This window comes from Pseudomonas sp. MM227 (assembly GCF_947090715.1).
GTDB lineage: Bacteria > Pseudomonadota > Gammaproteobacteria > Pseudomonadales > Pseudomonadaceae > Aquipseudomonas > Aquipseudomonas baltica.
The window spans coordinates 222,844-334,714 of the sequence record NZ_OX352319.1; the positions used below are offsets into that span (position 1 = coordinate 222,844).

The following is a 111,871-nucleotide window of genomic DNA, read 5'->3' on the forward strand; positions in this document are numbered from 1 at the left end:
CGATTTCCAGCTCAACAGCGTGAAGGATGCGCTGCGTAACGCACCGTCGGTGACCGTAGAACAATTCGAAACCGATCGCACCGCCTTCACTTCACGTGGTTTCAAGATCGAGAACTTCGAGTTCGACGGCATGAGCCTGCCGTTCTCCGGCGGCGTATTGGTCGGCGATCAGGACATGACCGAGTTCGAGCAGGTCGACGTGCTGCATGGCGCCAACGGCTTGATGAGCGGCACCGGCGATCCGTCTGCCACGGTCAACCTGGTGCGCAAACGCCCCACGGACACGTTCCAGGCGCGGGTCGACAGCAGCGTGGGCTCGTGGGACAACCGTCGCTTGAGCTTTGACGTGTCAGGCCCACTCAGCGAAAGCGGAAACGTTCGCGGACGCTTCATCACCTCCCATGACAAAGGCAACTCCTACCTCGACCAGTACGGCCATGAGGTCAACGTCGCGGCCGGCCTGCTGGCTTTCGACCTGTCCGATGCCGACACCCTCACCGTAGGCTTCACCCAGCAGAACAGCTACTCCAATGGCAGCACCTGGGGCGCCTTGCCCATCGCCGACTACCAGGGCAACCGCATTCACTACAGCAGCCGCAGCTCCAGTGTCGGCCAGCCCTGGACTTACTGGGACGTGCACACCCAGCGCGCCTTCGCCGAGCTGACCCACGCGTTCGACAATGGCTGGACCAGCACCCTGACCCTGGCCGGAATGAAGCAGGATTCCGACACCAAGATGTTCTACGCCATCCCCGCCACCGCGGACCAGGTGTACGGCTACATCAACCGTACCACCAGCAAGGAAGAGCAAGTCACCGCCGAAGCGAAACTGTCTGGCCCCTTCGCGCTGTTCGGCAGGGAACATGAACTGACCCTGGGCGCCAACTACGGCCGCACCCACCACGACGAGGTCGGCCATTACAGAGACTCAACCGGCAACCAAATGGTGAGCCTGGCCGACGCGCTGTCCGGCAATGTCGTGCAACCGCCGCTGAACTACACCGACGACCTCAATACCCAGCTGTTCACCGACCGACAAAAGAGCCTGTTCGCCGGCGCACGCTTCAGCGTCATCGACGACCTGCACTGGATTGCCGGCGCACGCATGCTCAGCGCCGACGGCGATGGCGCCGGCTACGGATCGCCCCACGACACACGGGTGCACGGCAAAGTGACCCCGTACACCGGCCTGGTCTACGACCTCACCCCACAGTGGAGCCTGTACACCAGCTGGACGAAAATCTTCAAACCGCAATACCTGCGCAGCACCAGCGGCGGCTTGATCCTTCCGCTCGAAGGCAAAAGCCTGGAAGTGGGTGTCAAAGGCCTCGTGCTCGATGAGCGACTCACCCTGACCGCTGCCGCGTTCAAAACCGATCAGCAAAACGTCGCCGAGCTCACCGGCGAAATCGTCGGTGGCCAGTACCTGTACCGCGGCACTAACGTCAAAAGCCACGGCTTCGAACTGGGCGCGTCGGGCGAAGCGCTACCCGGCCTGGACATAGCAGGCGGCTATACCTTCGTGCAGATCGAAGACGACAACGGCGACGACACCCGCAAGTACATCCCCACCCACACCCTGCGCGGCAGCCTGACCTATCGCCTGCCCGAAATGCCCAACGTCAAAGTGGGCACCCGTTTCCAATGGCAAAGTGCAACCGAGGTCGACACCAACAGCAACGTGCGCCAAGAGGCCTACGCGCTGGTGGACTTGATGGCCAGCTACGACATCGACGACAACTGGAGCACCTCGCTGAACCTCAACAACGTCACCGATCGCAAGTACTTGCTGTCGCTGTATCAGTCGTCCGGGTCGACCAACTATGGCGCGCCGCGCAATTTGACGGCTTCGGTGACGTGGAAGTATTGAGCGGGCTTGTTCCGGCCGGATGGGCACAGGTTAGCGTGAGCTGATAGTGAGTCGTCGATCATGAATGTTTGAAAAATATGCGGAGCTCAGTGCGGTTGGTCGAAAGTGCGGTAGCTTTCCTGAAGCACCCAACAAGATACTAGGGTGCGTCAGAAATTCTCGTCCACCGACCGAGTGAGCTTTCATGAATCGCCGCAATTTCATCCTGGGCGCCGGCTCTGCCATGCTGATGTTGAAACTGGCCGCCGCTCAGGCCAATGATCCACCGGCCAATAGCGAAACAGTCGAGCTGTGGAGCGGCGTACCGCCAGGCGGAGGCGGACCGTCGGGAGACAACACCCTCACATCCCATGGCTCTCTGAGCAACGTCACCCGCCCATACCTGCAGATCTTCAAACCCGCCACGCCCAGTGGAAAAGCCGTGATCGTCGCTGCTGGCGGGGGCTATAAACGAATCGAACTGGGCATCGAGGGATGGCCCTTGGCGCAGTGGCTGACCGAGCGCGGGTATACCGCCTATGTGCTGGCCTACCGCTTGCCGAGCGAAGGCTGGAACGCCGGCAACATCGTCGCGCTGCAAGATGCGCAACGCGCGCTGCGCATCGTTCGCAGCCGCGAAAAGCATGTGACCCTGCTGGGCTTCTCAGCGGGTGGGCATCTGATGGGCATGACCGCAACGCTGGGCGATTCTCAGACGTATGCCGCGCAGGACAGCATCGATTCGATACCCGCCGTCGCTGAGGGGGCGGCGTTGATCTATCCGCCCATTACGTTGGAGCGGCCTTATACATATACCTCGACCCACAAGGTATTGGTGGGGCCAGATGCATCGGCGCAAGAAGAGGCTGAGTGGTCTGTGCAGAACCGCGTGACTGGCAGCACACCCCCTGAGTTCTTGGTGCAGGCGGAGGATGACTCGGTGGTTGATCCGCACAATACGCTGATCATGGCTGCGGCCTGTGAGCAGCGCGGGGTGGCTGTGGAGATGCATCGGTATGCGACAGGTGGGCATGGGTTTGGGTTGGGGAGGAGAGGGACGGCGAGTGGGGAGTGGCCGGGGAGGTATGAGGCGTGGTTGGGGAGGTTGGGGGTGGGGTAAGGAAGGGTACTTGAAGTAAGCCTCGGGGGTGTCAGAAATTTTGTGTTCGGGCATAACATGAGTAAGAGGTGCATGTATGCCAATCAAAAAGAAACCCGAGTTACGGAAGCTACCGAAAATCCCAAAAGAACTGCTTGAGCAGTTCAGCGAAGGGATGATGACCGCGGAAGCCATCGAGGACGCCTCTGCGGCGTTCAAGAAGGCTTTGATCGAGCGAGCTCTGGGTGCCGAACTCGGCCATCACCTGGGCTATCCGCCGGGCGCGCAGCGCCCCGAGGATGAGACCAACCAGCGCAATGGCAAAAGTGGCAAGACGGTTCTGACCGGAGATGGCCCCATCCGACTGGATATTCCGCGCGACCGGGACGGCAGTTTCGCGCCCATCCTGATCCCCAAACACGAGCGCCGTTATACCGGTTTTGACGACAAGATCATCGCCATGTATGCCCGTAGAATGACGGTCAGAGAAATCCGTGCATTCCTCTCCGAGCAGTACGGTACGGACGTTTCGCCCGACTTCATTAGCTCGGTAACCGACGAGGTCATGGCCGAGATCGGCGCATGGCAGCAGCGGCCTCTAGAGCCGATGTATCCGGTGATTTTCTTCGATGCCCTGCGGGTCAAGATCCGTGAAGAAGGGCTAGTTCGCAACAAGGCGATCTACTTGGCCTTAGGCGTTTTGCCCGACGGAACGCGCGATATCCTCGGCATCTGGATAGAAAATACCGAAGGCGCGAAGTTCTGGATGAAGGTTTTTAACGACCTCAAGACACGCGGCGTCGAAGACGTACTAATTGCCGTCACCGATGGCCTCAAAGGCATGGCGGAAGCCCTTGGAGCCGTGTTCCCGAATACGACATTGCAGACCTGTATCGTTCATTTGATCCGCAACAGCCTTGATTACGCGGCTTGGGATAAACGTCGCGAACTGGCGAAAGCGCTCAAACCGATCTATCAGGCGGTCACCGCTGAAGCGGCTGAGCAAGCCCTCGATGCGTTTGAAAACGGGCCATGGGGCAAGCAGTATCCAACAGTAGTGGCGGCTTGGCGTCGGGCTTGGGATCGAGTGATTCCGTTCTTTGTTTTCCCGCCAGCGATCCGAAAAGTGATCTACACGACCAACGCCATCGAGAGCATCAACGCTCAGCTGCGCAAGATCATCAAGACCCGCGGCCACTTCCCGACCGATGATGCGGCGACGAAACTGATCTGGCTTGGGCTACGCAACATCACGGCAAACTGGGGCTCAGCGGCCCATGATTGGAAGAGTGCGATGAATCAATTCGCGATTCTGTACGGAGATCGATTTATCAGGCCGACCTGGTAAAAGCACGGCCTGCCTGGCGGCAGGCCGTTAACGCCCCGCACACAAAAAATCTGACAGTCCCCGGCCACTGGCCGCTCCTACAGGGGTTGTGCGCATGAGCGGACCGCCGACCAAAAACACAAACAAAAAAGGCCCACCTTGCGGTGAGCCTTTCTCGTCAAACTATGGTGCCGGCACCAGGAATCGAACCCGGGACCTACTGATTACAAGTCAGTTGCTCTACCATCTGAGCTATACCGGCAAGTGAGGGCGCTGATTATAGCCATTCGATCGGCCGAGTAAACCCCCCTGCGGCATAATTTCTTCGCCTTTAGCTCTTAACCCTCCAGTGCTTATGCACATTTGGCGTGCCAACCTCGGCAACCGCTCGGCGTTTGGGTCGGTTTGATGACATCGTTCGCAAGCTACTGTTTTCGCTGGCGAATCGGACATGAACGAAAAATGACTGATCATCAGTCTGGCGTTCAAACGTCGACCCGGGGCGCCGCGCGACATTTCTATCCACAGAGTTATCCACAGGTTGCGCACGCTTCAGAGGCGGTTGGCGATGATCATCAGATTGCGTGGGGTCAGGGTTTCCGGGCAGAAGGTGCCGACCTGTGCGGTGTACTGGCGCTCTTGCAGGTACAGGGCGCGGTCGAGCACCAGCCACAGTTCCAAGGGCTTGCGAAACAGGCCGCGTAGCAGTTCCAGGTTGCGGACTTGGGCAAGTCGTTGCCAGCCGCGTGCTTCAAGCTCGACGAAGTCCACGCCATGCCCGATAGGTACGTTCTGCAGAGCTGCAAGGTCGCGGCAGTAGTCGGCGAAGGGTTTGTCCAGCCAGGCGGCGGGCAGGGAGGGGCAGGGCAAGTAGTGGTCGATGCCGCGTTGTTCGCGCTGCAGCAGGTCGAAGGCCAGGCGGCGGGCCATGGAGTGGTCACGCTGTCGGCGCACGCGGGCGCCGGCGGTGACGGTAGCTTCCAGGGGCAGGCCGAGGTCTTCGAGGGTCAGGGAGAGGGCCGAGGGTTCGGCGCACAGTTGGCGATAGGCGCCGTGAGTGCGGTTGTAGCAACAGGGTGCGAAGGCCAGGTGTTGGCAGCCTGCCTGGGTGGCGCAGTGCATGAGCTGGACGTGCAGGTCGCCGCAGGCGTGCAGGGCGACGGGTGTGCTGGAGGCTGGCAGATGCAAGTCGTCGGCCATGACGTCTTGCAGTTGGTGCTGTGCGGGCAAGGCGTGATGGGTGCTGAGTTGGGCGCCGCTGGTCACCAGTGCCGGGTCGTGTTCCAGGCAGGTGAGTTGCTGGCCGTCGCGCAGCAGTCGTCGGCCGAGGTGGCCTTTGCCGGCGCACCAGTCCAGCCAGTGGCTGGCGGACGCTGCGAACGGCAGGGCGGCAGCGAAGGCTTCGATCTGTTGCCATTTGCGGCCGGGTACATCGACGTTCAGCCGATGGCGCGCAGTGGGCAAAAAACTGGTCGGCAGCGGACCTACCGCGGCCAGCGCATGCGCCTGCTGGGCTAAGGCAGGAAAGGGCGCCGGAGCGTCCAGGTCCAGCAGCGAGTTATGCACAGCTTCGGCTTCGGCCAGGGTGCGGGCGCGCAGCCAGGTGGCGAGCTCGGGAAGTTTCGCTTCCCAAGGTAAGGTCAATTGGGTGAAGGGCTTGGGCCGCCATAGGTCGACGTGGGCAGCCAGAAAGGCGTCCAGTGCGTGAAAGCGCTCACGCAGCTGGTCGCCTTGCAGGGTCAGCGGCCCTGGCACGCGTCCACGCGCAGCCAGCGCTCGAGCAGTTTGAAGCCCTGCACCAGCACGAACGACATGGCCAGGTAGAACATGCCAGCGGCGAAGAAGATTTCCACCGGCAGGTAGGTGCGGGCGATAATCGTGCGGGCCATGCCGGTGAGTTCCAGCAGGGTGACGGTGCTGGCCAGCGAGCTGGCCTTGAGCATCAAGATCACTTCGTTGCTATAGGCCGGCAGGCCGATGCGCGCGGCGCGTGGCAGCATGATGTGCAGCAGGGCTTTGCTGCGGGACATGCCGAGGGCGCGAGCGGCTTCGATCTCGCCCTTGGGTATGGCTTGCAGCGCCCCGCGCAGGATTTCTGCGATATAGGCGGCGGTGTGCAGGGTCATGGTCCCGGCGGCGCACCAGAACGGGCTGCGCAGGTACGGCCACAGGCTGCTCTCGCGCACCGCGTCGAACTGCGCCAGCCCGTAGTACACCAGAAACAGCTGCACCAGCAGCGGGGTGCCGCGAAAGAAGAAGATGTAGGCGTAGGGCAGGCCGCTGATGTACCACTTCTTCGAGGTGCGGGCGATGCCCAGCGGGATGGCCAGGATAAGCCCGGCGAGTACCGCGATGGCCACCAGCTCGAGGGTCAGGGTGGCGCCTTGCATCAGCCGCGGCAGCCACTTGATGATCACTTCCCAGTTCATTGCGAGGCCCTCGCGAAGCCGCGCGAGGCGCGTTTCTCCATGAAGTGCAGGGCAACCATGGCGACCACGGTGAGGCTCAGGTACATCAGGGCGGCAACCATATAGAAGGTGAACGGTTGTTTGCTGACGGTGACCGCGTTCTGCGCGTTGCGCATGATCTCTTCCAGGCTGATGACGGACACCAGGGCGGTGTCCTTCATCAGAATCAGAAACAGATTACCCAGCCCCGGCAGGGCGATGCGCCACATCTGCGGCAGCACCAGGCGAATGAAGATGCGCGACGTGCTCAGGCCCAGGGCCAGGCCGGCTTCGCGGTGGCCCTTGGGGATGGCCAGGATGGCGCCGCGGAACACTTCAGTGGCGTAGGCGCCGAAGCACAGACCCAAGGCGATGACGCCGGCGGCGAAGGGGCTGAGTTCCAGGCTGCCGACGCCCAGCGTCAGGCCGATGCTGCGCAGGCCGTTGACGGTGCCGAAGTAGATCAGCAACACCCACAGCAGTTCGGGAATGCCGCGCACCAGCGTCGAGTAGAAACCGCCGAGCCATTGCAGGGGGCGGTTGGCGGAGGTTTTCGCCAGGGCACCGGCGAGGCCCAGCAGCAGCCCCAGGCACAGGGCGCTGAGGGCCAATTTGACGGTCATCAGCGCGCCTGCGACAAGCGCAGGGCCGAAGCCATAGAGATCGATGTTCATGGGCAGGCTTGTTCAGGGGCGGGCATCGGCCATGTAGGCCAACGCCCGCCGGGCTGTCAGAGGATGCTGAAAGGGAAGTACTTGTCGTTGATCTTCTTGTAGGTACCGTCGGCAATGATTTCCTGCAGCGCGGCATTCAGCTTGTCGCGCAGGGCATCGCCCTTGCGCACGGCAATGCCGATCTTGTCGCTTTGCTCGACCGCGTCACCCTTGAATTCGAAATTCTTGCCGGCGTCGCTCTTGAGCCAATCGTAGCTGGCGTACTTGTCGGCCAGGATGGCGTCGAGGCGGCCGCTGCTCAGGTCGAGAAAGGCGTTTTCGGAGGTGTCGTACAGCTTGAGGTCGACATCCATGCCGTACTTGTCTTCCAGCCAGGTGCCGGACAGGGTCGCGCGCTGGGCGCCGATGACTTTGCCCTTGAGGCTGTCGCCGTCGGTCTTGAAGTCATCGCCCTTCTTGGCAATGAACTGCAGCTTGTTGCTGTAGTAGGGGTTGGTGAAGTCGACCACTTCCGAGCGCTCGGGGGTGATCGACATCGACGACACCAGGAAGTCGAACTTCTGCGACTGCAGTGCGGGAATGATGCCGTCCCAGTCGGAGGTGACGATTTCGCACTCCACTTCCATCTTGGCGCACAGGGCCTTGCCGATGTCGACGTCGAAGCCTACGACCTGGCCGCTGGTGTCCTTGTTGTTGAACGGTGGGTAGGCCGCTTCCACGCCCATTTTCAGTTTTTCGGCAGCCATGGCGGCGCCGTTGACCAGCAGTGTGGCGGCAACCGCCAGGAAGATTTTCTTCATGCTCATATTGTTATTGCTCCGTTAGCGGTTGCTGGACATGAACTGCCTGCAGCGCGCCGACAAGGGGTTGTCGAATACTTGCTCGGGCGTACCCTGCTCTTCCACCAGACCTTGATGCAGAAACACCACCTCGCTGGAGACCTGCCGGGCAAAGCCCATCTCGTGTGTTACCAGCAGCATGGTACGGCCTTCTTCGGCCAGGTTGCGAATAACCGCGAGTACCTCCTGGACCATTTCCGGATCCAGCGCCGAGGTCGGTTCGTCGAACAGAATAACCTTGGGCTGCATGGCCAGGGTGCGGGCAATCGCTGCACGTTGTTGCTGGCCGCCGGAAAGCTCGTTCGGATAGGCGTGGCGCTTGTCGGCGATACCCACCTTGGCCAGCAGCGCCTCGGCCACTTCGATCGCTTCGGCGCGGCTTTGCCCCAGCACGCGGCGCGGTGCCTCGATGATGTTGTCGAGCACGCTCATGTGCGGCCACAGGTTGAAGTTCTGGAAGACGAAACCGATCTGGCTGCGCAGCCGGTTGATCTGGCGGCTGTCGGCGGCGATCAGCTCGCCGTTGCGAGCGGCCTTGAGCTTGAGTGCTTCACCGGCCACCAGGATCTCGCCCTGATGGGGGTTTTCCAGCAGGTTGATGCAGCGCAGCAGGGTCGACTTGCCGGAGCCGGACGAACCGAGGATGGAAATCACCGCGCCGTCATTGGCGGCCAGCGATATGCCCTTGAGCACGTCCAGTGCACCGTAGCGCTTGTGCAGGTTACGGATTTCCAGAGCGGGCGTGGCCTGAGCCATGTGCGGTCCTCATATAGGCGGGTGCGGCCTGCCGTCACCAAAGTGAACAGCGAAGCGCAAAGCTAGCATAGCGCGGATGGCGAGGCTGGACTTGCAGCTTGTGTCCGATCTGCCTGGCGCGATGTGCGAAGGCACAGCAGCAGGAACGTCGAACGGGCAGGGCGCGATAAAAAAGGCGCGATGTTGCCAGTTTTGCCCAGTGGAGGAAAGCGCGAATGCGGCTTGAATGTGGCAACGCGATAAGAGGCAGGTCGCACGAAGTTGCACCTGAGCCACGCAGTGCCCATGCAAAAGTTGCGCCTTTAGGTTGCACTGTTTTTGTGCGAAGGTGTTACCGACGTCGTTTTTTGGTGCGGCATATCGCCCCACGCTGAGTAGTTCGGTAATGCGTCTCAGCTCGCAAAGCAAACCTCAACAGATTCAATCTGTTGGCACGAATAGCCGAGAGGTCCGTTTCAGGGCGGCAGGATATACCTTGGTACAATTTGGCGCAATTTTTGCGTAAAAGATAAGGAACGGGGTGTAGCGGACTTTGCACAAGGCTCGCGATCACCGCCGGACAGAACGCTATTCTTCGCAAAGGTAGTTTTATGAGTACGCAGAATTCCACAGGTCTCGCTCAGGGACTCAAGCCGCGTCATGTAACTATGTTGTCGATCGCCGGTGTCATTGGTGCCGGCCTGTTCGTAGGTTCCGGGCACGCCATCGCCGCTGCTGGCCCTGCTGTGCTACTGGCCTATGCTGCTGCCGGCAGCCTGGTGGTGCTGGTCATGCGCATGCTCGGTGAAATGGCCGTTGCCTCGCCGGACACTGGGTCGTTTTCCACCTACGCCGACCGTGCCATCGGTCACTGGGCCGGTTTTTCCATCGGCTGGTTGTACTGGTGGTTCTGGGTGCTGGTGATTCCGCTGGAAGCCAACGCCGCCGCCTCGATCCTGCATGCCTGGATTCCTGGCGTGTCGCATTGGGTGTTCGCATTGTTGATCACCCTGGTGCTGACGGTGACCAACCTGTTCAGCGTGAAGAACTACGGTGAATTCGAATTCTGGTTCGCGCTGATCAAGGTGCTGGCAATCATTGCCTTCATCGTCGTTGGCCTGGGCGCCGTGTTCGGCTTCATGCCCAACAGCCAGGTCAGTGGTGTCAGCCACCTCACCGACACCATGGGCTTCATGCCCAACGGGCTGGGTGCCGTCGTCGCCGCCATGCTGACTACCATGTTCTCGTTCATGGGCACTGAGATCGTCACCATCGCCGCCGCCGAATCGAAGAACCCAGGTCAGCAGATCTCCAAGGCCACCAACTCGGTGATCTGGCGGATATTCCTGTTCTACCTGGTTTCGATTTTCCTGGTAGTGGCTCTAGTGCCGTGGAACGACCCGCGTCTGGCGGAGCTGGGCTCGTATCAGACCGTTCTCGAGCTGATCGGTATCCCCAACGCCAAGCTGATCGTTGACATCGTGGTATTGGTTGCCGTGACCAGCTGCCTGAACTCGGCGCTGTATACCGCGTCGCGCATGCTGTTCTCCCTCAGCAAGCGCGGCGACGCGCCTGCTGCCGCGCAGAAAACCTCGAAGTCCGGTACCCCGTCGGTGGCCGTGCTGATGTCCACCGCGGCCGCGTTCGTGGCCGTGATCGCCAACTACGTCGCCCCAGCGGCGGTGTTCGACTTCCTGCTGGCTACCTCTGGCGCCATCGCGCTGCTGGTGTACCTGGTGATCGCCGTGTCGCAACTGCGCATGCGCCGCAAGCGCGAGTTGGCCGGTGAGAAGATCGACTTCAAGATGTGGCTGTTCCCCGGCCTCACCTACCTGGTGATCCTGTTCATCGTCGCGGTGCTCACCACCATGGCCCTGCGCGAAGACCACCGCGTGGAAATTCTCGCCACCGGTGGCCTGGCCATCGCGGTGGTCGTCGCCGGGCTGATTGTCTCCAGCCGCCGCAAGGCGGGTAACTCACGCGTGGCGCTCGGTCGCTGATCGCTTCGACCGCTTGAACGCAAAGGCCGCTGTCGGTGACGACAGCGGCCTTTGTTGTTTCTGCGACTGCCGCGCCAGGAGCAACCCAGCCCGGTGCACTGCATCAGGAGGGTCGGTTGTCCGGCTGCTTCGCTTTGGCGGTCTGTATCTGGGCGGCTGCAACAGGTTTGAAAAAATCCTGCTTCCACTGAGGCCACTGCGCAACCGTCTGGCGGCACGCAGAGAGATGGTCGAGAAACGCCTGTTTTTTACTGGTCATGTCATTTGTTCTCCAAGTAGCTGGACAGCAGGCTCGCCGCGGTCGATTCCCGGTCTACATAAGACCAGGGGTGCATCTGGGTTCGCAGTTTCGCGTCGCCCTCTTTCCATTCCACGACTTCGCCATCTTCATTCTTGCGAGCGACAGGGTAGCCGCTACCGAGGTTGGTGGAAAACAAATTGAAGAAGCTGCGAGGACCAACCCCTATGAATGGTTCGAAAACGACATTGGTGTGGTTTTTCGTCAGTGAGATCGAATCCGAGTGGAATTCCAACGCCTTGCTTTTCGGATAGGGCTCTACATACACGACTCGTTTGATACCTGCCGCCACGATATGCTTGGCGCAGTTGTGGCAGGGGAACGTCGTACAGTAGAGATCGCTCCCCGCGCAGGAAGTGCCTGAACGGGCACTGGAAAGCAGTGCTTCCATCTCGGCATGCACCACGCGACCGTATTCAGTGATGTCCTTGATTCTGCTTTTCTTGATCAAGGGCGCCAGTTCCTCCTGGTACTGCGCAGGAATCACCGCAAGGATTTCGTCGACGATGAGCTTTTTGTGCGAGGCATTGGAGTCCAGACCGCGCATGTAGTCGCGTCCATCCGGCGTGTCGACGATGCCATGGCTTTCCGGGTCTTTTTCAGGCCAATAGAGCCCGCCGTGTGCCTTGGGCACGTCATTGGCGCCGGTGGCGACGATGCAGCGGTCTTTGGTCAGCACGGCGCCGACCTGGCGCGAGAGATCGGCCGAACGCAGCGATGCGGAAAATGCCATGAACATGGCGTACTCATCGAACGTGGGCGTGATGTAGGGACGCCCGAACAATAGATCGAGGATTCGCCAGGTCTGCTTCTTGAGCGCGTCCGAGTTGCCGTCGTAGTCGATGAAGAAGTCCGAAAGGTGATAGGTGTTGCGCGTGTGCTGCCCATGCTCGTCGCGTTCGTCCGCGTCGCGCTCGATCAGTCGGGAAGCCTGCTGTTCGGTCATCGAGCGATCTTTGACGAGGTACTCGTGACGCCGCGCCGAGTCCGCATGGACACCGACCAGGAAAAAACCATCGGAGTAGATTTTGCGCAGGCGTTCGACCTCGGCAGGACTTTTCAGCGAGTTGATGATGAACGCCCGGCGGCGCATGGGGGCGGACTCGCTGCGCAGCTTGTTGATCTGGGCCGCCGCGCCAAGGGCCAGGATGGCATTGTCCTGGCTGTCCTTGCGCAGCCGGTTGCCTTCTTCCATGTAGCTGCTGATGCGCTCATATTCACTGGTGGTCTGGGCCGGACAGCCAATGCTGGCGATGACATCCGTCGAGATTTTGATGCAGCTGGTTTCATAGCCGAAGATCTTGAGCCTGTCACCGATCAGCTTCGAGACCTCAGGCAGATCAGTGCCGATGGTGCCGACCAGGCCGATGATGAGTTCGGAGTCTGAATAGGTGTCGTCGATGAAGTAGGACGTATCTGATGGGGGAACCTCGGAGAGTTCCGCAACCATCTGCGCTGCACCCAGGGATGGGATGGATGAGCTGCCGTACTGGCTGTCGAGTAGAGGGCCGACCATTTCCTGCAGTTTTGCCGCTGCATGCGGCTTGCCCTGGAAGTGGAGGGTTCCGGTAGAGGGGTACCAATTGAGAATGCCCTTGCCCAGGGTCTTGAACTGACATTGATTGTCGTTGATCACCCGCCATTCGCCTGCAGGCAAAATGCTTTCGAGCTGTGATTTGAGCTCTTCGAATGTGCCATCGAAACGCATAGTGACTCCTTGTTCTCACTGCCGATCAATCCGTTGATCGAGGGGGCTCCCGGTGTCTTTCGAGAGGTAAGGCCATACGGGAATCAAGATAGCCCAGAGTCGAGGAAGGTACAGGCGTTACCCGCGTTGATAAGTAACAGCGTATGTAGGCGTAAGCCGCACCCAGACCGATCGAGTGTCTGCACCGCAGATTGATCTGCAAAAAGATGTGCGTGCCTCGCCCCCAAATCCCGCCCAATAAAAAACCCCTGAATCTTTCGATTCAGGGGTTTCTCGGTATTAGTGGTGCCCAGAGACGGAATCGAACCGCCGACACGGGGATTTTCAATCCCCTGCTCTACCGACTGAGCTATCTGGGCAACGGGGCGCATTAAACTGGTTTTTCGACGGGTCGTCAAGCGTGATGTCGAAAAAAATTTTAATCATTACCGTCGCTTACGATTTTGCTGGGTTATTCGGCGGGTGGTACGTAGCCGTCGGCCTTGGCGTATTCCTCGCCGGACAGGTACTTGTCCATTTCGCCCTGGAGGAATTTGCGGTCTTCGGCGTTCATCATGTTCAGGCGGCGCTCGTTGATCAGCAGCGTCTGGTGTTTCTGCCAGTCGCCCCAGGCTTGCTGGGAGACGTGGTTGTAGATGTCTTCGCCCTTGGCGCCGGGGTAGGGAGGGCGTTCCAGGCCAGGCAGTTCTTCTTTGTACTTGCGGCACAATACGGTGCGGGTCATTACAGATCTCCTGCGTTCAAGGCGTCGGCTGCGTGTTGCAGCAGCTTCTTCACCGGGGCTGCGAGGCCCAGGCGCGGCGGTGTGGCGAGGTTATACCAGAGCCAGTCGGCCTCGGCCACGTGGTGGGCGGTCTGTTCGACCTGCACCAGCCAGGGGTCGATGGCCAGCTGGAAATGGCTGAAGGTGTGGGTCAGGGCTGGCAATTGGCGGCGTGCGAGCATGTGCAGTGCGTGTTGGTCGGCAAGGTGATCGAGGTCGCTCAGGTCGTCGAGCTGCGGAAGGCTCCACAGGCCGCCCCACAGGCCTGTCGAGGGCCTGCGGTAGAGCAGGATGGCGCCGTCGCGGTTGGCGAGCAGGGGCATCAGTGTTGCGCGTTGCGGGACGGCCTTGCGCGGCTTGGGTATCGGGTAGCGGATTTCCAGGCCGAGCATGTGCGCTTCACAGCTCTTTTCCAGCGGGCACAGCAGGCAGCTGGGCTTGCTGCGGGTGCACAGCGTGGCGCCCAGGTCCATCATTGCCTGGGTGTAGTGGTTCACCCGGGTCTGCGGGGTCAGGCGCTCGGCGGTGGCCCACAGCGCCTTGGCCACCTTGGGCTCGCCTGGATAGCCTTCCTGCGCGGTATAGCGGGCGAGCACGCGCTTGACGTTGCCGTCGAGGATCGGCGCACGCAGGCCCATGCTGATGCTGGCAATCGCGCCGGCCGTGGACAGGCCGATGCCGGGCAGCTCGACCAGCTTCTCCACGTCGCGGGGAAACTCGCCGCCGTGCTCTGTCATCACGATTTTCGCGGTTTTCTGCAGGTTGCGCGCGCGGGTGTAATAGCCCAGCCCGGTCCACAGGTGCAGCACTTCGTCTTCCGGCGCCTCGGCCAGCGCCTGCACCGTGGGCAGCGCGGCCATGAAGCGGTCGAAGTAGTTCAGTACCGTGCTGACCTGGGTCTGCTGCAGCATGATTTCCGACACCCATACCCGGTACGGGTTGATGCCCTGCTGCCAGGGCAGATCATGCCGGCCATTGCGGTCGTACCATTCCAGCACGGCGCTGGAAAACTGCTCGGGGCTCATCGGTTGAACAGACCTCGCAATGCGTCTTTGAGTTTTGGATCGACCTTGTCGCCCAGTTTTTCTTCGAGCTTCTCGTCGATCTTATCGCGAATACGGTCGCCGGCCAGCTTGGCGGCGACCTGGCCCAAGCCGTCACGGTCGATGCGGCAGGCCTTGGCGCCCATCTCCAGCGGGCCGCGGCAGCGCAGCGGCAGCTCGACGCCGACGAAGCGCTCGCCCACCTGGCAGGCCGGGTCGGCGCTGGTGCCTTGTTCGCCGTCGACCACCACACCGATGCGGTAGTCCATGCCCAGCACGCGCAGATCGACGTCGCCGTTGCCTTTCACGGTCAGGCCGGGGATGCGCACGAGCAGGTCCTGGTTGCTGGCCACACCGTTACGGAACACCAGGCTGCCCTTGAGCTCCTTGAACGGCGTGTCCTTGCCGCGCGGTTCGCCGTTGAGCGTTTTGCGGTTGAGCACGGAGATGCCGCGGCAGATCTGCTGCTCGAGGTTGGCGTTGACCAGCACGCCGTCGTTGAGGACGAAGCTGGCGGTACCGTTGAGCGATTCGACGAGGGCCTTCTGGCTGTTGCCTGAACCGCTGAGGTTGCTGTTGAGGTTCAACAGGCCGCGCAGCGGTGGGTTGGCGTTCTGCGTCTTGATGAAGTTTTCCACCGGCACCTTGTCGATGCGTGTCTGCAACGCCAGCAGCGGCATGTCCGGGCGCACGTCGAGCGTGCCCTGGGTGTTGAAGCTGCCGTTGTAGAGGCCGCCGGCCAGGGTCTGCAGGGTCAGCATGCCGCCCTGGCCCTGTGCCTTGAGGGTGGCGTTGTGCACAGGCAGGCCCTTCAGGGTCAGTTGGCCAATGGTCAGGTCGGCCTGCACGTCCAGGGCGCGCAGACGTTCCACGGGCAGCAGGCGGTCATCGCTCCAGGCGCCGCGGGTCGGGGGCTCCGGCAGCGGTGATTCGCCCGAGGCGACTGCAGCCGCTTCGCTGTTCTGCACTTCGGCCTGGCGCGCCGCGCTGGCATTGGTGGCCTTTTCGGTCTTGGCCGGCAGGTAGCGATCGGCGTTGAAGGTGTCGCCCTTGAGCTGCAGGCGCAGGGCCTGGCGGGCAAAATCGTCCACGGCGATGCGGCCGGTGAAGGTGCTGTCGTCCAGTTTCAGCGTCAGGTCTTCCAGGCCAAGGCTGTCGCGGGTGCCCTGCAGGCGGCTGACCAGCTCGAACTTGCCGAGGCTGCCCGGTGCCATCGCCGGCAGCGGCTGGCCGATGCCGTCGAAGAAGGCGCGCAGGTCGAACTCGGCAATCGACAGGCCACCGGTGAGCTGAGGGTCGCTGTCCAGATTGCGCACGCGCAGTTCGCCCAGCGCGCGCAGCTGATTGGCGGCCAGCTTGAGGCCGGTCCATTCGGCGACGTTGGCGGACTGGTCGAGCAGCAACTGCCCCTGCGCGCTGAAGGTCACGGTCTTGCCCTGCAGCGGGTCGCCCGAGGCTTCACCGCTCAGGCGCATGTCTTCGAGCTGGTAGCGCTTGAGCACGCGGTCGAAGCGAAGCTCGCCGGCAAGCTCGGTGCGGGCCCGCACGACCGGCTGGTTGGTGCCCAGGAAAGCGGTGAGTTTCAGCGGAATGTCCGCGCCTTCATGGACGGCGCCGGTGCTCAACTGGATGCTTTCGGCGGTGTACATGCGGCCTGTGCGTACGTCGTTGTACTGCACGCGGGCGTTGTTCACGGTCAGGCTGTCGATGTCGAGCTTGACCGGGCGCGAGGGCGCCTGCGGTTTGCCCGGCTCGGTGACTGCCGGTGCATTCGGGTCGGTGGCGTCGGCCGTGGTGACGGGCAGCGGCTTGCCGATGTCTTCCCAGTTGCCGTGGCCGTTGGCATCACGTTCCAGGGACAGGTTCAGGCCTTCGACCCGTACGTCGCTCATCTGCACTTCCTTGCGCAGCAGCGGCAGCACGCGCACGGACAGCCCGAGCATCTGCAGGTCGGCGAAGGGTGCCTTGGGGTTGGCGAGGGTGGCCACGCTGGCGTCGTGCAGTTCCAGGCCCAGCCATGGGAACAGGCTCCAGCCGATGTCCCCGTTGAGGGTCAGCTCGACGTGAGCCTTGTCCCGTGCCAGTTGGCGAATCTCGTCCTTGTAGTCGTTGGGGTCGAACAGGTGGGTGAGGGCGAAGCCCAGGGCCACCAGAATCAACAACAGACCGAGAATGCACAGGCCGAGGATTTTGCCGAACGCTTTCATGGGCGAGTCCTTTAGTCCGAATTTTGGAAGTTAGCGGGAGAGTATAACGTTGTGCGACTGGCGATGTGGGCGGTCCGTCGGTGCCATTTCACTGGGCACCGACGGCCGCTTCGTGAAGGTCGCCCAAGCGCTTTGGGCCGTGGGTTTCACCGCTCCATCAGGCGACTGCCGAGCCATTCAGGGGGATTTTGCCAACCACCTGGCAGATCATCGCGATAAAGGGATAGCAGTTTGCTTCCATTGGTTACATCTAGTGGTAATCTCCGCCCCTTCAACTGTCCGCTGCGACTTTATGTCGCGATTTGCCAAGTGCTGCCGATAAAACAATCGATCGCCAACGCGCGTGAAGAATGTGGGCGCATTTGTGTGCAGACAGCTGAACTACAAAAATCAACGGGGGTTACAAAATGAGCAGTAGTCTTTCGGGCGGCGGCGTGGGTGCCCAGCCAGGATTCCTGTCCAAGGAGCGGATCATCGCCAAGCCTGGCTTCAACCGCTGGCTGGTTCCACCAGCAGCGTTGGCCATTCACTTGTGCATCGGCATGGCGTACGGTTTTTCGGTGTTCTGGCTGCCATTGTCCAAGGCGATCGGTATCACCGCGCCAGTGGCGTGCGCGCCCGACATGAGTTTCTTCAGCCAAGTGTTTTCATCGTCCTGTGATTGGTCGGTGTCGATGCTGAGCTGGATCTACACACTGTTCTTCATCTTCCTGGGCTGCTCGGCAGCCATCTGGGGTGGCTGGCTGGAACACGCCGGGCCGCGCAAGGCCGGTGTGGTTTCGGCACTGTGCTGGTGCGGTGGTCTGGTCATTTCCGCGTTGGGTATCTACACCCACCAGATCTGGCTGATGTGGCTGGGCTCGGGCGTGATCGGTGGTATCGGTCTGGGGCTGGGCTACATTTCCCCGGTATCGACCCTGATCAAATGGTTCCCGGACAAGCGCGGCATGGCTACCGGCATGGCGATCATGGGCTTCGGTGGCGGCGCCATGGTCGGCGCACCGCTGGCAGCGGTCCTGATGGGCCATTTCGCCTCGCCTACCAGCGTCGGCGTGTGGCAGAGCTTCCTGGTGATGGCGGCGATCTACTTCGTCTTCATGATCGGCGGCGCATTGTCCTACCGCGTGCCGCCTACCGGTTGGAAGCCTGAAGGCTACGTCGCTCCGGCGAAGAAGGCCAAGGGCATGATCACCAACCGCCACGTACACGTGAACGTGGCCTGGAAGACGCCTCAGTTCGCCCTGGTGTGGCTGGTACTGTGCCTCAACGTTTCCGCAGGTATCGGCATCCTCGGCATGGCTTCGCCGCTGCTGCAGGAAGTGTTCGGCGGCAAGCTGCTGGGCGTGGACCTGGCGTTCAACCAGCTGGACTCGGCGCAACTGGCGCAGATCGCTGCCATCGCGGCGGGCTTCACCGGCTTGCTCAGCCTGTTCAACATCGGTGGACGCTTCTTCTGGGCTTCGTTCTCCGACTATATCGGCCGCAAGGTGACCTACTTCGTGTTCTTCGCCCTGGGCGTGGCACTGTACGCCTCGGTACCGACCCTGGGTCATTCGGGCAGCATCGCGCTGTTCGTGGCAGCCTTCTGCATCGTGCTGTCGATGTACGGCGGCGGCTTCGCCACGGTTCCGGCCTACCTGGCCGACCTGTTCGGCACGCAGATGGTCGGCGCCATCCACGGTCGCCTGTTGACCGCCTGGGCCGTGGCCGGTGTGCTGGGTCCGGTGCTGGTGACCAACCTGCGTGACTACCAACTGGCGCAGGGCGTTCCGCGCGCGGCCGTGTACGACACCACGTTGTACATCCTCTCCGGTTTGCTGGTGCTGGGTTTCATCTGCAACGCGCTGGTGCGTCCGGTGGCCGACAAGTACTTCATGACCGATGCCGAGCTCAAGGCCGAGCAGGCGCTGGGCCATGACAAAGGTGCAGACGGCACGACCGTGCTGGAGTGGAAGGCCAATCCGGCTTCCAAGCCGCTGGCCATCGCTGCCTGGCTGGCCGTGGGCATTCCGTTGGCGTGGGGTGTGTGGGTGACCCTGCAGAAGACGGCGGTGCTGTTTCATTGATGTAGATGCTTGAATCGGCGGTGGCCCGTTCGCGGCCACTGACCGCTTCTACGACATCTCGTAGGAGCGGTCATCGGCCGCGAAAAGGCCACCGCAGATCATCCTTTCCCCCCTCTTCTGTTCCCGTTTCCCGCCTGCGTGCCTATAATGATCACCTTTTTCGCCCAACGATTTTGCGGAGCTGGTGATGGCCGAACGTATCGCGTTCGTCGAGCGCAACACTCTGGAAACCCAGATCAAAGCCTCGATCAACCTGGATGGCACCGGAAAGGCCCGATTCGATATCGGCGTTCCTTTTCTTGAGCACATGCTTGACCAGATCGCCCGGCACGGGCTGATCGACCTGGACATCGAGTGCAAGGGCGACCTGCACATCGACGACCACCACACCGTGGAGGACGTCGGCATCACCTTGGGCCAGGCATTCGCCAAGGCCATCGGCGACAAAAAGGGCATCTTTCGCTACGGCCACGCCTACGTCCCGCTGGACGAAGCGCTGTCGCGCGTGGTCATCGACTTCTCCGGCCGCCCCGGCCTGCAGATGCACGTGCCCTACACCCGCGCCACCGTCGGCGGCTTCGATGTGGATCTGTTCCAGGAGTTCTTCCAGGGCTTCGTCAACCACGCCAACGTCTCCCTGCACATCGACAACCTGCGTGGGCACAACACCCATCACCAGATCGAAACCGTGTTCAAGGCTTTCGGCCGCGCGCTGCGCATGGCCGTCGCGGTCGACGAACGCATGGCTGGGCAGATGCCGTCGACCAAGGGCGTGCTCTGATGCAGACCGTCGCGGTAATCGACTACGGCATGGGCAACCTGCACTCGGTGGCCAAGGCTCTGGAGCATGTCGGTGCCGGCAAGGTGCTGATCACCAGTGACGCCAATGTCATTCGTGAAGCCGACCGCGTGGTCTTTCCCGGTGTCGGTGCCATTCGCGACTGCATGGCTGAAATCCGCCGCCTGGGCTTCGATGCGCTGGTGCGCGAAGTCAGTCAGGACCGGCCCTTCCTGGGTATCTGCGTCGGCATGCAGGCGTTGATGGAGCACAGCGAAGAGAACGCCGGCGTCGACTGCATCGGCGTGTTTCCCGGCAAGGTGCGCTTTTTCGGCAAGGACCTGCACGAAGGTGGCGAGCACCTGAAAGTCCCGCACATGGGCTGGAACGAAGTGCAGCAGGCGGTGGATCACCCGCTGTGGCACGACATTCCCGACCTGGCGCGTTTCTACTTCGTGCACAGCTATTACATCGAGGCCGGCAAGCCGGGCCAGGTGGTGGGGCGCGGCCATTACGGTCGTGATTTCGCCGCGGCACTGGCCGAAGGTTCACGCTTCGCCGTGCAGTTCCACCCCGAGAAGAGCCATACCCATGGCCTGCAGCTGCTGCAGAATTTCGCAGCCTGGGATGGACGCTGGTAATGGGCAAGGCCAGCAAGCCGCCCATTCTTACCCTGACGCCGGAGCAGGAGAGCGAAGCGGCCGAGAAGATCAAGCGGTTCATGCGTGACCGCTTCGATCTCGACCTGGGTTCGTTCGAGGCCCTCGAGGTGCTCGAGCTGTTCACCCGCGAAATGGCTCCACACTATTACAACAGGGCGATTTTCGATGTGCAGGCGCACCTCAGCGAGAGGTTCGAAAGCATCGAGAGCGACCTGTGGGCGCTCGAGAAGAACTGACTTCCGAGCATCGCCGTTCACCGACTTCGAAGGTTTTTGCAGATGCTGATTATCCCCGCTATCGATCTTAAAGACGGTGCCTGCGTGCGCCTGCGCCAGGGCCGCATGGAAGATTCCACGGTGTTTTCGGACGATCCGGTGAGCATGGCCGCCAAGTGGGTCGAGGGCGGCTGCCGTCGCCTGCACCTGGTCGATCTCAACGGTGCTTTCGAAGGCCAGCCGGTGAACGGCGATGTGGTCACTGCCATTGCCAAGCGCTACCCGCACCTGCCGATCCAGATCGGCGGTGGCATCCGCTCGCTGGAAACCATCGAGCACTACGTCAAGGCCGGCGTGAGCTACGTGATCATCGGCACCAAGGCGGTCAAGCAGCCCGAGTTCGTCGCCGAGGCCTGCCGTGCATTCCCCGGCAAGGTCATCGTCGGCCTGGACGCCAAGGATGGCTTCGTCGCCACCGACGGCTGGGCGGAAGTGAGCACGGTGCAGGTCATCGACCTGGCCAAGCGGTTCGAGGCCGATGGCGTGTCGGCGATCGTCTACACCGACATCGCCAAGGACGGCATGATGCAGGGCTGCAACGTGCCCTTCACCGCTGCTCTGGCGGCCGCGACCAAGATCCCGGTGATCGCCTCCGGCGGTATCCACAACCTGGGCGACATCCGTGCCCTGCTGGATGCCAAGGCGCCGGGCATCATCGGCGCCATCACTGGCCGCGCCATCTACGAAGGCACCCTGGACGTCGCCGAGGCCCAGGCATTCTGCGATTCGTACAACGCGTAACGGCTGGACGCGGCCCCCTGTAGCAGCGGCGCAAGCCGCGTCCGCCAGTACCTTGGTCCAACTTTAGCGGAGAACCCCCATGGCCCTGGCCAAACGCATCATCCCCTGCCTGGACGTGGACAACGGCCGAGTGGTCAAGGGCGTCAAGTTCGAGAACATCCGCGACGCCGGCGACCCGGTCGAGATCGCCCGGCGCTACGACGAGCAGGGCGCCGACGAGATCACCTTCCTGGACATCACCGCCAGTGTCGATGGCCGTGACACCACCCTGCACACCGTCGAGCGCATGGCCAGCCAGGTGTTCATTCCCCTGACCGTGGGTGGCGGCGTGCGCACGGTGGCGGATATCCGCAACCTGCTCAATGCCGGTGCGGACAAGGTTTCGATCAATACGGCTGCGGTGTTCAACCCTGAGTTCGTCGGCGAGGCAGCTTCGCGCTTCGGCTCGCAGTGCATCGTGGTGGCCATTGATGCGAAGAAGGTCTCGGGGCCCGGCGAAGAGCCGCGCTGGGAGATCTTCACCCACGGTGGGCGCAAGCCTACCGGCCTGGATGCCGTGCAATGGGCGCAGAAGATGGAAGGCCTGGGCGCGGGTGAAATCCTGCTGACCAGCATGGACCAGGACGGCATGAAGAACGGCTTCGACCTGGGCGTGACCCGCGCCATCAGCGACGCACTGGGCATTCCGGTGATCGCCTCCGGCGGGGTGGGCAACCTGCAGCACTTGGCCGATGGCGTGATCCAGGGCGGCGCGAGCGCGGTGCTCGCCGCCAGTATCTTCCACTTCGGCGAGTACACCGTGCCTGAAGCCAAGGCGTTCATGGCCAAGCAAGGCATCGTGGTCCGCTGACCCTGTAGCAGCGGCGCAAGCCGCGTCAGGCGTCACCGCGTTGCGCCAGGTTCACCGCACGCACCGCCGACGCGGCTCGCGCCGCTGCTACAAGGAATCTGTCGTTGCGGTAACCGCGTCCGGCATCCCGGTAATGACGATCGCCGTTTCGGCAACCGCGTCCGGCGTCCGAGTAATGACGATCGCCGTTGCGGTAACCGCGTCCGGCGTCCGGGTAATGACGATCGCCTTCACGGCAACCGCGTCCGGCGTCCGGGTAATGATGGTCACCGTTTCGGCAACCGCGTCCGGCATCACCGCGACCCTGTAGCAGCGGCGCGAGCCGCATCGGCGGGCAGCGCGGTGGGACGGCTAATCGCGTCGGCGTTTGACGCGGCTTGCGCCGCTGCTACAGGGGTAAGGAGTTTGTATGTACCATGGCGAACGAATGAACGCCTGGACCCATTTGGCAGGGGCTGTGCTGGCGGCGGTCGGTGCTGTCTGGCTGCTGCTGGTGGCAGCGTTTCAAGGTGATCCCTGGAAGATCGTCAGCGTGTGCATCTATGGCAGCACGCTGATCCTGCTCTACAGCGTTTCCACGATCTACCACAGCGTGCGCGGGCGCGGCAAAGCGCTCATGCAGAAGCTCGATCACCTGTCGATCTACCTGCTGATCGCCGGCAGCTACACGCCGTTCTGCCTGGTGACCCTGCGCGGGCCTTGGGGCTGGAGCCTGTTCGGTGTGGTCTGGGGGCTGGCGGTGCTGGGCATGTTGCAGGAGATCAAGCCACGCTCCGAGGCCCGCGTACTGTCTATCGTGATCTACGCGGTAATGGGCTGGATCGTGCTGGTCGCGATCGGGCCGCTGCTGCGCCTGCTGGGCCCCGCCGGATTCGCCTGGCTGGCCGCGGGCGGCGCGCTGTACACCGTGGGCATCATCTTCTTTGCACTGGACAAGCGCCTGCGCCATGCCCACGGGATCTGGCACCTGTTCGTGATCGCGGGCAGCGTGCTGCACTTCATCGCGATCTTTTTCTACGTCATCTGAACCCTAGAAATCACCCCACAGCTGCTGCGCCACCGCCAGGGCGACCACCGGCGCGGTTTCGGTGCGCAATACGCGCGGGCCCAGGCGGGCTGCGTGAAAGCCGGCGGCCTTGGCCTGCTCCACTTCGGCATCGCTCAAACCGCCTTCAGGGCCGATCAGGAACGCCAGGCTGGCAGGTTTTGCATGGCTGAGCAGCGGCTCTGCAACGGGATGCAGCACCAACTTGAGTTCGGCGTGGCTGGCGGCGACCCAATCGGCCAGCGCCTGCGGCGCATGAATGACCGGCACGCTGGAACGGCCGCACTGCTCGCACGCGCTGACCGCGACCTGGCGCCAGTGGGCCATGCGCTTGTCGGCGCGCTCGTCCTTGAGGCGCACCTCGCAGCGTTCGCTCACCAGGGGAGTGATTTCACTCACGCCCAGTTCGGTAGCTTTCTGGATCGCCCAGTCCATCCGTTCGCCACGGGACAGGCCCTGACCCAGATGGATGGCCAGCGGCGAATCGGGCTGGCCGGCAAACTGTTCGTCGAGGGTGACGCTGACGCGTTTCTTGCCCACTTCCAGCAAGGTGCCGAGGTATTCCTGACCGCTGCCGTCGAACAGCTGCACCTTGTCGCCGGCGGCCATGCGCAGCACGCGGCCGATGTAGTGGGCCTGGGCTTCGGGGAGTTCGTGTTCGCCCAGGGCGAGCGGGGCGTCGATGAAAAAGCGGGACAGTCGCATGGGGGTGTCTCTGGTGATTTTGTGGTGTTTATTCGGGCCTTTTCGCGGCCACTGGCCGCTCCTACGGTTGCAGGGTGTGCCCCTGTAGGAGCGGCCAGTGGCCGCGAAAGCACTGGTACAGACGACGTCCTACTCAACCCGGATCGCGAAACCCGGGGTGGAAATCTTCGGCGACCTGCACGCTCACGCTGCTGCGCGTGGCGATATCGATCCCCTCGCTGGCCACCTCGGCCAGGAAGTCGATCTGCTCGGGCGTGATCACATAGGGCGGCAGGAAATACACCACACTGCCCAGCGGCCGCAGCAACGCGCCACGTTCGAGTGCGTGGTTGAATACTTTCAATCCGCGCCGTTCCTGCCAGGGGTAGGCGGTTTTGCTGGCCTTGTCCTGAACCATTTCGATGGCCAGGACCATGCCGGTCTGGCGCACTTCGGCCACATGGGCATGATCGACCAGGTGCGCCGTGGCGCTGGCCATGCGCTCGGCCAGGGCGCGGTTGTTCTCGATGACGTTGTCCTGCTCGAAGATGTCCAGCGTCGCCAGCGCCGTGGCACAGGCCAGCGGATTGCCGGTGTAGCTGTGCGAATGCAGGAAGGCGCGCAGGGTCGGGTAGTCGTCGTAGAAAGCGCTGTAGACGTCATCGGTGGTCACACAGGCGGCCAGCGGCAGGTAGCCCCCGGTCAGCGCCTTGGACAGGCACAGGAAATCCGGACGGATGCCGGCCTGTTCGCAGGCGAACATCGTTCCGGTACGGCCAAAGCCCACCGCGATTTCGTCGTGGATCAGGTGCACGCCGTAGCGGTCGCACGCCTCGCGCAACAGCTTGAGGTACACCGGGTGATACATGCGCATGCCGCCAGCGCCCTGGATCAACGGTTCGATGATCACCGCAGCAATACTTTCATGGTGCTCGGCCAGGGTGTGTTCCATGGCCTGGAACAGCGTGCGCGAATGCGCCTCCCAACTTACCCCTTCAGGCCGCAGGTAGCAGTCCGGGCTCGGCACTTTCAAGGTGTCGAGCAGCAGCGGCTTGTAGGTTTCGGTGAACAGCGGCACGTCACCGACCGACATCGCCGCAATGGTTTCGCCGTGATAGCTGTTGGTCAGCGTGACGAAGCGCTGCTTGTTCGGCTGGCCGCGGTTGACCCAGTAATGAAAGCTCATCTTCAGCGCGACTTCGATGCACGATGAGCCGTTGTCGGCGTAGAAGCAGCGGGTCAGCCCCTCGGGCGTCATCTTGACCAGCCGCTCGGACAGCTCGATCACCGGCTGATGGCTGAAGCCGGCCAGGATCACGTGTTCCAGCTGGTCGACCTGATCCTTGATGCGCTGATTGATGCGCGGGTTGGCGTGCCCGAACACATTGACCCACCAGGAGCTGACCGCGTCCAGGTAACGCTTGCCCTCGAAGTCTTCAAGCCATACGCCTTCACCGCGCTTGATCGGGATCAGCGGCAGCCGCTCGTGGTCTTTCATCTGGGTACAGGGATGCCACAAGACCTCGAGGTCGCGCTTCATCCACTGATCGTTGAGTCCCATCTTTTTCTCCCGCGGCAACACGCTTGGCAAACAGTCGCGCAAGCCTATGCAATGAGGCCTCGGCTCACAACCCAAACATGCTCGATGGCGGCGCTGGCGGGCAGTATGGCGCTGGCGTATGCTGCGCGGCACTTTGCCATTGCCGGGGCATGATCCGGCCATATCGCTTGCTCTGCCGGAGTTCTCTGCATGTCTGCTGGTTGGTTGCGCGCTTGGGCGCTGATAGTGGTGGGGCTGTTCAGCGCGCAGGCGTTGGGCAATGACAAGGCACAGACGGCGATCGTCGTCGGCGGCGGTCTGGCGGGGCTCACAGCCGCCTACGAGCTGCAGGCCAAGGGCTGGCAGGTGACCTTGCTCGAGGCGCGCCCCAGCCTTGGCGGCCGCTCGGGCCTGGCCACCAGCGAGTGGATCGGCGGCAGCAAGATCCAGCCGGTGCTCAACGGCTATGTGAACACCTTCAAGCTGGCCACCCAGCCGGCGCCGGAATTCGTCCGCAACCCCGGCTACCTGATCGACGGCGAATACTTCACCGCCGCCGACCTGGCCACCAAGCAGCCGGCCACTGCCGAGGCGCTCAAGCGCTACGAGAAAACCCTGGATGACCTGGCCCGCTCGGTCAAGGACCCGGAAAACCCCGGCGCGACCAGCACGTTGTTCGCTCTGGACCAGATCAACGTGTCCAACTGGCTGGACCGCCTGCAACTGCCCGCCACGGCACGGCAGCTTATCAATCAGAAAATTCGTACGCGCTATGACGAACCATCGCGTCTGTCGCTGCTGTATTTCGCCCAGCAAAGCCGCGTCTACCAGGACATCGACGATCGCGATCTGCGCGCTTCACGCTTGATTGGCGGCAGCCCCGTGCTCGCTCAGGCCTTCGTCAAACAGATCAAGACCATCAAGACCGATTCGCCGGTCTCGGCCATCAGTCAGGACAAGGACGGCGTGACCGTCAAGGTCGGCGCGGTGGGTTACCAGGCCAGTTACGTGGTGCTGGCCATCCCCTTGCGTGCGCTGGGCAAGATTGCCTTCACCCCGGCGCTGGACAATCGTCAATTGGCCGCGATCAAAGGCACCAACTACGGTTGGCGAGACCAGTTGCTGCTCAAGTTCAAGACGCCGGTGTGGGACAGCAAGGCGCGCATGTCCGGCGAGATCTACAGCAACACCGGTCTGGGCATGTTGTGGATCGAGCCAGCGTTGAAAGGCGGCGCCAACGTGGTGATCAACCTGTCCGGTGACAACGCTCGCCTGCTGCAGGCCTTCGGCGACAAGCAGATGGTCGACCAGGTGTTGATCCGCCTGCACGCGTTCTATCCTCAGGCACGCGGTGCCTTCACCGGCTATGAAATCCGTCGCTACAGTGTCGATCCTTCCTACGGTGGTGCTTACCTGGCCTACGGGCCGGGACAGATCAGCAAGTTCTGGAAGGTCTGGGAAAAGCCGCAGCAGCGCATCGCTTTCGCCGGTGAGCACACTGATTCGCTGTACCCAGGCACGCTGGAAGGTGCCCTGCGCAGTGGCCAGCACGCCGCTGGCCAGGTTGTGGACCTGGCAGCGGGTAAATCCTTCGAGCCGGTCAAAGTGGTTCCGCCAGTGGCCTTGCCGGCGAAGGCCGTGGACAGCAAGCCTGGGTTCTTCTCCAAATGGTTTGGCGGGGGCGAGACGCCGGTGGCCAAGCCGGTCGAGCCAGCACCTGCACCTGCGCCTGCACCAGTACCTGCGCCAGCACCAACGCCCGCCCCGGTGCCTGTGGTGGTACCCGCGCCCGCGCCGGTCAAGGCCGAGCCGGTGAAGAAGGCCGCACCGGTGAAAAAGGTCGACACCAAGAAACCGGAGACGAAGAAAGCCGAGGTGAAGAAGCCTGTGGCCAAGAAACCGGTCGAACCGAAAAACAAGACAGAAGCGAAAAAGCCTGCAGTACAGCCGTAGGTTTCACACCCTCGCTGTCGCCTTTCCCACAGGGCGGCGGCGAGCCTTCAACGTGCTATTGCTGCACCCTGGTCACCGACAGCACTGCGCTTAATACTGACTTAATCGACTTTATCGATATTTCAAAGCGAGATTTTCCGCTTTAATTCGATAGGTGAGTCAGTCATCTTGAGCGCAGTTCTTACAGGGTCCAGGCACATGCAGCTACGTAATTCCACTTCTCGCTATGGCTGGGTCAGCATCGTTCTGCACTGGGGCGTCGCGCTGACCGTGTTCGGGCTTTTCGCCCTGGGGCTGTGGATGGTTGGCCTGGGCTATTACGACCCATGGCGCAAGGCCGGCCCCGACCTGCACAAGAGCATCGGTCTGGTGCTGTTCTTCTTCATGTTGCTGCGCGTGGTCTGGCGCTTCATCAGCCCGCCGCCGCCCGCTACGCCCAATCAAGGCAAGCTCACCCGCACTGCGGCTCATCTGGGCCACCTGTTTCTCTATGTGGACCTGTTCCTGGTGATGAGCGCCGGTTACCTGATCTCGACGGCCGACGGCGTGGGGATTCCCGTGTTCGGACTGTTCGAGATTCCGGCATTGGTCAGTGGGTTGCCCGATCAGGCGGAAACCGCCGGTACCGTGCATTTCTACCTGGCCTGGGTATTGGTGATATTCGCCGTATTGCATGGCCTGGCCGCATTGAAACACCACTTCATCGATCGTGATGCAACCCTCATCCGTATGCTGGGTCGCAAAGCTTGACCGCCGTACCTATCAATTTTCCAGAGGAATGCTTTCTATGCTGAAAAAGACTCTTGCCGCACTCGCCATTGGCTCTGCCTTGTTCACCGCAGGCCAGGCCATGGCCGCCGACTACAAGATCGACAAGGAAGGCCAGCACGCTTTCGTCGACTTCAAGATCAGCCACCTGGGCTACAGCTTCATCACCGGTACCTTCAAGGACTTCGATGGCTCGTTCAGCTTCGATGCAGCCAAGCCTGAAGACTCGAAGATCGACGTGACCTTGAAGACCGCCAGCGTGTTCACCAACCACGCCGAACGCGACAAGCACATCAGCAGCAAGGACTTCCTGGACGTCGCCGCGTTTCCCGAGGCTACCTTCAAGTCCACCAGCGTCAAGCCGACCGGCAAAAGCGCCGATGGCAAGACCACTGCCGACGTGACTGGCGATCTGACCCTGCACGGCGTGACCAAGCCAGTCGTGATCAAGGCCACCTTCCTGGGTGAAGGCAAGGATCCATGGGGCGGCTACCGTGCCGGTTTCGAAGGCACCACGTCGATCAACCGCAAGGACTTCGCGCCCAAGTCGATGGACCTGGGTCCACAGTCGGACACCGTCGAGCTGTACTTCACGTTTGAAGGCGTGAAAGCGAAGTAAGTTATTCGCTGACACAAAAAAACGCCGCAGCCTGTGAGGGTTGCGGCGTTTTTTTGTGTCCGGCATGGGAGCCGTGCTGAAACCTTCGCTGGCAGAGCCCGCTCCCACAGGGCGGCGGGCCTGCCTACCTCATGCTCAGCCTTCGCGGTTACGCGTCAGCAGCGCAGGCTTTTCACCCCGTGGCCGGCTTGGCAATTGCTCCAGCTGCTCGGCAGTCGGGAAACGATCGATCTTCGATTCCTTGTGCACGATTACCGGTTGGCTCGGGTTGCGCGAGTCAGCTACCACCGGTTCCTGGCGTGGTTGCTCGTCACGCGCCGGGCGGCGGTTGCGCGGATTGCTTTCGCGACGGGGCTGGCCGTCACGCGCGCCACCCCCGTTGCTGCGCGGGCCACGCTTGGCACCAGCGTTGTCACCGGTGCCAGCCGGACGCGCGGCGCCACCGCTGCGCGGCGCACCACCGGCAGGACGACCCTGGCGCGGCGCGGCTGCAGGCGCGGCAGCACCGGCCGGGGCCGAAGCGCCCGGACGACGACCGCGGCCCTGGTTCTTGCCCTGATAGGGGCTGACGTAATCCGCACGGTTGCCGAAGTTGTCCACTTCGTCATCGAGGAATTCGTCCGGCGCACGGTTGGCGGAAACAGTCGATTCTACGGCCGGGCGCGCAGCTTGGGGCTGGCGTGGCTTCTGGTCACGGGGTTGGCGTTCAGAACGCGCCCCGGCGGGCTTTTCCTTGCCTTTGTCCTTCCCTTTGTCCTTGCGTCCACCACCGGCATTGCTGCTGCCGTCGCCGCGTGGCGCGCGAGCGCCGCGGGCATTGTTGGCCTGAGGGCGTTCACGCACCTCGGGTTTTTCCGCTTCCACGGTGCTGGCATCGAACCCCATCAGATCACCGTCCGGGATCTTCTGCTTGGTCATGCGCTCGATGCTCTTGAGCAGCTTCTCTTCGTCCGGCGCGACCAGCGAGATCGCTTCGCCACTGCGGCCGGCACGGCCAGTACGGCCAATGCGGTGCACGTAGTCTTCGTCGACGTTGGGCAGCTCGAAGTTGACCACGTGGGGCAACTGGTCGATGTCCAGGCCACGGGCAGCGATGTCGGTGGCAACCATGATGCGTACGGCGCCGGCCTTGAAGTCGGCCAGGGCCTTGGTGCGTGCGTTCTGGCTCTTGTTGCCGTGGATGGCCACGGCGCTCAGGCCATGCTTCTCCAGGTACTCGGCCAGGCGGTTGGCGCCGTGCTTGGTACGGGTGAACACCAGCACCTGCTCCCATGCGCCCTGAGTGATCAGGTGCGCCAGCAGCGAGCGCTTGTGGCTCGAGGCCAGGCGATAGACGCGCTGCTCGATGCGCTCGACCGTGGTATTGGGCGGCGTGACTTCGATGCGCTCGGGGTTGTGCAGCAGCTTGCCGGCGAGGTCGGTGATGTCCTTGGAGAACGTCGCCGAGAACAGCAGGTTCTGACGCTTGGACGGCAGGCGCGAGAGCACTTTCTTGACGTCGTGCACGAAGCCCATGTCGAGCATGCGGTCGGCTTCGTCGAGCACGAGGATTTCAACGTGGGACAGATCGACACTGCCCTGGCCACACAGGTCGAGCAGACGACCGGGGCAGGCCACCAGCACGTCGACACCGCGGGACATGGCCTGAACCTGCGGGTTCATGCCAACACCGCCGAAGATGCAGGCGCTGACGAATTTCAGGTCGCGAGCGTAGGTCTTGAAGCTGTCGTGAACCTGGGCGGCGAGCTCGCGCGTCGGGGTCAGGACCAGCACGCGCGGTTGGCGCGGGCCGTGACGTTGGGATTTGTCCGGGTGACCACCTGGGAACAGCCGTTCCAGAATCGGAAGGGCGAAACCGCCGGTCTTACCTGTACCTGTCTGAGCGGCAACCATCAGGTCGCGGCCTTGCAACACGGCGGGAATGGCCCGCTGTTGCACCGGTGTGGGCTGGGTGTAGCCCGCTGCCTCGATGGCGCGGACTAGAGCCTCGGAGAGACCGAGGGAAGCAAAGGACATGAGTAATCCTGTTCTAGTAGGGGCTTATGCCCGAGGGATAATCTTGCCTGGCGCGACGGGTGTGTGATGACACTGTCGCGTCCGGTCCTGCTGGGGTTGCAAAGGGGGCTTCACGAAGCGGTGCGCGGGCGCAAGCCCAGCTGGCAGGTGCTTCGAGAGGCCTTGGCAAGGCCGAGCGGCCGGACGTAAGCCTGGCACAAGGGCCGAGTATAACAGAGCAATCACATTGCGCTGCTTTCACGCTGCCCAGCGGTGCTCGCGGGCGGTTGCCGCAGTATCTGCGGCGCAGCGGAAGGTAGCGTTTTACCACTCATTGGCGCGTCGGCATAGCGTGCCAGCAACTGCGCGTAGGCCGGCTCCTGTTTGAATCGGCGCAGTTCCGCGGCGAAGCGCTGCACCAGCAGGTCCATCCCGGCGCCGCGGCGTACCGCCAGAAACTGCGGATTGCTGCCGATCTCCATGGGCAGCCGACTGACCCGCTGCTCCATGCCCAGACGCTTGACGGTGTATTCGCCCACCCGGCGGTCGGTGATCAGCAGGTCGATGCGTGCCTTAGCCAGCTTGCCGAAGTTGGCTTCCTGGCTGGGTCCGCTCTCGCGGATCACGCCAGGCGCCTGGGCGAACTCGTCACCGTAGTCGTACCCCGCCGTTATGCCCACGGTCAGCCCCTTGAGGTCGGCCATGCTCTGCACGGGGTGAGGGCGATCGTTGGCCTGGTAGAACACCCATTCCACCTCCGACAGCGGCTCCCTGGGATAGAACAGGCTGGCATCGCGTTCGTTGGTCTGGAAAATATCGAGGATGCCGTCGGCCTGGCCTTGATCGAGCATGGCCAGGCAGCGTTTCCACGGCAGGAATTGCCACTGCACTTGAATGCCCAGGCGCTCGAAGATCAGCGCCGTGATGTCGTAGTCGATTCCCTGCGCTTTACCGTTTTCCTCGAAGGCGTAGGGCGCCCATGAATCGGTGACGATGCGCAGCGTTTCGCCGTGGGCCTGCAGGCACCAGCAAAGGAGAAGCGCAGAGGGCAACGAGCGGAGGATGGCAACCATGGGCCGGAGATTACGACGGCTGGCTCCGCTTGAAAAGGTCTGCGCCGGGCTTTCAGGACTTTTGCCGGCTAGTCAGGTGCTGATAGATGGAGCTGCGGCGGCGGCCCAGCAGTAAACGAACGCCGGGATGCCCCAGCCACTGTTCCAGTTGCCGCGGCTGCAGCGGCGTGCGCATGCGCCGCTCGACGTTGTCCTGAGCCTTTTCCCACCAGACGGGCGCGCAGGCCTGATCGAACTCGTTGGCATGGGGATAGCAGCCATACAGCACTTCGCGCACGAACTGCCGCTGATGACCGGGCAGCAGCAGGGTCACTGCCTTGAACAGCAGGCGTTGCGCAGCGGGCGGACGCGGCAACTGGGCGGTGACCTGCCGGGTATCGTCCAGCGCAGCAGGATCGAGCGGCACGTTTTGGTGCTTGCGCAGCCACGCCATGACCTTGGCCCGGAACAGCTGCTTGCGGCTCCAGTAGTGGTGGATCAGGTCGGGGCATTCACGCAGGGCGTAGTGCCGGTAGGCGGCGATGCCCAGGCAGAACTCCTCCAGAATGTAGGCACCCTGGGCCCGCGGGTACAGGTCGTCCATCAGCTCGATCGAGCGCTCGAGCAGGCAGGCATCGTCGGCATGCAGGCCGATCACCCCGGAGTTGATCAGGGGCATCTGGTCATCGGCCAGGCCGCGCGCCTGCAGTTCTTCGCTCAATGCGCTGTACAGCACGCTTTCCCGGCAGTCGCCATAGCGGATACCGATCGCGTTGCATAGCAGGCTCCCCGGCGCGATGCGCTCGAACAGCGCCAGCGGCGATTGATGGAAGAAGGTATCGGTGTCGATCAGCAGAGCGACTTCGGATTCGCGCAGCACTTCGAGCAGCGCCATGTGCTTGATGCGGAAGTGGTAACCGTGCGGTTGCATCCACGCCTCACGGGTGGCCGCGTCGAAATTGCGCACGCGTACCGGCAGGTCGCCGTAGGGCGCGGGGTCGTCGGTGAACACCTGGATATCGATGCGGTGACCGGGCGTTTCACGTAGACGCGCCAGGGCGCTGCAGATGCTGAAGATGGCTTCCCGGTGATAGGTGTCGGCACCGAACACGAGGTAGACCAGTTGCGGGCGAGAAGAGCGGGTTTGAGTGACCATGGACCTGATTCTGATGCTGATGAACGACGAAAAAAGGCCCCGGCAATGTGCCGAGGCCCTGTGGCCGCCTGAGAAGACTCAGCTGCTGAGTTTCAGATTGTTCCATACGGCCAGGCTGGGTTCTGCCTGGTTAAGGGTATAGAAGTGCAGGCCTGGTGCGCCGCCCTGCAACAAACGCTCACACATCTGCGTGATCACTTGCTCGCCGAACGCCTGGATGCTTTTCACGTCATCGCCGTAGGCTTCCAGCTGCTTGCGCACCCAGCGCGGGATTTCGGCGCCGCAGGCGTCGGAGAAACGCGCCAGCTTGCTGTAGTTGGTGATCGGCATGATGCCGGGCACGATCGGAATGTTCACGCCCAGCTTCTGCACACGCTCGACGAAGTAGAAGTAGCTGTCGGCATTGAAGAAGTACTGAGTGATTGCGCTGCTGGCGCCGGCGTTGGCCTTGCGCGCGAAGTTGACCAGGTCATCTTCGAAATTGCGCGCCTGCGGATGCATCTCCGGGTAGGCCGCCACTTCGATGTGGAAGTGGTCGCCGGTTTCGGCGCGAATGAACTCGACCAGGTCGTTGGCATGGCGCAGCTCGCCGCTGGACATGCCCATGCCCGAAGGCAGGTCGCCGCGCAGGGCAACGATGCGCTTGATGCCGGCCGCTTTGTACTGGTCGAGCAGACCACGCAGGTCCTGCTTGCTGTCGCCCACGCACGACAGGTGCGGAGCGGCGGGAACATTGACTTCGTTTTCCAGCTGCAGAACGGTATTCAGCGTACGGTCGCGGGTCGAACCGCCGGCGCCGTAGGTGCAGGAAAAGAAATCGGGTTTATAGGCAGCCAACTGGCGGGCAACGCCCATCAGCTTTTCATGCCCGGCATCGGTCTTGGTCGGAAAGAACTCGAAGCTTAAGGGACGATCTTGAGACATGGCAGTTTCTCGGTAAACCCATCGAGCGGGCCAGGGTTGACTGGCCCGCCGTATCAACGGTGCAGAAGCTTAGTAGCGATAGGCTTCTGGCTTGAACGGACCTTCGACGGTGACGCCAATGTAGTCGGCCTGCTGCTGGGTCAGCTGGGTGACCACGCCGCCGAAGCCGCGGACCATTTCCAGGGCCACTTCCTCGTCGAGTTTCTTCGGCAGCACTTCGACGGTCAGGCGCGCAGCCTTGCCGTTGGCGTCCAGGTCGGCGTATTTCTGCTCGAACAGGAAGATCTGCGCCAGCACCTGGTTGGCGAACGAGCCGTCCATGATGCGGCTTGGGTGACCGGTGGCATTGCCCAGGTTAACCAGACGGCCTTCGGCCAGCAGGATCAGGTAGTCGTCGTTCTGCGCGTCGAAGCTGCCGGCACCGGTGCGGTGAATCTTGTGTACCTGCGGCTTCACCTCTTCCCATGCCCAGTTCTTGCGCATGAAAGCGGTGTCGATTTCGTTGTCGAAGTGGCCGATGTTGCAGACTACGGCACGCTTCTTCAGCGCCTTGAGCATGTTGGCATCGCAGACGTTGACGTTACCGGTGGTGGTGACGATCAGGTCGATCTTGCCCAGCAGGGCCTTGTCGATGCTTGCTTCGGTGCCGTCGTTGATGCCGTCGATGAATGGAGAAACCAGCTCGTAGCCATCCATGCAGGCCTGCATGGCGCAGATCGGGTCGACTTCGGAAACCTTGACGATCATGCCTTCCTGACGCAGCGACTGGGCCGAGCCCTTGCCCACGTCACCGTAGCCGATCACCAGCGCCTGCTTGCCCGACAACAGGTGGTCGGTGCCGCGCTTGATGGCGTCGTTGAGGCTGTGACGGCAGCCGTACTTGTTGTCGTTCTTGCTCTTGGTCACCGAGTCGTTGACGTTGATGGCCGGGATCTTCAGTTCGCCCTTGGCCAGCATGTCCAGCAGGCGGTGTACGCCGGTGGTGGTTTCTTCGGTCACGCCGTGGACCTTGTCCAGCATGGCCGGGTATTTCTTGTGCAGGATTTCGGTCAGGTCGCCGCCGTCGTCCAGGATCATGTTGGCATCCCATGGCTGGCCGTCCTTGAGGATGGTCTGCTCGATGCACCACTCGTATTCTTCCTCGGTTTCACCTTTCCAGGCGAACACCGGGATACCGGCGGCAGCGATGGCTGCAGCGGCCTGATCCTGGGTGGAGAAGATGTTGCACGAGGACCAGCGCACTTCGGCACCCAGGGCGACCAGGGTCTCGATCAGCACGGCGGTCTGGATGGTCATGTGGATGCAACCCAGGATCTTCGCGCCCTGGAGCGGCAGCTGGCCGGCATATTTGCGGCGCAGGCCCATCAGCGCGGGCATTTCCGACTCGGCAATGATGGTTTCGCGACGGCCCCAGGCAGCCAGGGAGATGTCGGCGACTTTGAAATCGGAAAAACCAGCAGGCGTAAGTACAGCGCTCATTAAGAGCCTCCATTCGTAAGGTTCGAATGGGCGCCGTTGTGTGCGTTTGGCGTCCCCAGGCAAGGCCTGAAGGGACAACGCCCCATCCGAGCCTGACAGGTCGAACCTGCTGCAGCGCCCCTCGGACGGGTGGCGGGAACGGCCGGGAGTGAAAAAGGCCGTTGGGTGAATCGGTGGCGATTATATAGCGATGTGCCCAGCTGCCAAAGTATTTCTGACGATCAGCGCCGGATCGATAATGGTATTCATAGGCAAAGCTCAATGGAGCCGGGCGCCGCGGTCTGCCATGATTCGAGCCACTTAGGTGAAGAACAGAGGAGCCAGCATGAATTTTCATACGCGCAAATGGGTAAAACCCGAAGACCTCAACCCCAACGGCACCTTGTTCGGTGGCAGCCTGCTGCGCTGGATCGACGAGGAAGCGGCCATCTACGCCATCGTCCAGTTGGGCAATCAGCGCGTGGTGACCAAGTACATCTCCGAGATCAACTTCGTCAGCGCTTCGCGCCAGGGCGACATCATCGAGCTGGGCATCACCGCCACCGAATTCGGGCGTACTTCCATCACCCTGACCTGCGAAGTGCGCAACAAGATCACCCGCAAGAGCATCCTCACCGTGGACAAGCTGGTATTCGTCAACCTCGGCGAAGATGGCCTGCCAGCGCCTCACGGACGCAGCGAAATCCGCTACATCAAGGATCAGTTCGACACCGTCGGCTGAGCCCTTGGGGGTTACCGAAGGTCGGGGCCCAGGCCGCGTATTGCCTGGCTTCTGGCCGACCGGTGGCGTTGCTGGCAGCCCGGTATTTCTGTACTGTACATAAAAACAGTATCGGGAAATTTCATGCAATTGATCGATAAGCTTAGCATCCTCGCCGACGCCGCCAAGTACGATGCCTCGTGCGCCAGCAGCGGTGCGCCCAAGCGCAGCTCGGAAGGCAAGGGCGGGCTGGGCTCGACCAATGGCATGGGCATCTGCCACAGCTACACGCCGGACGGCCGCTGTGTATCGCTGCTCAAGATCCTGTTGACCAACTTCTGCCTGTTCGATTGCCAGTATTGCGTCAACCGCCGCTCCAGTGACGTGCCGCGGGCGCGCTTCACGCCCGAAGAAGTGGTGCGCCTGACGGTGGATTTCTATCGCCGCAACTGCATCAGCGGACTGTTCCTGAGCTCCGGCATCATTCGCTCGGCCGACTACACCATGGAGCAGTTGATTCGCGTCGCACGCCTGCTGCGCGAGGAACATCAGTTTCGCGGTTACATCCACCTCAAGACCATTCCCGAAGCGGACTCGGCGCTGATCGCCGAAGCCGGTCGCTATGCCGATCGCTTGAGCGTCAACATCGAGCTGCCCACCGATGCCAGCCTGCAGACCCTGGCCCCGGAAAAAGACGTCGCTTCGATCAAGAAAGCCATGAGCACCATCTACACCGGTCAGCAGACCGTGCTCAACGAGCCGCGTGCGCCGCGTTTCACACCGGCCGGGCAGAGCACGCAGATGATCGTCGGTGCCGACCAGACCGATGACAGCACCATCCTGCACAGCGCCGAGTCGCTGTACGGCAACTTCGGCCTGAAGCGGGTCTACTATTCGGCGTTCAGCCCCATTCCCAACAGCCCCAAGAGCGTGCCGCTGGCAGCACCGCCGCTGATGCGCGAGCACCGCCTCTACCAGGCCGACTTCCTGCTGCGCAGCTATGGCTACAAGGCGGACGAATTGCTGTCCGGTCCGGGCGACCTGGCGCTGGACATCGACCCGAAACTGGCCTGGGCCCTGGAAAACCGAAGCGTTTTCCCGTTGGACCTGAACCGTGCCGAACCGGCGCTGATCGCGCGCATACCTGGTATTGGCCTGCGTACCACCAAGCGCCTGGTGGAGCTACGCCGGCAGCGACGGATCCGCTATGAAGACCTGACTCGCCTGCGCTGCGTGCTGGCCAAGGCCAAGCCGTTCTTCATCACCAGCGACTACCACCCACAGCAGGCCGAGATTTCCACCCTGTTGCTGCGCGACCAGCTGCGTGATCGCCCGCAACCTCAGCAGTTGGGGCTGTGGGGATGATATGCCTGGATTGCGACGACCTGTTCGCGACCTGGCGGCAACAGGCGCGCTGGCTGCTCAGCCATCAGATCGATCCGAGTCATGTGGGCTGGAACACCGTGGCGGACCTGTTCGCCACGGACGAGCACTACCCGGCAGAAGTCGGGCCATTCCAGGCGCGCATTCCCCTGGCCCTCATCGAGCTTCTGGAAAGCGCAGCGCAGTACCGCGGCGAGCAACGCTGGAGCCTGTTGTACGAGGTGCTCTGGCGCGTCAGTCACGGCGATCGCACGGCCATGCTGGCGGGTGATCGCCTGGGCAGTGAACTGCACCGGCGCATCAAGCAGGTGCGACGCGAAAGCCACCATCTGCATGCCTTCCTGCGTTTCGTCGAGCTGCCGGCGGCGGCCGAGGGGCCACCGGGCCCCGAGTACGTGGCCTGGCATGAACCGGCCCACGATATTTTGGCCATCGCCAGCGAGCATTTCATCGGCCGCATGGGGCGCAGTCGCTGGCTGATCGCAACGCCGCAGGACGGGGTCTATTACGACGGCGTGCAGTTGATCCACGAACGGCAGTGCCCGCTGGAATGGCAACAGCTGGCGCAGCAGGCGCACGACCCGCAAGGCGAGCTGTGGCTGACCTATTACAGCCACATCTTCAATCCTGCGCGCCTGAACCCCAAGGTCATGCAGGGCCACCTGCCCACCCGCTTCTGGAAGAACCTACCCGAAGGGGCGTTGATTCCTGGCCTGATCAGCGATGCGCGCACCGGCAAGCAGCGCGATGGCCAGGCCAGCGACATCGGCAAGCGCCAGGGCAAACGCATCGGCCGTTCGGTTTAGCGCACAACTGGCTAGACCGATTGCAGGTGCACTTCGCCCAGTGCGCTGCCCAGTGGGCCGAAGCTGCGCTCGATCATTTCCCGACGACCTGCGGCATCGACGATGACCACGGTGCTGGCCCGCGTCCCGTAGCTGGCTCCGGTAATGAATACGCTCGAGAGCAACCGCTCGGTGGCCAGGCCCACGCCGGTGTCGGGCAATGCATGCTCGGGCGCCTGGGCCGGGTCGGCCAGCATGTCCAGCAGCGCATGGGGCTGGCTGCCCAATGCTTCCAGCCCCTGACGGGCTTTCACCAGCTTGGGCCATGGCGTATCGAGCCCGGCATTGGACAATCCATAGGTGCCCGCCGACAGATACTGCGGGGTGCCCGCGGCCGAGTGCAGGTAGCACAGGCGCTGGCCATCGCCGAGCAGCAGATTGAATCCGGCATACTCGTCCAGGCGGTCCATGACACGCTGCAGGTAATCGTCGATCGACTCCGTGCCGGTGAGAAAGCCTGCGACCAGATCACCTCTGGAGCGCCGAGCGGGCGGCTGGCCAGGTCGGCGGATATTGGTCAGGGCGGCGATGCGTTGCTGCGGCCCGATGCCCAGCCAGGTACCGCCGGCTTCCAGATCCCGCCCGGCGTGAACGCTAGGGTGTTCCCGCCACGGGGACAGGGGCGCCGTGGGCCGTGCATGGAATTCGTCACGGTTGCCCGCCAGCACCAGCGGGTGGGCATCACCGGGCTGCCAGGTGAAAACGATCAGGCACATACGTGGAAATCCTTGTAGTTTGGCTTCACTCTACCGATCCCCGGCGCGCCTATCCATCGCTGCAAGGTGGAGCGTGGGGCACCGGTTCCGGTACCATGCCGAACTGTTTACGGGGGCAACCATGGAATTCGCGCTGTATCTACTGCTCGGTGCCTGCGCTGGCGTGCTGGCCGGCCTGTTCGGCGTGGGCGGCGGTATCATCATCGTGCCCGTGCTGGTGTTCAGCTTCACCTTGCAGGGCTTCGATGCCTCGGTACTGACGCACCTGGCGGTGGGCACCTCGCTGGCCACCATCGTGTTCACCTCGATCAATGCCATTCGTGCCCACCACCGGATGAAAGCGGTGCAGTGGCCAGTGGTCGGCTGGATGACCCTGGGTATCGTGGTAGGCGCAGGCATCGGCGCGTTCACCGCGTCGCTGATCCAGGGCCCGCACCTGCAGAAAATCATCGGCGTGTTCGCCGTGCTGGTGTCCGTGCAGATGGCGCTGGACTTCAAGCCCAAGGCCACCCGTCAGGTACCCGGCAAACTGGGGCTGGGCGTGGCCGGCACGGTGATCGGTTGGGCTTCGGCCATATTTGGTATCGGTGGCGGCTCGTTGACCGTGCCGTTCCTGACCTGGCGCAGCGTGTCCATGCAGCAGGCCGTCGCGACGTCCTCGGCGGTCGGCCTGCCGATCGCCCTGTTCAGCGCGACAAGTTTCATGGTGCTGGGCTGGCACGAGCCGGGGCTGCCAGCGCATAGTTTCGGATTCGTCTACCTGCCGGCCTTGGCGGGCATCGCCATCACCAGCATGTTTTTCGCCAAATACGGGGCACGCCTGGCGCACAAGTTATCGCCACGTGTGCTCAAACGCCTGTTCGCCGCGCTGCTGTTCAGCGTCGGCATGAGTTTTTTGCTTAGCTGAGGAATCGCAATGCTGCCTTACCCGCAGATCGACCCGGTGGCCCTGGCCATCGGACCGCTGAAAATCCACTGGTACGGCTTGATGTACCTGGTGGGCATTGGTGGCGCCTGGTTGCTGGCTTCGCGCCGGCTCAACGGTTTCGACCCGACCTGGACCAAGGAAAAGCTCTCGGACCTGGTGTTCTGGTGCGCAATGGGGGTGATCGTCGGCGGCCGCCTCGGCTACGTGCTGTTCTACGATCTGGAGCAATACATCGCCAATCCGACTTTGATATTCGAGGTGTGGAAGGGCGGCATGTCGTTCCATGGCGGGCTGCTGGGCGTGATGCTGGCGACCTGGTGGTTCGGCAGGAAGAACGACAAATCGTTCTTCCAACTGATGGACTTCATCGCGCCGCTGGTGCCGATCGGGCTGGGCGCCGGGCGTATCGGCAACTTCATCAACGCCGAGCTGTGGGGCAAGGCCACCGACGTACCATGGGCGATGATCTTTCCGCCTTTCAGCGATCCGGCGCAGTTGCCCCGTCACCCCTCGCAGCTCTACCAGTTTGCCCTGGAAGGCGTCGCGCTGTTCATCATTCTCTGGCTGTTCTCGCGCAAACCGCGGCCGACCATGGCGGTATCGGGCATGTTCGCGCTGTTCTACGGAATCTTCCGTTTCATCGTCGAATTCGTCCGGGTGCCCGATGCGCAGCTGGGCTACTTGGCGTGGGGCTGGCTGACCATGGGACAAGTGCTGTGTCTGCCGATGATCCTGGGCGGCCTGGGGTTGATCTGGTGGGCCTACCACCGCACGCCGGCGGCTTCACGTCCGGCCGTTTGATTCTTTTTGCCTGGGCGTGACTGCGGTTGCGCCCTGAACGATGCAGGTAAGTCATGAAGCAATATCTGGAACTGGTCGCCCACGTCATCAAGAACGGCACCTTGCAAAGCAACCGCACCGGCGTGCGCACCATCAGTTTCCCGGGTGCCATGCTGCGGTTCGATCTGCAGGAAGGCTTTCCGGCGATCACTACCCGGCGGCTGGCGTTCAAGTCGGCCATCGGCGAAATGGTCGGTTTTCTGCGCGGGGTCAACAATGCCGCCGAATTCCGCGCCCTTGGCTGCAAGGTCTGGGACCAGAACGCCAACGAGAACGCTCAATGGCTGGCCAACCCGTTCCGCCAGGGTGAAGACGACCTGGGCGAGATCTATGGCGTGCAGTGGCGCCAGTGGCCGGCCTACAAACGCATCGCCCTGAGCAACCCAGCGGCGATCGAACTGGCCACCAGCCAGGGATATCTGCAGATTGCCCAGGCCGAAGAAAACGGCGAAGGCTTTGTGGTGCTGTACAAGGCCATCGACCAGATTCGCCAATGCGTCGACACCATCATCAAGGACCCCGGCAGCCGGCGGATCCTGTTCCACGGCTGGAACTGCGCCCAGCTCGATGAAATGGCGCTGCCACCATGCCACTTGCTGTACCAGTTCCACCCCAACCCGGAAACCCGCGAGATCTCGCTGACGTTGTACATCCGCTCCAATGACCTGGGCCTGGGCACGCCGTTCAACCTCACCGAAGGCGCCGCGCTGCTGTCTCTGATTGGTCGCCTGACGGGCTACACGCCACGCTGGTTCACCTACTTCATCGGCGACGCCCATGTGTACGAGAACCACCTGGACATGCTCAACGAGCAGATGAAACGCGAGCCGCTGCCGGCGCCCAAGCTGGTGATCTCCGACCGCGTGCCCGAGTTTGCCAAGACCGGGGTGTACCAACCGGAGTGGCTGGAGCTGATCGAACCCAGCGACTTTACCTTGGAAGGGTACGAACACCACGCACCACTGACTGCACCGATGGCGGTGTGATCGGTCTCCACTGAAGGCGAGAACCCCCCTGGAATCGGTCTGGCGGCGGGCAAGACTTGGCTGCAGGAGGCGTGACGTACCGCAGCAATTTCGGCGTTCGCGACAAGTCAGGTCCCAACCCTACCAATCGGCCGAATAGGCCAGGCTCAGCGTTCGCCCTTGCGCATTTGCATAAGGCGCGGTGGCATTGGCTTGGGTAAGCAGCGTCTGGTATTTCGTGTTAGTCGCGTTGTAAACGCCTGCTTCCAGACGGCCGACCGGGAGTGCAACGCCGCCTATCAGATCCATCGTCAGATAGCCCTTGGTTCTGCGACCGTTGTGGTCTCGCGCAGCGGCGCCATAGCTGCTGAGTCGCATGGCTTGGGCGCGCAGGTCGTAGGTGCTTGATTGATAGCTGACATACGCGGTGGTTTTGGGCGGTGCAATCCGGGTAGCGGGAAGGTCCAGCCACTTACCTCGCTGGTATGTCTCGCCTTTTGTCCAGGCGTAGGTGCCGCCCGCTCTCCATTGTTCGTTGAGTGAGTGGTCAACACTCATTTCAAAGCCTCGCACACGTTCACGTTGGTTGATCAGCCGCAGTACGCGTGCTTGGGCATCGTAGAACTGCGTAACATCCGATGTGTTCTGATAAGCGCTTACGCGGCCTTGCCAGTTGCTCCAATCACCTCGCCAGCCCAGCTCGTAGCTATCGACCTTTATGGCTTGGGCGTTGAGAGTTTGGATATCGAAGCTGCTGGTGACGTCCCGCATGAAACGCTGAATATCAGGCAAAGAGAATCCCTGACTGAAATTCGTAAAAACGTTCTGTTGATCAGTGAGCTGATACACCATACCCAGATTGTAGAGCGTGGCGTTGTAATCAAGCGTGTCCCCGGGGAGTACAGCGCGCTGGCCGGTTTGAACGATCTCGCCATAGGCAATGCTGTCCGCTATCTCGCTATTGATCCGCTCGTGTCTAACGCCCCCTCGAAGCGTCCAGTCGCCCCAATACCATGCGGACTGGGCAAATAGCGCGCGTGTCTGAGTAGTCAAGTCAGGCCCCAATTCGTAACGAATTCCAGTTTTTCGATAGGTCAGCCCATCCACCAGGTAGTGGTCGCCACGTTGACGTGCGTGTTCGTTGCTATAGTCCGCACCCCACACAAGATCTCCGCTACTGGCGCCGATGCCGGGAAGCTCGGTTTCCACTGCCGCGCGAAGGCCGTATACATTCTGCGTGCTGGTGGTGCTGGCAACGCCGGCGTGTCCGCGTTTGCGGTCGGGGAAAAAACGCGCATCGGCCTTACGCCAATAGGTTTCGAGTTGCACTGTCTGGCCGTAAAAGTCCCCCTCTCTGTAGTTCAGATTGATCGCTTGATTATGCGTGTAAGGCTGTTCCTTCAGATACAGCCCCTTCACAGCTACTGGACGGGTCTTGTTTCGAGGGTCTTTGGTGTAGTCAGTGTCCTGACGGTCCTTATAGTCCTGCAGAGACAGGGTCAGATTACGGTCTTCCCCCAAAGCAAGTCCCCACCGGGTCTGCAGGTCATAGGTTTGAGTGTCCATGCTGCTACCCTGCGACGTGTCTTGAGGTATACGCGCGTGGCTTGCATCGTATTGATCGTTGCGCTGAATGAGATTGCCAGAGCCATACCAGTCCAGCGGACCGTGCCGGCCAGTTGCGCTCTGGAAGAATTCATAGGCGAGCCCTCCACGATGTAGGGTATCGGGAGATGTCAGTCCGATTTTACTGTGCAGCAATAAATCGGCATCAGAGTTGCGTTTGGTGATGATATTGATGATGCCACCTGACGCACCTGCGCCGTAGATACTGGTCGCTCCAGATATGACTTCGATACGCTCTATGCTGTTGGGAGCAATACTGTTCAGCTGTCGGAAATTGTCTCTAGTAGCATTCTGGGAAACCCCGTCAATCAAGACCAACATGTTCCTTCCCCGAAGCGTTTGGCCAAAATTGCTCATGCCACCGCTAGAAGGCGAAAGGCTGGGTACAAGCTGACCAAGCACATCCGAAAGGCGGCGACCGGTGCCTGCCTGTTGTCTGATCTGGTACTCATCGATCACTTGGATCGAGCCTGGAATCGAAGCGATGCTCGCCTGTGTTCTGGTGGCTGAGACCACACTGGCGTCAAGACTCAGGAAGGCCTCTTTTTCCATTTCACTGGCGCGCGAGTCCGTGCACAGAGTCAGTATCGTCAAAAGCCAGACAGGTCTAATCGTGTAGGGCATACAAAGTCCTTTTAGTTGGAAACTAGGAGATACTGCGTGGCGCGCCAGTCCTTTTGCGCATGAGCCGAATGGCTATGGCCGCTGCAACATAGGTTGCAGCCACGATCCAAAAACTTTGAGCGAGGGGCATCCATGCCAGCGTTGAAGCGCCCAAGGCGATGCCCAACAGCGACCCTGCCTTGGCTGCACTATTACCAAGCGCCATCACGAATCCACGCTGGGTTGAATCGATTGTCTGAGCAATAATTGCGTAAGTGACAGGCAGCAAAGCTCCTTGCCATACGCCCCAAACCAAACGTGTTATCAAGAAACTTAGCCAACCTTGTGCGAATATTGTTATTGCCATAGTAAGTGCACAGAGCCATGCGATACCTTCGATCAGCCTGAGCGTCTGGCTATGTGAATGATGATCAAACAGTTTCCCCCATAATGGCGCGGAGACTGCAAGGGTTGCTGCGCTTGCGGCATAAGTAATTCCAATAAGCCACCCAGGTGCATTCAGTACCTCCAGTACATAAAGTGAGTAGAAAGGCTGAGAGATTACTTTAGCCGCTTGCAAAAAAAACATGACTGATAACAACCCAGCAAGCCACTTTCTATCGAGCCTGATCACAGGCCCTCGTTGGCGGTACCTATAAGCCTGCGGGCGATGGTTGGTCAAGAACGCGCCGCCTATTGCACAGGCTAGGCAAACGTATGCAGCTACACTGCAAATGTGTTTGAAGTCATATTTGTCAATCAACCATCCGCCTACGACTGGACCAACCAAAGAACCGATTGCAGTTGCTGATTGAAGTAAAGCCAATGTTTTGGCTTTGTTAAACTCGTGACAACAACACAAAGCATAGGCCTGTGCGGCTACCAAGAACCCTGCAAGTCCGCCTTGGATGCTACGAGTTATGACCAAAGTTGTCGGGTCTGAGATAAATGCCACTGCGCCTTGGAATATGCTCAGCGCAAGAAGTGCGCGCAAGATCATCGCTTTGTGCCCGACCCGGTCTCCGTAGCGAGCCCATAGCGGGCTCAGCAGCATTGCCGCTACCAAGGGGCCTGCATATACTCCCATTGTGAAGAATGCCAAGTGTTCCTGAGATGCTGGACCTAGAAGAGCTTTTATATGCAAAGGCCAGAAAGGGCCACTCATTTCCAAAGCACCCATCGACAGTGCCTGGATCGCAACGAGGAGAAAAATCGCTTTATGGTCAGCGTGCATTGCTGTGCGTGCGCAGTGGATTGGGTATCCTTTCAACAATATCTTTCGAACTTTCTTCCAGCCGCATGCGCAGAAATGCTTTTGCAGGCCAGTCCTCAAAAAGGATAGCCTGGCGCTCTGCTTCCCAGCGTTGAGCGTCTACTTTTGACCTGAATTGGTAGAACACAGATTCTATTTCCTTAGTCAGGGCATTCCACAGCACAGCATGGGGAATACGCCACTGCCGTGCGCAGAGCAGAGAGAGTTCCCCAATGTGGCACATCAGGGTCGTGTGAATGAATTTGTCTCTCACATGGTTAGAATCATCGAACAGTGTCATGTGAGGGTCATGCAGTTGAATATTCAAAGCATGTTTATTGAATGCCTGACGATCTATTCGGATGTCACCAAAGTCGCGGATCAGGAGCTTGCTGGGCTGTTGGCCGGTGCCTAATATCACGAAGCTGTTCTGTTGGTGTGCCTCAAACGCGACACCGAAAATCAGATAGAATCCCAGAAGCCCAGGGAGTGCCATTGAAATGTATTCTTTGTAGAATTTCAAAGCGGCGTCAGGCTCATTGGAGTTGTAGCGTAACTCAATCCACTGTTCCAATAACGGCCTGCCAGACGCGTCCATTGCAAATAGGCTGCCCACCGGGATCGCCAGTTCGCCGTCATCAACCAGATCTGCAGGATTGTCTCTGAATATGGCTGCTATATGCCGCGCGCGATCGTCATCCGATTGTGCTGGTTCATATTGGATGCCCACGCGCTCTGGAATGATCTTCAGGTAGTGGATAAGGGTCGGCTCAATTTCGTGCATTTCTTGTAATAGTCTGCTTACTCGTGGTCCCATCCGTACAGAGCGGGGTGAGATTGTTCTCTGCACACTGGTCAGCCTTAGCGAGACTGGAAGTTTTACTAATGGGGCTTTCCTCCTGCCATCTGGTATTACGGTTCTGAATGACATCGTTGGATGGCCCGTAAACGCTGTCACATCGGTAATCACCAGCATATGCTGACGAATTTCATCAGGAAATAAATTCGGGAGTTCCGTAGTCGCTTGCCAGGGGTGAACCGGAATGGGCGTGTAATCATCGGGCTTTAGTTTAATTTTTATAAGGGCTTGCTTCCACTCTTCAGCCGCTTTTGGAAAACGTTGTTGCCACCACTTTGTATGGCTCTCAACAGGATCCATTGACTCTATGTAACACACGTCAGTGCGCAACGCAGCCAGCATCACCGGAAGTCTAGCTTCGAACTCTGGGGAAAAGTCGATGATCTGAGAGATGTCCAAACCCAGCTTGGTTTTGTAATTTGGATGCCAAGGATGTCCGAGGGTACCCCATTGCTCCAGTAAGGCTGTAGGATTCGAGTTTTGAGGATTTGAGTGGAGCCAGTCCAGCGTGTTTCTATAGCCATCATGCTTGGCGATATTGCTAAGTTGTGATGCCCAACGGCGTTGGAATGCTATGCACAAAATATCATTCGCAAAGCTATCGTTGATTTCGGACTCAATCCTTGCGAAGGTGCAGTTACTGTTATGCACCGTAAGATGATCGTATATTAGTTCCAGAAGATCGGAGGGTAGTTCGACAGGTTTTACCACGCCTTGTACGTTTTCGACCGAAACCTTCCCTGTTATCGTCCAGCTCCCCATGGGCCCTGACTTGAGTGAGTCAAAGCGTATACGACCACGCCCTGAGATAGCCAAGCATGTGGTTCCATCCGCACAGGCACTAAGCGCTGAAGAATCCAGAAGTTTTTCCCGAAACATCGCCTGGATCAAGCGTTGGCAAGAATGTTCCAAGGCGATGGGCGCCGCATTTACTAGATCACTGAGACCTATACCTCGACGTTTAAAAGCTTCCGTATCTAAGGCTTTTATCCAGCGGGATAGAACGGCTTGTTGCGTTCCGATTCGAGCCGACGTCATGGGCACCCTCACATCCTTGAAATGAAGATCAAAGCGTATAGCGTAAAGCAACTCGATAAAACGTAATGATTCCTATTATCACGTAAGGCATTTCCGAAACCTATGCTTTAGGATGCCTTGCGCCATTTCCTTCACAAACGCAGGTTTTTCGTCGGATTAGGTGATGAATGGATAGAGTTGCGTGTCTTCGCAAGGGTCTTTACGGTTTTCAAGACGGGGCGGCGAGCTTTCTGGTCAGGTAACAACATCGAAGTCTGGCATATGCCAGCCCTACAGACTTTCCGACCTTACTCCTTCGACATTTTCATGAAGATATTCATCCCCCCAACGTCAGTCTCGATCTGCTCCCAGCCAAGCCGCCCGTAGTACGCCGACTTTTCCTCGACAGCACATAGATAGACCCGCTCGACACCCTCAGCTTTCGCTTTCTGCATTCCGGCTGTGAGTAATGCCGCGCCGACGCCCTCATTGCGGCTCTCGGCCTCCACCCACAGCGCCGCCAGCCAGGGCGAATACTGCACTCGTTCATCCATGTCCGAAACGATCAGCGATACCGTGCCCATGAACCGCTCACCTGCATGAGCGACCAAAGTGGTGGGAATGGGCTTGGAACGCAGGCTGTCTTCCAGAAGCGTCAGCACATCTTCCAAGGTTTGGCCGTCTTCCTTCCACCAGGCTTGCCACAGCCGCTCGCCCACGATGGCAAGAAAACCAGGTTCAGTGCGCAGATCTGATATTTGAAAGGGGGTTGCGGTGCGATTCATGACAGGTTCTTTTTGTTGGACATGTGCAACGAACCTATAGGCAGGCTTTGCAATAGCGAAACCAGGATTGTTTCAAAACCTTGCTCGCTGATTCAGTTAAGAGATCCGAAAGTCCGCATGCAGCTGTTGCCAATGTTGGCGCAGGATCGCTTGCTGGTTTGGCTTCATGACGCTGGCCGCTAGGGCCTCAGGCCACAGCGTTCGTGCTGCGTCCAGTGTTTCTCGTAGATGAACGAGCACGGGTCGCCAAGGTATTCCAGAGGTCTCGGCCCATCGTTTGAAGTGTTCGAGCGAGACGTCATACCAGGCTTTGGTATCGGCCATGTTCAACGCAAACTGGCTCTCGCCGGGAATAAATACCTTGGTCGCGACGATGTCGTAAGCCGGGGACAGTTCTGCGCTGAAAGTGTCCGGATAGATCAGGCTCCAGTTCTTCAGATGCGCATCGCCGTTGGCCAGGAGCACATTGACCAGCAAACGCACAGCCATTTGCGTGACATCCCGTTGGCCATGGCGGGTCTGGGTGTAGAGCAATTTGGCGATCTGTTCATAACGGCCGCTGCGGTATTTATCGTGTGCGTAGGCGTAAAGCACCTGGGCGAAGTCTTCTGAATGAACGCGCTGACCTCCAGCAAGCCGATCATAACGACGAATGCCATAGGCCCATTGCTCGTCGGGTAGGTTGATTGCGGGCAGGCTGTCGATCATGTCCATGCCGACCAGGCGTATTTCAGGAATGTCGACGCCTGCCAGTTGTGCCAGTTTCATGCAGGTGTATTCGTTGAGCGGCACGAATGGATGAACGGTGGAAGGCGTCTTGATGATCCAGTCTCCCGGCGCCGTGGGGTCTGCGGTTATGTAACGACCATCCCGGTCGTGCATGGAGAATTTCATCTGTACGCCGGCCAGCGAGAAATGCGAGCGATGGTCGGGTGTGTCGATGGATACTGGAGTGATCTTGCCGTGGTTGCCCAGCGCATAGGCGGGTATGTGTTCGGCAGATACGGGAGTGGCGACCAATGCACCCGGCAAGTCCTGACCGAGCCAGCTCAATAAGGGAAATTCGCTGTCTGGATGCACTTTCATGGCTTGCGCAACCAGGCCACGCAGCTCGCCTTCCGGAAGTAGATTGCTCAACACCGGGTGCAGCCGGTGATGGGTGATGTAGGGGTGTTTGTTTGCCAGTTGACGCCTGAATATGCCCGGATTGAGGTGAGATAAGGTCAGCGTGCGGCGGTGTGGATCATCGATGTAATCCGGCGCCAAGGTAAGTACATTCTTGCCATTCGAATGGCCGGTGACATAACCGACTAGTTGCGAATGCAGCGTCAGCTTCAAGGCCGCTACGGTCTCGATGCTCATGGCAGATCGTCCCAAGGGTTTTCCGGATAGTTATCCACAGGGCGATCGTCCTCGAAGTACACCGGTGCCCCTGCCAGGATCTTTTCGATCAGCTTGAGTTGATCCTTGGGTACTAGGACCATGCTGGCGTCCAGGCCTTCGGCAATCAGGTCGAGGGTGTTGAGGCGCGGGTTGCCGTCTTTCTCGATTTTTCCGTATTGCTGGCGGGTGAGGCCTGTGCGCAAGGGCATGTCCTGGATCTGAAGGCCCAGTTGTTGGCGGCGGTTGCGGATCTGTTGCAGAAGTGTGGTTAGCATGGGTTGAGTATGAGCTGTATATGGTTCATGTCAAATTTAATGAGTCATATACTATTCACGCTTCTCACAGGATTCGAATGGGGGCGTGTATCCGATGAACCGCCGCGCCTGTTTCGCGGTCTCGGACCGCTCCTACGAGGTTGTGTAATCTCTTGTGGGAGCGGGCTCTGCCCGCGAAGGCCGCGCCGCGGTATGGCTGACGAAACGCAGTGCTCTTTTTGCGGGCAGAGCCCGCTCCCACAGGCTGTGTTCAGTCGTTCAATGCCCGTGGCTGCGGCCTACATGGGAGTGTTCGGCATCGGGAACGGTGACGGCGCCGCTGATTTCCAGGCGCTGAAGGATTGCGCAGTGTTCTTCGGCAGTGCCGCCGTGGCATTTCTGACGCAGCGCGACGAGTTGGTCCTGCAAAGCCACCAAGCCATCGATGCGCGCCTTGACATGATGGATATGTTCATCGATCAGGTTGTTGACGCTCTGGCATTGATCCTGGGGGCTGTCGCGCAGCGTCAACAAGTTGCGGATTTCGTCGAGAGTCATGTCCAGGATGCGACAGTTGCGGATGAACGTCAGCCGTTCGACGTGAGCCTGGGTGTAGAGGCGATAGTTGCCGTCGCTGCGAGCAGGGGGCGGCAACAGGCTTTCACGTTCGTAGTAGCGGATGGTTTCGACCTGGCAGTCGGTAATTTTCGCCAGTTCCCCGATTTTCATGCTGATGACCTGCAAAAAGGTGCTTGACCCTATAGTGGCTACAGGGTGTTCACTTGGCAACCTGCACTTCAGGGAATTGCGACCAATGAGCCACCCCACCTCCGGCCATGCCCACGATCATAAGCACGAGCACGAGCACGAGCACGAGCACGGCCCTGCACCCGCCAGCCATTGCTGCGCCGGCAAGGCAACGGCGCCCTCGACCGTCCAGCTCGCGCCCGGGGACAGCCAGGATGCACGGTTGAGCCAGTTCCGCATCGAAGCCATGGACTGTCCGACCGAGCAGACATTGATCCAGAACAAGCTGGCCAAGTTGGCCGGTGTGCAGCAGCTGGATTTCAATCTGATCAACCGCGTGCTTGGCGTGCGCCATTCGCTGCCCGATACCCAGGCGATCGAGAGCGCCATCAAATCGTTGGGCATGCATGCCGAACCCATCAATGGAGACGAGCCTGCCGCCAGTGCGCTGCCGACGCCGCGCAAGCCCTGGTGGCCGCTGGCGCTGTCAGGCGTGACGGCGGTCGCGGCCGAAGTGGTCCATTTCACCCAGGCGGCGCCGACTTGGGTCGTGGCATTGCTGGCGCTGGTATCGATCGCCAGTTGTGGCCTGACCACGTACAGCAAGGGCTGGATCGCGCTGAAGAACGGCAACCTCAATATCAACGCGTTGATGAGCATCGCGGTGACCGGTGCGGTGCTGATCGGCCAGTGGCCGGAAGCGGCGATGGTGATGTTCCTGTTCACCGTGGCCGAATTGATCGAGGCCAAGTCCCTGGATCGGGCCCGCAATGCGATTGGCGGTCTGATGCGCCTCACGCCGGACACGGCCACCGTGCGCCAGGCCGATGGCCAATGGTTGGAACAGGACGTCAAGACCGTCGCGCTGGAGGCCATCGTGCGTGTGCGTCCAGGGGAACGCATCGGTCTTGATGGTGAAGTGATTTCCGGTCAATCCAGCATCGATCAGGCGCCCATTACCGGTGAAAGCCTGCCGGTGGAGAAGGGTGTGGGCGACAAGGTGTTCGCCGGCACCATCAATCAGGCGGGTTCGCTGGAGTTTCAGGTCACTGCCGCGGCTGGCCAGTCGACACTGGCGCGTATCATCCATGCGGTCGAGCAGGCGCAGGGCGCGCGGGCACCCACTCAGCGCTTTGTGGATAACTTTTCACGGATCTATACGCCGGTGGTGTTTGCCCTGGCTCTGCTGATCGCTGTGGTACCGCCGCTGGTAGGTTTCGGCGCCTGGTTCGACTGGATCTACCGTGCGCTGGTACTGCTGGTGGTCGCCTGTCCCTGCGCGCTGGTCATTTCTACCCCGGTTACCATCGTCAGTGCGCTGGCTGCGGCTGCGCGCAAAGGCATCCTGGTCAAGGGCGGCGTGTACCTGGAAGGTGGTCACAAACTGGACTATCTGGCGCTGGACAAGACCGGCACGCTGACCCATGGCAAGCCGGTGCAGACCGATTACGCGCTGCTCGATTCCGCCTTCGAAGGCCGGGCACAGGCGATTGCCCAGGCGTTGGCGGGACGTTCGGACCATCCTGTGTCGCGAGCGATTGCTGCTGACGCAAATGAGGCGGCCCTGGCCTTGGACAACTTTGAGGCCTTGCCTGGGCGAGGCATCAAGGGCCAGGTGGAAGGGCAGACCTATCACCTGGGCAACCATCGCTTGGTGGAAGAGCTGGGTCAGTGCTCCCCGGCGCTGGAAGCGCAACTCGATCAGCTGGAGCGCGAAGGTAAATCGGTCGTGGTATTGCTGGGCCCGCAGGGGCCGGTGGCGTTGTTCGCGGTGGCCGATACGGTGAAGCAGACCAGCCGCGAGGCCATTGCACAGTTGCATGCGTTGGGCATAAAGACCGTGATGCTGACCGGAGACAACCCGCACACCGCCAAGGCGATTGCCGCTCAAGTGGGTATCGATCAGGCCATTGGCGATCTGTTGCCCGCCGACAAGCTCAAGGCCGTGGAGCAGCTGTACGCCCAAGGACATCGGGTTGGCATGGTCGGTGACGGCATCAACGATGCACCGGCGCTGGCGCGGGCCGAAATCGGTTTCGCCATGGCGGCAGCGGGCACCGACACTGCGATCGAAACCGCCGATGTCGCCTTGATGGACGATGATCTGCGCAAGATACCGGCGTTCATTCGGCTGTCGAGGCAGACCCGCGCCGTGTTGCTGCAGAACATCGTACTGGCCCTGGCGATCAAGGCAGTGTTTCTGCTGATGACCGTGGCCGGTATGGCAACGCTGTGGATGGCAGTGTTTGCCGACATGGGCGTAAGCCTGTTGGTGGTGTTCAACGGGCTGCGGTTGCTGCGCAAGTGACGTTGCACCCGTGACTGCGCGGCGCTCTTTTCGCGGCCACCGGCCGCTCCTACGGGGTTCGTGGCACTGCGGATCTCACCGTAGGAGCGGTCATCGGCAGCGAAAGGCCCCCCCGATGCATCTGATACCGCGGCGCTCTTTTCGCGGCCACTGGCCGCTCCTACAAGGTTCGTGGCACTACGGATCTCAGCGTAGGAGCGGTCATCGGCCGCGAAAGGCTCACCCCGATGCATCTGACATACCGCGCCGCTCCTACGGGGTTGTCAGAGCTGCTGGGCCAGCGCCTCGATCTGCTCTTCGCGCTCGCGTTGGCTCAGGTGCTTGTGGCCGTTGAGCGAGGACCATTGCGGATAGGCGCGGGCCTTGTTCAGGGCTTCGGGCAGCTTGCCTTCGCGCCAGGTCTGCTCCTGTGGCGCCGCCACTTCGATGGTGCCCATGGCGGCATGGCCACGGGCATCGAGGGCTTTGACCAATTGCTGTTGGCGCAACGCCAGCAGCCGTAGCACATTGTCGTCCACGGTCAGTTCGCGCTCGCCCTTGAACTTGCCCAGCAAGCGCGCGCCATAGCCTCGTGCGGTTTGCAGCGCGCCGCCGGCAATGGCCCCAGCGATGGCCGCCATGCCCAAGGTCAAACCGCCCACCAGCAGGTCGACGCCCGCGCCAGCCGCTGCGCCGGCCGCAATGCCGCCGCCGACCTTCACCCCCAGCTGCTTGAGCGTATCGGGGTTGAACAGATCGTCTCCCCAGCGCCCATCCGACAGCGGCAGGTCGCCTGCCGAGGCATCCTGGCTGCGGAAGGCATAAAGTTTCAGCAACGTTTCCACGCAGCGCTGCTCGCGTGTGCGCACCGCTTGGCGGAGGTCTTCGATGGCGCCCGCCGCGGCGTCACTGGTAACGCTGCGACGACAGGCGGCGCAGTCGATCAGCAGTTCGGCAATCAACCGCCGCGCGCTGCCCTGGCGCGCCAGCCGTTGTGCCTGTTGATCGTCGATCAGCCGCTGCAGGGCCGGGCGGGAATGCTCCAGCAGCAACGCCAGGCTTTCATAAAGACGCCGTTCACCGTCTTCGGGCGGCGCCACGCTGTCGAAGCGCACCAAGGCATGCAAACCAAGGCGGGCCAGGGCCTCGCGCCAATCCCCCTCGCGCTGCAGGCTGCTGCTGACGAAATTGAGCACTGGCAGTAGCGGTTTCCCGCAGCTGGCCAGCACTTCCAGCTCATCCCGGTACTTGGCCAGCACCGGCTCGCGTGCGTCGATCACGTACAGGCCCGCATCGGAAGCCAATAACTGGCGCAGCACCTTGGCCTCCTGCTCGAAGCGTTGACGGGCTTCGCTGCCCTGCAGAAACCGCTCGACCCGCGCCGGACCGTCGAGACGCTCGCCGGGGCGATCCAGACGCTCCACGAATTCCAGCAAGGCAATGGCATCTTCCAACCCAGGGGTGTCGTAGAGCTCCAACAAGGCATCGCCATCCACTGAAAGACGTGCGCCTTCCACATGTCGTGTGGTGCTGGGCCGGTGAGACACTTCGCCAAAACCCACGTCGCGGGTAAGCGTACGCAGCAGCGAAGTCTTGCCGACGTTGGTATGGCCGACCACGGCCAGGGTCAGGGGCTTACTCATGGCCTGTCTCCAGCCAGCTCAACGGGGTCGATTCATCGACCGGCAGGCCCAGTGCATCCAGCCCCGCCTGCCAATCTCCACGGCGTTGTGGGTCGAGGGCCTGGCCGGGTGGCGCGGGTAACAACCACACTCGGGTAACGGTGGCGCACCTGGCCAGTTCGGCAATCAGGCCAAGGCTGCCGCGATCCGGCGAGCGCCGCGGATCGCAGGCGATCACCAGCCGCGCGGGCGGAAAGCGGGTCATCTGTTCCAGCAGCCGCTGGCGCGACTCGCGGCTGTCGAGCACGCCGGCATCCTGAATGTCGGGCGCTAGGGCAGGCGGCCACGGATGCTGGCCGTCGAGTTCCAGTGCTACCAATACAGCGCCGCTGCTCGATTCGCTGGCTGCTTGAGTGGTGACATGCGGCAACGCGTCTGGCGCCTCATCGCGCACGCCCAAGCGTTCGCTGCTGGGCATCAGCCGTTCGCGCAACTGGCTGTAGCCGGGCAGGCTGGTATCCAGGGTCAAACCCGCGCGGCCTCGGCGCCAACGCCATTGGCAGAACGCGGCCAGCACCAAGCGCGGGCCGATACCGAACACCAGCAGCACGCCGACCAGCCAACCCGCCCAAGCCTGGCGTGCGCCTTCGATGTTGGTCGCCTGATCGCCACTGGCGCGGATCATGTCGATGTCCGGCACACTGAAACCCAGCAGCGCGGGCACGGCGCCCAACATCTGAGTCAGGTTGATGAAGGTGTCCGCGCCCAGAATGGTAGTCTCCCAGACGAAACCATAGCGCCGGGTCGCCAGCAGCAACAGCAGCACGGCCAGCGCACTCAGCAAGGCCAGCAGCCACAGCCCATGCACCAGTGTGCCCAAGGCCCAGCGGTTGAGTCGCCGCCGCTGCAGCAGCAATACCAGCGCCGGTGCCAGATGCACGGCTTGCGCATCACGCGCCAGTTTCTCGCTGAGCCACAACCACAGGCGGCCCAGCACCGCACCGTGTCCACCGGACGCGACCAGCCCCAGCAGCCAGCTCAGCAGCAAAATGAGGTTAAGCCCCAACAGGCTGCCCAGCGCCCAGAACACGTTGACGGGCTGCAGACCATCGCCCAGCGCCGCGAATGCCAGGCCCGCGCCGCTGAACACGGCCAGTACGCCCAGCAGCAGCATCGCCAGTCGCGCACCCTGCAACCAGTGGCCCAGGGCCTGGCGCTGGCCATCACGTTCGGCCAGCAGCAGAGCACGGTGCTCGATGCGCGCGGCCAGGTCGCCGCCTTGCTGACGTGCACGGCGGTTGGCTTCCAGGTCTTCCAGGGGGCCTGCCTGCTCTTCGCGCAGGCGGATGGCTTCACTGAGCCAGAGTCGATGCAATGCAGTGGGTGCGCTCACGCGTTTTTCCAGGCGGCCGATTCGTCGTGAGCATAACCCAAGGAGGCTCTGCTATTCTGCCGGCCATGAAGACATCTCTCCCTTTAAGCCTGATCGCGGCGCTCGCCGAGAACCGCGTGATCGGCATCGACAACAGCATGCCCTGGCACCTGCCGGGGGATTTCAAATATTTCAAGGCAACCACCCTGGGCAAGCCCATCATCATGGGTCGTAAGACCTGGGACTCGCTCGGCCGACCACTGCCGGGGCGCCTGAACCTGGTGGTCAGCCGACAGCCGGACCTGCAACTGCCGGGTGCCGAAGTGTTCACTTCGCTGCAGGCGGCCATCGAGCGTGCCGAAGCCTGGGCTCGCGAACAGGGCGCCGAGGAAGTGATGCTCATTGGTGGCGCGCAGCTGTACGAGCTGGGCCTTGCTCAGGCGGATCGCCTGTACCTGACGCGGGTAGCTTTGCACCCGGAAGGGGACGCCTGGTTTCCCGAGTTCGACGAGAACCAATGGCAGAGGGTGTCGAGCGTGCCCAACGAAGCGGTCGACGACAAGCCGGCCTACGCGTTCGAGGTATGGGCGCGCAGATGATCGGATGGCCTGTTCGCGCCGCCTGTTCGAGAGGGCGCCCACGAACAGGCAGCAGCGGTTACGCCGAAGCCAGTTCCTTGTGCTCATCGGCTGCCAGCAAAGCCTGGTCGGTCTGACCCATCACTTGGCTGGTAATGGTGCCCGCCGCCATCGACCCGCTCACGTTCAGCGCCGTGCGGCCCATGTCGATCAGCGGCTCGACTGAAATCAGCAGCGCCACCAGGGTGACCGGCAAGCCCATGGCCGGCAGTACGATCAATGCAGCGAAGGTCGCGCCGCCGCCCACCCCGGCCACACCGGCCGAACTCAGGGTGACGATGCCCACCAACGTGGCGATCCACAGCGGATCCAGTGGATTGATCCCAACCGTGGGCGCGACCATCACCGCCAGCATGGCTGGATACAGGCCAGCGCAGCCATTCTGGCCGATCGTCGCGCCAAAGGAGGCGGCGAAGCTGGCGATCGCTTGAGGTACGCCCAAGCGACGAGTCTGCGCCTCGATGCTCAATGGAATGGTCGCTGCGCTCGAGCGGCTGGTGAAGGCAAAGGTCAGCACCGGCCACACCTTGCGGAAGAACCGCAGCGGATTGACCCCGGCCAGGCTCAGCAGCAGCCCATGCACCGCGAACATCAATGCCAGGCCGATGTACGACACCACCACGAAACTGCCCAGCTTGACGATGTCCTGCACGTTGGAACTGGCGACTACCTTGGCCATCAGGGCCAGCACACCGTAGGGCGTCAGCTTCATCACCAAGCGCACCAGACGCATCACCCAGGCCTGCAGCACGTCGATCGCACCCAGCACTTTCGCCCCTTTGTCGGCATCGTCCTTGAGCAGCTGCAAAGCCGCCATGCCCAGGAACGCGGCAAAGATCACCACGCTGATGATCGACGTGGGTTTGGCCCGTGCCAGGTCGGCGAAAGGATTCTGCGGAATGAACGAGAGCAGCAGTTGCGGCACATTGAGGTCGGCCACCTTGCCCGCATAGTCGCTCTGGATCGTCGCCAGACGTGCCGTTTCCTGAGTCCCGGCCACCAGGCCCTCGGCGGTCAGGCCGAACAGGTTGGTCAGGCCGATACCGATCAGTGCTGCGATTGCGGTGGTGAACAGCAGCGTGCCGATGGTCAGGAAGCTGATCTTGCCCAGCGAAGAGGCATTGTGCAGACGGGCCACCGCACTGAGGATGGACGCGAAGATCAGTGGCATGACGATCATCTGCAACAGTTGCACATAGCCGTTGCCGACCAGTTCCAGCCAACTGATGGTGCTTTTGAGCACAGGGTGGCCGGCACCGTAGACGGTGTGCAGGCCGATACCGAACAGAACGCCCAGGGCAAGGCCCAGCAAGACCTTCTTGGCCAGGCTCCAGTCGGTGCGACGCGTTTGTGCCAGACCCAGCAGCAATGCCGCGAAGATCAGCAGGTTCAACAGCAGGGGCAGGTTCATGTCAGCTCCGAAAGATTGACGACCGCGGCTCTACGGACGCTGGTCAATCGCGAATGCTAACACCCTGAATCGAAAGGTAATTAATATCGGAATGGAAGATCGTTAGGCGTTTTTGGAATAAGCGTCTGGGCCCGCACGGCAAGAGGCCGGTCTTCACCAGAGGTTGCGTGAAGACCGGCCGCAGTGTCCTGCCAGCGAAGGACGTCTTACAGCCCGTCGAGCATCGCCTTGTTGCGTACCGCGCCCTTGTCGGCGCTGGTGGCCAGCAGGGCATAGGCCTTGAGTGCGGTGGTCACTTTGCGTGGGCGCACCTCGACCGGCTTCCAGCCTTTCTTGTCCTGCTCGGCACGACGGGCAGCCAGTTCGGCATCGTCCACCAGCAGGTTGATCGAGCGGTTGGGAATGTCGATCAGCACCTTGTCGCCGTCCTGCACCAGGCCAATGGCACCACCTGCCGCCGCTTCAGGCGATGCGTGGCCGATCGACAGGCCGGACGTGCCGCCCGAGAAACGTCCGTCGGTGAGGAGCGCGCAGGCTTTGCCCAGGCCCTTGGACTTGAGGTACGACGTCGGGTACAGCATCTCCTGCATGCCCGGCCCACCCTTGGGGCCTTCGTAGCGGATGATCACGATGTCACCGGCCTGCACTTCGTCGGCGAGGATGCCACGCACCGCGCTGTCCTGGCTTTCGAAGATCTTGGCGTTGCCCTCGAACACGTGGATGGACTCATCCACGCCGGCGGTCTTCACCACGCAGCCATCCATTGCGATGTTGCCGTAGAGCACGGCAAGGCCACCTTCCTGGGAGTAGGCGTGTTCGAAGCTGCGGATGCAGCCGTTTTCGCGGTCGTCGTCCAGGGTGTCCCAGCGGGTCGACTGGCTGAAGGCGGTCTGCGTCGGTATGCCACCGGGGCCGGCCTTGAAGAAGTGGTGCACCGCTTCGTCGGTGGTCTGGGTGATGTCCCACTTGGCGATGCCTTCGGCCATGCTGCGGCTGTGCACGGTCGGCAGGTCGGTGTGCAGCAGGCCGCCACGGGCCAGCGAGCCGAGGATGCTGAAGATGCCGCCAGCGCGGTGCACGTCTTCCATATGGTATTTCTGAATGTTCGGCGCGACCTTGCACAGCTGCGGCACGGTACGCGACAAGCGATCGATGTCGCGCAGGTCGAATTCGATCTCGGCTTCCTGGGCAGCGGCCAGCAGGTGCAGGATGGTGTTGGTCGAACCACCCATGGCGATGTCCAGCATCATGGCGTTTTCGAATGCCTTGAAGTTGGCGATATTGCGCGGCAGGACCGACGCGTCGTCCTCGCCGTAGTAGCGCTTGCACAGCTCGACGATGGTGCGGCCCGCCTGCAGGAACAGCTGCTCGCGGTCACTGTGGGTCGCCAGGGTGGAACCGTTGCCCGGCAGAGCCAGGCCCAGGGCCTCGGTCAGGCAGTTCATCGAGTTGGCGGTGAACATGCCTGAACACGAACCGCAGGTCGGGCAGGCGCTGCGCTCGTATTCGGCGACCTTTTCATCCGAAGCGGTATCGTCGGCGGCAATCACCATGGCGTCGACCAGGTCCAGGCCGTGGCTGGCCAGCTTGGTCTTGCCGGCTTCCATCGGCCCGCCGGAAACGAAGATCACCGGAATGTTCAGGCGCAAGGCGGCCATCAGCATGCCAGGAGTGATCTTGTCGCAGTTGGAGATGCACACGATGGCATCGGCGCAGTGGGCGTTGACCATGTACTCGACCGAGTCGGCGATGATCTCGCGGCTGGGCAGGGAATACAGCATCCCGTCGTGGCCCATGGCAATGCCGTCGTCCACGGCAATGGTGTTGAATTCCTTGGCCACGCCGCCGGCGCGCTCGATTTCGCGTGCAACCAGCTGACCGAGATCCTTGAGGTGCACATGCCCCGGCACGAACTGGGTGAACGAGTTGGCGATGGCAATGATCGGTTTCTTGAAATCGTCGTCCTTCATGCCAGTGGCACGCCACAGCGCGCGGGCACCGGCCATGTTGCGACCGTGGGTGGACGTTTTCGAGCGATAGTCAGGCATGGAACGACTCCGGGCGGCTAATCGGGTTGCAATGAGGGATTGAGCTTTTCCTGGTCCGCGGCACGCTCGGGCGGTGTGTTGCCGTGCTTGCGGATGAGGCCGGTAACGCTGCGGGATCGCCACGCGTTCGGCCGAGCTCATAAACCCGCCGGGGGATGATTGGCGATGAGTAGGGCGATTCTACACCCATGGGGGAAGGATGGAACGTGGGGCAGGGCAAGTAATCGGCAGTAAGGCCTGACGCGGCTCGCGCGGCTCTTTTACAGGCCCTCTCCGGACTGAACGCCCTGCGGTTCGCTTTATAGACTGGAAGGAGGCGCTCGCCTGGCGAGAAAAGCCAAAGCATTCAATAGAAGAACGCCCGAAGCTCCCATCAAGACGAAGGTCCAGCCCAATGTTTGAAGCAGTTGGTGGCTGGAATTACTGACAAAAGCACTCACCACGCCCCCGATGATAAAAACAGTCGTGTTTAGTAACGACGATGCGGTGCCTGCACTCTGTTCCGATAGATCAAGTGCTTCGGAAGTTGCCGCTGGCCTAAGGATGCTGGCGCCTGCTGTGCAGAAAATCGCTGGCACTAAAATGCTGGCGAACGATAGTTGCCATGTCTCTGGCATCAGGATGATGGCTGTTCCCGATCCTAGAATGAGCGTCAATCCTGCAGTCATCTGCACATGAACGGACGTCACACGGCCCAGTCGGGAAGCAGCATAGCCCCCGCCTACATAAGCAAGGCTGTAGCACAGCAACGAGAAAGCGAACTCCATGGATGTGAAGCCTAGCTTTTCCAAGAAAAATAGCGGAGAGATGACGATGAAGGAGAAATGGCTGGCAAATGCGATTGCCGACAGCAGGGACATCCCAATGAATCGAAGCTTCATGCAAGGTCCAAACCGGTCGCTCCAGCCGACATTGATAGAAGAGCTGCTGATGCTGTCTTGATCCATCAGCTTGCGCGCAAGCCAGATCGTAACGACACCGAGCGCTGCAAAGACGTGAAAGCTCGCTGTCCACCCTGCTACGGTTTGCAGCATCGTGCCGATCAATGGCGAAACTGATATACAGATCCCACTGATACTGACCATGAGTATTCGAAGCTGGCGCCGCTGAGTGCCGAAAAACAGGTCTTGGATGATTGCATTGGCTAAAACGAAGCAACCACAGCCTATTGCCTGCACCAGCCGGAACGCCAAAAAGCTTGAGAAGTCTTGCGCCATAGTGCATCCAATCGCGCCGCTCACGGCTAAACCAAGCCCAGCGAGCAGAAGCTTCTTCCTGCCAAAGCGATCCGAAAGCGGGCCAATGGCGATCTGTGAGAAGGCGAAGCCCATAGCGAAGATACTGAGTGAAAAGGCGATCCGTGTGGTGCTGGTTTGAAAATGCTCGGCCAAGGCTGGAAAGGAGGGAAGGATGACGTCCAACGGGAAAACGCCCAGCGAGGTCATCAGTATCAAGAGTGCGATGATTCCTGCTTGCCTCTGGTCCGTACGTTTTAGGTCACAATTCATCCAACAGCCCTGCCTTATGGAATGGCTCCCGCTGATTTTCAGTTGTAATTGCTCCCGCGCTTCGGAGAGCACTGAACGTTGCCACGCACGATCGCTTTGCACGTTGTGAAAGCAGATTATCGCTGTTGAGCGAATGAGCTATCTCCGATGCCAACGCTGTGTTGATCCCCTCGTCTCTCAATGCTGAGCTGAGCCAGTCTTCGTCGATGAGTGCAAAAGTTTTCATCAAGATTGGGAGCAGTCGGCTGATGCAGTTTCGAGTGTGCTCATCGGCGTGTCTCCATCCATGAACAAATAGCCCGGAGAAAAATTTGCAGTGACGAGCTTCGTCATGTAAATGGTCTCGAAACATGGACCCTACTGGACGTTTCAAAGATGCTGAGGATAAATCGAGTAGCTCTTTTGCAATGGCAGTCTCGGATATGAAAGCTGTCAGGAATCTAAAGAGCGGACGCTGTTCTTTTTTCTCGGATTTTTCGAGTTTTGAAATTTCTAAAATGCGTTTAAATTCTGATATCTGCTGATTGTCAGCGTAGAGCTGCGCTACTTGATCGGCCAGCTCCTCTGAAAAAAGGGCGTGGTAGGCTTCATCTGTATATAGGCGGAGTGCCAGGTTTTTGGATTTTTCAGGCAGGTTGAGTCCCGAGTTTCTTTCTGTGATGTCACAGACTGCCTGGTTTACAATCTGAAGCTCTAGGGTTGTTGTGTATCGAAGAAAATAGATGAGATGCTTTGCCAGCAATCGTTGCTTTGATGCTGGTGATAGGCCTGAAACCTCAGATCTGGTAAATGCAGGCGCCATATGTTCGGGAAACCACCACTGATGATGATCCACTGTATCTGTATCATTCGGGCTAATATCATATGCCCATTGCTTGCTGCGAACCGCTGAACGCATATTCCAATCTTTCAGGTCGGTCATAGTGGTTCGATTCATTAAGGGGTCTCCCCTCGCATCAATGTCATTTCTAATGCGATCGGAATGGCGGAGTGTTCTCCATATCCAATACCCACGAAGAATAAAGGTTGTTCGTGGGAAGGCTCGATTTTTAGCGCGTGTTCAACAGCCGCATCATTGAATGCGCCTGTAACCCATGTCTTGAAATTCAACGCAGTGGCGATAAGTTGAAGGCTCTGGGAAATATGACCGGCTTCAATCAGTGCCATTCGGTAGGCGCGGGAGTGTTCGTACTTCCACCACAATTTGTCTAGCCGAGAAGTCAGCCAAATCCCCATTGGAAGATTGTCAACGAAATGTTGACCGCTCAATGTCTCGCCAAGAGCCGTTGATGTGAGTGGGCCACGGTGCTCCAATGCATGTTCGTAAGGATCGTAATAGTAGAATCCAGCTTCCACGTCCCGAATGTTTTTTGCGTACACATACCCTTCTGTGGCGTTCAGGCCCCCTGCCGATGGGGAGGTTCGACGCTGACCCAATGCACAGATGCTGGCAGCTTTTGAAGCCTTTCTAAATGGAGTGGTAAAGCCGAGCGCTATAAAAAGTAAAGTGGAGACGTCTATCAAGGATAACTCCTGATTATGAAATACTCTACAAGTTGCTCGGTTTAAAAGGGTGCTTTTCAATGAGGCGTCCAGATCAGAAATATTTGGCTTCGGCAGCTTGATACGCCGCTGGCTCGCACTGCATTTATCAATTGATGTAGGGGCGCAACTAGATAGCACCTCGAAGCAGTGCTGTTGATAGGCTTTGGCCCAGTCTTCCACATTGGCGATTGCTGTCTCAAACTGAATATTTTTTGTACCGATATGAAAAATCTTTGAAAGGATATCCCATCCCCATGTGTCTTGAGGCACAGGTTCTGATGATAGGACGCCACTTTGAAGGAGCGAGCGATCTACGATGGACTCCGCATCAAAACTAGCAGGGCTAGTGAGGATCGAATTCAATCGAATCCATGTGTCTGGGTCTATTTCGTACTGCTGATGGTTGCGATAGTCCCATAGTATCCACTGGCCTTGGTGCGGATAAATAAATAGGTCTTGATTTAAATACATGGAAAACCTCCTCAGCAAAGGAGGAAGGGTCCGGTTTCCCTCCCCCTTTCTTAGGGTTTACTTGGCTTTAACCAAGCACATCAGGTTGGCGATTTTTTTTGATTCGAGATTTATCTTCTTCATTTTATTCCCTCGCTTTCATTGGAAGTCACGACGATGTGACGCCTTGAGGTTAATAGCCGTACGAAAGAAGTCAAGGGCGTATTCACAGAGTCGGCAGGCGAATTGTTTGAGTTGTAAAAACTGTACTGGCTTCTGCGAGATATCTGTATCTACTTATATTGTTCTCTTTCAGGTCCGTGCGTTCGGCTAAATAGCCGGATTGAGCTAACTCATTGTTTCTTGAGCGATGCGAGCCAGACATGCTCCTTTCACGCTTTCATCTTCATAAGATGGCGCAGGGGGAGCTGTATATGTCTCAAAATGTGTAGGTGTAGTGGGTAACGTGAGATGAAGTGAGTGCAAGGACGTACGTTGGAGTCGATCACGAGAAATACATCGATTCCAACATACGGCTGCAGCAGTGCTAGCTATTAGGCAACAACCGGCACGTAATGCTCTTGATGTACCGCGTTTCCGGAATCGCTGGGTGCACCGGATGGTCCGGGCCCTGGCCGCCGCGTTCCAGCAGCTGGATGTTGCGGTCCAGGTGGCGGGCGCTGGTCAGCAGGATGTTCTGCAGGTCGTCTTCGGGCAGGTGCATGGAGCACGACGCGCTGACCAGAATGCCGTCCTTGCTGAGCAGGCGCATGGCTTGCTCGTTGAGACGGCGGTACGCGCCTTCGCCGTTCTTCAGGTCTTTCTTGCGCTTGATGAACGCGGGCGGGTCAGCCACGATCACGTCGAAGCGTTCTTCGGCGGCCTTCAGCTCCTTCAAGGCTTCGAACACGTCGCCTTCCACGCAGGTGACTTTTTCGGCGAAGCCATTGAGCGCGGCATTGCGCTCGACGCCGTCCAGGGCGAAGCCCGAAGCGTCGACGCAGAACACTTCACTGGCGCCGAAGGCACCGGCCTGCACGCCCCAGCCGCCGATGTAGCTGAACAGGTCGAGCACACGCTTGCCTTTGACGTACGGCGCCAGGCGCGCGCGGTTCATGCGGTGGTCGTAGAACCAGCCAGTCTTCTGGCCTTCCATCACCGGCGCTTCGAACTTCACACCGTTCTCTTCCAGGGCGACCCATTCCGGCACCACGCCAAAGGCGCTTTCCACGTAGCGTTCCAAGCCTTCGGCATCACGCGCGGCCGAGTCGTTCTTGAACAGAATGCCGCTGGGTTTGATCACCTGGATCAATGCGGCCATCACATCGGCCTTGTAGCGTTCCATGGTGGCCGAGGCCAGCTGCACCACCAGGATGTCGCCGAAGCGATCCACCACGAGGCCCGGCAGCAGGTCGGAATCGCCGAATACCAGGCGATAGAACGGCTTGTCGAACAGGCGCTCGCGCAACGACAGACACACGTTGAGGCGGTGCACCAGCAGCGACTTGTCCAGGCTCAGCTTGACGTCGCGCGACAGCAAGCGAGCGCAGATCAGGTTGTTCGGGCTCATTGCAACCACGCCCAGGGGCTTGCCACCCGCCGCTTCGAGAATGGCCTGATCGCCCGCCTGGAACCCGTTCAGCGGAGTGGCGGCCACGTCGATCTCGTTGCTGTAGACCCACAGGTGGCCGGCGCGCAGGCGGCGGTCGGCGTTGGCTTTGAGGCGAAGGCTGGGCAGGGACATGAAGTCGCTCCGGAAAAAAGAGCGGGAGTATAACCTGCCGTCCCCGTCGCCGACGGCTCATTCGACAAATGACCCGGTGCGCACGGTGGGCGCTGCGGGGCTTAGCGGTTAGAATCTCAGGGTGTCCGAGGCGTCGAGCCTGGGCACGGTTGCCTATCGATCCGCGTTTCGCATCAGGGGCCCCATGCCTGAATTACCCGAAGTAGAAACCACTCGCCGGGGTATTGCTCCGCACCTGGAAGGGCAGCGCGTGAGCCGCGTGATCGTCCGCGACCGGCGCCTGCGCTGGCCGATACCCGAAGATCTGGATGCGCGGTTGTCCGGGCAGCGGATCGTGGCCGTCGAGCGGCGGGCCAAGTACCTGTTGATCAACGCCGAAGTCGGCACCTTGATCAGCCACCTGGGCATGTCGGGCAACCTGCGCCTGGTCGAAGCCGGCCTGCCGGCGCTTAAGCACGAGCATGTCGACATCGAGCTGGAATCGGGCATGGCCTTGCGCTACACCGATCCGCGACGTTTCGGCGCCATGCTCTGGAGCCTGGATGCGCTCAACCACACATTGCTCCAAGGGCTGGGGCCCGAACCGTTGACCGAGCTGTTCGACGGCGAACGGCTGTTTCAGCTGTCGCGTGGCCGCAGCATGGCGGTCAAGCCGTTCATCATGGATAACGCGGTGGTGGTCGGAGTGGGTAATATCTACGCGACCGAAGCGCTGTTCGCCGCCGGTATCGACCCGCGCCGCGCGGCGGGGGGCATATCGCGCGGCCGCTACCTGCGCCTGGCGGTCGAGATCAAGCGCATCCTGGCCTACGCGATCGAACGCGGTGGTACCACGTTGCGCGACTTCATCGGTGGAGATGGCCAGCCGGGCTACTTTCAGCAGGAATTGTTCGCCTATGGCCGGGGTGGGCAGCTGTGCAAGGTCTGCGGTACCACCCTGCGCGAGGTCAAGCTGGGCCAGCGTGCCAGTGTGTATTGTCCGCGCTGCCAGACATGATCCGGCTGCGCGCGGCCTGCACAACGGCGGGCAACTGATATAGTTACTTTTAGCCCTGATGACCCCATCGCAAATCGCAGTCGCCCCACGTGAGCAGAAGGATTGTGCCATGAACCTGTTTCGAACCCTGTCGCTGGCGCTGGTCGTCAGTTTCGGCCTGCACGTCGTGCCGGCCACTGCCGCCGATTCGAGCATGAGCACGAGCAGCGGTGACCCGACCTACCAGATCCAGAATCCGCCGGCCTATGCCATGATCGGCGATCTGCTGATCGCGCGGCCGCTGCTGGTGGCCGCCACTATCGTGGGCGCGGGGCTATTCGTGATCGCATTGCCGTTCACCGCCGCCGGTGGCAATGTCGGCGCCAGCGGCAAGGCCTTGGTGGTCGATCCGGGCCGGGCCGCCTTCGTGCGTTGCCTGGGCTGCACGAACAGCGGCTACGGCAACCGCGACTGAGCATGCCGCTGGCGCATCTGCCAGCGCGCTGGAATCAATGCTTGCCGGTGATCTGCTTGTACTTGGCCATCAGCTGTTCCTGGGATTCAGGATGCGCTTCGTCCAGCGGTATGCAATCCACCGGGCAGACCTGCTGGCACTGTGGCTCGTCGTAGTGGCCTACGCACTGGGTACACAGGTTGGGATCGATCACGTAGATCTCTTCCCCCTGGGAAATGGCAGCGTTCGGGCACTCGGGTTCGCAGACGTCGCAGTTGATGCAATCGTCGGTGATGATAAGGGACATGAAGACTCCGGCCCGAGACAACGGCCCAGGCATGTGAAAACCAATGGGCGCAATTGTGCCGCATTAGCGCCCGTAGTGCACGCGGGCGCTACCTTTGCCGGCTACTTGTTGCTGAAGCGCAGGGTGAGCGCCTCGGCCACGGCCGGGTGGACGAACTTGGTGATGTCTCCACCCAGGGCCGCAATTTCCCGCACCAGCGTCGACGAAATGAAGGAATAGCGTTCCGAAGGGGTAAGGAACAGGCTTTCCACGTCCGGGGCCAGTTGCCGGTTCATGTTGGCCAGCTGGAACTCGTATTCGAAATCGGACACCGCCCGCAGGCCGCGCAGCAACACGTTGGCGTTCTGCTCCTTGGCAAAGTGCGCGAGCAGGGTCGAGAAGCCCACGACCTCGACGTTCGGCAGGTGCCGCGTCACTTCGCGGGCCAACTCCACCCGTTGCTCGAGGGCGAACAGGGGGTTTTTCTTGGGGCTCGCGGCGACCGCGATGATCACGTGATCGAACAGGCGCGAGGCGCGTTCGACCAGATCACCGTGACCCTTGGTGATAGGGTCGAAGGTACCTGGGTACAACACTCGGTTCATCACGGCGTCCTGGCGGGAATCTGTTGGGGAATGCGATGGTATCGCAGCCGGAGAGGTGGGCCAAGCCTGCATCCATGGCGCAATGCAAGCAGGATCGCCTGTGGCACGCTGTCGCGGTGGTCGACCGCTCGTTGTACGATGGCCGCCAGCCCCGACGCGCCGCGCGAACGGGTGTGCCGACTGCTACAGTGATTCATGCCGCGATCGATTTTGCCCGAGCTTTTCCAGCTGCGCGCAGGTCCATCATTCATCCCCGCCGGAGTCCTTCATGCCCCTCGCGCAACTGATCAGCCCGCAAGCGCTCGCCGAACATATCGATTCCCCCGGATGGGTCCTGCTCGACTGCCGCTACAGCCTGGAAGACGCCGATTACGGCCAGCGCAGCTATGCCGAGGGCCACATCGCCGGTGCCTGTTTCGCCGACCTGGGCCGTGACCTCAGCGCCCCGGCGGTCAGGGGCGTCACCGGGCGTCATCCGCTGCCCGAGCCTGGACAGTTGCAGGAACGGCTGCAGCGTTGGGGCATCGGTGCAGACAGTCGGGTGGTTCTCTACGATGACGGGCCGGGTGCCTATGCGGCACGTGCGTGGTGGCTGCTAACCTGGCTGGGCAAGCGCGACGGCGTCTTCCTTCTCGACGGCGGGCTGGCGGCGTGGCACGCCGCCGGACTGCCTTTGAGTCTGGATGCAGCGTCCACCGAGCCAGGCGATTTCATTGCAGCGCCCGACGACGAGCGTGTGGTCGATGCGGCCCAGCTGCAGGCGCGCCTGCAAGCGCCCGGGTTGACCTTGTTGGACGCACGCGCATTGCCCAGGTTTCTGGGCGAGGTCGAACCCATCGACCCTGTGGCAGGGCATATTCCCGGCGCACAGTGCGCAGCCTTTACCGAGAACCTGGGGCCCGATGGGCGCTTTCTCCCTGTGCAACAGTTGCGTGAGCGGTTCGATGCTCAACTCAAGGGCCGTCCTGTGGAACAGGCCGTGGCCTACTGCGGCTCGGGCGTCACCGCCTGCCACAACCTGTTCGCCATGGCCCTGGCGGGCTACCCGTTGGCGACGCTGTATCCAGGCTCCTGGAGCGACTGGATCACCGACCCGCAGCGGCCCGTGCAGAAGGGGCCATGAACTCGATCCACTGGTTCAGCCACTGCGGTATGCGCCGTTCCAGGTAATAGCCGGGCTGGCGCAGGCTGCCATCGACGAAGCCGACGTGTCCGCCCCGCGCATGCAGCTCGAACTCGATGCAGGGCGACATTTCTTCGGCGGTGGGCAGGCTGTGGGCAAACACGAACGGATCGTCCTTGGCCTGGATGATCAGCGTGGGTTTGGCGACGCCGCCCAGGTAGTAGCGACTCGACGAGCGGCGATAGTAGTCCTGGGCATCCTTGAAGCCGTGCAGCGGAGCCGTGACCTGCCCGTCGAAATCCCAGAAGGTCCTGATGCCCTGCAGCGAGCCCAGCGCTTCGAGCGCGGCCAGTCCCTCGTGCTGCCCCTCGTGCTGGAAGCGGCTGCGCTTGTCGGTCAGGTAGCCGAGCATGGCGCGCATGAAATGCGCCTGGTACACCCTGGAAAAGCCCTGGGTCATGCGGTCGGCACACTGGTCCAGGCGAAACGGCACCGATACCGCCACCGCGGCCTGCAATGGGCTGTTCGCTCCGCTTTCACCCAGGTGCTTGAGCAGGATGTTGCCACCCAGTGAATAACCGACGGCGTAAAGCGGCGCCAGGGGTCGTTGCCTGCCCAGGTGGTCGAGTACGTGCAGCAAGTCTTCGCTGGCGCCGGAATGGTAGCTGCGCGCCAACAGGTTGGGCTCGCCGGAGCAGCCGCGCCAGTTGACGGCCACGCTTGCGCAACCGTGCAGCCCCAACTGCCGTTGCAGGCCGGCGACGTAGGGCGAGTTGGATGATCCGGTCAGGCCGTGCAATACCAGCACCAGTGGCGCATGGGGTGCGTGTGGGCCGTGCCAATCGAGGTCGACGAAGTCGCCGTCCTCCAGCCACAGGCGTTCGCGCTCGCGCGCCAGTGCCGGTTGCTTGCGCCACAAAGGGCCCCACAGCGTCTGTAGATGCGGGTTGCCCAGCCCAAGGGCCGGGCGGAAGCTGGGGTGCGTTGGGTTCAACGTGGCTGCCTTGGCAAGCCTGTGTCAGCCACGCTGCCACAGGGAGTAGTAAACCTGTCCGGCTTTCTTCTCGCGGTGCAGGCGCCATGTTGCCGGCATCTGCAGCGCAGAGGGCGGTGCCTCGCTCTCCGTGTAGATCCAGGCCCGCGCGGCCAGCCAGCCTTTGTCTTCAAGCAGTGTGCAGGTGGCTGGCAGCAGGTTCTGGTGGAAAGGGGGGTCGAGGAACACCAGGTCGAATGCGCTTGGGGTCTGGGTTTCCAGGTACTTGAGCGCGTCGCTTTGCAGCAGTTGGCCGACGGCACACCCGAGCAGGTCGAGATTTTGCCGAAGGCTGGAAATGGCACTGGCATTGGCATCCAGTGCCAGTGCCATGCTGGCGCCGCGCGACAGCGCTTCGAGGTACAAAGCGCCGCTGCCGGTGAAGGCGTCCAGCACCTTGGCACCTTCGATGTGCGCTGCCAGCCAGTTGAACAGTGTTTCACGCACCCGATCCGGGGTAGGGCGCAGACCGGGCGCTTCCGGGAAGCTCAGTTTGCGGCTGCGCCACTGGCCGCCAATGATGCGCAGGTGGCCTTGGCCACTATGGAGTTGCTTGGTTTTGACGCTGGCCATCAGTGCTCCGGTACGCCGAGCGGTTGCTCATTGGGTGTGTCCGTAGGGGCCGGCAACGGTTGCTGCGCAACCTTGGGGCCAGCCGTGACGATCACCAGTTTATCGGCATCCAGATGTTTGTTCATCGCAGCTTTCACCTGCTCCACGGTCAGCGCCTGGGATTGCTGCAGGAAGTCTTCCATCCAGGTCAGCGGCATGTCGTAGAAACCGGTGGCGCCCAGTTGCGCGACGATGCTCGCGTTGCTGGCATTGGACAGCGGGAAGCTGCCGGCTTGTTCGCGTTTGGCGTTGTCCAATTCTTCCTGGGTGGGGCCGGTCTTGAGGTAATCGCGCAGGATGTCCTGCACCAGCTTCAAGGTGCCGTCGCCGAGCTCGGCACGGGTCTGCAGGTTGATCAGGAACGGACCGCGCACCTGCATCGGCGTGAAGCCCGAGTACACCCCATAGGTCAGCCCGCGTTTTTCCCGGACCTCGCTCATCAGGCGGGTACCGAAGGAACCGCCGCCCAGGATCTGGTTGCCGATGGACAGCGCGGCGAAATCCGGGTCCTTGCGGTCGATGCCCAGCTGCGCAATGAACATCTGCGTCTGCTTGGACGGGAAGTCGATATGGGTCACACCGGCTGCGGGCGCGGCTGGTTGCGCCGGCTTGGCCAGCGCAGGGCCCTTGGGCAGGGCGCTGGATACCTGTGCGGCGATCTGCTCGGCTTCGCCGCGCGACAGGTCGCCGACGATGGCGATCACCGCGTTGCCTGCAGCATAGGCACGTTGATGGAAGGCCCGCAGCTGCTCGATGCTCAGGCTCGGCAGGCTCTTGGCGTCGCCCTCGCTGGGGTGCGCATACGGATGGCTGCCATACAGCTGCGTGAACAGCTCGTTGCTGGCCAGCTTGGCAGGGTTCTGCTTCTGGAATTCGAAGCTGGCGAGCAGTTGGTTCTTGATGCGTACCAGGGCGTCTGCCGGGAAGGTCGGTTTGCCGACGACATCGGCGAACAGCTTGAGGGCAGGGGTGCGCTTGTCGGTATCGCTGAGGCTGCGAAGCGACGCGACGGCCATGTCACGATAGGCGCCGTTGGAAAAGTCCGCGCCCAGGCCTTCGAAGCCCTGGGCGATGGCGCTGACGTCCTTGCCGGCCACGCCTTCGTTGAGCATGGCATTGGTCAGCACGGCGATGCCGGGATGGTTCTGATCCTGGCTGCTGCCGGCGGCGAAGGTAAGCCGCAGGTCGAACATCGGCAGCTCGTGGGCCTCGACGAACAGGACCTTGGCACCTTCGGCGGTTTTCCAGCTTTGAATGTCGAGGCGGCGATGGCTGGGTGCGGTGTTGCCCAGCTCGCTCACCGATTGCAGGCCGCGCGCGGGTTGGCCAGCGCCGGTGGCGTCCGCAGCCTGGACGGCGAAAGTGGCCAGGCAGCCGACTAGCACCAGAAGGGTCGAGCCAGCCAGGAGGCGACGGGGGGTGGTGAGCTCACTCATGAGCGGCTTCCTCTGGCAGAACGTGGGCGATACTCAAGCGATCGCGGGTGAAATAGGTGCGTGCGGCGCTCTGGATGTCCTGCGGCGTCACGCTCTTGAGGTCTTCGAGTTCGCTGTCCATGAGTTTCCACGACAACCCCACGGTTTCGAGCATGCCGATGGTGGTGGCCTGGCTGCTGATGGAGTCGCGGCTGTAGACCAGGTCGGCGATGACCTGAGCGCGCACGCGCTCCAGCTCGTCGGCCGAGGGCGGCGTGGTCTTGAGCTCGTCGAGCAGTTTCCAGAGGCCTTTCTCGACATCGGCGAGGGTTTTTTTCTTCTGCGCATTGGGCGTCGCGGAAATGAAGAACAGACTGTCGCCGCGGGTGAAGGCATCGTACCGGGCGCCGCCGCTGGAGATCAGTTCCTCGCCGCGTTCGAGGCGTGTGGCCATGCGCGCGCTGTAGCCGCCGTCGAGCAGTGCGGAAATCAGCCGCAGGGCCTGGACGTCGCGCGGCTTGTCGGCAGTGGCCAGGGCTGGGACGTTGAAGCCGTACAGCAGGCTCGGCAGTTGAGTGCGGACATGCAATGTGGCCAGGCGCTGGCCGGGGTTGGCCAGTTCCAGCGGGATCTTCGCCGGTGGGGTGGGGCGCCGGGCGATGTCGCCGAAGAAACGTTGCGCCAGGGCCTTGACCTCGTCTGGCTTGACGTCGCCTACCACCACCAGGGTGGCGTTGTTGGGCACGTACCAGGCCTGGTACCAATGGCGCAGCTCTTCGACCTTCATGCGTTCCAGGTCGGCCATCCAGCCGATGGTGGGCGTGTGGTAGCCACTGGCCGGGAAGGCCATGGCCTTGAAGATCTCGTACGCCTTGGCGCTGGGCTTGTCGTCCGTGCGCAGGCGGCGTTCTTCCTTGATGACTTCGATTTCCCGAGCGAATTCTTCGGCGGGCAGGCTGAGGCTGGCCATGCGGTCGGCTTCGAGGTCGAACGCCACGGCCAGGCGGTCCTTGGCCAGCACTTCGTAATAGGCGGTGTAGTCGTCGCTGGTGAAGGCGTTTTCTTCGGCGCCGAGGTCGCGCAGGATGCGCGAGCCTTCGCCGGGGCCCAGTTTGTCGGTGCCCTTGAACATCATGTGTTCAAGGGCGTGGGACAGGCCGGTCTGGCCTGGGGTTTCGTAGCTGGAGCCGACCTTGTACCAGATCTGGGAAACCACCACCGGGGCGCGGTGATCCTCGCGCACGACGACCTTGAGGCCGTTGTCCAGGGTGAATTCGTGCGTGGGCTGTGTATCGGCGGCAAAAGCCGCCAAAGGCAGGCTGAGCGTGCAGAGCAGCAGGCCTGCGGCGCGGCGGGCGAGGACATTCATGGGATTCAGAACCTTGAGAGCTGCCCGCGTGGCCTTAGCGTCTACGGGCGAGGAGGTGCTAGGATACTGATCCGGTTCGCTGGGGGCCATGCCTGGAAGGCATGAACCTGCCCGGGCAACTCGACAAAATGTTGCGCGTGAACGAGCCGGCGTAAAAGCAGTCTGTGTTGCGTCTTCGAATTTTTTCCGACTCGCCGCCTGGCGCGTCGCTACCTTGAGATAGCCGTCTTCCATGTTTGGTTCCAACGACGACAAAAAGACCCCGGCCCCGGCCGGTGAAAAGAAAGGCCTGTTCGGATGGCTGCGCAAGAAGCCGCAGACACCTGTCGCCGAACAGCCGCCAGCCCCTGCCGCCCAGGATCTGCCTGCAGCAGCCGACGCCGCTGCCGAGGCGATCCCGCAAGCTTCCGTGGAAGCTGCAGTGGCGCTCGCACCGGAGCCGGTTCTGGCGCCGCAGGCCGAGCCCGCTGCCGCACCGGTCGAGCAGCCTGCCCCGCACGGCCTGGTGCTCCCGGTTCCCGAGGAGCCCGTGGCGCTGGTCGAGGACGATGCCCCGCAAACGCCGCCGGTCATCGCTCCGCGGCCGGAAGCGCCGGCCCCGGTGGCCGTCGAGCCTGCTCATGTTCCTGTTTCGCCACCAGCGCCTGCAGCGCCCGGCGCGCCAGCCCCGGTACCTGCGCCACCGCTGCCCGTACCCGTGGCAACCGTCGCTGCGCCCCGTGTCGAAGCGCCGACGCCTGCCGTTGCTGCCGCGCAACCTCCAGGGCAGACCAAGACCGGCTTCTTCGCCCGCCTCAAGCAGGGCCTGGCCAAGACCAGCGCCAGCCTTGGCGAAGGCATGGCCAGCCTGTTTCTGGGCAACAAGATCATTGATGACGACCTGCTCGAAGAGCTGGAAACCCGCCTGCTGACCGCCGATGTCGGCGTCGAGGCCACGTCGGTGATCATCCAGAGCCTGACCCGCAGGGTGGCACGCAAGGAACTGACCGATGCCGCCGCCTTGTACAAGGCTTTGCAAAGCGAGCTGACCGCCCTGCTGCGGCCGGTCGAGCAGCCGTTGGTGATCAGGGCCGAGCACCAGCCGTTCGTGATTCTGGTGGTGGGCGTCAACGGCGCCGGCAAGACCACCACCATCGGCAAGCTGGCCAAGAAGCTGCAGCTCGAAGGCAAGAAGGTCATGCTGGCGGCGGGTGACACGTTCCGTGCCGCAGCCGTCGAGCAGTTGCAGGTGTGGGGCGAGCGCAACAATATCCCGGTCATCGCCCAGCACACCGGTGCCGATTCCGCCTCGGTGATCTTCGACGCCGTGCAGGCCGCCAAGTCGCGCGGCATCGATGTCCTGATCGCCGACACTGCAGGTCGTCTGCACACCAAGGACAACCTGATGGAAGAGCTGAAGAAGGTCCGTCGGGTGATGGGCAAGCTCGACGAGCAGGCGCCGCACGAAGTGCTGCTGGTGCTCGATGCCGGTACCGGGCAGAACGCGATCAACCAGGCCAAGCAGTTCAACCAGACCGTGGCCCTGACCGGCCTGGCCCTGACCAAGCTCGACGGCACCGCCAAGGGCGGGGTGATCTTCGCGCTGGCCAAGCAGTTCGGCCTGCCCATTCGCTACATCGGCGTGGGCGAGGGCATCGACGACCTGCGTACCTTCGAGGCAGAACCCTTCGTCCAGGCCTTGTTCGCCGAGCGGGAGCCTTCATGATTCGATTCGAACAGGTTGCCAAGCGCTACCCCAACGGCCATGTCGGTCTGCATGAACTGAGCTTTCGGGTGCGGCGTGGCGAATTCCTGTTCGTTACCGGTCATTCGGGCGCGGGCAAAAGTACCTTGCTGCGCCTGCTGCTGGCGATGGAACGGCCCACCAGCGGCAAGCTGCTGCTGGCCGGCCAGGACCTGGGGCAGATCACCAATGCGCAGATCCCGTTCCTGCGCCGCCAGATCGGCGTGGTGTTCCAGAATCACCAACTGCTGTTCGACCGTACGGTGTTCAACAACATCGCCTTGCCGCTGCAGATTCTCGGCTTGAGCAAGCCGGAAATCGCCAAGAAGGTCGATTCGGCGCTCGAGCGCGTGGCATTGGCGGACAAGGCCGACCTGTACCCCGGCGACTTGTCGACGGGCCAGCAACAGCGCGTGGGCATTGCCCGGGCCATCGTCCATCAGCCAGCCTTGCTGCTCGCCGATGAACCCACCGGCAACCTCGACCCGCGTCTGGCGGCCGAGATCATGGGGGTCTTCGAAGACATCAACCGGCTAGGCACCAGCGTGCTGATTGCCAGCCACGATCTGGCGCTGATCGCGCGCATGCGTCATCGCATGTTGACGCTGCAGCGCGGACGCCTGATCGGTGACGGAGAGGCAGGACAATGAGTGCGACACGCAGCCCCAAGGTCGCGGACCGGGTAGCGCCCAAAGGCGGCGAACCAACACCGCAGAAGCCGAAGAAACGCCAGCGTGACGAAGACGACGGGCCGCCGTTCAGCAGCTTGCTGCGCGCCTGGGTCGAAAGCCATCGCGCCAGTTGGGTCGACAGCCTGCGCCGTCTGGGCAAGCAGCCGATCGGCAGCTTCTTTACCTGCCTGGTCATGGCCGTGGCCTTGAGCTTGCCCATGGGCCTGTCCCTGCTGCTCAAGAACGTCGAGCGGCTGGGCGGTTCGTGGCAGCGCGCGGCGCAAATTTCGCTGTACCTGGAACTCGATGCCGGCGAGCGCGAGGGCCAGGCCCTGGTGACGCAGATCAAGGGGCTGTCGGGCGTGGCGCAGGCCGAGTTCATCAGTCGCGAGCAGGCGCTGGGCGAGTTTCAGCAGCAGTCCGGGCTGGGCGAGGCGCTCAAGGAGCTGCCCGAGAACCCACTGCCCGGCGTAGTGGTGGTCACCCCGCTGGAAATCGACAAGGCCGCTCTGGAAACCCTGCGCCAGCAACTCGCCGAACTGCCCAAGGTGCAGCAGGCGCAGCTGGACCTGGTATGGGTGGAGCGCCTGGCTGCGATTCTCAAGTTGGGCGACCGGTTCGTGTTCGGCCTGACCCTGCTGCTGGTGTCGGCGTTGCTGCTGGTGATCGGCAACACCATTCGTCTGCACATCGAGAACCGGCGCATCGAAATCGAGGTCATCAAACTGGTGGGGGGCACGGACAGCTACGTGCGTCGACCTTTCCTGTACATGGGGGCGCTGTACGGCTTCGGTGCAGGCATTTTTGCCTGGGGCATCCTGGCCTTCGGCCTGGATTGGCTCAATGATGCGGTCACCGGGCTTTCCGGCTTGTACGGCAGTGACTTCGCCTTGGGTGGGGTTCCCGTCGCCGACGGTTTGTCGCTCTTGCTAGGCGCGGTATTGTTAGGGTATATCGGTGCGTGGATTGCGGTCTGGCGGCACCTGCGCGAACTGGCGCCGCGTTAGCCTGCAACAGATATGTGTGCTGTGTGAACGTGTATTCAAGTTAACTTTATTGTCATTGGCCGTTAAAGCGTCATAGGGAACTTGTCCACTGGTTTCCGGTCAATTTTTCGCAGTGCCCACGGGCACGAGTCATGTGAGTCGGAGGTTTTTTCGTATGACCACTTCTTTGCAACCTGCTTATGCGCTGGTGCCGGGTGCGAACCTGGAAGCCTATGTGCACACGGTGAACAGCATTCCCTTGCTGACACCCGAGCAGGAGCGTGAACTGGCCGAGAGTCTCTACTATGAGCAGGATCTTGGAGCGGCTCGGCAGATGGTGCTCGCTCACCTGCGTTTCGTCGTGCATATCGCGCGCAGCTATTCGGGCTACGGCCTGGCTCAAGCCGACCTTATCCAGGAAGGCAACGTCGGCCTGATGAAGGCCGTGAAGCGTTTCAACCCGGAAATGGGTGTGCGCCTGGTGTCGTTCGCCGTGCACTGGATCAAGGCTGAAATTCACGAGTTCATTCTGCGCAACTGGCGCATCGTCAAGGTGGCGACCACCAAGGCGCAGCGCAAGCTGTTCTTCAATCTGCGCAGCCAGAAGAAGCGTCTGGCCTGGCTGAACAACGAGGAAGTGCACCGCGTGGCCGAAAGCCTCGGTGTGGAGCCGCGTGAAGTCCGCGAGATGGAAAGCCGTCTGACCGGCCATGACATGGCCTTCGATCCGGCTGCCGAAGCAGACGACGACAGTGCGTTCCAGTCCCCGGCGAACTATCTGGAAGACCATCGCTACGACCCGGCGCGCCAACTCGAAGACGCCGATTGGAGCGACAACTCCAACACCAACCTGCACGAAGCCCTGCAGGTGCTGGACGATCGCAGCCGTGACATTCTCTACCAGCGCTGGCTGGCCGAGGAAAAGGCGACGTTGCACGAGCTGGCCGAGAAGTACAACGTGTCGGCCGAGCGCATTCGTCAGCTGGAAAAGAGCGCGATGAACAAGCTGAAGGTTTCGATCGCGGCTTGATGTGATGTGTTGAATTGAAAAGCCCCGACTGGTTCGGGGCTTTTTGTTGCCTGGCAGGAAGTCTTTGCGGGAGAGGGCTTGCCGCACTCTCACACAGACGTGGCCTAATCCGCCCAGGGCGCCGGGCGCGGCATGTTGAGGCGCAGCAGATAGTCATGCCCGCCGAGTTGGCCCATTTGCTGGCGGATCCAGCCCGCGCGGCGAGCCACGTAAGGGCTGGGCCGGCTGGCGCTCCAGTTGCGCGGGTTGGGCAGCACGGCGGCCAGCAGGCTGGCTTGCTGGCGGGACAGTTGAGCCGCGCCCACGCCGAAATGGTGCCGCGCGGCCGCCTCGGCGCCGAACACCCCGTCATCCCATTCCGCACTGTTGAGGTACACCTCGAGGATGCGCTGCTTGGACCAGAACATCTCGATCAGACCGGTGAACCACGCCTCCAGGCCTTTGCGCAACCAGCTGCGGCCCGACCATAGAAATACGTTCTTCGCCACCTGCTGGCTCAGAGTGCTGGCACCGCGCAGCGAGCCACCTTCTTCGTTGTGCGCAAACGCTGCACGAATGGCGGCGATGTCGAAGCCCCAATGCTCGGCGAAACGTTGATCTTCGCCGGCGATCACCGCCACCTTGAGATCGTCGGCGATGTTCGCCCAGGGTTGCCAATCGCGCTGCAGGTCGATCGGCTGGCCGTCGATCAGGGATTCGATCTTGCGTTCGGCCATGAGCATGGTGCCCGGCGGTGGAATGAAGCGAAAGATCACCACCACGGCCACGCTTGCGGCGACGAACCAGAGCAGGGTCTTGCACAGACGGCGGAAGAAGGATTGCAGCATGAAGGGCTTGGCCTGGCCGAGTGAGCGGGCCATTATACAGACCCTGCAGTGCAACACGGCTTTATGAGGACACACCTGGATGCTGCGTACGTTCATGATGCTGGCTGCGTTCTTCGGCTTTACCGGTGTGGCGCTCGGCGCCTTCGCCGCCCACGGTTTGAAGAACCGCCTGAGCGCCGAGTATCTGGCCATTTTCCAGACCGGCGTCAGCTACCAACTTATCCACACATTGGCGTTGTTCGGGGTCGCGCTGCTCAGCGTCCATGTGCCAGGGCGCCTGGTGGGCTGGGCGGGCGCGCTGTTCTGTCTGGGTATCGTGTTGTTCTCGGGCAGCCTGTATCTGTTGACCCTGACCGGCGTCAGCAAGCTGGGTATCGTGACCCCGTTCGGCGGCCTGGCCCTGCTCGCCGGTTGGCTGTGCCTGGGTATGGTCGCCTGGCGCCTGGGCTGATCGCGCGGGTGGTCGGCTTGGCCTTGGGAATCCTCGGCGATCGGGCTAGAATGGCGACCCCCAAAAAATGATGGCTGCCGACCGCATGCGCATTCAATTGAACGGCGACCCTTTCGAACTTCCCGACGGCGAAACCGTTGCCGGGCTGCTGGTCCGTCTCGAGCTGGTCGGCCGCCGCGTGGCCGTCGAGCTGAACCAGGACATCGTCCCGCGCAGCCAGCACGGTGACACCGTACTGGGCGAGGGCGACCAGATCGAAGTGGTTCACGCCATCGGCGGCGGCTGATCGAGTCGCCGGCACCTTCCACGTTCGTATCTTTACCTCAGCAGAGGAATTCCGATGAGCAATGCTCGCATTGACAAGCCATTCACCTTGGCCGGTCGCACCTTCGAGTCGCGCCTTCTGGTCGGCACCGGCAAGTACCGCGACCTCGAGCAGACGCGCCTGGCCATCGAAGCCTCGGGCGCCCAGATCGTCACGGTCGCCGTGCGCCGTACCAATATCGGCCAGAACCCCGGCGAGCCGAACCTGCTCGACGTGCTGCCGCCGGATCGCTACACCATTCTGCCCAACACCGCCGGTTGCTACGACGCCGTGGAGGCGGTGCGCACCTGTCGCCTGGCCCGCGAGCTGCTCGATGGCCACAACCTGGTCAAGCTGGAAGTGCTGGCCGACCAGAAGACCCTGTTCCCCAACGTGATCGAAACCCTCAAGGCCGCCGAAGTGCTGGTCAAGGACGGTTTCGACGTGATGGTCTACACCAGCGACGATCCGATCATCGCTCGCCAGCTGGCCGAGATCGGCTGCATCGCGGTCATGCCGCTGGCTGGCTTGATCGGCACTGGCCTGGGTATCTGCAACCCGTACAACCTGCAGATCATCCTGGAAGAAGCCAAGGTCCCGGTACTGGTCGATGCCGGCGTGGGTACCGCGTCCGACGCGACCATTGCCATGGAACTGGGCTGTGAAGCGGTGCTGATGAACTCGGCCATCGCCCACGCGCAGGATCCGATCATGATGGGCGCGGCCATGAAGCACGCCATCATTGCCGGGCGCATGGCCTATCTGGCCGGGCGCATGCCGAAAAAACTCTATGCCAGCGCCTCTTCGCCGCTGGATGGCCTGATCAAGTAAGAGCCCCCGATGACTGACTCGCAAGAAACGCCAACGTCCAACGAAGGCGAACCGCGCCAGCACCGCGCGATCAAGAGCTTCGTGATGCGCGCCGGACGCATGACCGAAGGCCAGCAGCGTGGCCTGGACCAGGGCAAGCCGCTGTTCGTGCTGCCACTGACCGATGAACCGGCCGACTTCGACCAGGTGTTCGGTCGCAGTGCGCCGCGCACCCTGGAGATCGGCTTCGGCATGGGCCACTCGCTGCTCGAGATGGCAGCGGCCTCGCCGGAGCTGGATTTCATCGGTGTTGAAGTACACCGGCCTGGCGTTGGCGCGCTGCTCAACGGCGTCCTGACCCAGGGTCTGAAAAACCTGCGGGTCTACGACTGCGATGCCATCGAAGTGCTCAAGCAGTGCGTTGCCGACAACAGCCTGGATCGCCTGCTGCTGTTTTTCCCGGACCCATGGCACAAGGCGCGCCACCACAAGCGGCGCATCGTCCAGCCGGCGTTCGCCGAACTGGTTCGCAGCAAGCTGAAAGTCGGTGGTGTGCTGCACATGGCGACCGATTGGGAACCCTATGCCGAGTACATGCTGGAAGTCATGAACGTGGCGCCCGGTTACCGTAACCAGGCGGCCGATGGCGGTTGCGTACCGCGTCCGGCCGAGCGGCCGGTGACCAAGTTCGAACGCCGCGGCGAGCGGCTGGGGCATGGGGTGTGGGATCTGAAGTTCGAGAAGGTCGATTGAGGCTCACGCATCACTTGCGGTCAGCGACGATCCCCAGCAGCACCAACACCACCAACAGCACCGGCGCCAGGCTGTAGTTGTTGAACTGGCTCAACCCCTTCAGCACCCAGGGCGTGGCATAGATCAAGGCCGCGCCACTGCCGATCACGCACATCAAGGCGATCAGGGGCACTCGCAGCATGCCCGAGAGCGAGCCCAGGCGGCCCTCGGCCCACGCCTTCACATCGGCGCCGAACAGCACCAGCACACAGCCCACCAAGGCCAGGGAGATCTCCGAAAGGTTGCCTCGGCCCCAGCGGGACACGGTGGCGAGCAGATCGAGCACGAAATCCATCAGGACAATCCTTATACCAGGAAGTATTGCAGCAGGTCGTTGAGGAACAACTGCCCGCGGGCAGTGGCGACCAGACGCGTCGGTTCGACCTGTAAAAGGCCCTTTTGTTCGGCGTTGGCGCGTGCCGTCGCCAGTGACTGCAGGGACAGGCCGGTGCGTTGCGCGAACAGCCCGGCGTCGACGCCCTGGGTGAGGCGCAGCGCGTTCATCAGGAACTCGAAGGGCAACTCGTCTGCGGCTAAGGCCTTCTCGCCGGCCTTGAATGGTTTGGCGGGGTTCAGGTAATCCTTGGGCAGGCGGGTTTTCCAGGTACGCACGATGCGTCCATCAGGGTGGCTCAGCTTGCCGTGGGCACCGGCGCCGATGCCGATGAAGTCGCCGAAGCTCCAGTAGTTGAGGTTGTGCCGCGCTGCCTTGCCTGGCCTGGCATAGGCCGACACTTCGTACTGGCCGAAGCCATGCTCGGCCAGCAGGGCCTGACCGGCCTCCTGGATGTCCCAGAGAATATCGTCCTCGGGCAGCACGGGTGGCTGGTTCCAGAACACCGTGTTGGGTTCCAGGGTCAGCTGGTACCAGGACAGGTGCGTGGGCGCCAGGGCAATGGCCTGGCGCAGATCATCCAGTGCCTCTTCCAGGGACTGATCGGGCAGGCCGTGCATCAGGTCCAGGTTGAAGTTGTCGAAACCAGCGCGGCGCGCCATTTCGGCAGCGCGTAAGGCTTCGTCACCGGTGTGGATGCGGCCCAGCGCCTCGAGCTTCTGCGGCTGGAAGCTCTGGATGCCGATGGACAGGCGGTTGATCCCCAGCTTGCGATAGGCGACGAACTTGTCCTGTTCGAAGGTCCCGGGGTTGGCCTCCAGGGTGATCTCGATGTCGGGCGCGAAGGCGATGCGTTGCTCGACGCCGGCCAGCAGTCTGCCCAGGGCGGCCGCGCTGAACAGGCTGGGCGTACCGCCGCCGAAGAAGATCGAACTCAGCGGGCGTCCGTAGACCGCGGGCAAGTCCTGGTCCAGGTCGGCCAGCAGGGCGTCGACGTATTCTTCTTCAGGCAGAACCGGGCTGGCGGTGTGGGAATTGAAGTCGCAGTACGGGCATTTGCGCACGCACCAGGGGATGTGGATGTACAGCGCCAGGGGCGGCAATTGCGCCAGCGCCTGGTCGGGACGCGGTGCCGGCGGATAAAGCAGTTGGTCGTTCATGCAAGGCTCAGGCGTTGGCGCAGCAAGGCCATGGCACGGGCGCGGTGGCTCAGTTGGTTCTTTTGCGTAGGGTCGAGTTCGGCGCTTGAACAGTTGCGCTCGGGCACCCAGAACAACGGGTCGTAGCCGAATCCGTGAGCACCGCTGGCGGCGTGCAGGATGCGGCCGTGCCAGAGCCCTTCGCAGAGGATCGGCAGCGGGTCGTCGGCGTGCCGCACCAGGGCCAGCACACAGACGAACTGCGCACCGCGCGCCTCGTCGGGTACGCCCTGCAAGGCGTCGAGCAGCTTGGCATTGTTGGCGGCATCGCCCTGGCCATCGGCATAGCGCGCCGAATAGATGCCCGGGGCACCGCCGAGGAAGTCCACGGCCAGGCCGGAATCGTCCGCCAGTGCCGGCAGGCCGGACAGGCGCGCAGCGTTGCGTGCCTTGAGGATGGCGTTCTCGACGAACGACAGCCCGGTTTCCTCGGGCTCGACCTGGCTGAATTCGCCGACCGAGCGAAGTTGCACCGCACCGCCGAGCATGGCCTGCAGTTCCTTGAGCTTGCCGGCGTTATGGCTGGCGAGGACGAGTTGGGTGAAATTGATCATGGTTGTGAATGGGTTCCGAAGGGTTCAAAGAGCCAGTTCATGCAGTCTGTCTGATGTATCCAGTCGTCAGCTTCGCGGGCAGAGCCCGCTCCCACAGACCGCGAAAAGCCGTCTACACCGCCACCCGATGCTCCTGCAGACCGGGGCTGCTGACCCGGTAGATGCCGATCTCGCCCAGAAGGTTTGGCCAGATCTTGCTCGCCCACCCGTGGCGGTGCTGTTGATCCACCGCCAGGCGGTTGAGCACCTGCGCGCGACGCTCGCTGCACAGGGCCTCGAAGTCGGCAAAGGTGCAGAAGTGGATGTTCGGCGTGTTGTACCAGGTATAGGGCAGGAACTCGGACACCGGCATGTGGCCCTTGCTGGCCAGGTACCAACGGCAGCGCCAGTGGCCAAAATTGGGGAAGGTGATGATGCACTGGCGACCGACCCGCAGCATTTCGTCAAGAATGCGGTCAGGGTATTCCACGGCCTGCAGCGCCTGGGTCATGACCACGATGTCGAAGCTGTTGCTGGCGAAATTGCCCAGGCCTTTGTCCAGGTCCTGCTCGATGACGTTGATGCCCTTGCGCACGCATTCGGTGATGTTGTCCGCATCGATTTCCAGGCCATAGCCGGTGACCTGCTTGTGGTCGCGCAGCCAGGCGAGCAACTCGCCATTGCCACAGCCCAGGTCGAGCACGCGGCTGCCGGCAGGGATCCAGTCCTGGATGATTTCTAGGTCAGCTCTCATGGATGCCTCACAGTGCAATGCGGTTCATGTAGCTGCTGAACGCCTGCAGATACCGTGGAATGGGGATCAGGAAAGCGTCATGCCCCTGTGGCGCGTCGATTTCCAGGTAGCAGACGTCTTTCTTCGCGGCCATCAAGGCGTCGACCAGCTCGCGCGAGCGCGCTGGCGAAAAACGCCAGTCGGTGGTGAACGACATCACGCAGAACTTGGCCTGCACATGGGCGAACGTGGCGGCCAGATCATCGTCGTGAGCTGCGGCAGGGTCGAAGTAGTCCAGCGCCTTGGTCATCAGCAGGTAGGTATTGGCGTCGAAGCGACCGGAGAATTCCTCGCCCTGATAACGCAGGTAGCTTTCCACCTGGAATTCCACGCTGTGGAAATCGTAGTTGAGCTTTTCGCTCTTCAGGCCGCGGCCGAATTTCTCGCCCATCGAATCATCCGACAGGTACGTGATGTGCCCGACCATGCGCGCCAGCATCAGGCCGCGTTTGGGTATCACCCCGCGGGCCTGGAAATCACCGCCATGGAACTCGGGGTCGGACAGGATGGCCTGACGCGCCACCTCGTTGAAGGCGATGTTCTGTGCGCTGAGCTTGGGCGCCGAAGCGATTGCCAGGCAGTGACGAACGCGCTCGGGGTAGGTGATGGTCCACTGCAAGGCCTGCATGCCGCCCAGGCTGCCTCCAACCACCGCCGCCCACTGGGTGATTCCCAGGGCGTCTGCCAGGCAGGCCTGGCTGTGAACCCAGTCTTCGACGGTCAATACCGGGAAATCGGCGCCGAACGGTTTGCCGGTGTCGGGATCGATGCTGCTGGGCCCGGTGGAACCGTTGCAGCCGCCCAGATTGTTCAGGCTGACCACGAAGAAGCGGTTGGTATCGATGGGCTTGCCGGGACCGATGCAGCTGTCCCACCAACCCGGCTTGCGGTCGTCGGCGGAGTGGTAGCCGGCGGCGTGGTGATGGCCCGACAGCGCGTGGCAAATCAGCACCGCGTTGCTGGCACTGGCGTTGAGCTGGCCGTAAGTCTCGTAGATCAGGTCGTAGGCGGGCAGCGAGCGTCCGCAGGCCAGGGCCAGGGGTTCGCTGAAGTGGGCAATTTGTGGAACGACCAGACCGACGCAATCATCGGGAAAGACAGTGGACATCGACCCTGCTCACGCTTGAATGAGGCGTAAGTCTAAAGAGCGCGGGGCACAGGGGCAAGCAGCGCTTGGCGGGGTTGGAGGCACGCAGGCAGGGAGCGTTTGCCGCGTGCGTGAAAGCCCATCGGGACCTTCACGCAGGCGGCATGCGACGGTCAGATCAGCAGGCGCAGGATCTGCGGCATGCCGGTGCTCATGGCCAGGTTGTTGATGACCAGCATGTCCAGCAGTTTGAGTACCATGAAGGCCAGGATTGGCGAGATGTCCAGGCCACCCAGGTTGGGCAGGATGCGCCGGAACGGCGCCAGAGCCGGCTCGCAGATCTGGTTGACCAGCTCGGCACCCGGGTTGTGGCTCTGCGGCGCGACCCAGGAAAGGATCACGCTGATGATCATGGCGAAGAAGAAGATCTTCAGGAACAGCGCGGTCACCCCGATGATCGACCACACCAGCAACTGCAAGGGGTTGCCGGTGGTGCCGTAGGCGAGCAGCAAGGTCAGCGCCATGATGATCATCTGGATGACGATGGCCAGCAGCAGCGAGGACATGTCCAGCCCAAACAGGCTGGGGATGATCCGCCGCACCGGCTTGAGCAGCGGCTGCGTGGCGCGCACGATGAACTGGCACAGCGGATTGTAGAAGTCGGCACGCACCAGCTGCAGCACGAAGCGCAGCAGCATGATCAACAGATACAGGCTGCCCAGGGTTTGCACGACATAGATCGCCGCGGTATTGAGACCGTACATGAAAGCTCCTTGATGACCTGGTTATTGACCCAGCTGTTCGGCCAGCTCGGCCGAACGCCGAGCGGCGGCGTTCAGGGCGTTCTGCACCAGGGTTTCGAACCCTTCGGACTGGAATGACTTGATGGCCGCTTCGGTGGTACCGGCGGGTGAGGTGACGCGACGACGCAGTTCGGCAGCGTCGACCTCGCTGGCCACGGCCATGTGCGCGGCGCCCAGGGCGGTCTGCAGGGTCAGCCGGGCAGCCGTCTCGTGCGGCAGTCCGAGTTTTTCCCCGGCGGCGGTCATGGCTTCTATCAACAGAAAGAAGTAGGCCGGGCCGCTGCCGGACACGGCGGTGACCGCATCCAGCTGCTGTTCTTCATCCAGCCAAAGGGCCAGGCCGACCGCGCCCAGCAAGTCTTCGGCCTGCTGGCGTTGTTCGGCATTGACGTCGGCGGTGGCGTACAGGCCGCTGGTGCCCTGGCGCAAAAGCGCGGGGGTGTTGGGCATGCAGCGCACGATCGGCTGTTGCTCGCCGAGCCACGCCTGCAGGCTCGCGCAGTTGATGCCCGCGGCGATCGAAACCACCAACTGACCGGGTGCCAGGCTCGGTGCCAGCGATTGGCACACGTCCTTCATGCCTTGCGGCTTCACGGCCAGCACCACCACGTCGACCCCCTCGATGGCCTCGGCGTTGTCGGCGAACACCTCGATGCCATGTTCGGCCGCTACCTTGTCACGCTGTTCGGCGCCGCGGTCGCTGGCGCGGATGTGGCTGGCTTCGACACCCTGCGCGCGCAGGCCGCCGATCAGGCTGGCGGCCATGTTGCCGGCGCCGATGAAGGCAATACGAGTGTTGCTCATGAAGGATCCTTGCTCAAAGGTGAGGAGGCCACAGCGGTGTGCGCCGGGGAGGTGTCTTGGCCGTAGTTGCGCGCGCCGAACAGCGCCGTGCCGATGCGCACCCACGTGGCGCCCTGGGCGATGGCTGCCTCCAGATCGTGGCTCATGCCCATGGACAAGGTGTCCAGCGGCATTGGCAGATCCTGCTGCAGCGCATGCACGCGGGCAAAGGCAGCGTTCTGCAGGGCGATGTCATCGGTGGGCTCCGGTATGGCCATGAGGCCACGCAGGCGCAGGTTGGGCAGCGCGGCGATGGCGCTGGCCAGGGTGGCTACGTCGTCGGGATCGCAGCCGGACTTGCTGGCCTCGCCGCTGACATTGACCTGGATGCAGATGTTCAGGGGGCCAAGCGCGGCCGGGCGTTGTTCGCTGAGCCGTTGGGCGATCTTGAGGCGGTCCACGGAATGTACCCAGTCGAAGTGTTCGGCGATTGCGCGCGTCTTGTTCGATTGAATGGGGCCGATGAAGTGCCAGATCAAGGACAGGTCGGTGAGTTCCAGCTGTTTGCCCAGGGCTTCCTGCAGATAGTTTTCGCCGAAGTCACGGATGCCGGCGGCGAATGCCTCGCGCATGGCGGCGGCAGGCTTGGTCTTGCTGACCGCGAGCAGGCCGACTTGGCCGGGCTCGCGTTGCGCCTGTCGAGCAGCGGCTGCGATTCGGGCACTCACTTGCGAAATGTTGTCTGCTATCGTGGACATTGAATTCGTGCCGGCGGGTTTCAGGTCTGCGGCATTCTACCTGCTTGTCTGTATTTGGGGAGTCTCATGGACATTACCGAGCTGTTGGCCTTCAGTGCGAAACAAGGCGCATCCGACCTGCACCTGTCCGCAGGCCTGCCGCCGATGATTCGGGTGGATGGCGACGTGCGCCGTATCAACCTGCCGGCGCTGGACGACAAACAGGTCCAGGCGCTGATCTACGACATCATGAACGACAAGCAGCGCAAGGACTTCGAGGAGTTTCTGGAAACCGACTTTTCCTTCGAAGTGCCCGGTGTGGCGCGCTTTCGGGTCAACGCGTTCAACCAAAACCGCGGTGCCGGCGCAGTGTTTCGAACCATTCCGTCCAAGGTGCTGAGCATGGACGACCTGGGCATGGGAGATGTGTTTCGCAAGATTACCGAAGTGCCGCGCGGGCTGGTGCTGGTCACCGGGCCGACCGGGTCGGGCAAGTCGACTACCCTGGCGGCAATGATCGATTACCTCAACAGCAACAAGCACCATCACATCCTGACCGTGGAAGATCCGATCGAATTCGTCCACGAGTCGAAGAAGTGCCTGGTCAACCAGCGTGAAGTGCACCGCGACACCCTGGGGTTCTCCCACGCCTTGCGCTCGGCGTTGCGTGAGGACCCGGACGTGATCCTGGTGGGCGAAATGCGCGACCTGGAAACCATTCGGCTGGCGTTGACGGCGGCCGAGACCGGGCACCTGGTGTTCGGCACGCTGCACACCACGTCGGCGGCGAAGACCATCGACCGGGTGGTCGATGTGTTTCCGGCAGAGGAAAAGTCGATGGTGCGTTCAATGCTGTCCGAATCGCTGCAGGCAGTGATTTCCCAGACCTTGCTGAAGAAGATTGGCGGCGGGCGGGTGGCTGCGCACGAGATCATGATCGGCACCCCGGCGATTCGTAACCTCATCCGTGAAGACAAGGTCGCGCAGATGTACTCGTCGATCCAGACAGGTGGGTCGCTGGGCATGCAGACCTTGGACATGTGCCTGAAGAACCTGCTCGCCCAGGGCATCATCAGCCGCGACTCGGCCCGTGAAAAGGCCAAGTCCCCGGACAACTTCTGATCGGTGCATATCCCGCTGCACCGTGGCGTACGTTTCGCGGCCACTGGCCGCTCCTACAGAGAATGGCAGTCATCCGTAGGAGCGGTCCGTGGCCGCGAAGGGCACGTCGCGGAAAGAGGGATCAGCGCTGGACGATGCGCAGCGCCGGCTCTTTGGGCAGGACGCGCTTGGCGACGGCGTAGTGGGTGTTCCAGTACGGTTTCTTCAAGGTGTCGATGGTCACGGCCTTGCCACGACGCGGGGCATGGATAAAGCGGTCGTTGCCCAGGTAGATGGCGACGTGATTCACCTTGCGGCTCTTGATGTTGAAAAACACCAGGTCACCCGGCTTGAGGTCCTTGCGTTCAACCTTGACGCCGTGGCCCGCAGCCATGGCGTTGGACGTACGCGGCAGATCAACGGCTTTCACGTCGTTGAAGGCATACTTGACCAGGCCACTGCAGTCGAAACCCTTGCTCGGGCTGCTGCCGCCCCAGCGATAGGGGGTGCCAAGCACGTTGACCGCACGGCTGAGCACATCGCTGCTCTGCTTGGACGAGGCGCTGCCGACCTTGACCGCGGTAACCTTGGCCAATGCCTGGTTGTTGCTGGCAGGGCGGGTCACGACGATGCGTGGGGCGCGTTGCGATTGTTCGGTAGCGGACTGGGCGGTGTAGCCATTGAAGCCAGCGGGAAGTCGTTGCTCACGATTGGTGGCGTGGGCGGCCAGGGGCAATAATAGGCAGATGGTCAGCCATGTCTTGAAAAATGGACGCATTCGGCAGGGCTCATGTGGGTAGGCGCGCAACTTTATAACAGCTTTTTGTGTGGTTTTTAATCCGCTGGTCGAGGCACGCAGGTCGCAAATGGCACCAATCGGGCGCAGAATTGTCCTTTGTGCGGCACGCAACTCAGGTGCTGCAAGGGTTCAGCCGATGTCGGTCACAGAAATGCCATACGTCGGGACGGGGCAAAAAAGTCACAAAACCGTTCAAAAAATTTTTATATCAGAGGGCGTACATCAACAATGAACAGCTATCGGATCCACGATACCCACAGCAAAGTCATGGGCTACCTGTTGTGGATTTTGGGCTTTACCGGTGCTCATCGCTTCTACTACGGCAAGCCGGTGACCGGGACGATCTGGTTTTTCACCCTGGGGCTGTTCGGCATCGGCTGGCTTATCGACCTGTTCCTGATTCCGGCCATGGACCGGCACGCCGACATGCGCTTTCACAGCGGCCAGACCAACTACAACGTGGCCTGGGTACTGCTGACTTTTCTCGGTTTGTTCGGTGTGCACCGCATGTACATGGGCAAGTGGATCACCGGGGTGATCTACCTGCTGACCGGGGGGTTGTTCTTGGTGGGCGTGCTGTATGACTTCTGGACGCTGAATGATCAGGTGTCGATGAAGAACGCGCAGCGCGGGTAGGTCGTTCAGGCTGCAGCCCCTGCTGCGCTGTGTCAGGCAGACCGCAGCGAGGCCTTCGCGGCCACTGGCCGCTCCTACGGGGATGGTCGTTTGTGGGAGCGGGCTCTGCCCGCGAAGAAGTGGGTGCGGTGCATCAGGCAGACCACAGTGAGGCCTTCGCGGCCGCTGACCGCTCCTACGGGGGGGGGCGTCTGTGGGAGCGGGCTCTGCCCGCGAAGAAGTGAGTGCGGTGCATCAGCCGTACTGCGGCGAGGCTTTCGCGGCCGCTGACCGCTCCTACAGGGATGGTGTCGTCTGTAGGAGCGGGGGGGATCAGCCAGTGAAGCTGATATGCCCATCCACCAAGGTGTAACGCACGGCGCCCGGCAACGTGTGACCGAGGAACGGGCAGTTGGCGCCCTTGGACAGCCAGCGCTCGCCGGCCACCGTCGAGACGCCTTCATCGAACAGCACCAGATCTGCCGCTGCGCCCACCTGCAAGCGGCCGGCCGGCAAGCGCATGGCCTCGGCCGGGCCCTGGCCCAGGCGCGCGAGCAAGGTCGGCAGGTCGAGCAAGCCATCCTGCACCAGGGTCAGGGCCAACGGCAATAGCAGCTCGACACTGCTGATACCCGGCTCGGTCGCACCGAACGGGGCCAGTTTGGCATCACGGTCGTGGGGCTGGTGATGGCTGGCAATGGCCTGCACCACGCCCTTCTTCACCGCCGCACGCAAGCCTTCCCGATCCGCTGTCGAGCGCAGCGGCGGTTGCACGTGATACAGGCTGGAAAACCCGGTCAGCGCCTCGTCGGTCAGGATCAATTGGTACAGCGCCACGTCCGCCGTGACCGGCAGGCCGCGGCCTTGGGCCTGTTCGATCAGCTCGACGCCGCGGGCGGTGGTCAATTGGCTGAAATGCGCACGCACGCCGCTTTGTTCGACCAGCAGCAAGTCACGTGCAAGGGCGACGGTTTCAGCCGTTTCCGGAATGCCTGCCAGGCCAAGGAAGCTGGCCGTAGGGCCGTCGTGGGCGAGCCCGCCGGCGGACAGGTCACGGTCCTGGGAATGGAAGATCACCGTCAGGTCGAACGTTGCGGCGTACTCAAGCGCACGACACAGCGTCCGGTGGTTGCCAAAGCTGTTCAGGCCATTGCCGAAGGCAATGCAGCCGGCATCGCGCAAGGCGATCAGTTCCGCCAGTTGCTCGCCCTCGAGGCCCTTGCTCAGGGCACCGATCGGAAACACCTTGGCATGCCCGGCCTCGCGGGCGCGATCCAGGATCAGCTCGGCCACTGCCGAGGTATCGAGGATCGGCTTGGTCAGCGGCGGGCAGCACAGGCTGGTGACGCCACCGGCAGCTGCGGCCCGGGTTTCACTGGCGATGGTGCCCTTGCGGCTGTAGCCGGGCTCGCGCAGCGACACGCTGAGGTCGACCAGGCCGGGCGCTGCCACCAGGCCGCTGGCGTCCAGGCGCTGGCTGGCGGTGAAATCGGCGGGCGCATCGCCGATGGCCACGATTCGCCCCTGGCTGATATGCAGGTCGCTGATCTGGTCCAGACCACTGGCGGGGTCGATCACCCGTGCACCGATAATACTGAGGCTCACTGGACGCTCTCCTGCTCGAATTGACGCTGGGCCGTCTGCCCGCTCATGGCCATCGACAACACCGCCATGCGGACTGCGATGCCGTAGGTGACCTGGTTGAGAATTACCGAATGGGGTCCGTCGGCGACGGCCGATTCGATCTCGACGCCACGGTTGATCGGCCCAGGGTGCATGACGATGGCATCGGGCTTGGCGCCAGCCAGGCGCGCGGTGGTCAAACCGTACAGGCGATAGAACTCGCCTTCGCTGGGCAGCAGGCCACCGGTCATGCGTTCACGCTGCAGGCGCAGCATGATCACCACATCGACATCCTTGAGGCCCTGCTCCAGGTCGGTAAACACCTTGACGCCATACTGCTCGACGCCGATGGGCAGCAGCGTCTTCGGGCCGATCACGCGGATGTCCGGGCAGCCCAGGGTCTTGAGGGCGATCATGTTCGAGCGCGCTACCCGCGAGTGCAGGATGTCGCCGACGATCGCTACCGACAGGTTCTCGAAGCCGCCTTTGTGGCGGCGAATCGTGAGCATGTCGAGCATGCCCTGGGTCGGGTGGGCATGGCGGCCATCGCCACCGTTGATGATGGCCACTTCCGGGCTGACGTGCTCGGCGATGAAGTGCGCGGCCCCGGAGTCGGCGTGGCGCACGACGAACATGTCGGCGGCCATCGCTTCGAGGTTGCGCAGGGTGTCGAACAGGGTTTCACCCTTGCTGGTCGAGGAGGTCGACACGTTCAGGGTGATGACGTCGGCCGACAGGCGCTGGGCGGCGAGCTCGAAGGTGGTGCGCGTGCGCGTGGAGTTTTCGAAGAACACGTTGCACACGGTCTTGCCGCGCAGCAACGGGACTTTCTTGACCGCACGGGCGCCAACTTCAAGGAACGAATCAGCGGTATCGAGCACTTCGGTCAGTAGTTCGCGGGACAAGCCGTCGAGGGAAAGAAAATGGCGTAGCTGGCCCTGGTCATTGAGCTGCAGCGGGCGCTTGGCGTCGATAGGCGTCATGGCGGGGGCTCTTAAAGGCTGGAGGCGGAAACGAGGTCCTGGCGCTCGAGGGCGAGCGGGGACGGGCCGAGCAATTTTACCCGTTCATGGGCAGCCAGCGACAGGGTGGCACCGACGATGTCGGGGCGAATCGGCAGCTCGCCGGCGTCCAGGTCGAGCAGGCACACCAAGGTCACGCTGGCAGGGCGGCCGTAGTCGAACAGTTCATTGAGGGCAGCGCGGACGGTGCGGCCACTCATCAGCACGTCGTCGATCAGCACCAGATGCTGGCCCTCGATCTCGAAGGGCAGGGCCGAGGGGCGCACTTGCGGGTGCAGGCCGTTCTGGCTGAAGTCGTCGCGGTAGAACGACACGTCCAGGGTGCCCAGCGCAGCCTTGCTGTCCATGGCTTGCAGCAACGCCTGAGCGACCCAGACACCGCCGCTGTGAATGCCGATGTAGCGCGGCTCGGCAATGGAGCGCCTGGCCAGATGGGCCTTGAGGTCGACAGCCATCGCGCCGATCAGCTCGGCCGGGTTGGGAAGGCTCATGTGTGCTCCTGTGTTTGAGTTCGTCCGAAGAGAGGGGTGCAACGTGGCGCGGCTTGCACCCCACCTGTAGCAGCGGCACGAGCCGCGTCGGCGGTCGCGCGGTGTATCTGGAAAAATGCGCCGAGGCCGGACGCGGCTTGCACCCCACCTGTAGCAGCGGCGCGAGCCGCGTCGGCGGTCGTGCGGTGTATCTGGAAAAATGCGTCAGGGCCGGACGCGCGGTGTATCTGGAAAAATGCGTCGAGGCCCGACGCGGCTTGCACCGCTGCTACGGTGGGGTGGGGTGCAGCTGCTGTCATCTTCAGCTGTTGCCACCCAGCGCATTCGCCTCCAGCCAGCCTTGCAGCAGCAGCTTGGCAGCGATGGCGTCGACCGGGTTGTCGCGGTAGCTGCCGCGCTGCCCGCCACGGGCCATGCGCTCGCCCTTGGCCTCGAAGGTGGTCAGCCGTTCATCGTGGGTGTGCACCGGGATGTTGAAGCGGCCGTTCAGGCGGCGGGCGAACTTTTCTGCCCGCTCGCTCATTTCGCTGGGGCTGCCGTCCATGTTCAGCGGCAGGCCGACGACGATGGCGTCCGGCTGCCATTCCTTGATCAGCGCTTCGACGCGGGTCCAGTCGGGCACGCCGTTCTGGGCCTTGAGGGTACACAGTTCACGGGCCTGGCCGGTGATCACCTGGCCGACCGCGAAGCCGATCTGCTTGGTGCCGTAATCCACGCCGAGCAGCAGTCTGGGTGCGCTCATCAGGCGTGGCCCGCCTGGCTGGTCAGCAGGCTGAGGTTGATGCCCAGGCGTGCCGCCGCCGCGCCGAGGCGCTGGTCGCTGTCGGTATTGAACAGGATGTCGGCATCGAAGGGGCAGGTCAGCCAGGCATTGTCGGCCAGTTCGGCTTCCAGCTGACCGGCCTCCCAGCCGGCGTAGCCCAAGGTAATCAGGCTTTGCTCGGGACCCGCGCCATCGGCGATGGCGAACAGGATGTCCTGGGAGGTGGACAGCGAGACCTCGCCCAGCTCGACCGTGGCCTGGAACACCGGGCCGCTGGGGTGCAGAACGAAGCCGCGGTCGGTCTGCACCGGCCCGCCGTTGTAGATGGGCACCTGCTGGCAGGAAGCCGGTGGTTCGGTGTCCGGCCGCAACTGCTCGAGTATGTCGGCCAGGTTCAGGTCCTGCAGGCGGTTGACCACCAGGCCCATCGCGCCATTGGGCGTGTGCTCGACGATGTAGGTCAAGGTATGGGCAAAATTGGGGTCCGCCATGTGCGGCATGGCGATCAGGAACTGGTTCCTGAGGTAGCTCGTTTCGAGGTTTTTCATGACCTGTAGTGTGGCGTCGGCCTGCCAGCCTGACAAGCTTGCAGGCGCAGTTTCATGTGTCTCAATTGCTCTGCAGGCGATCGCCCTTGGCGAAGCGCCAGGTACGGATGATCTCCAGGCGGTCGACGTCGGCCAGATCGCCGGTGAAGGGCGCGAACGGCGCGGCCAGGCGCACGATGCGCTGGGCCGCCTGATCGAGCAGCGACTGGCCGGACGATTCGAGCACCAACACCTCGTAGAGCGAGCCGTCGCTGTTGATCGACACCATCAGCCGCAGGCTGCCGTAGATCTGCTGGCGGCGTGCCTCGTCGGGGTAATTGAGGTTGCCGATGCGTTCGACTTTCTTGCGCCAATCATCCTTGTACCAGGCACCCTTGTCGCGCATGGTCGAGGCCGCGCTCAAACGGTGGATGCGCGGACGCTTGGCGTAGGCCTGCTGCTCGTGGGACAGCTCGGCTTCCAGGCTGGCGATCTCGCTGGACAGCTGCGAGCTGTCGAATTCCGGGGTAACGGCCTTTGGCTTGGGGTCGGGCTTGACCGGTGGCGGTCGTGCCTCGGTCTTCACCGGCCGGGGGGCCGTGGTGGCGATGGCCTTCTTCAGCGGTGCAGGCTCGGGCTGGGTGACCGGCTTGGGCGCAGGCGGTGGCGTCACCTTGTTGATCTTGCTGTCCTGGAAGGGCGCGACTTCAGTGGTCTTGGGCACGGCCTTCTTGTCCAGGGTGCCGCTGCCTTGCTGGTTGTCCTGGGCAAGAAAATCCGCATCCTTGGGCGCGGTCTGGCTCTTGAGCGGTGCCAGGGTCACTTCCAGGGTCTTGCTGATCTGGGTAGGCGGCTGCGTGCCGAAGCCCACGCCGACGATCAGGGCGACGTGCAGCAGCGCGGCGAGGAACAGGGTAAAACCCAGCCGATCCGCAGGGCGGGCGCCGATGCGGGTCAGTTCAGCAGGGAGGTCGGCGGGCAGCGTCATGAAGAATCCGGCAGGCGTGCAACCCGGGCGGCGATGCGCGCCCGGCAACTGAAAGGGCGTGCATCATAACCCGGAGCAGGGGCGTAGGGTCAGCGTGCCTTGAGCTTGCGATCGATGGCGTCCATCAATTGGCCGCCGATGTCGGTGCCGAATGCCGCGTCGATTTCGCGGATGCAGGTCGGGCTGGTGACGTTGATCTCGGTGAGGTGCTCGCCGATCACGTCCAGGCCGACGAACAACAGGCCCCGGGCGCGCAGCGACGGGCCGACCTGTTCGGCGATCCAGCGGTCCTTGTCGCTCAGCGGACGCGCTTCGCCACGCCCCCCGGCTGCCAGGTTGCCGCGAGTCTCGCCGCTGGCGGGAATACGCGCCAGGCAGTAGGGCACCGGCTCGCCGTCGATCATCAGGATGCGTTTGTCGCCGTCCTTGATCGCCGGCAGGTAGCGCTGCGCCATGATCTGCTGGGTCCCCATGGCCGTCAGCGTTTCGAGGATGACCGACAGGTTCGGATCGCCCACCCGATGGCGGAAGATCGAGGTGCCGCCCATGCCGTCCAGCGGCTTGAGAATGACGTCGCCATGTTCGGCGGCGAACTCGCGCAGGATGTCGGCCCGACGGCTGACCAGCGTGGGCGGGGTCAGTTGCGGGAACAGCGTGGCGAACATCTTCTCGTTGCAGTCGCGCAGGCTCTGCGGCTTGTTCACCACCAGTACGCCCGCGGCCTCGGCCTGTTCGAGCAGGTAGGTGCTGTAGACGAATTCGAGGTCGAAGGGTGGGTCCTTGCGCATCAGGATGACGTCGAGATCGGCCAGCGGCGCGTCGAATTCCGACTCGAACTCGAACCAGTGCTGCGGGTCGGCGAAGACCTTGAGCGGACGCATCCGCGCGCGGGCCTGGCCCTGGCCTTGATACAGGTCCTGGATTTCCATGTGGAACAGCGACCAACCGCGTGCCTGGGCCGCCAGCAGCATGGCCAGCGAGCTGTCCTTCTTGTAGGAGATGTTGGCGATCGGGTCCATGACAATGCCGAGGCGAACGCTCATGGGGTAGCTCCTGTACGCGGGACGTGCCGCTTGCGAATGGGTCTTGGAAAGTGGCGTCAGGGTGGCGCCGCATGGCCCGCAGGTCAAGGGGCAGCGGCCGATGGAACGCTGTTGGAGAGTGTGCTAAAAAGGCTCGGACTTCTTTATTGCCCGCGAAGGCGCCCGTCGGGGCAAGCGCACATCAGAGCCTCCATGAAAACGTCCGAAGCCTTCAAGATCATGGTGATCGACGACTCCAAGACGATTCGTCGCAGCGCCGAACTGTTGCTCGAACAGGCAGGCTGCCAAGTGATCACCGCACTCGATGGCTTCGATGCCCTGGCCAAGATCGTCGACGAACGTCCCGATATCATCTTCATTGATGTCATGATGCCGCGCCTGGATGGCTACCAGACCTGCGCGCTGCTCAAGAGCAACAGCGGCTTCAGCGCCATTCCGGTGGTGATGTTGTCGTCGCGCGATGGCCTGTTCGACAAGGCTCGCGGCCGCAGTGTCGGCTCGGATCAATTTTTGACCAAGCCCTTCAGCAAGCAAGAACTGCTCGCCGCGATCCGCACCCATGTGCCGGGTTTCGCCGCGTAGCGAACGTTGTCCAGCCCTGGCGCGTGCCAGGGCCTTTACCGCATGGGGAACAGCATGGCTCGAATCCTGATCGTCGATGATTCGCAGACGGAAACCTACAAACTCACCGGCATGCTGGAACGGCACGGTCATGAAGTGCTCAAGGCCCAGAACGGTGCCGATGGTGTGGCCCTGGCCCGCCAGGAGAAGCCCGACGCCGTCCTCATGGACATCGTCATGCCCGGCTTGAACGGCTTCCAGGCGACCCGCCAGTTGCACAAGGACGAAGAGACCGCGCACATTCCGGTGATCATGATCACCACCAAGGATCAGGAAACCGACAAGGTCTGGGGCACTCGCCAGGGGGCCAAGGGCTACCTGACCAAGCCGGTGGACGAGGACACCTTGATCCAGACGTTGAACACCGTCCTGGCCGGTTGACCCACGCCGATGCTGGAGTCACGCACCGCCTTCGACCTGCTGCTCGATATCGACCAGCGTTGTCGCCTGCTGGCCGCCGAGCTGCCCTCGCAGGAACTGCGCCTGCAGACCTGGAGCGGCATCGGTTTTCGTCTGGCCGGGCACTGGTACGTCGCGCCCATGGGCGAGGTTGCCGAAGTGCTGCCCGAGCCACGCAGCACGCGGCTGCCGGGGGTCAGGCCTTGGGTCGTGGGCGTGTCGAACCTGCGCGGGCGGCTGTTGCCGGTCATCGACCTGGGCGGATTCTTCGGCCATGGCCTGTCGCCGCAGCGCAAACAGCACCGGGTGCTGGTGGTGGACCGAGCGGACATCTTCGTCGGCCTGCTGGTGGACGAGGTCGCCGGTCTGCAGCATTTCAGCTCGGCCAACCACCAGGCATCATTGCCCGAAATGGCGCTGGCTGCCGCCGCGCCGTTCCTGCAGGGCCACTTCCTGCGTGAACACCCCTGGTGCGTGTTCAGCCCGGCCCGGCTGGTACAGGCCCCCGCTTTCCTGGATGTAGCACTCTGAGCATGCCTATGCGTATCCGTACTTCCCCCAGCAGACTCGCCCTACACGGGCCCACATCATGACCAAGCGCTGGCCAGGCAACTCTCTGTTGGGCTCCCGAGCCGGCGCGCAGATCATCGGCCTGTTCGTGGCGTTGGTGATCTTCATCGTTCTGCTGTTCGCCAATTTCACCTACCTCAACACTCAATCCACCTACGACAAGCAGTACATCGGCCATGCCGGCGAATTGCGCGTGCTGTCGCAGCGCATCGCCAAGAACGCCACCGAGGCGGCGGCGGGCAAGGCTGCAGCGTTCAAGTTGCTGGCCGATGCGCGCAACGATTTCGAGCGCCGCTGGGGTTTTCTCAAGGAGGGCGACAGCGCCACCGGGCTGCCTGCGGCCCCCGCGGCGATGCGCGAGCAGATGCGCCTGGTGCAGCGCGACTGGGACGAGTTGCGCCACAATTCCGATGCGATCCTGGCCAGCGAGCAGACGGTGCTGTCGCTGCACCAGGTGGCCGCGACCCTGGCCGAAACCGTGCCGCAACTGCAGGTCGAGTACGACAAGGTCGTCGACACGCTGCTGCGCGGTGCCGCGCCTGCCAGCCAGGTCGCCGTGGCCCAGCGACAGTCGTTGCTCGCCGAGCGCATTCTGGGCGCCGTCAACACGGTGCTGTCCGGCGACGAAAGCGCGGCCCAGGCTGCGGAGAGCTTCGGCCGCGACGCCAATCGTTTCGGCCAGGTGCTGGGCGGCATGCTCGACGGCGATGCGCTGATCCGGGTGACCCAGGTACAAGATCCGGAGGCACGCGCGCGCTTGCGCGAGATCGCCGAGCTGTTCCAGTTCGTCTCGGGCAGCGTCGACGAGATCCTCGAAACCTCGCCCGAACTGTTTCAGGTGCGGGCCTCGGCCAGCAATATCTTCAATCAGTCGCAGACCCTTCTGGAAGAAGCCTCGCGCCTGGCCAGCGGCTTCGAGAACCTGGCCAGCGGGCGTTCCGCTGGTACCGTCGGTGGCTATGTGCTGGGCTTGGCGGCGCTGGCTTCGATCATTCTGATCGCCCTGGTGATGGTGCGCGAAACCAAACGGCAACTGCGCCAGACCGCAGAGAAAAGCGAGCGCAACCAGGCGGCGATCATGCGCCTGCTCGATGAGATCGGTGGGTTGGCCGATGGCGACCTGACCGTGACCGCCTCGGTGACCGAGGAATTCACCGGTGCCATCGCCGATTCGATCAATCATTCCATCGACCAGTTGCGCGATCTGGTGGCCACCATCAACCTCACCGCCGAAGAGGTCGCTACGGCCGTGCAGGACACCCAGGCCACTGCTCACCAGTTGGCGCGGGCCTCGGGGCATCAGGCGCAGCAGATCAGTGACGCATCGGTGGCGATCAGCGACATGGCCCAGTCGATCGACCGGGTGTCGACGAACGCCTGGGAGTCGGCCAAGGTTGCGGATCGTTCGGTGACCATCGCCAACAAGGGCAGCGAGGTGGTGAACAACACTATCCAGGGCATGGACAACATTCGCGAGCAGATCCAGGACACCGCCAAGCGCCTCAAGCGGCTGGGCGAATCGTCCCAGGAAATCGGCCACATCGTCAGCCTGATCGACGACATTGCCGACCAGACCAGCATCCTTGCCCTGAACGCGGCGATCCAGGCCTCCATGGCTGGCGAGGCCGGGCGTGGCTTTGCCGTGGTCGCGGACGAAGTGCAACGCCTGGCCGAGCGCTCGTCATCGGCTACCCGGCAGATCGAGACGCTGGTGCGGGCGATCCAGGCCGACACCAACGAGGCAGTGATCTCCATGGAACAGACCACGTTCGAAGTGGTGCGCGGTGCGCGCCTGGCTCACGACGCCGGGATCGCCCTGGAAGAGATCGAGGGCGTGTCGCAGGATCTGGCCGAGCTGATCCAGGTGATTTCCAGCGCTGCCCAGCAGCAGACCAGTTCGGCAGGACAGATCTCGCACACCATGTCGGTGATCCAGCAGATCACCGAGCAGACCTCTTCAGGCTCCAGTGCAACGGCTGAAAGCATCGGCAATCTGGCGCAGATGGCCAGCGAGATGCGCCGTTCGGTGTCCGGTTTCACCTTGCCGGCGCCCAGTGCCGATGCAACTGCGGAGTGATCATGGCTGAACGGCACGAATACGTACTTCCCGCGTTGTGCGAGGAGTTGCTCAAGGTCAAGGAGCAGCTGGACCTGTTCGTGCGCGGTGGTCGCGAGTACACCCAGGAGTTGAACGGCCTGACGGCATCGTTGCGACAGATTGCCGATGCCCTGGCTGTGCTCGGTTTCGGCCAGCCGCGCAAGGTCATCATCGACCAGTTGGCGGTGATCCAGAGCCTGGTGCAGGGGACCCGCGAGCCCAACGATGCCGTGTTGATGGACGTCGCCGGGGCACTGCTCTATGTCGAAGCCACGCTGGCGGGCATGGCGGGACCCAGCGATACGCCGGGGCGCGACGAGCAGCAGACGTCCAGCACCGACCTGGTGCAGATTCGCCAACTGGTGATGCGCGAAACCCGCTTCGGCCTGCAGGAGGCCAGGGACATACTGGCCGATTCCAGCGACGGCCGCTGGGACCGGCAACGGCTGCGCACCTTGGTGCCGCTGCTCACCCAGCTGCGCGGTGCGCTGGTCATGCTGCCGTTGCCCAGGGCCGCCGCGGTGCTGCAAGGCTGCAATGACGCCGTTCAAGCGCACCTGTTGGACGAGCCGACGGCATCGGTACCTGTGCCCCTGGAGCAGGTGACGGCTGCACTCGCGGCGGTCGAGCATTACCTGCAGCGCACCAGCGAAGCACCGCAGCTTGCCCATGAGAGCCTGCTGGCGGTGGCCGAGGCTGGCCTGGCAGCGGCTGCGCCAACAGACCCACACGGCGAGGCGCATGCCGCGACGGGCCCGGAGCCCGAACCCGTGGATACCCAATTGCTGGAGATCTTCCACAGCGAGGCCTTGAGCCACCTGAGCGCCGTGGAGCGATTTCTCGCCCTGGACGAGCAGGGCAACGACGTCGCCGTCACCGACGAATTGCAGCGTGCCCTGCACACGCTCAAGGGCAGCGCGCTGGTGGCCGGTGTCACGCCGCTGGCCGAACTGGCCACGGCCTTCGACGTCATGGCCCGCGAGCTGCGTTCCCACCGGCTGCCGTTCCAGGCCCGAACGCTGGGCCTGCTGGGCGATGCCCACTATCTGATGCGGCAGAAGCTGCTGCAATTGCCTGCGCAGCCGCTGACGCCCATTCCCGGTGCCGGCGAGCTGATCCGGCAGGTACAGGAACACACCACCGAACGCCTGCAGGGCGTACAGACGCTGGGCGATGCCCGGCAGGTCCAGGCGCCGCAACTGATCGAGCGGTTGCTCGACGAGGGCATGGATATCCTGCTCGATGCCGAGCGCTTGCTGCAGCGCTGGCAACAGACGCCGGCCAGCCGTGTGGAGTTGCCACGGCTGCTCGACCAGCTGACCCTGCTGGGCGAACAGGCGCAACTGACGGACGTGCAGGCGCTCGACGAGCTGTGCGAGGCGCTGCTCGATCTGTATGGCGCGGTCGAAGAAAGCAGCCTGAGTGTCAGCACGGATTTTTTCCAGCAGGCCGAACAGGCCCAGGAAGCCATGATCGGCATGCTCGATCAATTGGCGGCCGGGCAAGAGGTCAAGGCCCAGCCCACCCACGTGCGTGCCTTGCGGGCACTGTTGCAGGGTGCCCTGGCCCCGCACGCCATGGGTGTGGTGCAGCGCGAAGGCGGCGCGGTGATCGATCTTACCCTGCTTGGCAACGCCGCTGCGGCGGATGCCGAGGATGAAGGGTCATTCACCGAGGAATCCATCGAGCAGACCCAGCGGCGCTGGCTGAGCGAACCCGGCTACGAGGGGGCATCCCAGCCCCCGCCGCGTCCGGGTCCATCGGAGCCTGGAATCGAGCAGGTGGACGACGCCGACGGTGAATTGCTGGGTATCTTCATCGAAGAGGGATTGGACATCGTCGAGAGCGCAGGCGCGGCACTGGTGCGCTGGCAGGCCGAACCGGGCAACCATCTCGAAGCGGAAAACCTGCTGCGCGACCTGCACACGCTCAAGGGCGGCGCAAGGATGGTGGAGATCGGTCCGCTGGGCGACCTGGCCCACGAGCTGGAATCGGTGTACGAGCGCATCTCCCAGGGGCAGTTGCAGGCCTCCAGCCAACTGTTTGGCTTGCTGCACAAGGGTCACGACCGCCTGGCCCAGATGCTCGACGCGGTCCGCTCGCGGCAGGCGTTGCCGTCCGCCGGAAAGCTGATTGCCGCGATCGCCGAATTCGCCGCGGGCAGTGAGCCAGCCGGGCACGCCGGGCCAGCTGCTTCGGCCAAGCCCGCAGTTGCCGAACCGGTGGCCGCCGAACGTGGTCCCGTCGATGTGATCAAGGTCGGCGCCGAGCTGCTCGATGAATTGGGCAACCTGGCGGGGGAAACCGCAATCTTTCGCGGCCGCATCGAGCAGCAGGTCAATGACGCCCAGGCGGCGCTGCAGGAAATGGAAACCACTATCGAGCGCATGCGCGATCAGCTGCGCCGCCTCGATACCGAAACCCAAGGCCGCATCCTCAGCCGTCAGCAGGTCGATGGTCAGGCTTACGAAGACTTCGACCCACTGGAAATGGACCGTCATTCACACCTGCAGCAGCTGTCGAGGGCCCTGTTCGAGTCGGCCTCGGACCTGCTCGATCTGAAGGAAACCCTGGCCGGCCGCAACCTGGAAGCACAGACGTTGCTGCAGCAACAGGCGCGCGTCGACAGCCAATTGCAGGAGGGCTTGATGCGCACGCGCATGGTGCCGTTCGAGCGCCTGCTGCCGCGCCTGCAGCGTGTAGTGCGCCAGGTGGCCGAGGCGCTGGGCAAGGAGGTCGAGTTCGAAGTCAGCCAGGCTCAGGGCGAGATGGACCGCAGCGTCCTGGAACGCATGATCGCGCCGCTCGAACACATGCTGCGCAATGCCGTCGATCATGGCCTGGAGCCGATCGAGCAGCGCCTGGCTGCGGGCAAGCCGGCGGTGGGGCACATTCGTCTGGCCTTGCTGCACCAAGGCGGCGACATCGTCATCGAGATGAGTGACGACGGTGCCGGGGTGCCCCTGCAAGCGGTGCGCGCCAAGGCTATCAAGCGCGGTTTGCTGGATCCGCACAGCGACCTCAGCGACCACGACGTGTTGCAGTTCATCCTCCAGCCCGGTTTCTCCACCGCTACCAAGGTCACGCAGATTTCCGGCCGTGGCCTGGGCATGGACGTGGTCCACGAAGAGGTCAAGCAGCTGGGTGGCGCCATGAGTATCGACTCGCGGCCGGGGCAGGGCGCACGGTTCCAGATTCGCCTGCCGTTCACCGTGTCGGTCAACCGCGCCCTGATGGTGCAGTGTGGCGAAGAACAGTACGCGATTCCCCTGAACAGCATCGAGGGGATCGTGCGGGTCATGCCCGGCGAGCTGCACGATGCCTACCAGTCTGCCCCACCGCGCTACGGCTACGCCGGGCGGGTGTATGACCTGCGCTACCTGGGCACCCTGCTGCATGGCCTCGCCGTCCCCTCGCTGACGGCGCAGAGCCAACCGTTGCCCGTGCTGCTGGTGCGCGCGTTCGATCAGCAGGTGGCGGTGCAGGTCGATGCCTTGGCCGGCTCCCGCGAAATCGTGGTGAAAAGCCTGGGAAGCCAGTTCGCGGCCGTGCCGGGCCTGGGCGGTGCGACCATCCTGGGCGATGGCAGCGTGGTGCTGATCCTCGACCTGCTGGCTCAGCTGCGGGCCCGTCAGGGTGTGGCCGTGGCTCGCGCCGGTTATCAGCACGGTGCGCAGGTACGGCGCCTGCAAGTCCTGGTAGTCGACGACTCGGTGACCGTGCGCAAGGTCACCAGTCGCTTGCTCGAGCGTCACGGCATGCAGGTGCTGACCGCCAAGGACGGGGTCGACGCCATGGCGCTGTTGCAGGAACACAGCCCCGATATTCTCCTGCTGGACATCGAGATGCCGCGCATGGACGGTTTCGAGGTCGCCCGGCGCATCCGCCAGCATCCCACGCTCAAGGACCTGCCCATCATCATGATCACCTCACGTACGGGGCAAAAGCATCGCGAGCGGGCGATGGCCATTGGCGTCAACGAGTACCTGGGCAAGCCCTATCAGGAGAGCCAGTTGCTGGAATGCATCGAACGCTGGGGCCAGGTCCATGCTTGATCGGGCGATCGGCCGCCGCGACAGCCTCACCGCGCTGGTGCTGCCCCTGGCCGATCGAAGCCTGTTGCTGCCCAACGTGGCGGTGGCCGAGCTGATCGACTATCTGCCCGGTGAACCGGTGCTCGGCGCCGCGCGCTGGCACCTGGGAATGATCGAGTGGCGCAACCTGCGCCTGCCGCTGGTCAGCTTCGAAGCGGCCAGCGGCGGCGAAGCGGTGATCGGCGAGCGCGCCCGTATCGTCGTGCTCAATGCACTGGGTGAAACCTCGACGCGTTTCATTGCCGTACTGATCCAGCACGTGCCTCGCTCGTGCCGGGTCGACAGCCAGCTCAGCTACGTTGACGTGCCGCTCAAGCCGCTGGAAATGGCGGCGGTGCAGGTCGGCGAAACCGTAGCGCGGGTGCCGGACCTCACAGCCTTGGAAAACCTGCTGCACAGCGCGGTGTAGACACCTTGTCACGTAATCATTGCAGGGCTTTACAGCCGTCGGCCTGACCGGCACTCTGGCGTTGCCTTTGCTGCAGGGACCTCGTAATGCTCGACCGCACTTTTCTCGCCTTTGCCTTCTGTGCTGCGCTGCTCAGTGGCAGCCCCGTGCGCGCCGAGGTCCCGGCAGGCTATTCGATGGTCTTGCTGACCGAAAACTTTCCACCCTACAACATGGCCAGCAACGACAAGAACTTCGCCCAGGAAGAGAACATCCGCGGCATCGCAGCGGAACTCGTGCGCGAAATGTTCCGCCGGGCGGACATCCCCTACAGCATGACCCTGCGGTTTCCCTGGGACCGTATCTACAAGCTGGCCCTGAGCAATGCCGGCTATGGGGTGTTCGTCACCGCGCGCCTGCCCGAGCGCGAACAGGCCTTCAAATGGGTTGGCCCACTGGGTCCGGATGACTGGATCATGCTGGCCCGTGCGGACAGCCCGATCACCCTGGAAACCCTCGACCAGGCCCGGCCCTACCGGATCGGCGCCTACAAGGGCGATGCCATTGCGCAGAGCCTTGCCGAGCGTGACATGCGTCCGATCGTCGCCCTGCGCGACCAGGACAACGCACGCAAGTTGCTGGATGGCCAGATCGACCTGTGGGCCACGGGCGATCCGGCTGGCCGCTATCTGGCACGTCTGGAAGGGATCAACGGGCTCAAGACCGTGCTGCGCTTCAACAGCGCCGAGCTGTTTCTGGCGCTGAACAAGGACACACCGCAGGCGGTGGTCGAGCGTCTGCAACGATCACTCGATGAGATGCGCCGCGACGGTTTCGTCGATCGGGTATTCGCCGACTATCTATGAGACACGGCACTCCATGAAACAGGGCAATGGCGAATCAGTGGTAGATCCCGCCCTTGCCATGGGCGGCCGTGGCGCGATTGCCGCGCTCGCCGATCATCTGCCGGACCGGTATCCACTCCACTCCCCTGGCCTTCAAGCGCGGTAGTTCGCGCTCCAGCACTTCCAGGGTCTGTGGATAGGGGTGTCCGATGATCACCACCGTGCCCTGTTTGTGTGCCAAGGCAATGGCTTTTTCGAGCTGGCCAGCGATGGCCTCGACGGTGCGCGTGTCATCCAGGAAGACGTCCCGGGAGAGGCTGGCCAGGCCGATGCCCTGGGCTTTGGCGGCGGCCACGGTGGCGGCGCTGGTGCGGCTGTCAACGAAGAACATGCCGTGCTGCTGCAGCTCGTTCATCAACAAGGCCATGGCCTCGGGCTGCGAGGTCATGCGGCTGCCCTCGTGGTTGTTCAGGCCGGCAGCATACGGCACGGCGCGCAGCGCGGCCTGCAGGCGAGCGAGTAGCTCACTGGCAGGCATGTCGGGTCGCCAGGCGAACGGGCCGGTCGCAGGATCCATGGGCATGTGCACCATCACGGTCTTGCCGGCCTTGTGCGCCTGGCGGGCAAAGTCCGCAGCGTGTGGCGTGTCGGGCATGATTGCCAGCGTCACTGGGCCGGGCAGAGCCAGGGTGCGGCTGTCGCGAGCCGGGGACTGGCCCAGGTCATCGATGATCAGGCTCAGGTACGCCGGCCCGGCGAAGCTCGGGCCGGCAAGCAGCAACAGCATGGCCAGCAACGAAATCCGGCGCATATCAGTTGCCGCGCGTCACGCTCAGGCCCTTGAGCAGGCTGAGCGCCTGGCTGATCTGGAAGTCGTCGTCCTGTGGCCGGGCCTTGCGGGCGCCGATCACCGGCTTGCCCGAAGGTCGATCGGCGCCGCCGTTGCCGTTGCCCAGGTGACCCTGCAGGTCGGCTTCCTTGAAGCTTTCGGTGTCGGCATCGCGGGTGACCTTGCCCTGACGTACCTCGACATCCGGGATGATGCCCTGGGCCTGGATCGAGCGGCCATTGGGCGTGTAGTACAACGCCGTGGTGATCTTCAGGGCGCGATCGTTGTTGAGCGGCAGCACGGTCTGCACCGAGCCCTTGCCGAAGCTGTCGGTGCCCATGAGGATGCCGCGCTTGTGGTCCTGCAGTGCGCCGGCGACGATTTCTGCCGCCGAGGCGCTGCCGCCGTTGATCAGCACCACCAAAGGCACCCGTTCGCTGGCATCGGCAGGGTCTGCCGAGAAGCGCAGTTCCGAGTTGGCGATGCGGCCCTTGGTGTAGACGATCAAGCCCTTGGTGAGGAAGTGGTCGGCCACCTCCACGGCGCTTTGCAGTACGCCGCCGGGGTTGTTGCGCAGGTCCAGAATCAGGCCCTTGAGCTTGCCGTTGTTGTCCTTGCGCAGCTTTGCCAGGGCCTTGCCGACTTCTTCGCCGGTTTTCACCTGGAACTGGGTGATGCGCAAATAGCCATAACCGTTTTCCAGCAACTGCGCCTTGACGCTCTTGACCTGGATAGTGGCGCGGGCCAGGGTCACGTCGAACGGCGTACCGCCGTCGCGCACCAGGGTCAGGGTGATTTTCTCGCCGAGCTTGCCGCGCATCAGATCGACGGCCTCGGTCATGCTCAGGCCCTGGGTGGGCTGGTTGTTGATCTTGACGATCAGGTCGCCGGCTTCGATGCCGGCCTTGGAGGCTGGCGTGTCGTCGATGGGCGAAACCACCTTGATCATGCCGTTCTCGCTGCCCACCTCGATGCCCAGGCCGCCGAACTCGCCACTGGTGCTTTCCTGCAGCTCCTGGAAGTCCTCGGGGCCCAGGTAGGCGGAGTGGGGGTCGAGGTTGCTGAGCATGCCCTTGATGGCATTCTCCAGCAGCGTCTTGTCATCCACAGGCTCGACATAGGCCGCCTTGATGCGGTCCATCACCTCGGCGAAGGTCCGCAGCTCGTCCAGCGGCAACGGTGCGGCGGCCGGAGCCGTGCCAACCGACCGGGCAGGCTGGGGAGCCAGATCGGCGGCGATCACTGCCGGGGCAGCACAGGCCACGGCGATCGTCAGGGCCAGCGAGGTAAGGCGGGACAGATGCGGCATGTCTAACAGACTCCTGATACGGGTTCGCGCCTTTGAGGGCTGCTTTTGAACGACTGCGCCAGTCAGCCTCGACACCATTGCGAGGGGTCGGTCGGCTTGCCTTGCTGGCGTATTGCAAAATACAGCGCTGGCGTGCTCTGCCCGCCGCTGGTACCTACAGTGGCGATGGCATCACCGGGCTTGACCACATCACCGGCCGATTTGAGCAGGGTCTGGTTGTGCCCGTACAGGGTGAGGTAGCCATTGCCATGGTCGAGAATGACCAGAAGCCCGGCGCCGCGCAACCAGTCGGCGAACACCACGCGGCCACCGTGCACCGCATGCACCTGGCTGCCGGCCGAGGCACTGATCATGACCCCGTCCCATTTGGTGCGGACATCGTCGCCGCGGGTTTCCCCGAAACGTGCCAACAGTCGACCATCGACAGGCCATGGAAGTTTTCCCCGCGCCGAAGCAAATGCACCACCGAAGCTTTCGCCGCTGCTCGACACCAGCGGGCCACTCGGTGCGCGAGGGGCCTGTGGTGCGGGTGCTGGCGCTTCTCGGGTGGCGGCCGCCTGCGCTTCGCGCTGCCGACGTTTTTCAGCCTCCTGGGCGGCCAGCAGGGCCTTCTGCCGCGCTTCCTCGGCTTCGCGAGCCTGGCGTGCCAGGGTTTCCTCGATGGTCTTGAGCACCTTGGCCAGGTCTTCCTGGTCCTGCTGACGCGTCTGCAGCTTCTGGTCGCCTTGCTTGTACTGATCGTTGAGCTTGGCCAGGGCGACCTGACGCTCCTTGCGCACCTTGTCGAGGTCTTCGCGCTGGCTGTCCAGATTGCCTTGCTGCACCAGCAACTGCGCCTGCTGCAGATTGATGTCCTTTTCCACACCCGCCAGCTTGTGCAAGGTCTGGTTGAAGTTCTTCAACTGTTCCAGGCGCGCCTGGCTCAGATAATCGTAATAAGTCAGGGTGCGGGCGAACTTCTCCGGATTCTGCTGATTGAGCAGCAGTTTCAGGTATTCCTGGCGCCCGCTCTGATAGGCCGCGCGGGCCTGAATGGCAATGAGACGTTGCTGTTCGACGCGGGCGGCCTGGAGCTTGGCTTTCTCGCCTTGCAGACGCTCCAGTTCGCCCTCAGTCTTTTTTAGTTCTTTCTGCAGGGCCTCCACCTGCTTTTCCAGCTTGCCCATCTCGGTTTCGGTGGTGCGCAGCTCTTTCTGCACCCCGGAGCGTTCCGCCTGCAACTTGCCAAGGGTTTTCTGCAGCTCGGCGATGTCCTTGCGGGTGGCGTCGATCTGCTGCTGGGTTTGCGCGCGCTCGTCGGCGAAGGCCGGGCCGAGCAGGCATGTCAGGGTCAGGAACATCAGGGCGCGGAGCATGGGTCAGCCTTGTACCAGGATCGAGGTGCCGGTCATCTCTTCGGGCTTGGGCAGGCCCATGAGCCAGAGCATGGTGGGCGCCACGTCGGCCAACACGCCGCCGGCGCGTACCTTGACGTCACGCTGGCCGACGTAGATGAACGGCACCGGCTCGGTGGTGTGCGCGGTATGCGCCTGGCCGGTGCAGACGTCTTCCATCTGCTCGCAGTTGCCGTGGTCGGCGGTGATCAACGCTTCGCCGCCGACCTTGTCGAGTGCCGCAGCGATGCGACCCACGCACGTGTCCAGGCACTCGACCGCCTTGATCGCTGCAGCCATGATGCCGCTGTGGCCGACCATGTCGCCGTTGGCGTAGTTGACCACGATGACGTCATAGCGCTGCTGCTCGATGGCTTCGACGATGCGGTCGGTCACTTCCGGCGCGCTCATCTCGGGCTGCAGGTCGTAGGTCGCCACCTTGGGCGAGGGCACCAGGATGCGCTCTTCGCCAGGGAACTCTTCTTCACGGCCACCGGAGAAGAAGAACGTCACGTGGGCGTACTTTTCGGTTTCGGCGATGCGCAGCTGGGTCTTGCCGTTCTTGGCCAGGTATTCGCCCAGCACGTTGGTCAGGCCGGTGGCAGCAAAGGCCGCCGGTGCCGGGATCTTTGCCGAATACTGGGTCAGGCCCACGTAGCCGGCCAGTTTGGGCTGGCGATTGCGCGGGAAATCTTGGAAATCGTCTTCGACGAATACGCGGCTGAGCTCGCGCGCACGGTCGGCGCGGAAATTCATGAAGATCATGGCATCGCCATCTTCGACGCGAACCGGCTCGCCGACCGTGGTGGCCTTGACGAATTCGTCGCTCTCGCCGCGCTCGTAGGCGGCCTGCAGGCCTTGCACGGCAGTGGCCGCGTGGAATTCGGAGGCAGCATCGACGATCAGGTTGTAGGCCGCGCTGACGCGCTCCCAGCGGTTGTCGCGATCCATGGCGAAGTAGCGGCCGATCAGGCTGGCGGTGCGCCCACGGCCAAGGCGGGCGAACGTGGCATCCATCAGTTCCAGCGAGGCCTGGGCGCTCTTGGGCGGGGTGTCGCGGCCGTCGAGGAAGGCGTGCAGGTAGATCTTCTGCGCACCGCGTCCGGCGGCCAGTTCGGCCATGGCCACCAGGTGATCCTGGTGGCTGTGCACGCCACCGTCCGACAGCAGGCCCATGAAGTGCACCGCCTTGCCGGCGGCCACGGCCTTGTCCACGGCTGCACAGATCGTGGGGTTGGTGAAGAACTCGCCGTCGCGGATGGCCTTGGTCACGCGAGTGAAATCCTGGTACACCACACGCCCGGCCCCCAGGTTCATGTGGCCGACTTCCGAGTTGCCCATCTGCCCGTCGGGCAGCCCGACATCCATGCCCGACCCCGAGATCAAGCCATTGGGCTGGCGTGCCATGAGGGCATCGAGCACCGGCTTGCGAGCCGAATAGACCGCGTTGTACTCGTGGTTTTCACTGTGACCGAAACCATCGAGGATGATCAGGACCAAGGGTTTGGGCGTGGCTGTCATGGATCCCACTCGCTATGTCAGAAGAGCATTCAGGAGAAGCCCGGCATTTTAGGGCATTGCGGGCCTGCGTGACGAATCATGGCGGTTTATTTCACCGCGGGTGCAAGAACAACAAGCACAGACCCGCAATCAGGCCGAGCGGTTCCGTCCGGCGGGCTTTGGCCGGACTTGGCGGCTGTGTATACTGGCCGACATTTTAACGCCCTGGAACCCGCTGATGGTCGCTCACCTGATTGAATTCGCCACAAATCACTATCTGCTCGTGACCGCGTTCGTGGTCCTGCTGGTCATGCTGATCATGCTGGAAATGAGCAAGGGCGCCAAAAGCCTCAGCCCCCGCGAGCTGACTGCGCTGGTCAACAGCGACCAAGGCGTGGTCGTGGATATCCGCAACAAAAAGGACTACGCCGCGGGCCACATCGTCGGCGCGCTGAGCATTCCCCAGGACAAGCTGGCCAGCCGCGTCGGCGAGCTGGAAAAATACAAGGGCAAGACCCTGATCGTGGTCGATGCCATCGGCCAGCACGCCGGCACTGCCTGCGCCGAGCTGGTCAAGGCCGGCCACACCGCCGCCAAGCTGGCCGGTGGCGTCTCGAGCTGGCGCGCCGACAACCTGCCTGTGGTGAAGTGACATGAAGCCGATCCTCGTCTACTCCAGCGACTATTGCCCCTACTGCTCGCGCGCCAAGTACCTGCTGGAAAGCAAGAAGGCGCCGTTCACCGAGATCAAGGTCGACGGCAAGCCCGAGCTGCGCCGCGAGATGGCCGCCAAGGCTGGCCGTACGTCGGTGCCCCAGATCTGGATCGGCGAGTTGCACGTCGGCGGCTGCGACGACCTGTTCGCCCTCGAGCGCGCCGGCAAGCTGGACGCGTTGCTGGGGGCCTGATCGGTCCCCTTACCCCCACACCTCTGAAGATCACAAGGATCTGCGATGACCGACCAAGCGAACAATGGCGCTGCTGCCGCCGAAAACGAACCGCAGTTCTCGCTGCAGCGCATCTACGTGCGTGACCTGTCGTTCGAGGCGCCGAAAAGCCCGGCGATCTTCCGCCAGCAGTGGGAACCCAGCGTTTCCCTGGATCTGAACACTCGTCAGAAAGGCCTGGAAGGGGACTTCCACGAGGTCGTGCTGACCCTGTCGGTCACGGTCAAGAACGGTGAAGAAGTCGCGTTCATCGCCGAAGTGCAACAGGCCGGTATCTTCCTGATCAAGGGCCTGGACGAGGGTTCGATGAGCCACACCCTGGGTGCGTTCTGCCCCAACATCCTGTTCCCGTATGCCCGCGAGACCCTGGACAGCCTAGTGACCCGCGGCTCGTTCCCGGCGCTGATGCTGGCTCCGGTGAACTTCGACATGCTCTATGCCCAGGAACTGCAGCGCATGCAGGAATCGGGCGAAGCGCCTGCGCCTCAGTAAGCGTTGGCTTGCAGTGAACAAAAAGCGCCTTTCGGGGCGCTTTTTCGTAGGTGCGTGGTGCCCACTTTCGCGGGCGGCGAGCCCGCTGCCCGCGAAGAGGCTCTCAAGCCCTACTCGAACCCCAACTGCCGCCACGCCTCATACACCGCCACGGCCACCGTATTGGACAGGTTCAAACTGCGGCACCCTTCGCGCATCGGCAGGCGCAACTTGTGCTGGCTGTCCAGCGCTTCCAGCACTTCGGCGGGCAGCCCGCGGCTTTCAGGTCCGAACAGGAACGCATCGCCCTTCTGGAAGCTGGCATCATGGAACGGTCGCGAACCCTTGGTGGTGAACGCGAACACCCGTGGCTGCCCCAGGCTTTCCAGGCAGCTGGCCAGGTCGGCGTGGCGCTGCAGAGTGGCATATTCGTGATAATCCAGGCCGGCCCGACGCAAGCGCTTGTCGTCCAGCTCGAAGCCGATCGGCTCTATCAGGTGCAAGGCGCAACCGCTGTTGGCGCACAGCCTGATAATGTTGCCCGTATTGGGCGGAATCTCTGGTTGAAAAAGGATCACGTGAAACATGCGCGGCACCGAACTGAAGGACGGGCAG

Annotated in this window: 108 protein-coding genes, 2 tRNA genes and 1 riboswitch (2 of these 111 running past the window's edge); of the genes, 46 read left to right on the forward strand and 64 right to left on the reverse strand. The window is 62.3% G+C overall.

The features are described 5' to 3' along the window. From ONG87_RS00980 to ONG87_RS00990, 3 genes are all read left to right on the forward strand, one after another. A protein-coding gene (locus tag ONG87_RS00980) for a TonB-dependent receptor (RefSeq protein WP_264382054.1) crosses the window boundary here: on the forward strand, positions 1-1,870 show its 3' portion. It extends 551 nt beyond the left edge of the window; 1,870 of the gene's 2,421 nt are visible here — the last part of the coding sequence; its start codon lies beyond the left edge, outside the window; the stop codon is at positions 1,868-1,870. A 184-nt stretch (positions 1,871-2,054) separates the two neighbouring features. Then, positions 2,055-2,969 (forward strand): alpha/beta hydrolase, encoded by a 915-nt coding sequence (locus ONG87_RS00985; protein WP_264382055.1) that lies wholly within the window; start codon positions 2,055-2,057, stop codon positions 2,967-2,969. A 76-nt stretch (positions 2,970-3,045) separates the two neighbouring features. Beyond that, positions 3,046-4,296 carry an IS256 family transposase gene (locus tag ONG87_RS00990; protein WP_264382056.1) on the forward strand — a complete coding sequence of 417 codons (1,251 nt, stop codon included), beginning with the start codon at positions 3,046-3,048 and terminating at the stop codon, positions 4,294-4,296. A 165-nt stretch (positions 4,297-4,461) separates the two neighbouring features. Here the strand turns inward: ONG87_RS00990 and ONG87_RS00995 are convergent. The 6 genes from ONG87_RS00995 to ONG87_RS01020 form a co-directional block, all read right to left on the reverse strand. After that, a tRNA-Thr gene (locus ONG87_RS00995) sits at positions 4,462-4,537 on the reverse strand. Positions 4,538-4,827: 290 nt separating this feature from the next. Further along, entirely contained in the window at positions 4,828-6,030 is a 1,203-nt protein-coding gene (locus ONG87_RS01000; RefSeq protein WP_264382057.1) for an SAM-dependent methyltransferase, read from the reverse strand. Beyond that, positions 6,015-6,704 carry an ABC transporter permease gene (locus ONG87_RS01005; protein WP_122480575.1) on the reverse strand — a complete coding sequence of 230 codons (690 nt, stop codon included), beginning with the start codon at positions 6,702-6,704 and terminating at the stop codon, positions 6,015-6,017. The genes ONG87_RS01000 and ONG87_RS01005 overlap by 16 nt, the downstream gene beginning before the upstream one ends. Then, positions 6,701-7,396, reverse strand: a complete 696-nt coding sequence (locus ONG87_RS01010) for an ABC transporter permease (RefSeq protein ID WP_264382058.1) — start codon at positions 7,394-7,396, stop codon at positions 6,701-6,703. Before ONG87_RS01010 ends, ONG87_RS01005 begins: the two co-directional genes overlap by 4 nt. Before the next feature lie 56 nt (positions 7,397-7,452). Continuing rightward, a complete protein-coding gene (locus ONG87_RS01015; RefSeq protein WP_122480573.1) occupies positions 7,453-8,202 on the reverse strand; it encodes an ABC transporter substrate-binding protein in 750 nt (249 codons plus the stop codon). 15 nt (positions 8,203-8,217) lie between these two features. After that, on the reverse strand, positions 8,218-8,991 hold the full coding sequence (locus ONG87_RS01020; RefSeq protein ID WP_122714459.1) for an ABC transporter ATP-binding protein: 774 nt from the start codon (positions 8,989-8,991) through the stop codon (positions 8,218-8,220). Between the two features lie 590 nt (positions 8,992-9,581). Here ONG87_RS01020 and gabP point away from each other — a divergent pair. Further along, the gene (gabP, locus tag ONG87_RS01025) at positions 9,582-10,970 is read left to right on the forward strand and encodes a GABA permease (RefSeq protein WP_185794872.1); all 1,389 of its coding nucleotides are present in this window, start codon (positions 9,582-9,584) and stop codon (positions 10,968-10,970) included. Positions 10,971-11,073: 103 nt separating this feature from the next. Here gabP and ONG87_RS01030 read toward each other — a convergent pair whose 3' ends face one another. The 6 genes from ONG87_RS01030 to ONG87_RS01055 all read right to left on the reverse strand — a co-directional run bounded on the left by ONG87_RS01030 (position 11,074) and on the right by ONG87_RS01055 (position 16,989). After that, positions 11,074-11,229 (reverse strand): hypothetical protein, encoded by a 156-nt coding sequence (locus tag ONG87_RS01030; RefSeq protein ID WP_163007701.1) that lies wholly within the window; start codon positions 11,227-11,229, stop codon positions 11,074-11,076. A gap of 1 nt (position 11,230) precedes the next feature. Next, a complete protein-coding gene (locus ONG87_RS01035) occupies positions 11,231-12,976 on the reverse strand; it encodes an anti-phage dCTP deaminase (protein ID WP_122480570.1) in 1,746 nt (581 codons plus the stop codon). A 283-nt stretch (positions 12,977-13,259) separates the two neighbouring features. Beyond that, a tRNA-Phe gene (locus ONG87_RS01040) sits at positions 13,260-13,335 on the reverse strand. 92 nt (positions 13,336-13,427) lie between these two features. Then, positions 13,428-13,700, reverse strand: coding sequence for an oxidative damage protection protein (locus ONG87_RS01045; protein WP_043191657.1), 273 nt, complete (start codon positions 13,698-13,700; stop codon positions 13,428-13,430). Beyond that, complete coding sequence (gene mutY, locus ONG87_RS01050; RefSeq protein ID WP_264382059.1) at positions 13,700-14,764, reverse strand: A/G-specific adenine glycosylase; 1,065 nt, start codon at positions 14,762-14,764, stop codon at positions 13,700-13,702. Before mutY ends, ONG87_RS01045 begins: the two co-directional genes overlap by 1 nt. Then, positions 14,761-16,989 carry an AsmA family protein gene (locus ONG87_RS01055; RefSeq protein ID WP_192137526.1) on the reverse strand — a complete coding sequence of 743 codons (2,229 nt, stop codon included), beginning with the start codon at positions 16,987-16,989 and terminating at the stop codon, positions 14,761-14,763. The genes mutY and ONG87_RS01055 overlap by 4 nt, the downstream gene beginning before the upstream one ends. 407 nt (positions 16,990-17,396) lie before the next feature. Here ONG87_RS01055 and ONG87_RS01060 point away from each other — a divergent pair, with 407 nt between their 5' ends. From ONG87_RS01060 to hisF, 6 genes are all read left to right on the forward strand, one after another. Continuing rightward, on the forward strand, positions 17,397-19,055 hold the full coding sequence (locus ONG87_RS01060) for an OFA family MFS transporter (protein ID WP_122480567.1): 1,659 nt from the start codon (positions 17,397-17,399) through the stop codon (positions 19,053-19,055). 187 nt (positions 19,056-19,242) lie between these two features. Next, positions 19,243-19,836 (forward strand): imidazoleglycerol-phosphate dehydratase HisB, encoded by a 594-nt coding sequence (hisB, locus tag ONG87_RS01065; RefSeq protein ID WP_043191647.1) that lies wholly within the window; start codon positions 19,243-19,245, stop codon positions 19,834-19,836. After that, positions 19,836-20,474, forward strand: a complete 639-nt coding sequence (gene hisH, locus ONG87_RS01070) for an imidazole glycerol phosphate synthase subunit HisH (protein WP_122795890.1) — start codon at positions 19,836-19,838, stop codon at positions 20,472-20,474. Before hisB ends, hisH begins: the two co-directional genes overlap by 1 nt. Continuing rightward, positions 20,474-20,731: a DUF2164 domain-containing protein gene (locus tag ONG87_RS01075; RefSeq protein WP_122480565.1), complete on the forward strand. Its 258-nt coding sequence runs from the start codon at positions 20,474-20,476 to the stop codon at positions 20,729-20,731. Before hisH ends, ONG87_RS01075 begins: the two co-directional genes overlap by 1 nt. A gap of 42 nt (positions 20,732-20,773) precedes the next feature. After that, positions 20,774-21,511, forward strand: coding sequence for a 1-(5-phosphoribosyl)-5-[(5-phosphoribosylamino)methylideneamino]imidazole-4-carboxamide isomerase (hisA, locus tag ONG87_RS01080; RefSeq protein WP_122480564.1), 738 nt, complete (start codon positions 20,774-20,776; stop codon positions 21,509-21,511). A gap of 79 nt (positions 21,512-21,590) precedes the next feature. Then, positions 21,591-22,361 carry an imidazole glycerol phosphate synthase subunit HisF gene (hisF, locus tag ONG87_RS01085; RefSeq protein ID WP_043191638.1) on the forward strand — a complete coding sequence of 257 codons (771 nt, stop codon included), beginning with the start codon at positions 21,591-21,593 and terminating at the stop codon, positions 22,359-22,361. A gap of 87 nt (positions 22,362-22,448) precedes the next feature. Here the strand turns inward: hisF and ONG87_RS01090 are convergent, their stop codons facing one another. Next, positions 22,449-22,655, reverse strand: coding sequence for a hypothetical protein (locus ONG87_RS01090; RefSeq protein WP_264382060.1), 207 nt, complete (start codon positions 22,653-22,655; stop codon positions 22,449-22,451). 115 nt (positions 22,656-22,770) lie between these two features. Here ONG87_RS01090 and ONG87_RS01095 point away from each other — a divergent pair, with 115 nt between their 5' ends. Further along, entirely contained in the window at positions 22,771-23,388 is a 618-nt protein-coding gene (locus ONG87_RS01095; RefSeq protein WP_122480563.1) for a hemolysin III family protein, read from the forward strand. A gap of 3 nt (positions 23,389-23,391) precedes the next feature. Here the strand turns inward: ONG87_RS01095 and ONG87_RS01100 are convergent, their stop codons facing one another. Then, the gene (locus tag ONG87_RS01100; RefSeq protein ID WP_192047994.1) at positions 23,392-24,111 is read right to left on the reverse strand and encodes a 16S rRNA (uracil(1498)-N(3))-methyltransferase; all 720 of its coding nucleotides are present in this window, start codon (positions 24,109-24,111) and stop codon (positions 23,392-23,394) included. 133 nt (positions 24,112-24,244) lie between these two features. After that, positions 24,245-25,651, reverse strand: coding sequence for an adenosylmethionine--8-amino-7-oxononanoate transaminase (locus ONG87_RS01105; RefSeq protein ID WP_264382061.1), 1,407 nt, complete (start codon positions 25,649-25,651; stop codon positions 24,245-24,247). A 189-nt stretch (positions 25,652-25,840) separates the two neighbouring features. Here ONG87_RS01105 and ONG87_RS01110 point away from each other — a divergent pair, with 189 nt between their 5' ends. The 3 genes from ONG87_RS01110 (at position 25,841) to ONG87_RS01120 (ending at position 28,970) form a co-directional block, all read left to right on the forward strand. Next, on the forward strand, positions 25,841-27,583 hold the full coding sequence (locus tag ONG87_RS01110; RefSeq protein WP_264382062.1) for a flavin monoamine oxidase family protein: 1,743 nt from the start codon (positions 25,841-25,843) through the stop codon (positions 27,581-27,583). Between the two features lie 198 nt (positions 27,584-27,781). Beyond that, the gene (locus ONG87_RS01115; protein ID WP_122480559.1) at positions 27,782-28,333 is read left to right on the forward strand and encodes a cytochrome b; all 552 of its coding nucleotides are present in this window, start codon (positions 27,782-27,784) and stop codon (positions 28,331-28,333) included. A gap of 37 nt (positions 28,334-28,370) precedes the next feature. Continuing rightward, the gene (locus ONG87_RS01120) at positions 28,371-28,970 is read left to right on the forward strand and encodes a YceI family protein (RefSeq protein ID WP_122480558.1); all 600 of its coding nucleotides are present in this window, start codon (positions 28,371-28,373) and stop codon (positions 28,968-28,970) included. 135 nt (positions 28,971-29,105) lie between these two features. Here ONG87_RS01120 and ONG87_RS01125 read toward each other — a convergent pair whose 3' ends face one another. The 5 genes from ONG87_RS01125 to ahcY form a co-directional block, all read right to left on the reverse strand. Then, complete coding sequence (locus ONG87_RS01125) at positions 29,106-30,986, reverse strand: DEAD/DEAH box helicase (RefSeq protein ID WP_122480557.1); 1,881 nt, start codon at positions 30,984-30,986, stop codon at positions 29,106-29,108. Positions 30,987-31,207: 221 nt separating this feature from the next. Continuing rightward, positions 31,208-32,038 carry an ABC transporter substrate-binding protein gene (locus ONG87_RS01130; RefSeq protein ID WP_192058915.1) on the reverse strand — a complete coding sequence of 277 codons (831 nt, stop codon included), beginning with the start codon at positions 32,036-32,038 and terminating at the stop codon, positions 31,208-31,210. 52 nt (positions 32,039-32,090) lie between these two features. Next, positions 32,091-33,173, reverse strand: a complete 1,083-nt coding sequence (locus ONG87_RS01135) for a hypothetical protein (RefSeq protein WP_264382063.1) — start codon at positions 33,171-33,173, stop codon at positions 32,091-32,093. Positions 33,174-33,251: 78 nt separating this feature from the next. Then, positions 33,252-34,097, reverse strand: a complete 846-nt coding sequence (metF, locus tag ONG87_RS01140) for a methylenetetrahydrofolate reductase [NAD(P)H] (protein WP_122480554.1) — start codon at positions 34,095-34,097, stop codon at positions 33,252-33,254. Between the two features lie 69 nt (positions 34,098-34,166). Then, entirely contained in the window at positions 34,167-35,576 is a 1,410-nt protein-coding gene (ahcY, locus tag ONG87_RS01145) for an adenosylhomocysteinase (RefSeq protein ID WP_122480553.1), read from the reverse strand. Positions 35,577-35,597: 21 nt separating this feature from the next. Continuing rightward, positions 35,598-35,705, reverse strand: a riboswitch (S-adenosyl-L-homocysteine riboswitch). Positions 35,706-35,901: 196 nt separating this feature from the next. On the opposite strand from ahcY, the gene ONG87_RS01150 reads away from it, so the two are divergent. The 3 genes from ONG87_RS01150 (at position 35,902) to ONG87_RS01160 (ending at position 38,465) form a co-directional block, all read left to right on the forward strand. After that, positions 35,902-36,297 carry an acyl-CoA thioesterase gene (locus ONG87_RS01150; RefSeq protein ID WP_122480552.1) on the forward strand — a complete coding sequence of 132 codons (396 nt, stop codon included), beginning with the start codon at positions 35,902-35,904 and terminating at the stop codon, positions 36,295-36,297. Between the two features lie 123 nt (positions 36,298-36,420). Then, positions 36,421-37,641, forward strand: a complete 1,221-nt coding sequence (locus tag ONG87_RS01155) for a putative DNA modification/repair radical SAM protein (RefSeq protein ID WP_264382064.1) — start codon at positions 36,421-36,423, stop codon at positions 37,639-37,641. Then, the gene (locus tag ONG87_RS01160; protein WP_192058920.1) at positions 37,638-38,465 is read left to right on the forward strand and encodes a TIGR03915 family putative DNA repair protein; all 828 of its coding nucleotides are present in this window, start codon (positions 37,638-37,640) and stop codon (positions 38,463-38,465) included. The genes ONG87_RS01155 and ONG87_RS01160 overlap by 4 nt, the downstream gene beginning before the upstream one ends. Before the next feature lie 11 nt (positions 38,466-38,476). Here ONG87_RS01160 and ONG87_RS01165 read toward each other — a convergent pair whose 3' ends face one another. Further along, positions 38,477-39,220 carry an NRDE family protein gene (locus ONG87_RS01165; RefSeq protein ID WP_264382065.1) on the reverse strand — a complete coding sequence of 248 codons (744 nt, stop codon included), beginning with the start codon at positions 39,218-39,220 and terminating at the stop codon, positions 38,477-38,479. 121 nt (positions 39,221-39,341) lie between these two features. Here ONG87_RS01165 and ONG87_RS01170 point away from each other — a divergent pair, with 121 nt between their 5' ends. The 3 genes from ONG87_RS01170 to ONG87_RS01180 are packed head-to-tail and all read left to right on the forward strand — an operon-like array spanning position 39,342 to position 41,974. Beyond that, positions 39,342-40,127, forward strand: coding sequence for a sulfite exporter TauE/SafE family protein (locus tag ONG87_RS01170; RefSeq protein ID WP_122480548.1), 786 nt, complete (start codon positions 39,342-39,344; stop codon positions 40,125-40,127). 9 nt (positions 40,128-40,136) lie between these two features. Beyond that, positions 40,137-40,949, forward strand: a complete 813-nt coding sequence (lgt, locus tag ONG87_RS01175) for a prolipoprotein diacylglyceryl transferase (protein ID WP_122480547.1) — start codon at positions 40,137-40,139, stop codon at positions 40,947-40,949. A gap of 53 nt (positions 40,950-41,002) precedes the next feature. Beyond that, positions 41,003-41,974 (forward strand): thymidylate synthase, encoded by a 972-nt coding sequence (locus ONG87_RS01180; protein WP_122480546.1) that lies wholly within the window; start codon positions 41,003-41,005, stop codon positions 41,972-41,974. Between the two features lie 120 nt (positions 41,975-42,094). Here ONG87_RS01180 and ONG87_RS01185 read toward each other — a convergent pair whose 3' ends face one another. The 7 genes from ONG87_RS01185 to cadR form a co-directional block, all read right to left on the reverse strand. Further along, a complete protein-coding gene (locus tag ONG87_RS01185) occupies positions 42,095-44,203 on the reverse strand; it encodes a TonB-dependent receptor (protein ID WP_122480545.1) in 2,109 nt (702 codons plus the stop codon). A 22-nt stretch (positions 44,204-44,225) separates the two neighbouring features. Next, positions 44,226-45,416: an MFS transporter gene (locus ONG87_RS01190; RefSeq protein ID WP_122480544.1), complete on the reverse strand. Its 1,191-nt coding sequence runs from the start codon at positions 45,414-45,416 to the stop codon at positions 44,226-44,228. Next, positions 45,406-47,331, reverse strand: a complete 1,926-nt coding sequence (locus tag ONG87_RS01195) for an IucA/IucC family siderophore biosynthesis protein (protein ID WP_264382066.1) — start codon at positions 47,329-47,331, stop codon at positions 45,406-45,408. The genes ONG87_RS01190 and ONG87_RS01195 overlap by 11 nt, the downstream gene beginning before the upstream one ends. Positions 47,332-47,618: 287 nt before the next feature. Then, positions 47,619-48,095, reverse strand: a complete 477-nt coding sequence (locus ONG87_RS01200) for a GNAT family N-acetyltransferase (RefSeq protein ID WP_185794893.1) — start codon at positions 48,093-48,095, stop codon at positions 47,619-47,621. Between the two features lie 96 nt (positions 48,096-48,191). Further along, a complete protein-coding gene (locus ONG87_RS01205; protein WP_264382067.1) occupies positions 48,192-49,457 on the reverse strand; it encodes a type II toxin-antitoxin system HipA family toxin in 1,266 nt (421 codons plus the stop codon). Further along, entirely contained in the window at positions 49,454-49,753 is a 300-nt protein-coding gene (locus tag ONG87_RS01210; protein ID WP_090355550.1) for a helix-turn-helix domain-containing protein, read from the reverse strand. Before ONG87_RS01210 ends, ONG87_RS01205 begins: the two co-directional genes overlap by 4 nt. A gap of 258 nt (positions 49,754-50,011) precedes the next feature. After that, the gene (cadR, locus tag ONG87_RS01215; RefSeq protein ID WP_264382068.1) at positions 50,012-50,461 is read right to left on the reverse strand and encodes a Cd(II)/Pb(II)-responsive transcriptional regulator; all 450 of its coding nucleotides are present in this window, start codon (positions 50,459-50,461) and stop codon (positions 50,012-50,014) included. A gap of 85 nt (positions 50,462-50,546) precedes the next feature. Between cadR and ONG87_RS01220 the strand changes: the two genes are divergently transcribed. Then, positions 50,547-52,787 carry a heavy metal translocating P-type ATPase gene (locus ONG87_RS01220; RefSeq protein ID WP_264382069.1) on the forward strand — a complete coding sequence of 747 codons (2,241 nt, stop codon included), beginning with the start codon at positions 50,547-50,549 and terminating at the stop codon, positions 52,785-52,787. Between the two features lie 263 nt (positions 52,788-53,050). On the opposite strand, the gene ONG87_RS01225 is transcribed toward ONG87_RS01220, so the two are convergent. Both ONG87_RS01225 and ONG87_RS01230 read right to left on the reverse strand, forming a co-directional pair. Further along, positions 53,051-54,409 (reverse strand): DUF3482 domain-containing protein, encoded by a 1,359-nt coding sequence (locus tag ONG87_RS01225; RefSeq protein WP_264382070.1) that lies wholly within the window; start codon positions 54,407-54,409, stop codon positions 53,051-53,053. Further along, entirely contained in the window at positions 54,402-55,781 is a 1,380-nt protein-coding gene (locus ONG87_RS01230; protein WP_264382071.1) for a DUF2868 domain-containing protein, read from the reverse strand. Before ONG87_RS01230 ends, ONG87_RS01225 begins: the two co-directional genes overlap by 8 nt. A 65-nt stretch (positions 55,782-55,846) precedes the next feature. On the opposite strand from ONG87_RS01230, the gene ONG87_RS01235 reads away from it, so the two are divergent. Further along, positions 55,847-56,359, forward strand: coding sequence for a dihydrofolate reductase (locus tag ONG87_RS01235; RefSeq protein WP_192102815.1), 513 nt, complete (start codon positions 55,847-55,849; stop codon positions 56,357-56,359). Positions 56,360-56,417: 58 nt separating this feature from the next. On the opposite strand, the gene ONG87_RS01240 is transcribed toward ONG87_RS01235, so the two are convergent. The 6 genes from ONG87_RS01240 to ONG87_RS01265 all read right to left on the reverse strand — a co-directional run bounded on the left by ONG87_RS01240 (position 56,418) and on the right by ONG87_RS01265 (position 65,104). Further along, the gene (locus ONG87_RS01240; protein WP_264382072.1) at positions 56,418-57,809 is read right to left on the reverse strand and encodes an L-cystine transporter; all 1,392 of its coding nucleotides are present in this window, start codon (positions 57,807-57,809) and stop codon (positions 56,418-56,420) included. 206 nt (positions 57,810-58,015) lie between these two features. Then, on the reverse strand, positions 58,016-59,857 hold the full coding sequence (ilvD, locus tag ONG87_RS01245; protein ID WP_122795915.1) for a dihydroxy-acid dehydratase: 1,842 nt from the start codon (positions 59,855-59,857) through the stop codon (positions 58,016-58,018). A gap of 299 nt (positions 59,858-60,156) precedes the next feature. Continuing rightward, positions 60,157-61,365 (reverse strand): MFS transporter, encoded by a 1,209-nt coding sequence (locus tag ONG87_RS01250; RefSeq protein WP_264382073.1) that lies wholly within the window; start codon positions 61,363-61,365, stop codon positions 60,157-60,159. After that, positions 61,355-62,287, reverse strand: a complete 933-nt coding sequence (locus ONG87_RS01255) for a diiron oxygenase (RefSeq protein ID WP_163007698.1) — start codon at positions 62,285-62,287, stop codon at positions 61,355-61,357. Before ONG87_RS01255 ends, ONG87_RS01250 begins: the two co-directional genes overlap by 11 nt. Before the next feature lie 14 nt (positions 62,288-62,301). Next, positions 62,302-63,381, reverse strand: coding sequence for a SagB/ThcOx family dehydrogenase (locus ONG87_RS01260; protein WP_122714496.1), 1,080 nt, complete (start codon positions 63,379-63,381; stop codon positions 62,302-62,304). Between the two features lie 526 nt (positions 63,382-63,907). Next, the gene (locus ONG87_RS01265) at positions 63,908-65,104 is read right to left on the reverse strand and encodes a class I SAM-dependent rRNA methyltransferase (protein WP_122480530.1); all 1,197 of its coding nucleotides are present in this window, start codon (positions 65,102-65,104) and stop codon (positions 63,908-63,910) included. 184 nt (positions 65,105-65,288) lie between these two features. On the opposite strand from ONG87_RS01265, the gene mutM reads away from it, so the two are divergent. Further along, positions 65,289-66,101: a bifunctional DNA-formamidopyrimidine glycosylase/DNA-(apurinic or apyrimidinic site) lyase gene (gene mutM / locus ONG87_RS01270; protein ID WP_122480529.1), complete on the forward strand. Its 813-nt coding sequence runs from the start codon at positions 65,289-65,291 to the stop codon at positions 66,099-66,101. Positions 66,102-66,210: 109 nt separating this feature from the next. After that, positions 66,211-66,555, forward strand: a complete 345-nt coding sequence (locus tag ONG87_RS01275; protein WP_192055887.1) for a multidrug transporter — start codon at positions 66,211-66,213, stop codon at positions 66,553-66,555. A 34-nt stretch (positions 66,556-66,589) separates the two neighbouring features. On the opposite strand, the gene ONG87_RS01280 is transcribed toward ONG87_RS01275, so the two are convergent. Continuing rightward, complete coding sequence (locus ONG87_RS01280) at positions 66,590-66,841, reverse strand: YfhL family 4Fe-4S dicluster ferredoxin (protein WP_043191560.1); 252 nt, start codon at positions 66,839-66,841, stop codon at positions 66,590-66,592. A gap of 101 nt (positions 66,842-66,942) precedes the next feature. Then, on the reverse strand, positions 66,943-67,425 hold the full coding sequence (gene coaD, locus ONG87_RS01285) for a pantetheine-phosphate adenylyltransferase (protein WP_122480527.1): 483 nt from the start codon (positions 67,423-67,425) through the stop codon (positions 66,943-66,945). Between the two features lie 268 nt (positions 67,426-67,693). Here coaD and ONG87_RS01290 point away from each other — a divergent pair, with 268 nt between their 5' ends. Continuing rightward, positions 67,694-68,548 (forward strand): sulfurtransferase, encoded by an 855-nt coding sequence (locus ONG87_RS01290; RefSeq protein ID WP_122480526.1) that lies wholly within the window; start codon positions 67,694-67,696, stop codon positions 68,546-68,548. On the opposite strand, the gene ONG87_RS01295 is transcribed toward ONG87_RS01290, so the two are convergent. The 4 genes from ONG87_RS01295 to ONG87_RS01310 are packed head-to-tail and all read right to left on the reverse strand — an operon-like array spanning position 68,511 to position 72,977. Then, on the reverse strand, positions 68,511-69,542 hold the full coding sequence (locus ONG87_RS01295) for a hydrolase (RefSeq protein WP_264382074.1): 1,032 nt from the start codon (positions 69,540-69,542) through the stop codon (positions 68,511-68,513). The two genes, ONG87_RS01290 and ONG87_RS01295, sit on opposite strands and share 38 nt — an antisense overlap. 24 nt (positions 69,543-69,566) lie before the next feature. Continuing rightward, on the reverse strand, positions 69,567-70,154 hold the full coding sequence (gene rsmD, locus ONG87_RS01300) for a 16S rRNA (guanine(966)-N(2))-methyltransferase RsmD (RefSeq protein ID WP_122480524.1): 588 nt from the start codon (positions 70,152-70,154) through the stop codon (positions 69,567-69,569). Continuing rightward, positions 70,154-71,563 carry a M16 family metallopeptidase gene (locus ONG87_RS01305; RefSeq protein WP_367400473.1) on the reverse strand — a complete coding sequence of 470 codons (1,410 nt, stop codon included), beginning with the start codon at positions 71,561-71,563 and terminating at the stop codon, positions 70,154-70,156. The genes rsmD and ONG87_RS01305 overlap by 1 nt, the downstream gene beginning before the upstream one ends. A 58-nt stretch (positions 71,564-71,621) precedes the next feature. After that, a complete protein-coding gene (locus ONG87_RS01310) occupies positions 71,622-72,977 on the reverse strand; it encodes a pitrilysin family protein (protein WP_264382076.1) in 1,356 nt (451 codons plus the stop codon). A gap of 232 nt (positions 72,978-73,209) precedes the next feature. Here ONG87_RS01310 and ftsY point away from each other — a divergent pair, with 232 nt between their 5' ends. The 4 genes from ftsY to rpoH all read left to right on the forward strand — a co-directional run bounded on the left by ftsY (position 73,210) and on the right by rpoH (position 77,387). Continuing rightward, on the forward strand, positions 73,210-74,682 hold the full coding sequence (gene ftsY / locus ONG87_RS01315; protein WP_264382077.1) for a signal recognition particle-docking protein FtsY: 1,473 nt from the start codon (positions 73,210-73,212) through the stop codon (positions 74,680-74,682). Then, a complete protein-coding gene (ftsE, locus tag ONG87_RS01320) occupies positions 74,679-75,350 on the forward strand; it encodes a cell division ATP-binding protein FtsE (protein WP_122480520.1) in 672 nt (223 codons plus the stop codon). The genes ftsY and ftsE overlap by 4 nt, the downstream gene beginning before the upstream one ends. Next, entirely contained in the window at positions 75,347-76,378 is a 1,032-nt protein-coding gene (gene ftsX / locus ONG87_RS01325) for a permease-like cell division protein FtsX (protein ID WP_122714503.1), read from the forward strand. The genes ftsE and ftsX overlap by 4 nt, the downstream gene beginning before the upstream one ends. A gap of 154 nt (positions 76,379-76,532) precedes the next feature. Continuing rightward, positions 76,533-77,387 (forward strand): RNA polymerase sigma factor RpoH, encoded by an 855-nt coding sequence (gene rpoH, locus ONG87_RS01330; RefSeq protein ID WP_043191535.1) that lies wholly within the window; start codon positions 76,533-76,535, stop codon positions 77,385-77,387. Positions 77,388-77,491: 104 nt separating this feature from the next. On the opposite strand, the gene mtgA is transcribed toward rpoH, so the two are convergent. Next, positions 77,492-78,214 (reverse strand): monofunctional biosynthetic peptidoglycan transglycosylase, encoded by a 723-nt coding sequence (gene mtgA, locus ONG87_RS01335; protein ID WP_122480672.1) that lies wholly within the window; start codon positions 78,212-78,214, stop codon positions 77,492-77,494. A gap of 79 nt (positions 78,215-78,293) precedes the next feature. Here mtgA and ONG87_RS01340 point away from each other — a divergent pair, with 79 nt between their 5' ends. From ONG87_RS01340 to trmB, 4 genes are all read left to right on the forward strand, one after another. Beyond that, entirely contained in the window at positions 78,294-78,665 is a 372-nt protein-coding gene (locus ONG87_RS01340; protein WP_122480518.1) for a DUF423 domain-containing protein, read from the forward strand. Positions 78,666-78,735: 70 nt separating this feature from the next. After that, positions 78,736-78,951 (forward strand): sulfur carrier protein ThiS, encoded by a 216-nt coding sequence (gene thiS, locus ONG87_RS01345; protein ID WP_342030363.1) that lies wholly within the window; start codon positions 78,736-78,738, stop codon positions 78,949-78,951. A 54-nt stretch (positions 78,952-79,005) separates the two neighbouring features. Continuing rightward, complete coding sequence (locus tag ONG87_RS01350; protein ID WP_122480517.1) at positions 79,006-79,800, forward strand: thiazole synthase; 795 nt, start codon at positions 79,006-79,008, stop codon at positions 79,798-79,800. 9 nt (positions 79,801-79,809) lie between these two features. Continuing rightward, entirely contained in the window at positions 79,810-80,532 is a 723-nt protein-coding gene (gene trmB / locus ONG87_RS01355; RefSeq protein WP_122714505.1) for a tRNA (guanosine(46)-N7)-methyltransferase TrmB, read from the forward strand. A 10-nt stretch (positions 80,533-80,542) separates the two neighbouring features. Here the strand turns inward: trmB and ONG87_RS01360 are convergent, their stop codons facing one another. The 8 genes from ONG87_RS01360 to ONG87_RS01395 form a co-directional block, all read right to left on the reverse strand. After that, positions 80,543-80,866: a DUF3392 domain-containing protein gene (locus ONG87_RS01360; protein ID WP_122480515.1), complete on the reverse strand. Its 324-nt coding sequence runs from the start codon at positions 80,864-80,866 to the stop codon at positions 80,543-80,545. Positions 80,867-80,877: 11 nt separating this feature from the next. After that, complete coding sequence (gene hemW, locus ONG87_RS01365) at positions 80,878-82,065, reverse strand: radical SAM family heme chaperone HemW (RefSeq protein ID WP_192055874.1); 1,188 nt, start codon at positions 82,063-82,065, stop codon at positions 80,878-80,880. Beyond that, positions 82,062-82,658 (reverse strand): RdgB/HAM1 family non-canonical purine NTP pyrophosphatase, encoded by a 597-nt coding sequence (gene rdgB, locus ONG87_RS01370; RefSeq protein WP_192102823.1) that lies wholly within the window; start codon positions 82,656-82,658, stop codon positions 82,062-82,064. The genes hemW and rdgB overlap by 4 nt, the downstream gene beginning before the upstream one ends. A gap of 112 nt (positions 82,659-82,770) precedes the next feature. Next, positions 82,771-83,391: a methionine biosynthesis protein MetW gene (gene metW, locus ONG87_RS01375; protein WP_043191520.1), complete on the reverse strand. Its 621-nt coding sequence runs from the start codon at positions 83,389-83,391 to the stop codon at positions 82,771-82,773. Between the two features lie 7 nt (positions 83,392-83,398). Then, complete coding sequence (locus tag ONG87_RS01380) at positions 83,399-84,538, reverse strand: homoserine O-acetyltransferase (RefSeq protein WP_122480513.1); 1,140 nt, start codon at positions 84,536-84,538, stop codon at positions 83,399-83,401. Between the two features lie 152 nt (positions 84,539-84,690). Continuing rightward, positions 84,691-85,281, reverse strand: coding sequence for a YggT family protein (locus ONG87_RS01385; protein WP_122480512.1), 591 nt, complete (start codon positions 85,279-85,281; stop codon positions 84,691-84,693). Between the two features lie 21 nt (positions 85,282-85,302). Further along, entirely contained in the window at positions 85,303-86,124 is an 822-nt protein-coding gene (proC, locus tag ONG87_RS01390; RefSeq protein WP_122480511.1) for a pyrroline-5-carboxylate reductase, read from the reverse strand. Beyond that, positions 86,121-86,861 carry a YggS family pyridoxal phosphate-dependent enzyme gene (locus ONG87_RS01395; protein WP_264382078.1) on the reverse strand — a complete coding sequence of 247 codons (741 nt, stop codon included), beginning with the start codon at positions 86,859-86,861 and terminating at the stop codon, positions 86,121-86,123. Before ONG87_RS01395 ends, proC begins: the two co-directional genes overlap by 4 nt. Before the next feature lie 66 nt (positions 86,862-86,927). On the opposite strand from ONG87_RS01395, the gene ONG87_RS01400 reads away from it, so the two are divergent. Further along, positions 86,928-87,962 carry a type IV pilus twitching motility protein PilT gene (locus ONG87_RS01400; RefSeq protein ID WP_122480509.1) on the forward strand — a complete coding sequence of 345 codons (1,035 nt, stop codon included), beginning with the start codon at positions 86,928-86,930 and terminating at the stop codon, positions 87,960-87,962. 121 nt (positions 87,963-88,083) lie between these two features. Here ONG87_RS01400 and ONG87_RS01405 read toward each other — a convergent pair whose 3' ends face one another. Then, the gene (locus ONG87_RS01405; protein WP_122480508.1) at positions 88,084-88,719 is read right to left on the reverse strand and encodes a C40 family peptidase; all 636 of its coding nucleotides are present in this window, start codon (positions 88,717-88,719) and stop codon (positions 88,084-88,086) included. A gap of 249 nt (positions 88,720-88,968) precedes the next feature. Between ONG87_RS01405 and ONG87_RS01410 the strand changes: the two genes are divergently transcribed. Beyond that, the gene (locus tag ONG87_RS01410; protein WP_122480507.1) at positions 88,969-89,376 is read left to right on the forward strand and encodes a TM2 domain-containing protein; all 408 of its coding nucleotides are present in this window, start codon (positions 88,969-88,971) and stop codon (positions 89,374-89,376) included. Positions 89,377-89,688: 312 nt separating this feature from the next. Here the strand turns inward: ONG87_RS01410 and ONG87_RS01415 are convergent, their stop codons facing one another. The 7 genes from ONG87_RS01415 to gshB form a co-directional block, all read right to left on the reverse strand. Beyond that, a complete protein-coding gene (locus tag ONG87_RS01415; protein ID WP_192137550.1) occupies positions 89,689-90,960 on the reverse strand; it encodes a dihydroorotase in 1,272 nt (423 codons plus the stop codon). After that, positions 90,957-91,961: an aspartate carbamoyltransferase catalytic subunit gene (locus tag ONG87_RS01420; RefSeq protein WP_122480505.1), complete on the reverse strand. Its 1,005-nt coding sequence runs from the start codon at positions 91,959-91,961 to the stop codon at positions 90,957-90,959. The genes ONG87_RS01415 and ONG87_RS01420 overlap by 4 nt, the downstream gene beginning before the upstream one ends. 11 nt (positions 91,962-91,972) lie before the next feature. After that, the gene (gene pyrR / locus ONG87_RS01425) at positions 91,973-92,491 is read right to left on the reverse strand and encodes a bifunctional pyr operon transcriptional regulator/uracil phosphoribosyltransferase PyrR (protein ID WP_122480504.1); all 519 of its coding nucleotides are present in this window, start codon (positions 92,489-92,491) and stop codon (positions 91,973-91,975) included. Positions 92,492-92,792: 301 nt separating this feature from the next. After that, the gene (ruvX, locus tag ONG87_RS01430) at positions 92,793-93,233 is read right to left on the reverse strand and encodes a Holliday junction resolvase RuvX (RefSeq protein ID WP_122480503.1); all 441 of its coding nucleotides are present in this window, start codon (positions 93,231-93,233) and stop codon (positions 92,793-92,795) included. Further along, on the reverse strand, positions 93,233-93,802 hold the full coding sequence (locus ONG87_RS01435) for a YqgE/AlgH family protein (RefSeq protein ID WP_122480502.1): 570 nt from the start codon (positions 93,800-93,802) through the stop codon (positions 93,233-93,235). Before ONG87_RS01435 ends, ruvX begins: the two co-directional genes overlap by 1 nt. Positions 93,803-93,863: 61 nt before the next feature. Further along, positions 93,864-94,769: an energy transducer TonB gene (locus ONG87_RS01440; RefSeq protein WP_264382079.1), complete on the reverse strand. Its 906-nt coding sequence runs from the start codon at positions 94,767-94,769 to the stop codon at positions 93,864-93,866. An 89-nt stretch (positions 94,770-94,858) separates the two neighbouring features. Further along, positions 94,859-95,812, reverse strand: a complete 954-nt coding sequence (gene gshB, locus ONG87_RS01445) for a glutathione synthase (protein ID WP_122795940.1) — start codon at positions 95,810-95,812, stop codon at positions 94,859-94,861. Between the two features lie 192 nt (positions 95,813-96,004). On the opposite strand from gshB, the gene ONG87_RS01450 reads away from it, so the two are divergent. The 7 genes from ONG87_RS01450 (at position 96,005) to ONG87_RS01480 (ending at position 104,848) form a co-directional block, all read left to right on the forward strand. Continuing rightward, a complete protein-coding gene (locus tag ONG87_RS01450) occupies positions 96,005-96,394 on the forward strand; it encodes a PleD family two-component system response regulator (protein WP_264382080.1) in 390 nt (129 codons plus the stop codon). A gap of 54 nt (positions 96,395-96,448) precedes the next feature. Further along, on the forward strand, positions 96,449-96,814 hold the full coding sequence (pilH, locus tag ONG87_RS01455) for a twitching motility response regulator PilH (RefSeq protein ID WP_122480669.1): 366 nt from the start codon (positions 96,449-96,451) through the stop codon (positions 96,812-96,814). 9 nt (positions 96,815-96,823) lie between these two features. Then, the gene (locus ONG87_RS01460) at positions 96,824-97,363 is read left to right on the forward strand and encodes a chemotaxis protein CheW (RefSeq protein ID WP_185794914.1); all 540 of its coding nucleotides are present in this window, start codon (positions 96,824-96,826) and stop codon (positions 97,361-97,363) included. Between the two features lie 58 nt (positions 97,364-97,421). After that, the gene (locus ONG87_RS01465; RefSeq protein WP_122480497.1) at positions 97,422-99,479 is read left to right on the forward strand and encodes a methyl-accepting chemotaxis protein; all 2,058 of its coding nucleotides are present in this window, start codon (positions 97,422-97,424) and stop codon (positions 99,477-99,479) included. Between the two features lie 2 nt (positions 99,480-99,481). After that, a complete protein-coding gene (locus tag ONG87_RS01470; RefSeq protein ID WP_264382081.1) occupies positions 99,482-103,555 on the forward strand; it encodes a response regulator in 4,074 nt (1,357 codons plus the stop codon). Then, positions 103,548-104,003 carry a chemotaxis protein CheW gene (locus ONG87_RS01475; protein WP_122714520.1) on the forward strand — a complete coding sequence of 152 codons (456 nt, stop codon included), beginning with the start codon at positions 103,548-103,550 and terminating at the stop codon, positions 104,001-104,003. The genes ONG87_RS01470 and ONG87_RS01475 overlap by 8 nt, the downstream gene beginning before the upstream one ends. A gap of 86 nt (positions 104,004-104,089) precedes the next feature. Continuing rightward, a complete protein-coding gene (locus ONG87_RS01480; RefSeq protein ID WP_192055856.1) occupies positions 104,090-104,848 on the forward strand; it encodes an ABC transporter substrate-binding protein in 759 nt (252 codons plus the stop codon). Positions 104,849-104,882: 34 nt separating this feature from the next. Here the strand turns inward: ONG87_RS01480 and ONG87_RS01485 are convergent, their stop codons facing one another. From ONG87_RS01485 to gpmI, 4 genes are all read right to left on the reverse strand, one after another. Beyond that, positions 104,883-105,614: a divergent polysaccharide deacetylase family protein gene (locus ONG87_RS01485; RefSeq protein WP_244652781.1), complete on the reverse strand. Its 732-nt coding sequence runs from the start codon at positions 105,612-105,614 to the stop codon at positions 104,883-104,885. Between the two features lie 25 nt (positions 105,615-105,639). Continuing rightward, positions 105,640-106,965, reverse strand: a complete 1,326-nt coding sequence (locus ONG87_RS01490; RefSeq protein ID WP_122480492.1) for a S41 family peptidase — start codon at positions 106,963-106,965, stop codon at positions 105,640-105,642. 62 nt (positions 106,966-107,027) lie between these two features. Further along, on the reverse strand, positions 107,028-108,320 hold the full coding sequence (locus ONG87_RS01495; protein WP_122480491.1) for a murein hydrolase activator EnvC: 1,293 nt from the start codon (positions 108,318-108,320) through the stop codon (positions 107,028-107,030). 3 nt (positions 108,321-108,323) lie between these two features. Beyond that, positions 108,324-109,859: a 2,3-bisphosphoglycerate-independent phosphoglycerate mutase gene (gpmI, locus tag ONG87_RS01500; protein WP_264382082.1), complete on the reverse strand. Its 1,536-nt coding sequence runs from the start codon at positions 109,857-109,859 to the stop codon at positions 108,324-108,326. A 217-nt stretch (positions 109,860-110,076) separates the two neighbouring features. Here gpmI and ONG87_RS01505 point away from each other — a divergent pair, with 217 nt between their 5' ends. From ONG87_RS01505 to secB, 3 genes are read left to right on the forward strand one after another with little or no spacing between them, the layout of a single operon-like run. Then, positions 110,077-110,490, forward strand: a complete 414-nt coding sequence (locus tag ONG87_RS01505) for a rhodanese-like domain-containing protein (RefSeq protein WP_122480489.1) — start codon at positions 110,077-110,079, stop codon at positions 110,488-110,490. A 1-nt stretch (position 110,491) separates the two neighbouring features. Beyond that, the gene (grxC, locus tag ONG87_RS01510; protein WP_122480488.1) at positions 110,492-110,746 is read left to right on the forward strand and encodes a glutaredoxin 3; all 255 of its coding nucleotides are present in this window, start codon (positions 110,492-110,494) and stop codon (positions 110,744-110,746) included. Positions 110,747-110,791: 45 nt separating this feature from the next. Next, entirely contained in the window at positions 110,792-111,277 is a 486-nt protein-coding gene (gene secB, locus ONG87_RS01515; protein ID WP_122480487.1) for a protein-export chaperone SecB, read from the forward strand. Positions 111,278-111,387: 110 nt separating this feature from the next. Here secB and trmL read toward each other — a convergent pair whose 3' ends face one another. Then, positions 111,388-111,843, reverse strand: coding sequence for a tRNA (uridine(34)/cytosine(34)/5-carboxymethylaminomethyluridine(34)-2'-O)-methyltransferase TrmL (gene trmL, locus ONG87_RS01520; protein ID WP_264382083.1), 456 nt, complete (start codon positions 111,841-111,843; stop codon positions 111,388-111,390). Between trmL and ONG87_RS01525 the strand changes: the two genes are divergently transcribed. Further along, positions 111,842-111,871 carry the beginning of a hypothetical protein gene (locus ONG87_RS01525; RefSeq protein ID WP_192137555.1) on the forward strand. Its footprint extends 411 nt past the window's final position, so the window shows 30 of its 441 coding nt (coding positions 1-30); the start codon lies at positions 111,842-111,844; its stop codon lies beyond the right edge, outside the window. The two genes, trmL and ONG87_RS01525, sit on opposite strands and share 2 nt — an antisense overlap.

Coding starts and splice junctions, on each gene's coding strand:
- ONG87_RS00985 (WP_264382055.1), top strand. CDS start 2,055: ATGAATCGCCGCAATTTCATCCTGGGCGCCGGCTCTGCCATGCTGATG.
- ONG87_RS00990 (WP_264382056.1), top strand. CDS start 3,046: ATGCCAATCAAAAAGAAACCCGAGTTACGGAAGCTACCGAAAATCCCA.
- ONG87_RS01005 (WP_122480575.1), bottom strand. CDS start 6,704: ATGAACTGGGAAGTGATCATCAAGTGGCTGCCGCGGCTGATGCAAGGC.
- ONG87_RS01010 (WP_264382058.1), bottom strand. CDS start 7,396: ATGAACATCGATCTCTATGGCTTCGGCCCTGCGCTTGTCGCAGGCGCG.
- ONG87_RS01015 (WP_122480573.1), bottom strand. CDS start 8,202: ATGAGCATGAAGAAAATCTTCCTGGCGGTTGCCGCCACACTGCTGGTC.
- ONG87_RS01020 (WP_122714459.1), bottom strand. CDS start 8,991: ATGGCTCAGGCCACGCCCGCTCTGGAAATCCGTAACCTGCACAAGCGC.
- gabP (WP_185794872.1), top strand. CDS start 9,582: ATGAGTACGCAGAATTCCACAGGTCTCGCTCAGGGACTCAAGCCGCGT.
- ONG87_RS01030 (WP_163007701.1), bottom strand. CDS start 11,229: ATGACCAGTAAAAAACAGGCGTTTCTCGACCATCTCTCTGCGTGCCGC.
- ONG87_RS01035 (WP_122480570.1), bottom strand. CDS start 12,976: ATGCGTTTCGATGGCACATTCGAAGAGCTCAAATCACAGCTCGAAAGC.
- ONG87_RS01045 (WP_043191657.1), bottom strand. CDS start 13,700: ATGACCCGCACCGTATTGTGCCGCAAGTACAAAGAAGAACTGCCTGGC.
- mutY (WP_264382059.1), bottom strand. CDS start 14,764: ATGAGCCCCGAGCAGTTTTCCAGCGCCGTGCTGGAATGGTACGACCGC.
- ONG87_RS01055 (WP_192137526.1), bottom strand. CDS start 16,989: ATGAAAGCGTTCGGCAAAATCCTCGGCCTGTGCATTCTCGGTCTGTTG.
- ONG87_RS01060 (WP_122480567.1), top strand. CDS start 17,397: ATGAGCAGTAGTCTTTCGGGCGGCGGCGTGGGTGCCCAGCCAGGATTC.
- hisB (WP_043191647.1), top strand. CDS start 19,243: ATGGCCGAACGTATCGCGTTCGTCGAGCGCAACACTCTGGAAACCCAG.
- hisH (WP_122795890.1), top strand. CDS start 19,836: ATGCAGACCGTCGCGGTAATCGACTACGGCATGGGCAACCTGCACTCG.
- ONG87_RS01075 (WP_122480565.1), top strand. CDS start 20,474: ATGGGCAAGGCCAGCAAGCCGCCCATTCTTACCCTGACGCCGGAGCAG.
- hisA (WP_122480564.1), top strand. CDS start 20,774: ATGCTGATTATCCCCGCTATCGATCTTAAAGACGGTGCCTGCGTGCGC.
- hisF (WP_043191638.1), top strand. CDS start 21,591: ATGGCCCTGGCCAAACGCATCATCCCCTGCCTGGACGTGGACAACGGC.
- ONG87_RS01090 (WP_264382060.1), bottom strand. CDS start 22,655: ATGCCGGACGCGGTTGCCGAAACGGTGACCATCATTACCCGGACGCCG.
- ONG87_RS01095 (WP_122480563.1), top strand. CDS start 22,771: ATGTACCATGGCGAACGAATGAACGCCTGGACCCATTTGGCAGGGGCT.
- ONG87_RS01100 (WP_192047994.1), bottom strand. CDS start 24,111: ATGCGACTGTCCCGCTTTTTCATCGACGCCCCGCTCGCCCTGGGCGAA.
- ONG87_RS01105 (WP_264382061.1), bottom strand. CDS start 25,651: ATGGGACTCAACGATCAGTGGATGAAGCGCGACCTCGAGGTCTTGTGG.
- ONG87_RS01110 (WP_264382062.1), top strand. CDS start 25,841: ATGTCTGCTGGTTGGTTGCGCGCTTGGGCGCTGATAGTGGTGGGGCTG.
- ONG87_RS01115 (WP_122480559.1), top strand. CDS start 27,782: ATGCAGCTACGTAATTCCACTTCTCGCTATGGCTGGGTCAGCATCGTT.
- ONG87_RS01120 (WP_122480558.1), top strand. CDS start 28,371: ATGCTGAAAAAGACTCTTGCCGCACTCGCCATTGGCTCTGCCTTGTTC.
- ONG87_RS01125 (WP_122480557.1), bottom strand. CDS start 30,986: ATGTCCTTTGCTTCCCTCGGTCTCTCCGAGGCTCTAGTCCGCGCCATC.
- ONG87_RS01130 (WP_192058915.1), bottom strand. CDS start 32,038: ATGGTTGCCATCCTCCGCTCGTTGCCCTCTGCGCTTCTCCTTTGCTGG.
- ONG87_RS01135 (WP_264382063.1), bottom strand. CDS start 33,173: ATGGTCACTCAAACCCGCTCTTCTCGCCCGCAACTGGTCTACCTCGTG.
- metF (WP_122480554.1), bottom strand. CDS start 34,097: ATGTCTCAAGATCGTCCCTTAAGCTTCGAGTTCTTTCCGACCAAGACC.
- ahcY (WP_122480553.1), bottom strand. CDS start 35,576: ATGAGCGCTGTACTTACGCCTGCTGGTTTTTCCGATTTCAAAGTCGCC.
- ONG87_RS01150 (WP_122480552.1), top strand. CDS start 35,902: ATGAATTTTCATACGCGCAAATGGGTAAAACCCGAAGACCTCAACCCC.
- ONG87_RS01155 (WP_264382064.1), top strand. CDS start 36,421: ATGCAATTGATCGATAAGCTTAGCATCCTCGCCGACGCCGCCAAGTAC.
- ONG87_RS01160 (WP_192058920.1), top strand. CDS start 37,638: ATGATATGCCTGGATTGCGACGACCTGTTCGCGACCTGGCGGCAACAG.
- ONG87_RS01165 (WP_264382065.1), bottom strand. CDS start 39,220: ATGTGCCTGATCGTTTTCACCTGGCAGCCCGGTGATGCCCACCCGCTG.
- ONG87_RS01170 (WP_122480548.1), top strand. CDS start 39,342: ATGGAATTCGCGCTGTATCTACTGCTCGGTGCCTGCGCTGGCGTGCTG.
- lgt (WP_122480547.1), top strand. CDS start 40,137: ATGCTGCCTTACCCGCAGATCGACCCGGTGGCCCTGGCCATCGGACCG.
- ONG87_RS01180 (WP_122480546.1), top strand. CDS start 41,003: ATGAAGCAATATCTGGAACTGGTCGCCCACGTCATCAAGAACGGCACC.
- ONG87_RS01185 (WP_122480545.1), bottom strand. CDS start 44,203: ATGCCCTACACGATTAGACCTGTCTGGCTTTTGACGATACTGACTCTG.
- ONG87_RS01190 (WP_122480544.1), bottom strand. CDS start 45,416: ATGCACGCTGACCATAAAGCGATTTTTCTCCTCGTTGCGATCCAGGCA.
- ONG87_RS01195 (WP_264382066.1), bottom strand. CDS start 47,331: ATGACGTCGGCTCGAATCGGAACGCAACAAGCCGTTCTATCCCGCTGG.
- ONG87_RS01200 (WP_185794893.1), bottom strand. CDS start 48,095: ATGAATCGCACCGCAACCCCCTTTCAAATATCAGATCTGCGCACTGAA.
- ONG87_RS01205 (WP_264382067.1), bottom strand. CDS start 49,457: ATGAGCATCGAGACCGTAGCGGCCTTGAAGCTGACGCTGCATTCGCAA.
- ONG87_RS01210 (WP_090355550.1), bottom strand. CDS start 49,753: ATGCTAACCACACTTCTGCAACAGATCCGCAACCGCCGCCAACAACTG.
- cadR (WP_264382068.1), bottom strand. CDS start 50,461: ATGAAAATCGGGGAACTGGCGAAAATTACCGACTGCCAGGTCGAAACC.
- ONG87_RS01220 (WP_264382069.1), top strand. CDS start 50,547: ATGAGCCACCCCACCTCCGGCCATGCCCACGATCATAAGCACGAGCAC.
- ONG87_RS01225 (WP_264382070.1), bottom strand. CDS start 54,409: ATGAGTAAGCCCCTGACCCTGGCCGTGGTCGGCCATACCAACGTCGGC.
- ONG87_RS01235 (WP_192102815.1), top strand. CDS start 55,847: ATGAAGACATCTCTCCCTTTAAGCCTGATCGCGGCGCTCGCCGAGAAC.
- ONG87_RS01240 (WP_264382072.1), bottom strand. CDS start 57,809: ATGAACCTGCCCCTGCTGTTGAACCTGCTGATCTTCGCGGCATTGCTG.
- ilvD (WP_122795915.1), bottom strand. CDS start 59,857: ATGCCTGACTATCGCTCGAAAACGTCCACCCACGGTCGCAACATGGCC.
- ONG87_RS01250 (WP_264382073.1), bottom strand. CDS start 61,365: ATGAATTGTGACCTAAAACGTACGGACCAGAGGCAAGCAGGAATCATC.
- ONG87_RS01255 (WP_163007698.1), bottom strand. CDS start 62,287: ATGACCGACCTGAAAGATTGGAATATGCGTTCAGCGGTTCGCAGCAAG.
- ONG87_RS01260 (WP_122714496.1), bottom strand. CDS start 63,381: ATGTATTTAAATCAAGACCTATTTATTTATCCGCACCAAGGCCAGTGG.
- ONG87_RS01265 (WP_122480530.1), bottom strand. CDS start 65,104: ATGTCCCTGCCCAGCCTTCGCCTCAAAGCCAACGCCGACCGCCGCCTG.
- mutM (WP_122480529.1), top strand. CDS start 65,289: ATGCCTGAATTACCCGAAGTAGAAACCACTCGCCGGGGTATTGCTCCG.
- ONG87_RS01275 (WP_192055887.1), top strand. CDS start 66,211: ATGAACCTGTTTCGAACCCTGTCGCTGGCGCTGGTCGTCAGTTTCGGC.
- ONG87_RS01280 (WP_043191560.1), bottom strand. CDS start 66,841: ATGTCCCTTATCATCACCGACGATTGCATCAACTGCGACGTCTGCGAA.
- coaD (WP_122480527.1), bottom strand. CDS start 67,425: ATGAACCGAGTGTTGTACCCAGGTACCTTCGACCCTATCACCAAGGGT.
- ONG87_RS01290 (WP_122480526.1), top strand. CDS start 67,694: ATGCCCCTCGCGCAACTGATCAGCCCGCAAGCGCTCGCCGAACATATC.
- rsmD (WP_122480524.1), bottom strand. CDS start 70,154: ATGGCCAGCGTCAAAACCAAGCAACTCCATAGTGGCCAAGGCCACCTG.
- ONG87_RS01310 (WP_264382076.1), bottom strand. CDS start 72,977: ATGAATGTCCTCGCCCGCCGCGCCGCAGGCCTGCTGCTCTGCACGCTC.
- ftsY (WP_264382077.1), top strand. CDS start 73,210: ATGTTTGGTTCCAACGACGACAAAAAGACCCCGGCCCCGGCCGGTGAA.
- ftsE (WP_122480520.1), top strand. CDS start 74,679: ATGATTCGATTCGAACAGGTTGCCAAGCGCTACCCCAACGGCCATGTC.
- ftsX (WP_122714503.1), top strand. CDS start 75,347: ATGAGTGCGACACGCAGCCCCAAGGTCGCGGACCGGGTAGCGCCCAAA.
- rpoH (WP_043191535.1), top strand. CDS start 76,533: ATGACCACTTCTTTGCAACCTGCTTATGCGCTGGTGCCGGGTGCGAAC.
- mtgA (WP_122480672.1), bottom strand. CDS start 78,214: ATGCTGCAATCCTTCTTCCGCCGTCTGTGCAAGACCCTGCTCTGGTTC.
- ONG87_RS01340 (WP_122480518.1), top strand. CDS start 78,294: ATGCTGCGTACGTTCATGATGCTGGCTGCGTTCTTCGGCTTTACCGGT.
- thiS (WP_342030363.1), top strand. CDS start 78,736: ATGGCTGCCGACCGCATGCGCATTCAATTGAACGGCGACCCTTTCGAA.
- ONG87_RS01350 (WP_122480517.1), top strand. CDS start 79,006: ATGAGCAATGCTCGCATTGACAAGCCATTCACCTTGGCCGGTCGCACC.
- trmB (WP_122714505.1), top strand. CDS start 79,810: ATGACTGACTCGCAAGAAACGCCAACGTCCAACGAAGGCGAACCGCGC.
- ONG87_RS01360 (WP_122480515.1), bottom strand. CDS start 80,866: ATGGATTTCGTGCTCGATCTGCTCGCCACCGTGTCCCGCTGGGGCCGA.
- hemW (WP_192055874.1), bottom strand. CDS start 82,065: ATGAACGACCAACTGCTTTATCCGCCGGCACCGCGTCCCGACCAGGCG.
- rdgB (WP_192102823.1), bottom strand. CDS start 82,658: ATGATCAATTTCACCCAACTCGTCCTCGCCAGCCATAACGCCGGCAAG.
- metW (WP_043191520.1), bottom strand. CDS start 83,391: ATGAGAGCTGACCTAGAAATCATCCAGGACTGGATCCCTGCCGGCAGC.
- ONG87_RS01380 (WP_122480513.1), bottom strand. CDS start 84,538: ATGTCCACTGTCTTTCCCGATGATTGCGTCGGTCTGGTCGTTCCACAA.
- ONG87_RS01385 (WP_122480512.1), bottom strand. CDS start 85,281: ATGTACGGTCTCAATACCGCGGCGATCTATGTCGTGCAAACCCTGGGC.
- proC (WP_122480511.1), bottom strand. CDS start 86,124: ATGAGCAACACTCGTATTGCCTTCATCGGCGCCGGCAACATGGCCGCC.
- ONG87_RS01395 (WP_264382078.1), bottom strand. CDS start 86,861: ATGTCCACGATAGCAGACAACATTTCGCAAGTGAGTGCCCGAATCGCA.
- ONG87_RS01400 (WP_122480509.1), top strand. CDS start 86,928: ATGGACATTACCGAGCTGTTGGCCTTCAGTGCGAAACAAGGCGCATCC.
- ONG87_RS01405 (WP_122480508.1), bottom strand. CDS start 88,719: ATGCGTCCATTTTTCAAGACATGGCTGACCATCTGCCTATTATTGCCC.
- ONG87_RS01410 (WP_122480507.1), top strand. CDS start 88,969: ATGAACAGCTATCGGATCCACGATACCCACAGCAAAGTCATGGGCTAC.
- ONG87_RS01420 (WP_122480505.1), bottom strand. CDS start 91,961: ATGACGCCTATCGACGCCAAGCGCCCGCTGCAGCTCAATGACCAGGGC.
- pyrR (WP_122480504.1), bottom strand. CDS start 92,491: ATGAGCCTTCCCAACCCGGCCGAGCTGATCGGCGCGATGGCTGTCGAC.
- ruvX (WP_122480503.1), bottom strand. CDS start 93,233: ATGAGCGCACCCAGACTGCTGCTCGGCGTGGATTACGGCACCAAGCAG.
- ONG87_RS01435 (WP_122480502.1), bottom strand. CDS start 93,802: ATGAAAAACCTCGAAACGAGCTACCTCAGGAACCAGTTCCTGATCGCC.
- ONG87_RS01440 (WP_264382079.1), bottom strand. CDS start 94,769: ATGACGCTGCCCGCCGACCTCCCTGCTGAACTGACCCGCATCGGCGCC.
- gshB (WP_122795940.1), bottom strand. CDS start 95,812: ATGAGCGTTCGCCTCGGCATTGTCATGGACCCGATCGCCAACATCTCC.
- ONG87_RS01450 (WP_264382080.1), top strand. CDS start 96,005: ATGAAAACGTCCGAAGCCTTCAAGATCATGGTGATCGACGACTCCAAG.
- pilH (WP_122480669.1), top strand. CDS start 96,449: ATGGCTCGAATCCTGATCGTCGATGATTCGCAGACGGAAACCTACAAA.
- ONG87_RS01460 (WP_185794914.1), top strand. CDS start 96,824: ATGCTGGAGTCACGCACCGCCTTCGACCTGCTGCTCGATATCGACCAG.
- ONG87_RS01465 (WP_122480497.1), top strand. CDS start 97,422: ATGACCAAGCGCTGGCCAGGCAACTCTCTGTTGGGCTCCCGAGCCGGC.
- ONG87_RS01470 (WP_264382081.1), top strand. CDS start 99,482: ATGGCTGAACGGCACGAATACGTACTTCCCGCGTTGTGCGAGGAGTTG.
- ONG87_RS01475 (WP_122714520.1), top strand. CDS start 103,548: ATGCTTGATCGGGCGATCGGCCGCCGCGACAGCCTCACCGCGCTGGTG.
- ONG87_RS01480 (WP_192055856.1), top strand. CDS start 104,090: ATGCTCGACCGCACTTTTCTCGCCTTTGCCTTCTGTGCTGCGCTGCTC.
- ONG87_RS01485 (WP_244652781.1), bottom strand. CDS start 105,614: ATGCTGTTGCTGCTTGCCGGCCCGAGCTTCGCCGGGCCGGCGTACCTG.
- ONG87_RS01490 (WP_122480492.1), bottom strand. CDS start 106,965: ATGCCGCATCTGTCCCGCCTTACCTCGCTGGCCCTGACGATCGCCGTG.
- ONG87_RS01495 (WP_122480491.1), bottom strand. CDS start 108,320: ATGCTCCGCGCCCTGATGTTCCTGACCCTGACATGCCTGCTCGGCCCG.
- gpmI (WP_264382082.1), bottom strand. CDS start 109,859: ATGACAGCCACGCCCAAACCCTTGGTCCTGATCATCCTCGATGGTTTC.
- ONG87_RS01505 (WP_122480489.1), top strand. CDS start 110,077: ATGGTCGCTCACCTGATTGAATTCGCCACAAATCACTATCTGCTCGTG.
- grxC (WP_122480488.1), top strand. CDS start 110,492: ATGAAGCCGATCCTCGTCTACTCCAGCGACTATTGCCCCTACTGCTCG.
- secB (WP_122480487.1), top strand. CDS start 110,792: ATGACCGACCAAGCGAACAATGGCGCTGCTGCCGCCGAAAACGAACCG.
- trmL (WP_264382083.1), bottom strand. CDS start 111,843: ATGTTTCACGTGATCCTTTTTCAACCAGAGATTCCGCCCAATACGGGC.